The following is a 109,946-nucleotide window of genomic DNA, read 5'->3' as shown; positions in this document are numbered from 1 at the left end:
GAAGAACTTGAAGGCGCCAAGATACCAGAAGGACTCGAAGGCATCCGTCATGCCCGTTTCGGTCGTGCCGGTAATCGGGTCATAGTCCCGCGCCACCGGCGGCATCGGCAACATGAAGGACTGCTTGACCTCAGCGCCCACGAGCTGGGCAGGCACGAAGCTGAATACCAGCCGGTTCCAGTGAAATTTTCCGTAATCGAACTCCATGGACGTCGCCGTGTTGTTGATCCGGAGAACGGCATTGCGCATCTCGTCGCCGCCATCTCTCAGGACTTTCGAGAGATTGCCCGCCACGTCGATCCTCTTGATCTCGTCCCAGACCGGCGCGGAGTTCGCCTTGGTTATCGAACGATATTCGCCCATGCTGTTCATCAGCAGCGTTCCAAGGAAGAGGGCGACGATGATCAGGGTTCGCGGGATTGTCAGGCCTCTGTAGAACCACCAGGCAAGGGCGAAGATCATGACCAGCTCGATCGCCTCCGCACGTTTGCCGGTGATCACGATGCGATCGAGATAGAAGACGAGATCGAAAGCCAGGATGAGGAGGGCCCACCAGGAAAAGCGCCGCGCAAGACAGAGCGCGGCGATCGCCAGGCCGTAGCTCAGCAGGCGGGAGAAGAATATGTAGACGACCGGAATACCCGTCATCTGCACTGCGATGGTGATATCTCCCGGCAGGCGGCTGAGCTCATAATAGAAATAGGCGCCGGCAATCGACAAAAGAACCGCGACGATCAGAAGGCGCCCCTCGTCGAAGTCGATGCGGAAGAACCCGAGCGGCTTTGCTTTCGCACTCCATCCCCACCAACACATGAAGAGGCACAGCATCATGAAAACAGCGGTTCTGGCGAAAGCGGCCTCCGGCAGGAAACTGTCCACCGCCAGGCCGGGAACCTGCGGGAGGATGAAGACGAAGGAGATGACGCCCGTAAGAAAGGGGAACTCGTAGATCCTCTCGGGACGCCACATTCCCCAGCCGAGGAGCAGGAGCACGGCGCCGAGCAGGCAAAAGACGAGGAAGACGTTCATTGCCCGGCACCTATGCTGATCGGCCGCAGTAGGTTCAGAAGGGCCATTTCGGAGATTCTGCTTCTTATGTCGTAGGCCATGATTTTCGGATATTCCTTGAAGATCTGGATGCCATCCGGATCGAAAGCGAGCCTCCAGTAGGACTCCTCCCTTTCAGCCGGCACAGACATCCATTGAATCTCCGGCATCACTGAGCGGAAGCGCTTTACGGCGCGCCCGGAGTGAAACCAGCTTGTCACCAGGATTGCGCGGCGTATCTGCATGCCGGCCAGTATGGGTTGCGAGAACGCAGCGTTTTCCCAGGTACTCGCAGACCGGCATTCCGTGACGATCGCAGCGCTGGGAACCCTCATCTCGATCAGGATCCGCCGGATGAAGTTGCAGTCCCCGCGCCCCGTGACAAGCACCCGTCGCGCCCTGCCCTCGTGCCATAGCGCTGCCGCTCGCGCCGCCCGTGGCGGTCCATCGCCTCCCAGCACGACGATGATGTCCGCGTCTGCGGGAACGTCCCGCCGGATCAGCAGGGATTCCGCGGAAATCAGCGCAATGCCGTAAAGTCCGACGACACTGACGATCGCCGCACCCATATAGAGAAGGATGCGTGCCGCTTTTCCGGCATTTTGGGCTATCTTTTCGAACGTCCGAAATGCCGGCGCATGCGCTCCGGCCGGCGATCTGGAAAGCTTCTCTCGCAAGGGGCGGAGCTTCATCGGGTCCGTCATCTTTCAAGATCGGCATCGCCGACCCTCTTGAAAACTGCCGTGCTCGAGGCGCCGCCCAGCGCCTCCGCATCGTTTGAACGCAATCTCGATCCGGCGCGGTTGAGCCGCGCCCTTGTCAGATAGCCGGTAGCGGCAAGTACGAACGACGTGTGGATGGCGATCGGCACGATCAGCCCGATCGCCATTATCTCTCCGGGCACATTCGACAGAATTCCGACATATCCGATACCGCCGCAGACCGCCGACACCACCAACAGGGTGTTGGTTGTCGCAGCCGGCGTCAGGCCGTGGTCCAGCAGCAGATGATGGAGATGCCAACGGTCGGCCGACATCGGACTGCGATGGGCGAGGAACCGGCGGACGATCAGGCTCAACGTATCGACGACCGGAACGATCACCACCCACAGCAGCGCAGGAAAGGAAACGACGCTGCTTTTGGTCGCCAGGAGAAGGATGACGTAAGCAATGGTTGCTCCGAGAGCGGTGCTGCCCGCGTCTCCCAGGAACACGCTGGCGCGGGTACGCCAAGGACTTCTCATATTGAAGACCAGAAACGCACAAAGGCATATGAAAAGCGTCTCGAGCGAGGGAATGAACTCCGTCATTTCCGCCGATCCTGCAATGATCATCAACCAGATCAGGGCGACCGCCGCCACGCCGCCTGCCAATCCATCGACCCCGTCGAGCATGTTCCACGAATTCACGAGCCCCGTCACGAACAGGACGCCGATGACGTAAAACAGCGGCAGCAGCAGCGGGCCGTCCCCCGAAAGCAGAACGCCCAGCGACAGCGAGCCGATATCTGTGCCTCCGACGAAGGTGACGGCCATCGCCAACTGCATGATGAGACGGCCGACGGCAGGAAGGGGCATGCGGTCGTCCACGACGCCGATCAAGGTGATGACCAGCAGGCCCAGCCAGAAATTCAATCCGAACAGATCGGGCCCTCCTCCAACGAAGGAAACCGCGGCAAAAGCGGTAAATATCGCGATCCCTCCGCAGAGAGGGATCGCGCCCTTATGACGTTTCCTGACGGCGTCCGGTCGATCGACAAGCTGAAAGGTCACGGCCAGATTTCGCAAAATGGCCACCAATGAAACGCCCAATACGAATGTGGCGATGGTGTTGGCGAACAGTCCGGACATCCTGAGCCCCCTTGCAGCGGAGTGACACGGCCGGTCAACCGCGCTCCGACCTCGCGATGATCCTAGGAAACCTCGGCGGAGGCTGGTACGCGAGCAAAGGGAGCAATGCTCTCCCTCATAGGGAGGAGGTATCGCCAGGAACGTCTACCCCTCTAATTCTTACGGAGATTTCGGTCTCGAAAGGCGTAACCGACGTGCGATTTCACCCCCGCGCCAATCCGTCGATAAGGTTTCTTCATGTGCGGAAACACGGCCGGAGACTGCGGCCGAGGCGCTTAAGAATTGTTGGACAGGATAGCCACCCAATCGTGGAAGCCGGAGCTGTTGGGCGCATCGGGGACGTCGACCTTCTTAACCGGGTCGCCGCCAAGTTGCTCGATATTCTCGGCAAAGACGCCGTTGGACGGATCGTACCACCGGAGCAGTTTTTCACCGCCGGGCAAGCTGTCGAGATCGATCGTTATATTGTCGGCGTCCGTGACGTAGATCACCGCGAATGAACCGTCCGTGTCGCGGGCCGCAAGCGCTCTGGAATGTTCGCCGCCTTCCGCGGCTTTCAGCAATAAACCCTGATCGGGCGTCAGCCTCCACCAATCCAATTCGCCGAAGAGCTTGCCGAGCTGCATCAGGCTTTGCGCGCCGCGGCTGAAAAGAGCCTGCTCCCACGTTTCCGACGCGGGATAGAGACCTGCGGCCGAAAAATGCCAGATGGGATTGTTGCCGAACATCTGGCCGCCGGCGCCGGAAAGAAGAGCGCTATAGGCAATCAGGCGGACTTCGCGCTCGTTAACGCCATGTTCACCCTCGTATTTTCCTTCGAGAAAGAAAAAGGGGCGCCGAGGCCCGGACCGATAGCGTGTCAGGACGGCATCGGCGACATCGCCGTAGGTGTATACGGTATCGATATCGAGCCAGTCGGCATCGTGCCAATAAATGCTGCTGACGGTGTCGCGGTCGGTATGAACGGTCTGCAGCAAGTTAGGCGCAGTCTCCGCTATCCCTTCGGCAACTGCCTTCACCAGCGCCTTGTCGGGCGGATTGTAATCTCCGCCCTGGACCCAGATAATGTTAGGATAATGGGCGAAGAGGTTGCCGACGTATCGGCCATAGGCTTTCAGCTTCTCCGGCCCGGCATTGACCATCTCCTGATACCAGCCTTCAGGCCCGCCTCCGGCACCAAGATATGCGGGATACAAGAGAACGAGAAGATTGCGTCTCGACGCTGCCGCTATAATGGCCTCGGCTTTTTCGAAATAGGCCTTGTTCGGCGTCTCGAAAGCTGCTCCGAGAAACGGCGCGTCGCCGTTGGAGTTTGCCGGAGCATTGCGCGCGAATTTGTGCTCGATCAGCGATGTCAGGATTGTGTTGAAGCCCTGCCGTTTCCTTGTTTCGAGATAGAGCACCGCGTCGCTCAAGGAGAGGTCCGCGATCAGCGACCACGCACTATCGCCGGAGATGAGAAATGGCGTGCCCTGACTGTCCTCCAGATAGTGGCCGCCTTGTGGCGATCGCAGCGGGAAATCGAACTCCTGCGCAAAAACGGAAGCGGCCGGGAAGAACAGCAGGCAGAAGCTGACGAAGAAATGCATGAAGACTAGGCGCGCTCGATAGCCAGTCGCCCATATGTTCTGAAGGCCGCGCCCGGGATATGGGAGGTCGCGTTTCATGGTTCAGAGCCGCTCGCGAACGACGCGCAGCCAGTTTTTCAGCGGAAGGGGAACGTAGGTGCGCAAACCCGGCCGAAGTCCGGAGGGGATCGACCAGCCCTCGATATCGAGCACGGGCGGCAGCCTCGGCCGCTCGGTCATCGCCGACTTTATGACGTCGTAATAATGATCCGCCATCCTCTCGATGCTGTAGCGTCGCGGGACCGTTTCACGCGCTGCTACGGACATGCGTTCGAGCAGATCGCGGTCTTGATGGAGGCGCGCCACGGCATTCGCCGCGGCCGTGTAGTTTCCGACGGGAAAAAGGATACCGTTCTTTCCGCTTTCGACGACCGTATCGGTGACGCCTCTGATATGGGACACGACCGGCACGCAGCCGGCCGCCATGGCCTCGATCAGGGTCATCGGCAAACCTTCGTATCGGGACGGCATGAGCAGCACCTCATGCTCCGTCATGATCGCCGGAATCCTTTCCGGAGAGACGGCGCCGAAATAGTCCACCCGCTTCCAGTGGCTCGCGAGCCGCCGCTTGAGCTTCTTCATGTCGGGACCGTCGCCGACGACCGTCAACGAGACCGTCTCCGGCAGACCGTCGAGAATTTCTCGAAGCCACAGGACGCCCTTGGACGCATCCTCGATCCTTCCGACGAAGAGAGCCCGCAGTTGCGGTCCCGCGCACACGCGGTGGCGGGCCTTTTCGCTGAAGGCGACCGTGTCGACCGAATTCGCGATCGCGTAGGTGCGGTCCGCGGGAAAGCCGTAGCCTTCGATCAGGTCGGCACAGCACCGCTCCGATACACCGATCGTCGCGTGCGCATAGTCACGGATCGATCTTGCGGCGGCATAAGTGCCCGGGGTGATGTTGTGGACGACCAGAATGCGCAGGATGTGCTCCGGCAGGTACCGGGCGATATTGGTCTGCAGCCTGTCACCGAGAACATTGATGATGATGCCGTCGAAACCGCCGCTCTCGATGGCTTCCGCCATTCGCTTTGCACAGGCACCTTCGCTGAACGCCGCCGGCATCTTCAGCAACTGTCCGAGCGAATTTTCCTCCCGCATCGCTGCCGGCAGCTCGTAGCCGTCCTCGCATATGCCGAGCCAGCGAACATCGATCCCATAGTCCGCAAGACCGGCGCGAAGACTTTTGAAAACCGAATAGGTGCCGCCGACGTGCGGAAGAACAAAATAGGCGAGCTTCATTTCACGGCCTCTCCTTGCGCGGACTCGGCACGTCCGCACCCATTCCGGGATACTAGAAGCTGGACTGCCAGGCGGTAGTCGAATGCTGGGTTAAGCCGCTTCGTCCTTAGAAGGATGGCGGCAAAGACGCGTAATCGTTTGGCGTATCACCTCAGCCGAATTGCGATGTGGGTTGGCTTTCGCGGAACCGATATCAGTGCCTGAGTGAGCCCGATACCAGCGGGCACAGCCCCAGGCCATGGACATCAGATGAAAATCAGCCTGCTCGGACAATTCGGTTCCGGCAACTCCGGCAATGACGGATCGCTGGAGGCGATGCTCATCTACCTGCGCAGGCTGCGTCCGGAGGCCGAGCTTGTCTGCATCTGCTCCAACCCGACCGTCATCGAAGCACGCTACACTATCCGATCCATGAGCGTTGGAGGCCCCCTCCTTTCCTCTCCCTGGGCCAAGGCCATCGACAGGATGCTCTTGAAACTGCCGCGCCGGATCGCGCTGCTCTTCATCTCGATCGCACATCTGCACGGCTTCGATCTGATGATCATTCCCGGAACCGGCATCCTCGACGATTTTCAGGAAAAAGCGTTCGGCTGGCCGTTCGTGATCTTCTGCTGGTGCCTCGTCGCCCGGGTCTGCGGAACCGAGATCGCTTTCGTCAGCATCGGCGCCGGCCCCATCAAAGGGCGGCTCAGCCGGTGGTTCCTCCGGTCTGCCGCGAAGATGGCCTCGTACCGGTCCTATCGCGACAATTATTCGCTGGAATTCATGAGGTCGCTTGGGATCGACGTCTCCGATGACCGCCGCTATCCGGATATCGCCTTCGCCCTCCCTGCCCCTCCGCCGGGTCCCGAACGTTCTGCCGGCGAAGGGTTGTGCGTGGGCGTCGGCGTCATGCATTACCGGGGATGGCGGGCGAACAACCCGCGAGCGGATGCGATCTACGAGAATTACATCCAGAAAATCTCCACCTTCGTTCGCTGGCTCCTCGAAGAAGGGCATAGCGTCAGCCTTCTTATGGGCGACGTGATCGACCAGCGGGCGTGCGACGATGTTGTCGATCGGCTCGCGGAGATGGTTGGAAAAGAGGATTTATCTCGGGTCGAGATCGGTTCCGGAGGATCGCTTCACGACATCATGAGGCAGATCTCCAAGGTCGATCTGGCGGTCGTCTCGCGCTATCACAACCTCGTCTGCTCGCTCAAGCTCGACCGGCCGACGATATCGCTCGGCTATGCGAGGAAAAACGACGATCTCATGGGTGATTTCCACCAGGAGAGATATTGTCAGCATATAGAAACATTCGAACTGGACGGGCTTACAGCCGCCTTTCGCGAGCTTCTCGGCAATCGCGAGACCGTCAAACACCAGATCAACCTCGTGAACGAACACTGCCAGGCTCAGCTTCTCGAGCAACAGCAGCTCCTGGGCGAGCGGCTGCTTGCCCGAAAAGAACCCGACCTGACGGGGCGAGTACGAAACAACGTTTAGAAATGCCGCATACCCAATCCTGGAGTGCCCCGGAGTCTTTGAAAATGTACCATCACAGGAAGAGAGCCGGCTGCCGTCGTCCGGCAAGTTTCGCCAACTATCGGAGCGGCGCATGAGTACCCCTCGCCGCGCATTCATCATGTCATCGATAGAGCAGTATCTGGCTCTGATCATCAATGTCACGGTCGTGGCGACGATGGCGCGATTGTTGACGCCGGATGCCATCGGGCATGCGGTGACGGGTCTCGGCATCGGCGCGATCGCCCTGTCGCTCAGGGAGTTCGTGACACCGGAATTCCTGATCCAGAAAATGGAAATCGATCAGAAGGATCTTCGTACATCCTTCACGACGCTTTTTGCGATCACCGTCTTGGTCACCATCGGGCTCATGGCGGTCTCCGGAGAGATTGCAACGTTTTATGACGCGCCCGAGCTGCCGTTTTTCCTGTTCCTCGTCATGATGTCGGCTTTCGCGGAAGTCATCTCGCAACCGGTTGTCGCGGTTCTTCGGCGCGATATGGCATTCGGGACGCTGGCCAACATCAGGACTGTGTCCCTGCTTGTCTCCGCACTGACCACGATCATCCTGGGAATGCTCGACTTCGGCTATGTGAGCTACGGCTGGGGCATGCTGGCGAGCGCAGTCACGCTCGCGGCGTTGACGGCTTTCGTTACGCCTCACTCCCTGTTCTCGATATGCAAGCCAAGCCTGGCCTCGTGGAAGGCGGTCTTCGCGTTCGGTTGCTTCAAGGGCGCGTCCCAGGCGATCGACCGCATCTATGAGACCGTTCCTCAACTGATCCTCGGCAAGGTCATGTCGATGACGTCCGTCGGTCTCTACAACAGGGCAAACACCGTCTGCGGCATTCCCGACCGCATCATTATGTCGGCCTTCTATGCAATGGCCTTTCCGACCCTCGCCGCCAGCGTGCGGGAGGGGAAAAACATAAAGCGCGCCTACCTGAATACGTTAAGCTATCTTTCGGTCCTCTACTGGCCCGGCGTCATGATGATCGCGGTGACGGCCGACCCCGTCGTTCATCTCATCCTGGGTTCCCAATGGGATGGAGCGATCCTGCTCGTACGCCTTATGGCGCTGGCCGCCGTCTTCTGGTTCGCCGTCATCGTCACCAATCCGCTGCTGCTCGCGCTCGGGCAAAATCGCGATGCTTTCCTGTCGAGCCTCTTTTCACGCAGCGTGGCTGCCATGGCGCTCTGCAGCGCGAGCATGTACAGCGTCGTGGCCATGGCGCTCAGCCAGTTCATTTCGCTGCCGGCGCAAATGCTGATCGCCCTCTACTTCGCCAAGAAGCATCTGAACTTTACCGTCGCCGAACTCCTGGGGGCTATCTTTCCGAGCATGCTCGTCACGTTGCTCACCCTCGTCGGGCCGCTTGCATTGCTGGCCGCAAACGGCGGGGAAACGGAGATGAGCCTTCTCCAGTTCGGCTTTACCATTCTGTGCGCCGCTCTGGGGTGGCTTCTTGGCCTCGTGATCGTCAAACACCCTTTTCTGGCGGAAGTGCAATTGGTCCTGCAGGTGGTTGTGGCCGCCACAGCCTGGCTGCGCCGACGGCTCCTGGCGGCGGGAGCTTGAAGCGATGGCCAGTATCGACGTCGTCGTCCCGAATTACAATTACGGCAGATATCTGCGGGCCTGCGTCGAAAGCATCCTGAACCAGGAGGCGGTCACGATCCGCGTCCTGATCATAGACAATGCATCGAGCGATGACAGCGCCGAGATCGCCCGGTCGCTCGCGAAAGACAATCGCGTCGAACTCGTCCTGCGGACGGAGAATCTCGGAACGCATGCGTCCTTCAACCAGGGCATCGACTGGGCCGAAGCGGACTATTTCCTTCTGATGTTTTCGGACGACTTCCTCGTTCCCGGCGCCCTGAAACGGGCGATCGACATCATGGAGGCAGACAGGTCGATCGCCTTCGCCTATGGCCGGGACGTTTCGGTGAGAGGCAGCGCGGCAATTCCACAAATTCCGCCGCAGCCGGATCCGGCGCCGTTCCGCCTTCACGAAAGCCGCGCGTTCATCAAACGCTTCTGCCGGCTGGGCGTGTTCCAGATACCGGGACCGTCCATCGTCGTCAGGACGAGCGTGCAGAAGCGCGTCGGCCATTATCGCACGGAATTGCCTCACAGCGACGACTACGAAGTCTGGCTGCGGCTGGCGATGCACGGACCCGTCGCGGAGCTCGACTGCATCCAGGCCGGCATCCGCTCGCATGACGCCAACCGGTCGACCGAGCTCTGGGCGCACCAGATACAGCACATCCTCCACACCGCCGCGGCCGCCAAGAGTTTCTTTGACCATGAAGGCGGGAACATGGAAGGCAGCCGCGCGATGCGACGCCTCGCCCAGAGAGGAATTGCCAATCGCGCCTACTGGTCGGGCGTATCCCATCTTATCCGTCGCGATGGCGAGGCGGCCGATCTCTTCAAGCTCGCCTTCCGTCTTTCACCGGCCACGGCCTTGATCCCACCGGTCGGCTATCTGGTGAACCGGCCGGATACGCTGCGCAGGATAGGCTCTTTCCTCGCCGGCCGCGGCGTAGCATCGAAACGCTACGTCTCGTGAGCGTCCCCGCTCTTTGCGCTGCGATCCTCACTCGACCGTGACCGACTTCGCAAGGTTGCGCGGCTGGTCCACATCCGTGCCCATGACGACGGCCGTGTGATAGGCCAGCAACTGGATCGGGAGCGAGAAGATCATCGGCGCGATGATCTCGTCGACATTGGGCAGTACGACGTTTGCGGAGGCCGCCAGCGGTGATGCTTCTGCCCCCTTCTCGTCCGTAATGAAGATGATGCGCCCGCCACGCGCTGCGACTTCCTGCATATTCGAAACGGTCTTTTCGAAGAAGCGGTCATGCGGCGCGATGACGATCACCGGCATGTTCTCGTCGATCAGCGCGATCGGTCCGTGCTTCAGCTCGCCGGCGGCATAGCCTTCCGCATGGATATAGGAAATCTCCTTGAGCTTCAGCGCCCCTTCCATGGCCAACGGATAGCTGGTGCCGCGGCCGATATAGAGGACGTCCTTGCAGCCTGCCAGTTGGCGGGCAAGATCGTCGATCTGCGGCTGAATACGACCGAGAACCTCGCTCATGATGCGCGGCATTTCGGTCAGATGACGAACCAGCCGCTGTTCCTCCCAACCGTCGATCGTGCCTCTGGCGCGGCCGGCCGCAATCGCCATGCAGGCCAGTACGGCGAGCTGGCAGGTGAACGCCTTGGTCGACGCGACGCCGATTTCCGGACCTGCCAGGATCGGAAAGACCACATCCGCCTCCCTGGCTATCGTCGATTCCGCAACGTTGACGACGGCACCGATCTTCAAGCCCTTCTCCTTGCAGTAATGCAGCGACGCGAGCGTATCGGCGGTCTCGCCCGATTGAGAGATGAAAAGCGCGCCCTGCCTGGACGATACCGGGATGTGGCGATAGCGGAATTCGGACGCAACGTCGATTTCGACCGGAAGGGAGGCATGGCGCTCGAACCAGTACCGGCTGACCGAACCCGCGAGGAAGGCGGTGCCGCACGCGGAGATCGCGAGCCCGGATATGGTTCCGAAGTCCATGCCCATCTTCTCGATCCTGATCGTATTCGACGTGAAATCGACGTAGCGGCCGAGCACGTGGGAGATGGCTTCGGGCTGCTCGTATATCTCCTTTTCCATGAAATGGCGGTGATTGCCCTTGTCGATCAGACAGGCCGAGGCCTGGATGGTCTGGCGCGGGCGCTTGACCGGTTCACCCTTGAAATCGAGGACAATCGCATCGTCGCAGGTGATGATGGCACAGTCGCCATCTGCCAGATACGTGATTTCATCGGTGAAGGGAGCGAGCGCGATTGCATCCGACCCCAGGAACATCTCGCCTTTGCCGTGACCGATCGCAAGAGGCGGACCGCAACGTGCCGCCATCATCGTGCCAGGTTCGCTTTTCAGCATGATAGCGAGCGCATAAGCTCCTTTCAGGCGGCGCAGCATGGCGAGCATCGCGGCCCTCGGCTCCAGCCCCTGGCGCAGATAGCTTGCCATCAGGTGAGCGACGACTTCGGTATCGGTCTGGGTTTCAAAAATCGCGCCGCTTTCAGTTAACTCCTGGCGAAGCCCGAAGAAGTTTTCGATGATGCCGTTATGGACGACGCAGATTCCGTCGGCGAAGTGCGGATGCGCATTGGTTTCGTTCGGCATCCCGTGGGTCGCCCATCGGGTATGGCCCATACCCGTCATCCCGTGAAGAGGGTCCGCATCGAGACGCTGCTGCAGATTGCAGAGCTTTCCCGGAGCACGCCGCCGCTCCATCAGCCCGTCATGGATGGTGGCGATCCCGGCGGAATCATAGCCCCGGTATTCCAGACGCTTCAAAGCATCGACAAGCCGTGCCGCGACCGGCTCCACTCCGACGATCCCTACGATCCCACACATGCGGCGGTCCCCTCTCGACATTGCCACGACGTCAGTATCGAGATTTTAATCCGCCATCGCCGGAAGCCTACCGCAACCTTCGATCCCGGCGCCAATGGCGCTAGTACTTTCGATGTAAGGACGACAGCCAAGCAAATCGCCGGTAGCTTCCAACTATTCTTCCGCCGTGACCACAAGCCTCAGCAGGGCCGGCAAGGACGTAGAGCCCGTTCTGCGCATGATCGAGGCGCGGTGATTTTCGACGGTCCGCTGACTGAGGCCGAGCTCCGCGGCTATGATCTTGTTCGGCTGACCCAGAAGAATTCTGTCCAGGATCTCCTGCTGTCTGCGGGTCAACGTCGCCAGCACGGCGCGAGCTGCCTCACGCCGGTCGGAACGGTGGTTGGTGCCACGCACCTGTTCGAGCGCCATCCGGACGCTGAGCTGGATTTCCTCGAAGGAAAACGGCTTTTCGATAAAATCCGCGGCTCCATGCTTCATCGCATCGACGGCCATATGGATATCGCTGTGGCCGGTGATGACGATGACCGGAAAGCGATGCTGCTTTTCCTCCAACTCCCGCAACAGATCGAGTCCGCTCATACCCGGCAGATAAGCATCGAGGATCAGACAGCTTGCTCTGTCCGGATCATAATTGGCGAGGAAGTCCTCCGCGCTGGCGTAAGTCAGGACCTCCCAGCCCGCATTTTCGAAAAGCGCACGGATGTTGCTGCGAACGCCTTGTTCGTCGTCAACGACCTCGATCAACGGGAGGGGAGCCGCTTCCGCTCTCCCGGCCCGGCCATCCTCCGCCGCACTCCCCTTTTCCGGCTGGACGAGAAGATCCTCGATCGCCTGGACGACCTCACTCAGTTTCACAGGCTTGTTGAGATGCGGAATATTGTAGTCGGCATATTTTTGGAGTGCGTGGCTCGATATGTCGCCCGTCAGTATGAGCCCGGGAATCGGTCGTGTGAGGATGCTCCGTATGTTCTCGATCGCCGCGAGGCCATCCATCGCGGACGAAATATTGTAGTCGGCGAGGACGATATCCGGGGTGAAGTCACCCTGCCTGACAAGCCTTACCGCCTCCAAAGCGTTGGTCGCAGTCGCGACGGCGTGGCCGGCCTGTTCCAACCCCATTTTCAGCAACTCGCGCACCGCATCCTCATCCTCGACAATGAGGATGCAGGCCGCCGGAGACGGTCGATCCTTCTCAGCCCGCGTTCCCGACGACGGCAACGCCACGAGGGGTTGGCCGCCGGCAGCGCGATCGATCCCTATCGTGAAAACCGACCCTTTCTGTGGATGCGAACGTATCGAGAGCTTCAATCCGAGCAGATCGCTCAGCCGCCTGACGATCGACAGGCCTAATCCCAGCCCGCGGTCCCCGCGCCGAACCGGCATATCGACCTGGTAATATTCATCGAAGATGTTTCCGATCTGATTTTTGGGAATCCCGATTCCGGTATCCCAGACCTCCAGCCGGAGCTTCCCGCCGCGCCGCCGACAGCCGAGCAGTATCTTTCCGGTCATAGTGTATCTGAGCGCGTTGGAGAGAAGATTGCGAATGATCTGCTCCAGCAGTTGAGGATCGGTGCGGACCGCAAGCCTGGACACGACCACCCGCAGCTTGAGCCCCTTTGCCTGTGCCGGATAAGAGAACTCCCGCTGCATCCGAACAAGGAGATCGGCAATTGCGAAGCTTTCGAACTTGGGCTGCACCATGCCGGCTTCGATCTGGTTGATGTCCAAAACAGTGTTGAGAATGGCCGACATGGACGCGAGCGTCTCCTCCATTCGCAGCACAAGCGTCCGCGACTGCTCGTCCTCGACCGTTTTTTCCAACAGCCCCTGGAGGAGCCTCAACGTCTGCAAAGGTTGACGGAGATCATGACTGGCAGCAGCCAGGAAGTGGGATTTCGCTGCGCTGGCAAGTTCGGCGGACTTCTTCGCAACCTCCCTATCCTCGGAAATCTGCTTTTGAATACTCACATCGACAAAGGTGATCACGACCCCTTCGATCCGGTCGTCCTGGGTGCGAAAAGGCTTTATCCGGCGAATGTACCACCTGCCGTCACGCGCATTGACCTCCCTTTCGACGGTACCCTCGCTCTTGAGAGCGTCGAGCGCATCAGCCTCCAACGTTCCATCATTCGCCAATGCGGTGAGATCGGTAAGCGGCCGGCCGATGTCGGAAGAAATTATTTTGAAAAGCGACTGCGCCGCAGGTGTGAAAAGGCGGATATTCAGCGCGTTGTCGAGATAGAGCGTGGCCACATCCATGCTATGGAGAACATTCTCCACGTCTTTCGAAATGGTCCGCTGGCGCTCCAGGGCCTCCTGCAGCTGGTTGTTGGTAGACATCAGCTCCTGGTTCAAAGACTGCAATTCCTCCTTCGAAGTCACGAGCTCTTCGTTGGCCGACTGGTACTCTTCGTTCAGGGAAAATGCTTCGGCATTGATGATCTTTTGCTCCTCGCTTGCGATATCGAGGTTGCGGATGGCGGCCTGCAGTTCGGCCCGCGTTTCTTCCAGCTCGATCTCGAGTTCGGCAAACCGGATCGCATCGGCAGGTGGAGCGTCTTCCGGCGGTTCCATCTTGCGGTCCGGCGCGATGTCCTCGACGAAGCAGATCAGGAAATGGTCTTCGCCCTGATCGGATACCGGCTCCACGTGAATGCTGAAATGTATCTCCGCGCCGTTGTTTTCGATCCTCGCGCCTCTTGCGACAAAGAGCTGCCGGTCCTGTTTTGCGCGGTGGATCGCGGATCTGATCTTGTTGTGAAGCGACCTCGGAGTGATCGCGAAGAGATCGTGCGAGGCCGGCCCAGGCGCAATGTGAAGGAATTTGGCGATCGGGCCGATCGAATAGAGGTATTCGTATCGGCCGTTGACAAGCAGTGCCGCCGGCGCATAGCGGTCCAGCAAGGCGCGGTGGAAAGTCTCGACCGGGGAATTGTTCAGGGACACCGAGGCCGTCCGGCCGGTGACTGCCCGCAACCGGGCATTGCCGCCGGAGGCGGTATTGAGGCGGAATTTTTCCGATTTGGAATGCTCTATCCGTCGATAGACCCGCTCGGATTTCGAAATGACCTCAAAACTCTCAGCCATTCTGCCGACCGTTTCGGATGTCCCAAGCACCAGGATGCCATTTTCCCGTAACGCGAAGCCGAACAAGGCCAGCACCTTTGCCTGCGCATCCGCCTCGAGATAGATCAGCAGGTTCCGGCAAGAAACGAGATCGATATGGGAGAAGGGCGGATCGCTGAGAACATTCTGAACGGCAAAGACAACGGCGGCACGCAACTCCGCAGTGACGGCATACCCGGTTTCGTCTTTCGTGAAATAGGACTGCAGCAGCTCCGGCGGTACGGATTCAACGGCGTTGAATGGATAATGCCCTTCCCTCGCAAAAGCCACGGCATCGGCATGGGCGTCCGAGGCGAAGACCTGGAGCTTTATCGGCACGCCCATGGCCTTGATGCGCTCAAGGAAGAGGATAGCGAGGGAATAGGCCTCTTCGCCGGTGCTGCAGCCAGCAACCCAGATGCGGACCCTGTCGTCCGGACCCTTGCCGAGAAGCAGGTCAGGAATGACTTTCTCCCGCAGGAAGTGGAACACCTGCCAGTCGCGAAAGAATCCGGTCAAATTTATGAGCAGATCCCTGGCGAGATGCCGACGCTCCTCTTCACTCTCTCTGAGCTTCGAGACGTATTTGTCTGCCTCCTCAAACGGTATGCCGAGAGCCGCAAGCCGCTTTTCGACACGCCGCTGAAGAATTCCGCGCTTGTAGGAGGAGAAATCGCTGGCGCTGGTTACCCGCAGCAGGTCGATGATTTCCGTCAGGGGGATCCCCAGGAGCTCCGTTCTAGGGCCAACTGAACGCTCGTCTGATTTTCCGCCGGACCGAGCCGATTTTTTTCTTCCAGCGAGCCGGCGTCTTACCATGCTTAATTCTCGCTTAATGGAGAGATGAGAACTGCCGCGGATGCCAATTCAATGAGGCTTTCGGCATATCAGTAAGTTTTTACTTACCTTTCTCCTCCGGCGAACGCCCCACGGCATCGCGCAAACTGCCAAGATAGATATTTATGCCCACCCTCCGATATAGTATATCAACATCTCGTGAAATATATAGCCATAAGCCGTAAGGCATCATCTGAGTAGTCATACGGTAGTGGGTTTTGATAAGTTTATAGTTGTTTTTACCTATTTTGGTGCAGTTCCGGTGTCAAATCTGTTGCCGTATCAATAGATGCATACGGAACATTAGGTATTTTCCGATGCTTCCCTACTTGCGGTACGCCATAGTAGCCTTTTCTCATACGGCTCTTGTCCATTGCGAGGGTGGTGAACAAGAATCGTGCTGCAATCAGTTCAATGATGAGCATCGAGAAGCTGCGTTCCCATAGACACTGTTTTCAACAGCATGCCAAAGATAGAAATTTCGCTTGAAATTCGAAATACTAGAGGCAGGCAAGTCACCCCACATATATGTGAGAGGTAGACAGACCTTGAGACGGCATGTCACCGGCGCGTCAAGGTCGAGGGGGAAGAATGTCAACAGCAGTCCCAACTTACGGCTATGTGCCGAATGGATCCAGGTATCGTGCTGTCGTCAACTCGATGAGGGGTTCCGAGGCGGTAAGTCACGATATTCCCAAACTAGCAATTATCGATGACAGAGCTCTTGACCGTGAGTGCTTGGCGCAAAGCCTGATCGCCCACGGACTTGGCATGGACGTCGAGTTGTTCGAGTCTCTCGATACGTGGAGAAAAACGTCAGATTCCAAGCATTCCGGCATTCTGATCAATATCGGCCGGAGTGACTTCTTCAACGAGACCTTCATAAACGATCTGAAGGATCTCATTTCCGAATTTCCGGGTCTTCCCGTCGTCATCCTGGCCGAAAATCGAGACCTTCGACAGATTCTACGCGCTTTCGAAGCCGGTGTTCGCGGATATATCTCCTCGGCGATCGGCTTGACCGTCTGCGTAGGCGCCATTTCGTTGGCCCTGGCAGGAGGTACGTTCATCTCGGCCGAAAACCTGAACGATCTGCGTCAGCTGCTGCTCGTGGCGGAAGACAAGGAGCGTCGTCGGACGGCTATGTTCACGCAGCGCGAGGCCGATGTGATCGACGCGCTGACGCGAGGAAAGCCCAATAAAATCATTGCTTACGAACTCAATCTTCGCGAAAGCACGGTCAAGGTCCATATCCGGAACATCATGAAGAAACTGCATGCCAGAAATCGGACCGAAGTTATCTTCAAGGTATCCGATATATTCAAATAGATTTCCGGGAATACCTCCTTTCGGCAAAGTTTATCCGGCCACCGAAGTGGACGCTCAAGCAGGCACCGCTTGAGCGTCCTCCGAGACCATGCCAGCACGCTCCGTTCGGCTTAAGCCTTTCGATCAAGCCCGGCCGTCCAATGGCGGAATGAATCCGGTTGGCCCGGATGCGATAGAATTCAGCATTTGAAAATCGGCAATCGGGGCCTTTACGATGGGAAAGCTCATCCAGAACTTTGAAAACTCTGACCGCCTCCGCAAGCGGGCACGCCAGATCATCCCCGGCGGCGCCCACACCTATGCGAAGGGAGACGACCAATATCCCATTCTTTCGCCCGGCTTCATCGTCAACGGATACGGCAGCCACGTCTGGGATGTCGATGGCAATGAATATATCGAGTACGGGATGGGCAATCGGGCCGTCGGCCTCGGGCATGCCTATTTCCATGTCGTCAAGGCAGCGAGAGCCGAACTGGAACGCGGCTGCAATTTCACGCGCCCCTCGCGGATAGAGATCGATTGCGCGACCACGTTTCTCGAGACGATCACAACGGCCGAAATGGTCAAATTCTGCAAGAACGGCTCGGATGCGACCTCTGCGGCGATACGGCTTGCAAGAGCGGTGACGGGGCGCGATCTTATCGCCCGCTGCAGCGATCATCCATTCTTCTCCACCGACGACTGGTTCATCGGGACGACGGAAATGAATGCGGGAATCCCGAAGGTGATTCAGAAACTCACGGTCGGCTTCCAATACAACGACATCGAAAGCGCGCAGAGTCTTTTCAGTCGATATCCGGGCCGGATCGCCGCGTTCATTCTCGAACCGTCGCGCGGGGAAAAACCGAAGGACCATTATCTCCACAAGCTGCGAAAGCTATGCCACGAAAACGGAGCCCTGTTCATTCTCGACGAGATGATCACCGGTTTTCGATGGGATGTCGGAGGCGCGCAGAAAGCCTATGACATCACGCCGGACCTGTCGTGTTTCGGCAAAGCGTTGGGCAACGGCTTCTCGATTTCGGCACTTGCGGGGAAGCGGGAATTCATGGAGCGCGGCGGATTGAACCAGACCTCGAAGCCGCGCGTGTTCCTGCTCTCGACAACCCATGGCGCAGAAACCCATGCGATGGCGGCCGCCATCGCCACCATGCATGTCTATCGGCACGAACCGGTTATCGAATATCTCATCCGCCAGGGGAATACGCTGCGGTCGGCAGTCGGCCAGATCGTCGCCGGCCACGGGCTGGAGCATCACTTCGGCGTCCACGGACATCCGGCCTGCCTCAGCTATTCGACGCTCGATGAAGAGGGAAAGCCTTCCCAGGCTTTCCGCTCTCTCTTTTTGCAGGAAACCATCCGCCGGGGCATTCTCGCCCCGTCGCTGGTCGTCAGCTACACGCATTCGGACGACGACATAGAAAGAACTCTCGACGCCATCGATGAGGCGCTCGGCGTCTACAGGAAAGCCCTGGAACACGGCGTCGAAAAATATCTGGTCGGCAGGCCTTCGGACGTCGTCTTCCGGCGCTTCAATCTGCACCCGCAGACCACGCAATATCGGCAGCCCGACGCCAGCCCCGCCGGTTGACCGGAGGTCGTCCGAAAGCCGTAGCCGCGGGCAGAGACTCATCAAATCGCATGCCTGCGGCGACCGGTTTCCTCAGTCCAAGGCCGTCCGGCGAAACGATACGCTCTCCGCGTCACAAGAGGCTCGGAGAAAAGGCGATGAGAGTTCTGGTTACCGGACATAGGGGATATATCGGCTCGGTCATGGTGCCCATCCTGCTCAAGGCAGGCCATGAGGTCCACGGCTACGACAGCGAATTCTATCATCGGTGCACCTATCTTCCCGGCGGCCAGCTGCCCAGAGTTCCGGGCGTGTGCAAGGACGTCCGCGACATAACCCCGGCTGATCTCGAAGGGTTCGATGCGGTCATTCATCTGGCCGCACTTTCCAACGATCCGCTGAGCAATCTCAATCCGGAGATTACCTACGAGATCAACTACCGCGGCAGCGTCCGGGTGGCCGTCGCGGCCAAGAAGGCCGGCGTGAAGCGTTTCCTGTTTGCCTCGTCCTGCAGCAATTACGGCGCGGCCGGAGACGGTTTCGTCAACGAGACGGCGGAACTGAAGCCGGTCTCGGCCTACGGCACCTCCAAGGTTCTCGCCGAGCGCGACATTGCGGGCCTGGCGGACGCCGGCTTCTGCCCCGTGTACATGCGGCCGGCGACGGCCTACGGGCTTTCTCCCATGCTGCGCTTCGATATCGTCCTCAACAATCTCACGGCGTGGGCCGTCACCGAAGGTCTCATCCTCTTGAAATCCGACGGCACGCCATGGCGCCCGATCGTCCATATCGAGGATATATCGCGTGCGTTTTTGGCGGCCCTGGAGGCGCCGGCCGATGATGTCCGCAATCAGGCGTTCAATGTCGGGCAGGATGCACATAATTATCAGATCAGGGAGATCGCCGAGATCGTCGCCATGACCGTACCCGGATGCCGCCTGCAATATGCAAGCGACGCAAGCCCGGATACCCGCTCCTATCGCGTCGATTTCAGCAAGATTGCAAGAACGCTTCCGGCTTTCAAACCCACCTGGACTGCCGCCGCCGGCGCAGCACAACTCTACCAGGCCTATAAAAGCGCCGGCCTCACCCTCGCCGAATTCGAAGGCCCCCGGTATCAGCGGATCGGTCAGATCCAGAAGCTGATCAAAGACCACGATATCGACGAGAACCTGCGCCGCCCGCTGGGAACGCCGGTATCCGCCAGCGCGCGCGCCGCCATAGCGGGAATGTGAGGCCCATATGGATGGCGTCGGGAAAGAGCTCGATCCGTCTGCCGCCCATCAACACGACGGAGACCTGGGACAGGCGATCTACGTGCTCGCCTGCCGCCTTTTCCCGTTGTGTCGCAGCATCACGGGCCAAGGCGTCAGAGACACGATCGGCATCCTGCGGGATTACATCGAGATCGAGCTCAAGGAAGTTCCAAGCGGGACGCGCGTGTTCGACTGGACGATCCCCGACGAATGGGTCGTCAGGGACGCCTATGTGAAGGATGCTTCCGGGCGGAAGATCATCGATTTCAAGGCATCCAATCTCCACCTCATGAGCTACAGCATGCCCGTGCGGCGCGTCATGCCGCTGACGGAGCTGAAGGAGCACATATATACGCTGCCGGCGCAGCCGGACCTCATCCCCTACAAGACCGCCTACTATACCGATGCGTGGGGCTTCTGCATGGCTCACCGGGAATTCCTGAAGCTCACGGACGGAAATTACGAGGTCGTCATCGACACGGAAAAGAGGCCGGGCCATCTCGTCTACGGCGAATATCTTCATGACGGAGCAAGCAAAAGAGAGGTCCTCCTCTATGCGCATATCTGCCATCCTTCGCTCGCCAACGACAATTGCTCCGGCCTGGCGCTGCTCACATGCCTTGCCGCATACATGAAGGCAATGAGGACGTATTACAGCTATCGTTTTGTCTTCGCGCCCGGGACCATCGGTTCGCTTGCGTGGCTGAACAGCAACGAGCATCGCCTTGCGGATATAGCACACGGCCTCGTCCTATCCTGTATCGGAGACGGCGGAGGCCCGAATTACAAGCGAAGCCGGCGGGGCGACGCCCTGATCGATCGCATCGCTGCCTGTACGCGCTGCGGAGACGAGCTTACCCCGCTCAATGTCACGGACTTCAGCCCTTACGGTTACGACGAGAGACAATTCTGCTCGCCGGGCTTCAACCTGCCGGTCGGCCTTCTGCAGAGGAGCGCTTTCGGCACATTTCCGGAATATCATACGTCGGCCGACAACCTCGATTTCATTCGGCCGGAGCATCTCGGCGCCTCCTTCCGAATGGTCAGGGACATGATCGATGCCCTGGAGGGAAATTGGACGCCGCTCAACCTCTCGCCCAGGGGCGAACCGCAATTGAGCAAGTACGGACTTTTCTCCGTCATCGGAGGACACAAGACCAACAGCGAGCGAACCATGGCTTATCTTTGGGTGCTCAATCTGGCGGACGGGCGCCATTCGCTGCTGGACATAGCGGAAAGAGCGGGAATGCCGTTTTCGGAAATCGCCATCGCGGCCGCCGCGCTGCAGGAGGCCGGGCTGGTTTCGAACCTTGGGTTCACTGAACGGTAGAAGCGTTCTCGAGTATCAGTCTCGGCCAGTTCAGATCCCGCTCCGAAATCACGGACGGCCTTGCCGGCCAGGTGATGCCGATCGCAGGCTCGTCGTAACGGATGCCGGCCGCGCTGCCCTCCGCGTATGGGACGGAAATCATGTAGGAAACGGCGACGTCATCGCTGAGCGACTGAAAGCCGTGGGCGAATCCTTCGGGAATATAGAACTGCAAGCCGTTGTCTGCCGAAAGCATCGTGGCGACCCAGCGCAGGTAGGTCGGCGAGTCGCGGCGCAAATCCACGGCCACGTCCCAGATCGTCCCTCTTATGCAGGAGACGAGCTTGACCTCCTGATGCGGCGGCTTCTGGAAATGAAGGCCGCGCAGCGTGTGCTTGAGCGTAGACTGGGAAACGCTGTGCTGGACGAAATCCGTCACCAGACCATGGTCGGAGAATTCCCGCTTGCAGAATGTTCGCGCAAAGGAGCCGCGGCGGTCGAGCGCTCGTTCAGGCTCGATGACCCAGAGACCGTCGATCTTCGTCTCGATAAACCGCATCGCCATCTCCTCTGCTGGACGCCATCGTCATCACCAGATCAGCGACTTTCGTCCATCCGGAGCCATTCGGAAAAGGCCTCTATAAGTTGTATTTGGTAGTTTACGGCCATGACCGCTCCAAGGTCGGAATCCGCACAGAACTGTAGGCTTGCTAATAAAACTCATCCTAATACGGCTTTTGGATGATGTCCCCTACCAGAATACAGTCTCGCTTCACCTCTCTTTCCATAATAAATTGCGAACTAACGATAAAAACGGCCGATCGGCTGAAAAGCAACTCAGGGGTGTCAGATGAATGGTGGGACTGAGGTTTCCTTCAGTGTGGATAACGCGCGAAATATAGGACTGTGCCGACTGTGTGGCACGCCGCTCGAACATACATTCGTCGATCTCGGAATGTCGCCACCGTGCGAGAGTTTTGTACCTGCCGCTGCCGTCAACAATATGGAGCCCTACTATCCGCTGCACGCTTTCGTTTGCAGCGAATGCTTCCTCGTGCAACTTGGGGAATATGTCGCACCCGAGGACATTTTCGAGGAATATGCGTATTTCTCCTCCTATTCGGATAGCTGGGTTGCGCATGCGAGGCGATATTGCGAGCTCGCAATCGAGCGGCTGTCGCTGGATCGCGACAGCTTCGTCGTCGAGATCGCCAGCAACGACGGTTATCTCCTCCAGCATTTCCTGGAGAAGGACATTCCCATCCTTGGCATCGAGCCCGCCATCAACGTCGCGAAAGTGGCGGTGGAAAAGGGCATTCCGACCCTCACGGACTTCTTCGGCAAGGCGCTCGCGAAACAGATGGTCGCGGAAGGAAGGCAAGCCGATCTCATCATCGGGAACAACGTTCTCGCCCAGGTGCCCGATCTCAACGACTTCGTCGCCGGAATGAAAGTTCTGCTCAAGCCGTCAGGCGCGATAACGCTCGAATTTCCGCACATCGCCAGGCTGATCGAGGAAAACCAGTTCGATACGATCTATCACGAGCATTTTTCCTATTTCTCGCTTCTGACCATCGAAAAGATGGCGGAGCGCCACGGGCTGAAAGTGTTCGACGTCGAGGAACTGCCGACCCATGGCGGATCGCTGCGGGTTTACCTCACCCATGCCTCCAACGCGATGCGGCGCGAGCCCCGTGTGGATGCGCTGCTGGAACGCGAGCGCGAATGCCAGCTCGACCGCATCGAGACTTACACCGCATTCGCCGCGGCGGTGCGCCGGACAAAACGAAACCTTCTGTCCTTCCTCATCCGCCTCAAGGAGATGCGCAAATCCATCTGTGCGTATGGTGCGCCAGGCAAGGGCAATACCCTGCTCAACTATTGCGGCATCGGCACGGATTTCATCGATTTTGCGGTCGACCGCAATCCGTACAAGCACGGCCGTTTCACGCCGGGAATGCATATCCCGATCAAGCCCGTCAGCGAGATCGAACGCGCCAAACCGGACTACATCCTTATTCTGCCTTGGAACCTCAAGAACGAAATCGTCAGCCAGATGAAGGGTATCGGCGAGTGGGGCGGCAAGTTCGTTGTTCCTATACCCGACGTCTCCATCATCGATCCGAAGGAGCTCGGACAATGAAGGTCGTTTTGTTTTGCGGCGGCAGAGGTACGCGCATCAGGGAATATTCGGAAAGCGTTCCCAAGCCTCTCATCCCGCTCGGATCTCAACCGATCATGCGTCACGTGATGGAGTATTATTCGAGCTTCGGCCACGACGATTTCATCCTCTGCCTCGGCTACAAGGCGGCCGCCATCAAGGACTTCTTCCTCAACAGCAGGCCGGAAAGCTATGCCGACTGCACCATATCGAGCTCGGGCCGCGTCGAAATGCTCGGAGGGCCGCCGAAGGATTGGCGTGTGTCGCTGATCGATACCGGCATCTGGCGCAATATCGGCGAACGACTGTGGGCCGTGCGCAACCATGTCATCAATGAGAAGATATTCCTGGCGAATTACAGCGATGGCCTGACGGACGTCGATCTCGACGACATGATCGAGCAGTTCGAGAAAAGCGACAAGCTCGCGTGCTTCCTCGCCGTGCGGCCTCCTTTGACCTACCACCTTGCCGACATCGAGGAGAATGGGCGGGTCAGGGAGTTCAGATCGTCCGAGACGTCCGACATGTGGATCAACGGCGGCTATTTCCTGATGCGGAGCGAGATCTTCGACTACATGCGCGATGGCGAGGAGCTCGTGCTCGAACCCTTCGCCCGCCTGATCGCCGAAGACAAGCTCATGGCCTACAAGCACGAGGGCTTCTGGCGATCCATGGATACGCTGCGCGACTGGCAGACCCTGGAGGCCATGGTGGAGCGCGGCGACATGCCGTGGATAAAGCGTCATGCCGCACAAAGAGCAACCGCTCGCGCCACGGTGCAGCTCCCATGAGGAAGATATCTCTGGCGGCACCCGGCGACCGGCTTTCCGTGCTTTGCCTCGGGGCCCATTCCGACGACATCGAAATCGGCGCCGGGGGGACGATCCTCAGCCTGCTTGCGGAGGGCGTGCAGCTCGACGTGCACTGGTGCGTGCTGAGCGCCGGCAACGAACGTGCCGCCGAAGCGCGGAGATCCGCCGAAGCATTCCTGCAACGAGCGGCTTCCTATTCCATCGAACTCGGCGCATTCCAGGACAGCTTCTTCCCGAGCCAAAGCCGCGAAATCAAATCCTGGCTGCTGGCGCTTCGCGAGAGGGTCCATCCAGACGTCATCTTTACGCACAGCGGTGAGGACGCCCATCAAGATCACCGCGAAATCAATAAGTTAACGACAAACGTTTTTCGCGATCATCTGGTGATGGAGTATGAAATTCCGAAGTGGGACGGGGATTTCTGCAGACGCAACACCTATGTGCCGCTGAGCGAAGACGCCTTGAACATGAAGGTGGCGCTTCTGCTCGAGCATTTCGGCACGCAGAGATCCAAAGACTGGTTCGATGCGGAAACCTTCAGAGGCCTGGCGCGTCTGCGAGGCATGGAATGCCGCGCGCCGGCCCGTTTTGCGGAGGCGTTTACCGTCAGAAAATTCGTCCTGGCCTGATGTTCAACGAGCCGATGCCGTTGGCATTCTGCCTGCTGAAAGAAGGAAATTCGCATTCATCCGGGTATCTCATGTCACAGTAGGGGGAGTACGTGTAATGATTGATGGCAATGGGGTCTACAGTGCTATTCGGCTCGACAAATACGATGAGCTGGGAGCGGCATCACTGCAATGCGACATAGGGGACTATGAACTCGATCGTCGAAATCGGACCGACCGGGGATACATCGCCCTCATAGACCGGCGAACGCTGGAGCGGGAATGCCTGGCACACGGGCTTGACTATCATCACATCGACCGAAAGGTCTTCACCTTCTCCAGCCTTGGAGAATGGCAACAGGCCAAAGCCGATCTCGGAATACCCTCGGCGGTGCTTTTCAATGCCGGCAACTGCGCGGCCAGCGATCAGCAATTGGTCGCCGAAATCGCGGAACTCGTTGCGGCAGTGGCTCCGGCCGCGGTGGTGGTGCTGTCCGACAACCAGGAGATCAACACGGTTCTCGACATTATCGGGCTTGGCGTCCGAGGCTACGTGCCGAGCTCCGTCAGCATAGACGTGTGCATCCAGGCGATCAGCCTTGCGATCGCCGGCGGCAGGTTCATACCGGCAAGCAGCGTCCTCAACATACGGGAGCTTCTCGGCGTTTCATCGTCGCGCAGAACCATACCGTCCATGAAGTTCACCACCCGGCAATCCGCCATTGCGGAGGCGTTGCGTTGCGGCAAGGCGAACAAGGTCATCGCGTCGGAGCTCAACCTCTGCGAAAGCACAATCAAAGTGCATATCCGCAATATCATGAAGAAGCTCGGCGCGACCAATCGAACTGAAGTGGCCTGCAAGATCGGCGATATGGTTTGCGAACGTTAGTCGCGCTTTTGAGGCATATCAACGTCGGTTTACAGCGGGTACAGCAATGATCCAGTCGTCGTCGCCTCCTGCAGAGCAGGACGGAATTCCTCGCCTCCTCGCCATCGTCTGGGAGCACCGAAAAGTTGTCCTGCTTTGCATGCTCGCGAGCTTTGCCATCGCTGCATTCGGCTATTCGCGCAGCCCGACCCGGTATAAGTCGGAGGCGATCCTGGCGCTCGATGTGCGCAAACTTCAGGCTTTGCCGACTGAATCGGTTGTTTCGCCTCTGCCGCAGGAAAGTCCGGTCCTTCGTACGGAACTCGACATCATCGGCTCCAGATCCATGGCCGAGCGGGTTCTCATCGACCTTCAAAAGGCCAATCCGCCCAATAGTCAGCAGGGCAAATTCGCCCGGCTGTCCAGCGAACCGGGCGCTATCCGGAAGGATGCCGAAGCTCAGAAGATGATAGACGAGCTGCTGACGAACGTTCGCGTCATGAACGATGGGCGCTCGTATACCATCTATATTTCCTACTATGCGAGCGAACCGGCCTACGCGGCCATGGTCGCCAACGCCTTCGGCGAAGCCTATATCGACTACCAGATCGACCTCCAGACCACGGCAACGCGCCGCGTCAGCGAGTGGCTCGGCGAGCGTCTCGGCAGCCTTCGCACCAAGCTTGAGGAATCGGAGAAAGAGGCAACGGAATTTCGCGAGAAATCGGGGCTGATCGACACCGGCGGCATCACGCTGCAGGCGCAGCGCCTCTCCGGACTGAACGTCGAATTGACCTCCTTGCAGGCGAAGCTTGCCGGATCCAAGGCACGCCTTGCAACCGCTCTCGAGGTTCAACAAAGCGGTGACGGGGTTGGTTTGACCGAGGTTCTTTCGTCGCCGACGATCCAGCTCCTGCGCGCCGAACAGGCCCGCGTCATCCGGGCGATCGCTGAAATCGACGAAAGCGGCGCGCGCATGAACCCGCAGCTGCCGCAACTTACCTCCCAGCTCGCATCGCTGAACAAGCAGGTCAGCCAGGAGGTTTCGCAGGTCATCGACAGCCTGCGAAATGAGATCGCAATCAATGAAAAACAGCAGGGAGAGGTCGAGGCCAGGCTCAAAGATGTGCAACGGGCGATATCGGCAACCAACATGGCCGTTGTTCAATCCGCCCAGCTCGACCGCGAAGCCGCCGCGAACCGCTCCATCTACGAGACGTATCTTGCGCGCTACAAGCAAACCATCGAGCAGGACGGCATCGCCACCGCCGAGGCGAGGATCATCTCGCGCGCCATGCCGAACCGCAAACCCACCAGCCCGGATGCGAGACTGTGGGGTTTGGCGGCGCTTCTACTCGGGATGAGCACCGGCCTGGCGGCCGCACTCGTCCTGAATTTCATGGATAGATCGATCAGTTCCGTTTCCGCTCTTCAACAGAAGACCGGCCTCGCCGTCATCGGCCGCATCCCTCGCATTCCACCTAGAGAAGTCCGGAGCAGATCCGGCAAACCCGGCAGCGGCACAGCAGATTTCGACGGCGCCGTAGCCGACCTCAAAGCGTATATCCAGCTCTCCGAAGACCGGGCCCGCGTCATCGCGTTCACGTCGTCTACCGATCACGAAGGCAAGACGTTCGTCGTCGCGAATCTGGCCAGATCGCTTGCTTTGAGCGGCGTCAAACTACTCGTTGTCGATGCCAATCTGAGAAATCCGGGGCTTGCCCGGGAGTTCCAAGCTCAGCCCTCGCCTCACCTCGCCCGTGCGATTTCCCGCGAGATATCGTTCGACGAGGTCATCCAGCGCGATCCGGCCTCCGGCGTGGACATCATCGCCGCCCCCGCGGACACCGCGCCGCCCGATTTCATCTTGGGGAACAAAGGGTTTGCCGCGCTCATCTCGGAGATGCGGCAACGCTACGAGTTCGTACTGATCGATGCGCCGTCGGCATCGCACGACCTCGATCTGTTGCGGATCGCGAGCCTGGCAGACACCATCGCCTTCGTGGTCAGAAGCGGGATCGGCGACAGCGCAGACATCGAAAATGCGGTTATCAAGCTGCGTGTGGCCGGCAGGCATGTCATCGGCATCATCCTCAATGGCGTTCGACGGCAGAAACAGCGGCGCCGGTCGCGCTTGAGGGGGATGTTTGGAGCAAAGGGCACGTCCGGACAAAAGCCGGCATTCACCCCCCGCCCTTCAATCGTGGTTTCGAATGCGAGGTGAAAACATGCGCTCCACTCTCCTTACCGAACGCTCACGCCCATGCCGGCAATTCGGGCTCAGGCACGCTCTCCTCCTGATTCCCCTCCTCTTCCCGATGCAGACATCTGCGTCGGATATTCCGGCCTACAGGGTCACCGTCGGCGACGTGCTGATGATATCCGTGTATGGCGACAACGGCTTGACCGGGCTTTTCCCGGTGAGCGTAGACGGCACCATCGGCTATCCCATTCTCGGCAACGTCCAGGTCCTCGACAAGACAGTCGACGAAATCGGCGCTCAGATCGGCCGCAATCTGGCACCTCACCTGGCCAACCGGTCGGTCGCCGTCGCCGTCAAGGAATATGCGCCGATTTTCATCGTGGGTGACGTCCAGAAGCCCGGCAAATACGAATATCGCCCAGGCATGATCGTGCTAGAGCTCTTTTCGCTCGGCGGTGGATTGCGCGAACCGGCAGCGCGGACGGATATATCGGGCATCCAGCTCATATCGGCACAGCAGGAATACGAAGATATGTCGCTGCAGCTGCTGTCGCAGGACGTCAAGCGCGCTCGGCTTGAGGCAGAGCTGAACAATGCAGAATTCCAGTACAAGATCAACGAAATCGGGCTGACGAAGGATCCTGCCATCGTCCAGAAGATCGTCGATGCGGAGCTGAGCCTCTATAACCTTCGGCTCTCGGTCATGCGGGACGAAAAGATCAACCTCGAGAGCCAGCGGCAGAGCTTCATCCAGGAAATAGACACGCTCGAAAAGAGTACCTCCCTGCGCAACGAGCAGTTTCAGCTCCTGGGGCTCGACGTCAATGCCTCGGAGGAACTCGTGACGCGGGGGGCGGCCTCCCAATCGGCACTGAGAGAACGCAAGCGCGAGCTCCTGGCGATGAACCAGCAATTGCTTGAAACCAGCTCCTTCCTGGCCCGTGCGCAGCAGAACAAGAACGAGGTCGAGCGGCGGATCCTGGAGCTGGAAAGCAAACGTCACAATGACGCCGCGACCGAACTGAGAGAGATCGAACTGGATATGGCGCGGCTGCGGCGGAAAATGGCTTTCACCCTGCAGATGATCGCCGAGATCGGCGCGTCGGCAAGACGCGTGAGCAGCCTCGAAGAAATGATCGAGACAAAGTTTTCGGTCGTGCGCCAGCTGAACGGCGAATACCGGGAAGAGACCGTGAACGAGCATACGCGCATACAGGCCGGCGACGTCGTCCGCGTCAGTCTCGTTCCGGCCGGCCGCTCCGCCACCGCAAAGGTCAATTAGCATGGCCCCCGGAGGCTGGGATGAGATCGACGATTATTCCCCTCAAATACCACATGGTCGGGCAGGATGCGCTCATCATCATGAGCGACGGCAAGGATAGTCGGCCCGTGCAGGTCACTCACGACGCGCTGACCGACATTCAATCTCCTCCTCAGTGCGATGCCTCACGGCTCGCGCAATATCTCGAATTCTTTGCCGAAATAGCGATCGAAAAAATCGAAAGCGAAGCGATCGCGTTCGACGGGCGCATCTGGATCACCGGGGACGACGTGCGGGCCTGGCGCTCGCTTCATTCGGGAATGCTCGAAAGCACGACAATGCCCGCGCCGCCTGTCCGGCAATGATCGCCAACGCTTCGAGACAGCGCTGTCCGAAACCATTTTGCGCTCCTTTCCCCGACCGAGTGACCGTAGCAGCACCGCCCTAATGCTTATCGGCATGACAGGGACGTATACATGTACACAATTCGCTCACCAGTTCCGACATGCCGAAGAGAGATACTTCTAATAGATAAATTGAATGGAATCCGGTTTCGGGGCCTTGTTTGAATTACCCGCTACGCCTGCTTGCCCCGGTGGGCGTCCGGCATCACGGTCGGAGGTCGGGTGGGCTCGCCCTCACCCCGGGGCGAGCCCTCATCCACTTCGGACTATGTATACCGTGAACAGCGCCCGGAGGCTCTCGGGCGATTTCAGCGGTCGCCGGAGCGGAGATCGGGTCCCGCATTGCCCGACGCGAACCCTTCCCAGGTGGAGCCGATGTTCAGCCAGGTGTTGTCGGGATGCATCGTCAAAAAACCTTTGCTGCCTTCGAGTCTCGCCGAGCCGCGATGGAAGTGATTGCGGTGCAGGATCGTATTGAACCTTCTCGGCCGGCTCGACGGCGCAGCCTTGAAGACACCGTCATGGGTCCACATGAGCTTGTAGCCATCGACAAACCCGTAGCGCAGATTGGTGAACCGGTTTCCGTCGAAGACGGTGCCATTGTAGTCCGATCCGTCGTGGTCCCAGGTCTCGTATTCGACGCCGATATAGGCGATGTCGTCGAAGCTGTTCTTGCGATAGACATTGCCGAGGCCGCCCCAGATGCCCGCAACACCCGAATCCGCAAATGTCGTGCCGACATAGAGGCCGCTATTGCTCCGGGACACCCGGTTATTCGAGTATTGGAGGAAATAGGGGCTGAGGCCGTACGTGGAATCAAGTGCGACGGTCATCATCCCATGCCGCATCTGGGAAATGTCGTTGCTGTCGACCACGACGTCATAGACGTTTCCATAGAGAAGCACGCCGGTAGAATCGGAGTCGTGCTCGCTGAAGCTCGCCCGCCCCTCGAAGGTGTTGTTGTAGATCACCGCCCGTGACGCGGTCGCAGCCAAGGCGAAACGGCTCGTCCTGTCCGGGATGACGTTCCAGGGGGACTCGATAGTGACAGTCGATCCGTTGACCGAGGTGATGTGACGATGCTGGCCCGCACCTCTGCCGCCGATGATCACCAGATCCCGGCCGCTGGCGACGGGCTTTCCCCAATCGGCCAGCGAGCGGAAGGTGACGGAATCCGCCGAAGCGCGGACGAAGTCTTTCTTCATCATGCTCCCGACAATCTCGAAACATATCTGTTCGCCCTTGTTGCAATCGACCTTCCTGCAGTCGTGGGGTGCGGCGTTGCGGGACACGTTCTTTTCCCAATGGAGATTGCGCAGGCTCCCGAAATGTGCCTGCGCGACGAAGAAGCGGCCGATACCGTGACCGTCGTCGCGGCTTTCGTCGGCGTTGGTCAACTCGTTGCCGATCATCGAAAAGTCTCTTCCGCCCCACAGGGCGACGACGGATTCGCCATATCCGGTCATCCGGAACCGGTTCTCCGACAGGAAGACCTGGCGGCTGGTTCCGTAAAAGGAGCCGTTCTCGATCAATTCGGAGGCATGAATGAAAAGGCCGGAAGCATCCTGGGCATCGAGCGCGGCGGCGCCCCAGGCGTTGATCCGCATCGCCTCCAGTCTGGTATCCCGTGCCGAGAAAAGCCTCAGAAGCGGCTTGTCTGCGATCCCGCCATTGCCGTTCAGGGTGATTTGCCTGAACTGCACGTTGTCGTCCTGGCTGACGACCATGCTCTGACCGATATTCCGCCCGAGGCGGATTTCCGTCTCGTCCATCCCCTCGCCGGTCCAGGCGACATTGGCGGGCGCCTGCAGCGGTGAGGTGACGAGATATGTGCCGGCGGGAAAATGGACCGTCGCAGGTGCCGCCGCAGCGGCCGCCTGAAGCGCCTGCTCGATCGCGAAGGTGTCGTCCGCGACACCGTTTCCAGCCGCGCCGAAGCCTTTCACGCTGATGACTTTGTCCTCCTGGCCGGCCCATGGCGACTGAGAAAGGACGTCGAGCCTCAACGGCCCGCTCCAGCCAAAGCGGCCGCCATGGCCGTTATGCATCCAGATTTCGTATACGGCGGAAGGCAGGTCGGGAATTTCGAAACTCACCCTGAAAGGGTTCACCGATGTCGGCCTGAGATACCAGCCGGAACCGCCGACCGGCTTGATGTAGATATGAGCCTCGGCCGCTCCGTTGGACCGCGCGAGATTCCGGCCATAGACCGAGACGACGGTTCCGGGCGTTCCCTTGTCCGGGCCCACCCACCACGCCTCGGTACGATTGATCGCCAAGGCCGGTCCCTGAAATGCGCCACGCCGCGGCCAGATAAGATACATGGACCAGGACGGCAATGCCGGAGGAAGCAGCAAGGTGGCGGCCGTGCCGTCCTTCAGCAAGGGCGCCACGGTCGTGATCTGACCGTCCGGCGCCGTGGGCGCTTGTGAAAACACGTCGAAGACGGTTTCGCCGTCGAGCGCGACGCCGGTCATCGAGACGACCTCGTCCCGATCGGCCGTCGCCGACATTTCGGCGATCGCCGGTGCCGAGGCGTTGGCTTCATAAAATGGAGGGTCGAAAGCATCGACGCCGAGCGGCGGTTCCGGCTCCGGAACCGGGACTGGCAACCCGAAATGGCGGGGATCGGCCCGGCCGGCCGTCAACGACACCGCTCCTGTCACAAGGCGATCGGTGGACGGCGAATGAGAGAGCGCTATGATCGTCAGGGAGAGCAAGAAGAGCAAAACAAAAACAGACCGGCGTTTCATCTTGCCCTCCCGGATACACATCTGCCGCTGCGCCGAACAACAGACACTATTCGGCAAATCGCGGCCGGCCCGGACCGCCACGGCCGCGGGCCTGCGGGTCTGCCGGATGAAGACAGGCGGTCGGATATCACTGCGGCGATTTCGCCGGATCCTGCGGGTCCGTTTCGCCCGAGGCGATTTTCCGCCTGTCGCACCCGGTCTTCGCTTCCCGAGAGGCTGGAGTGACGATCGAGATGGGGAAAGCCTGTGTTCCCCGCCTCATCTCCAGCCACTCCCTTTCGAGACGAATATACGTGTCCTCCGAAATGAACATGCTCAGTCCTCCCGCACAGAGGCCCGGGATTTATTCTGCCGGCACCGGCCCCGCGTGCTGCCAGTGTTGGTAGAGATCCTCGATCCCGCTTCTCAGGTCGACCTTTGGCGCCCAGCCCAATGCATGCAAGCGCAGGCTGTTGAGACGCTTCCTCGGCGTGCCGTCGGGCTTGCTGCTGTCGAAGACGATCTGTCCCCTGTAGCCGACAATATCCGCCACGAGATAGGCAAGGTCGCTGATGGAGACTTCCTGCCCCGAACCGACATTGATGAGCTGGAGATGCGTCTGAGTCTTCATCAACAGCACGCAGGCATCGGCAAGATCGTCGACATGCAGGAATTCGCGCAAGGGGTTTCCTGTGCCCCATACCGCAACGGTTTCGCTGCCGGCCACCTTCGCATCATGCATCTTCCTCACCATGGCCGGGATGACATGCGATCCTTGCGGGTCGAAATTGTCGTTCCGTCCGTAGAGGTTCGTGGGCATCACCGAGATCGACCGGGTGCCGTATTGGGCGGCATAGGCCTGGGCGAGCTTGAGCGTCGCGATCTTGGCGATCGCGTAGGGCTCATTCGTCGGTTCGAGAGGCCCCGTCAGCAGCGCATGTTCATCGATCGGTTGCGCTGCAAATTTCGGATAGATGCAGCTCGATCCCATCCACAGCAGCTTTTCCGTTCCGATGTCGGTGGCCGCCTTCATGATGTTCATCGCAATCATCGCGTTGATATACAGAAAGTCGGCGGGATAGGCCGAATTGGCGGCAATGCCTCCCACTTTTGCGGCCGCGACCAGAATGACCTCCGGCCGAAACTTCGCCATCCACCTTTCGGTATCAGCTTGGCGGGTCAGGTCGAGTTCGCTGTGCGACACCTTCAAAATGGTGCACTCTTCCTGCTCCAGCCGTTGCACCAGCGCCGATCCCACCAGCCCGTTGTGGCCGGCGACCCAGACGCGCTTACCCTTGAGACTGAATATTTCCCCTCCGGGATTAGCCAGTGAAATCATTACGCCCCTCCTCGCGCATAACAGTCCGCAGATCAGCTTCCACCATTTCCGAAACGAGATGATCGAACGGCGTGGCATGCTGCCAATTGAGTTTCTTGTGCGCCTTGCTCGGATTACCCAGCAGGAAATCGACTTCGGTCGGGCGGAAATAGCGCGGGTCTATTTCAATGAGCGGGTTGCCGCTTTTGGCGTCGAAGCCAACTTCCTCGATCCCGTTCCCATCCCATTCGATACGCTTGCCGACGACGCCGAATGCCAGCTCGACGAATTCGCGCACGGTGTGGGCCTCGCCGGTCGCGAGCACGTAATCGTCGGGTTCCTCCTGCTGGAGAATACGCCACATTCCATCGACATAATCGCGTGCATGCCCCCAGTCGCGCTTGGCATCCAGGTTGCCGAGATACAATTTCCGCATCAGGCCGCGCTCGATCGCGGCGACGCCGCGCGAGATCTTCCGCGTCACGAAGGTTTCGCCGCGAATAGGGCTTTCGTGGTTGAACAGAATGCCGTTCGAGGCATGAAAGCCATAGGCTTCCCGATAGTTCACGGTCATCCAGTAGGCGTAGAGTTTGGCCGCGGCATAGGGGCTGCGCGGATAAAAGCGCGTCCCTTCGTGCTGCGGCACCTCGCCTATGCCGCCGAAGAGCTCGGATGTGGAGGCCTGGTAGAAACGGCAGGTCTTGCCAAGCTTCAGGATCCGCATGGCTTCGAGCAGCCGGAGCGTTCCCAGCGCATCGGCGTTGGCTGTGTATTCCGGCGTCTCGAAACTCACCTGCACATGGCTCTGCGCGCCCAGATTGTATATCTCGTCGGGCCTGACTTCCTGGATGACCCGGCATAGATTCGTCGCATCGGTCAGATCGCCGAAATGCAGGTGAAACCGGACGTCTTTCTTGTGTGGATCGGAATAGAGGTGATCGACGCGGGCGGTGTTGAATGACGACGACCGCCGTTTCAGGCCATGCACTATGTAGCCCTTGGACAGCAACAGTTCGCTGAGATAGGCGCCGTCCTGTCCGGTTACGCCAATGATCAATGCCACTTTATCCGCCATAAGCCGGCTCTCCCCATTTGAGACGCGGCCCCCGAGCGGTTGCCACGGAAAACTATAAAGAGGAACCGCAGACCGACCAGCTTGCCAAAAGGAAGGATGGAAGTACGCCCGCACCTCGCCGATCGGATGCCCCGGATGCATCCTTGCAACCCAGAGCTAACGCCCCTCCACCGAGGGAAGTAGGCGGAAGACGAGCGCTCATCACAACTATCGCTTTTGGCCACCTTGCCGCATCAACCGGACATGCGATGATCGGACGGTTGATCCGGCGGTTGAATAGGGGCGTTGGGGCAGTACCGCCTGATCTTGCGTTGCCGTTGTCGATCCATAGGGGACTTTATAATGGCACAAGCCCAAACGACGACGACCTACGAAGCCGTTCAGAACTACAACTGGCTTACGCGCTTTCTCCATGCAGGACGCTACAGAAAGCTCATCGAGGTGCTGGGCGGTCTCGCGCGGGAAATCGGTGACCGCAGGATACGGATCCTGGATATTGGTTGCGGACCTGGAAGCGCGGTCGGCCACATACGCGAAAGCTTCGATGTCGACTATGTCGGCATCGATTATGATCCGACATTCATCGATGCGGCCAAAGCGCGCTACGGACATCTCAGCAATTGCCACTTCGCTTTGGGCGATGCGTCCGAGGAGACGTTCTACCATTCAATCGATGCGGATATGGTCGTTGCGCTCGAGACGCTCGAGCATATTCCGCTGAACCGCGTGATGAGGATCGTCGAACATGTCTGCGGGATCGTGAGACCGCGGGTCTTTCTCGTCACCGTTCCCGTGGAGATCGGACCCGCCGTATGGATCAAGAACTGGGGCTCGGCTCTGATGGGCTACGACAGGCAGTCCGGCAACATCCGCGAAACCTTCTGGGCGGGTCTGTATCAGTTGGACCGCGTGCCTTCGCATCACGTCTCCCATCAGGGTTTTGATTGGCGATGTCTGGCGCAGATCATCCGCGTGAACGCGCCCATGCGGGAGATAAGCAGCCTGCCGTTCTCCTTCATACCGAAGATGTTCAGTCCGAATGTCGTGCTCGTTGCAGAACCCTCGCGGTCCGAGCGCTGCTTCAAGACGCACGATGCCGAGGCCTGGAAGATCAACCACAAACCGCCGTCTTCCGAACTGCATTAGGCCGTGGCGATATCGCAAAAGCGTGCCATTGGGGATGCCTGCTCTGGGAATGCTTGGTAATGGTGCCCGTATTCTCCGGCAGATCATAAAATCATCATTGGTTTTGCAGTATTTATATGCTGAACTACTAATTGTCGAATCAGACTAAAGGGGGGTTATCATGGATATTTCAAGTCTTATCGCTCAGCTTATTGGCGGCGCCGTCGGCGGAGCCGCAGGCGGCAAGATACTCAAGGATTCCGACCTCGGCCAGATCGGCAACCTGATCGCCGGCGCCGTCGGGGGCGTGGGTGGCGGTTCGATCCTCGGCTCGCTCCTCGGTGCCGGTGGTGCAGCCGCCGCCGGAGGCGTCGACTTCGCGGCGCTTGCGGGCCAGCTCGTCGGCGGCGGCGTTGCCGGCATCATCGTTCAGGTGGTTGTCGGCCTCGTCGTCAACAAGCTGATCAGGAAGCAGTAAGGTCAGAATTCGCTTCCGCACCCCTATTGCGCCAGCGCCACCAGCCTGCCGCTGGACGGCTGCTGGATGACGTCCATGCGAACATCATAGATGCGGGCGAGCCCGTCCGGCGTCATGACGTCTTCCGGCGTGCCGTGGGCGATCAGCCGGCCGGAATGCAGCGCAATGATCTCGTCGCAAAAACGCGCCGCCATGTTCACGTCATGCAGCACGGTGATGACCGTGATGCCTTTTTCGCGGCAGAGCTCGTGGGTGAGCGACAGGACTTCGAGCTGGTGGCCGATGTCGAGCGCCGAAATCGGCTCGTCGAGCAGAAGGCAGACCGCATCCTGCGCCACCAGCATGGCAAGCCAGACACGCTGGCGTTCGCCGCCGGACAGGCTGTCCACCATCCGCTCCGCAAAGCCGCCGATGCCGGTGAGTTCTATCGCCTCGTCGACCTTCGCCCGGTCGGCCGCGCTGAATCGGCCGAGCGCGCCATGCCAGGGGTAGCGACCGAGCGCCACCAGTTCCTTGACCAGCATGCCGGGTGCAGCGGGCGTGCGCTGCGGCAGATAGGCGAGCCTGCGGGCAAAGGCACGGGCGCCCCAGCCTTCCAGCGGCTTGCCCTCGAAACGGATCGCACCGCCGCTCGGCGCCTGCTGGCGGCCGATGAGCTTCAGGAGTGTCGATTTTCCCGAGCCGTTATGACCAATCAACGCGATGGATTTACCTGCGGCAAGATCGAGGGTAAGCGGATGCAGAAGGACTCGCCCCTCTATCGCGAAACTGACATCGCGCAGCGATAAAAAAGAACCGTTTTTGTCTGCGGCTGCGCGCCGATCGTCATGCGGCGACATAAGGGTACTATCCATTCGGTCTGCTTTTCGAATATGGAGAAATCGGGTCATGTTTCGCCAATTTCGTTCCGGCGGTCAACCGCGCCCCGACAGTGATTTTGCAATGAAGGTCTGAATGCTTCGCCGTTTCTTCTCCTATTACCGGCCATATCGTGGGCTTTTCGTCCTCGATTTCGCCTGCGCCGTCCTTTCGGGCGTGCTCGAGCTTGCTTTCCCGATGGCGGTGAAGCTGTTCGTCGATCGGCTGCTCCTGAGCCAGGAATGGACGCTGATTCTGCTCGCGTCAGCGGGGCTTCTCGTCATTTATGCGGTCAATACCGGCCTGATGGCGATCGTCACCTATTGGGGACATATGCTCGGCATCAATATCGAGACCGACATGCGCCGGGCCGCGTTCAACCATCTCCAGAAGCTATCCTTCAGCTATTTCGACAACCAGAAGACCGGCCATATCGTCGGCCGTCTTACCAAGGATCTCGAAGAAATCGGCGAGGTCGCCCATCACGGGCCGGAGGACCTCTTCATCGCGCTGATGACCTTTGCAGGCGCGCTCATGCTGATGTTCTCGGTGAACTGGCAGCTTGCGCTGATCACCGCGGTCATCGTGCCGCTGACGGCCTGGGTGACAAGCCATTTCGGCAGCCGCATGACCGATAATTTCCGCCGGCTCTTCAGCCGTGTCGGCGATTTCAACACGCGCATCGAGGAGAATGTCGGCGGCATCCGCGTGGTGCAGGCCTTCGCCAACGAGCAGTACGAGCGCACGCTCTTCGAAAAGGACAACCAGAACTACCGGCGCGTGAAGCTCGAAGCCTATAAGCTGATGGCCGCCAGCAGCTCGCTCAGCTACATGAGCATGCGGCTGACCCAGATGGTGGTGATGATCGCAGGCGCCTATTTCGTGCTGTCGGGCGAGCTCACCGCCGGCGGCTTCATCGGCTTCCTGCTGCTCGTCGGCGTCTTCTTCCGCCCCGTCGAGAAGATCAATTCGGTGATCGAGACCTATCCGAAAGGCATTGCCGGCTTCCGGCGTTTCACCGAACTCATCGATACGGAGCCGGACATCGCAGATGCGCCGGATGCGGTCGAGGTCGGCCACCTCAAGGGCGAGATCGCCTATGAGAACGTCTCCTTCGGCTACAATCCGGAAAAGCCGGTGCTGAAGGACGTCGACCTGGCGATCCGCGCCGGCGAGACGATCGCCTTCGTCGGGCCCTCGGGCGCCGGCAAGACAACCATCTGTTCGCTCCTGCCGCGCTTCTACGAGATCGGTTCGGGCGGCATCACCATCGACGGCATCGACATCCGCAAGATGACCAAGGTTTCACTGCGCCAGCAGATCGGCATCGTGCAGCAGGACGTCTTCCTGTTCGGCGGCACGATCCGCGAAAACATCGCCTATGGCCGGCTCGGCGCCAGCGAAAAGGAGATCGTCGAAGCGGCGCGCCGGGCGCGGCTCGAAGAGATGCTCGCAGGACTGCCGGACGGCCTCGACACCCTGATCGGCGAGCGCGGCGTGAAACTCTCCGGCGGCCAGAAGCAACGCATCGCAATTGCCCGCATGTTTTTGAAGAACCCGCCGATCCTGATCCTCGACGAGGCGACTTCCGCGCTCGACACGGAGACGGAACGCGCCATCCAACGCTCGCTCGCCGAGCTTTCGGAAGGCCGCACAACGCTGATCATCGCGCACCGGCTCGCTACCATCCAGGGCGCCGACCGCATCGTCGTCATCGACGGCAGCGGCATCGTCGAACAGGGAACGCATCAGGATCTGATCGCCCGGCGCGGCGCCTATAACCGGCTGCATGCGGCGCAGGTCGGCGGCCTTTGAAGCAGGCTTGAACATGCCGTTGATGGCCAGAGCAAAACTTGATAAAACAATACATGTTTTATTGAAGTGCGGGGTATCCGGATGACGTTCCAGCCGCGGATGCAGAACAGGATCGAAGGTTTTTCGGTCATCGGCGGGCTTCGCCGCCGCCATTGGAACGGGATCACCGCGGATCTCTGGGACGTGGAATGCGCGGCCTATGCGGGCGGATATTATGTGGCCCGCGATCCGCGCCTCTTCATCCTGCTCGACCATCGCGGCCGGGGGCGGCCGTCCGTCAAGCTCTCGCCGAAGGCGCACGGCGCTCCGCAGGACAGGCGTGAAAGCCCGATCTCCTACATTCCGGCCGAGATGGACCTCTGGGTGGACATTACCGAGGTCCAGTCCGTGCGCCATCTCGACATTCATTTCGATGCGGATGTCGTCAGCAGGCGGCTGATGGAGGAGATCGATCCGAAGAAGCTCAAGGACCCGCAGCTCCTGTTCTTCGACCAGCGCGTCATGGCGCTTGCCGAACTGATCGCCGGCGAGATCGCCAGTCCCGATCCACTGCACGACCTCTACGGCGACGGGCTGGCGGTGGCGCTCGTCATCGACGTTCTGAAGATGATGAAGACGCCGCCGCGCAAGCGCGGCTCCCTCGCCTCGTGGCAGCTCCGGCGCGCCACCGATTTCATCACCGAGAACTGCATGCGCAACATCCGTCTGCAGGAGCTCGCCGAGCTCACCGGCCTGTCGCAATCGCATTTCAGCCATTCCTTCAAGGCCTCCACCGGCATGGCGCCCCACGAATGGCAGACGAACGCCCGCCTCGACCGGGCCAAGGAACTGCTGGTGGCCGACGACCAGCCACTGACCTCCGTCGCCGCCGAGACGGGCTTTTCCGATCAGGCGCATTTCACCCGGGTCTTCCGTAAGCATGTGGGGACCACGCCCGCCCGTTGGAGAAAGGCGAAGCGGACCTGACCGCTTCTGCAAAGATTTGCCCACGGCCGTTAAATTCGCCCAAAACCGTTCAATTGCAGCCGATCAGGCCAAGCCGCAAAGATTAAATTGAGTTAATCACTCACCTTATTGCAGTGCCGCATCCAGGGGGAGCGGCCGTCAAGTCATGTGAGTGGGGTCACAATGGGGAAACGGAAAAGTTCTTTCGGAACAAGGATGGGTCTCAGCGCGGGCGTCGCGCTGATCGGCATTTGCGCGGGCTGGACGGCCCAGGCGCAGAATGCCGATACGACCCTCGCTCCGATCGTGCTCCAGGGCGAAGGCGAAAGCGGGACCGGACCCGTGAAAGGCTATGTCGCGAAGCGATCCACCACCGGCTCCAAGACCGACACGCCTCTCAACGAGATCCCGCAGGCCGTTTCCGTGGTCGGGCAGGAAGAGATGGACGACCGCGGCGTTGTCGACAAGGTCGATCAGGCGCTGCTCTACACCCCCGGCGTGCTCTCGCAGCCTTACGGTTCCGATCCGGATACCGACTGGATCTATGTCCGCGGCTTCAACGCCAGCCAAACCGGCCTTTTCCTCGATAACCTGGCACTGACCAGCCACGCCTTCGGCAATTTCCAGATCGATCCGTTCATACTGGAGCGTGTCGAAGTCCTGAAAGGCCCCGCCTCGGTCCTGCTCGGCGGCTCCAATGCCGGCGGTATCGTGAACCTCGTGCGCAAACGCCCGACCGATGAGCCCTATTTCTATACGGAGCTCGGCATCGACAGCAACGGAAACGGCTTCGGCGGTTTCGATATTTCCGACAAGGCGGACGAAAGCGGCGTCGTCAGCTACCGCCTGACCGGCAAGCTTTCCGGTGGCGACGGCTATGCAGACTATCAGGACGACATCCGCGGCGTCTTCATGCCGCAGGTGACGTGGCAGCCCGACGACGCGACGAGCCTCAACGTATATGCCTATGTCAGCCGGCTCGACCAGACCCATACGACCAACGGCCTGTTGCCCTATGTCGGCACGGTGGTAGACAATCCCTTCTTCGGGAAGATCGATCGCGACAGCTTCCTCAGCGATTCGGACTTCGATATCGGCCGCGCGACGCAGGCAATGGTCGGATACGAATTCGAACACGAGTTCGAAGGCGGCTGGAAATTTACCCAGAACCTGCGTTACGGACATCTCGACAAGCGCGAGCGCCAAATGTATCCCTTCGACTGGCTGTCGCAGACCGACCCTCTGGTCCAGCTCTACGCCGACGACGTCCGGTCGAAAGCGGATTCCTTTAATGTCGACAACAGGCTGGAGAACGAGTTCGATCTCGGTGGGGCGAACCACAAGATCATGGCCGGTCTCGACTATCGCTATTACCGCCTCGACAACGATCAGGTGGCGGCATTCGGGGAGTCGGTCAATCCGGACGATCTGGATCACGACCTGCCGTTCCCGCCGCTCGCCCCATTCACGCATCAAATCTATACGATCAACCAGGTCGGCGTGTATGCGCAAGACCAGATCAGGTTCGGCGACGGATGGATCATGACGCTGAACGGTCGCTTCGACTATCTGGACAGCGAAGTCGACGACCTGCGTCCCACCAACGCCGATTCCAGTCTGTCGGATACCGCCTGGAGCGGCCGTGCGGGTCTGGCCTATGAATTCGCCAACGGCGTGACGCCCTATGTCAGCGTCTCGACCTTCTTCACTCCGCTCGTCGGCGCCGGCGCCGACGGTGCCCTCAAGCCCGAAGAAGGCGAACAGTACGAGGCTGGCGTCAAGTACGAGCCGACCTGGTTCGACGGAGTTCTCACCGCCTCGGTCTTCCAGATCGACAAGCAAAACTACACCGTCTCCGTGCCCCTCCCCGGCGGGGGCATCGGCGACAGGCAGCTTGGCGAGGTCCGCTCCCGCGGCGTCGAACTCGAGGGCAAGTTCAATCTGAACCAGAACTGGAAGGTGATCGCTTCCGCATCCTATACGGACCTCGAATTCACCAGGAACCCCGGCAATCCGGCTATGGAAGGCAACACGCCGCTGTTGGTGCCGAACTCGCAGGCGGCGCTATGGCTGGACTACACGGTGACGGACGGTCCGCTTGAAGGCCTGGGCCTCGGGGCCGGCGTCCGCTATCGCGGCAAGTCCTGGGCGGACGACGCCAATACGCTGCGCGTTTCCGACGCCACCGTCTTCGATGCCGGCATTCGTTACGAAAAGAACGACTGGAAAGCCTCGCTCAACGTGACCAACCTGTTCGACGAGGAATATGTCTCGGGTTGCAACACCAACTTGTTCTGCGGCTACGGCCAGGCCCGCACCGCGACCTTCAAGCTCAGCAAGGTCTGGTAAGGCTCAACCGGTCCGCCTATGAGAGGGAGGCCTGCAAGGGCCTTCCTTTTGTCATCGGAGACATGTCGAAAGTGCCGCAGTTTACCCGCAGGACCATGCTTTCCGGAGCCGCCGCACTTTTGGCGACGGCCGGACGCGTCCATGCACAGGCGCCGGGGCTGCGCGTCGCCACGCTCGACTGGGCGCTCCTGGAGACGCTGCTGGCGGTGGGCGCCAACGTGGTGGCGGCGACCGAGCTTCGCCAGTTCCGGCAGGTCGCGGTCGAGCCGAAGATCCCGGAAGGTGTCGCCGATCTCGGCCTGCGCGGCACGCCGAATTTCGAGGTGCTGCGTTTTACCCGTCCCGACCTGATCTTCAACTCCAATTTCTATGCCTGGGCCGATCCTTTGATGAGCCGCATCGCGTCGGTGGAAAGCCATGCGATCTACAGGCCCGGCGAAAGCCCCTATGCGCTCGCGGAGCAGGCCACGCTTGCGATCGGCGAGCGTCTGCAGCTTCCGGCCGCACGCCGGATGGTCGACGAACTCGCGGCCAGGCTCGACCGATATCGATCGCTCTTCGCGAAAGGCGATGGCCGCCCCGTCCTGCCGATCAATCTCGGCGACGCCCGCCACTACCGGGTATTCGGCTCCGACAGCATGTTCGGGGAGGTTCTGCAACGCACGGGCCTGAAAAATGCCTGGACGGGCGCGACCAGTTATTCGGCCACCGCGCCCGTCGGCATCGAAACGCTTGCCTCCATGCCGGACGCCTGGATCGTCCTCATCCCGCCGCACCCGGAGGACGCTTTCCAGGCGCTGACCGAAAGCGCCTTCTGGAATGCGCTGCCCGCCGTACGCGAAAACCGGGTCCTGACGATCGGCTCCGTCAATCCCTACGGCGCATTGCCGGCGGCAAGCCGCTTTGCAGACTTCCTGGCGGAGGGATTTTCCCATGGCGGAAATGGCTAGCCTGCCGATGCCCGTGCGCGCGCCCTCCCCATCCCTGCTTCCCGCAGCCCTGCTCGGGATCGCCTGCATTGCCGCCTTCTCGCTGCTTCTGCTGTTCCGCCCGCAGGTGCCCGGAGATGCAGAAACGGCCGCAGCGCTCGACCGGATCCTGCTCTGGAGCAGCCTGGCTCCTCGTGCAGCCATCGCACTGATTTCCGGCGCAGCGCTCGGCCTTGCCGGCGCGCTCCTGCAGCGGGTGCTGCGCAACCCGATCGCCGACGCCTCGACGCTCGGCATCGCCTCCGGTGCGGAGCTGGCGCTCACGTTCGGCCTGAGCTTTTCGCCGCTTCTGATCGGCATCTCGCGGGAACTCGCGGCCTTTGCCGGAGGCCTTGCTGCCGTCGCCATCGTGCTGGCGCTCAGCTGGCGGCGCGGCCTCGATCCGGTCACGGTCGCCATTTCCGGCATGATCGTCAGCCTGATCGCCGCCTCGCTCAGCGTCACGCTGGTGCTCGCCCGCGGCGAATATGCCATGTCGATCCATATCTGGGGTGCCGGCGCGCTCAACCAGCAGGACTGGAGCGGCATGATCTCGCTCGCGCCACGGCTGGCGGCCGGCGTCGCTGCAGCGTTCCTGCTGCTCAGACCCCTCAACGTCCTGACGCTCGACGATTCCAGCGCAAAAAGCCTCGGCGTCGCGCTGCATGCGGCACGGTTCGCCATCCTTGTCCTCGCCGTCTGGCTCTCCGCCTCGGTGACGGCCACCGTCGGCGTCATCGGTTTCCTCGGGCTTGCCGCGCCGGCGATCGCAAAACTCTGCGGCGCGCGGACCACGGGACAGGTGATGATCGCCGCCCCACTGACGGGCGCCGCCGTCCTCTTCCTCGCCGACTGCCTGACGCAATTGCTGGGACCGGGATTTTCCGATCTCGCGCCGACGGGTGCGGCCACCGCCCTGCTCGGCGGTCCGCTGCTCCTGTTGCTGCTGCCGCGCGTCCATGGATTTTCCGCCGTCACCGCAACCCCGGATGCCGTCCTGCGGCATTTGCGGAAGCCCGGAACCGCCCTCGTCATCCTTGCCGCCTTGCTCGTGGCGATCTTTGCCGCCGTCCTGACCATCGGTCCGGCCGGGGGCGGCTGGAGCGTCGCGACGGGAGCGCTGTTCTCCGACCTCCTGCCCTTCCGCCTGCCCCGCATCGTTGCGGCCGGCGGCGCCGGCGCAATGCTGGGTGCGGCTGGCTTCCTCATGCAGCGCGTCACCGGCAATCCGATTGCGAGCCCCGAAGTCCTCGGCGTCTCGACGGGCGGCGGCGCCGGCCTCACCGTCGCACTCTTCCTCTTCGGCTTTCCCCCGCCGGCCGTCATGCTCTCCAGCATGGCGCTCGGCGCGCTTGCCGCCTTCCTCGTCATGATCGCCATCGCCGGCCGCTCAGGCCTTTCCGCCGAACGGCTGCTGCTTGCCGGCATAGCCATCAGCGCCTTCTCCATGGCGATCGTCAGCATGGTACTCGCCCAGGGCGATATGCGCAGCTACATCCTGCTCACCTGGATTTCCGGCTCCACCAACCGCGCCGGCAGCTTCGAGGCCTGGACCGCCGTGATTTCGCTCGCGGTGCTGACGGCGCCGCTCTTCCTCATGACGCGCTGGCTCGCCATCCTGCCGCTCGGCGCCGGCCTTTCCCGCAGCATCGGCCTTCGCGTCGCGCCGTCACGCCTGATGCTTGCCGTCCTCACCGCGCTGATGACGGCGATCTCGTCCTTCCTGGTCGGGCCGCTCAGCCTCACCGGCCTGATCGCGCCGCATCTCGCCCGGCTGATCGGTTTTCAGCGGCCGCATCATCAGCTCGCCGCGGCGATCCTGATCGGCGCCGGCGTGATGATCACGGCCGACTGGCTGTCGCGCGTCGTCATCTATCCCTACCAGGTGCCGGTCGGCCTCTTCGCGGCGCTGATCGGCGGGCCCTACCTTCTCTGGCTTCTCGGCCGGAGGGAAGCGAGATCATGATCGCCGAGCGCTTCGCACGCGCCGGCTAGCGCTTCAGCCCGCCGGCCCAAACATGGACGGTTTCCGCCATGGTGGCGAGGTGATCTGCGGCGGAAAAGCCGGAAATCTTCTTGCGCGGCTTCAGGTCGTGATCGCCGTCCTCCAGCCACAAGATCTCGATCCCGTCGGAGAGTTCGTAGCCGGCAACCTCTTCCCGCGTGCCGAATTCGTCGCGGGTCCCCTGGCAGATCAGTGCCGGCGTCGTCAGCCCCTTCAGGTGCTGCGTGCGAAGCTGTTCAGGCTTGCCGGGCGGATGGAAAGGATAGCCGAGGCAGAGAAGACCGGCGATCTTTCCCTCCGCATGCAGGTCGCCGGCAATCATGCTTGCGACCCGTCCGCCCATCGACTTGCCGCCGATGATGAGCGGCCCCTTCGCGCCGAACTCGGCGATCGCGTCCCGGTATTCCGGATTGAGTGTCTCGGCTCTGGGCGGCGGCTTGCGGTCGCCCGACATCCGCCGGGACGCCATGTAGCCGAATTCGAAGCGCGCCACGCGGAACCCCTTGGCCGAAAGCGCACTCGCCGCGGCCGTCATCGATGCCGAATCCATCGGCGCGCCGGCGCCATGCGCCAGCAAGATCGTAAATTCCGCATTCTCCGGCCCCTCGATCAGAAATCGTTCCGACATTTTGCTCCCTCATTTAGAGCGCATTTTTCACAGGTGCCCGTCGGCTCGGGAGGCCGCCGGGCGTCCTTGGGTCAGGGCGAGACGCGTTCGCCCGAAACGATGTTTAGCAGCGGGAGCCGGACCCGTCTCCTGCGCAAGAGACAGATGGAGGATATGTCATGAACGATGTGCAGAGCCTCAGACCCGCAATCGAGCTGGCGATGAAGAACGGGGTGCGGTTCCCCAACGAAAGCGCCGCATACCGGGAGGCGCGCGATGCCCTGCTTGCGGAGGAGATCGAGCTCAGGCGCCATATCGAACGTGTCGCCGAACAGAGGCGCCGGCTGCCGCCGGGCGGCGCAGTGCCCAGGAATTATGCGTTCGAGGGCGAGAACGGCCCGGTCTCGTTCGAAGACCTGTTCGCCGACAAGGAAACCCTGGTTGTCTACAGCTACATGTTCGGCCCGGAACGGGAGCGTCCCTGCCCCATGTGCACGTCCCTGCTCTCGTCCTGGGACGGGGAGGTCCCGGACATCCGGCAACGGGTGGCGTTCGCGGTCGTGGCCCGCTCGCCGATCAGGCGCCTGATCGACTTCAAGAACGAGCGGGGCTGGCATCACCTTCCGCTCTATTCGGACATGACAGGCGATTTCAGCCGGGACTATCACGCGCTCGGCGCGAACGGCAGCGACGATGCCGCCTTCAACGTCTTCACCCGCCGGGACGGGACCATGCGGCATTTCTGGAGCCAGGAAATGGGTGCGGTCACCGCCGATCCCGGACAGGACCCGCGCGGGGCGCCCGACCTCATGCCCCTCTGGACGATCCTCGACGCCACGCCGGAAGGGCGATCGCCGCACTGGTATCCGAAATTGTCCTACTCGGTCATCACCACGGCCTAAAGGCTTGAAGATGTTAGGACTTAGGTCCGAAGCGCCGGTTTTGGCGGAACGAAAAGGAGAGCCATGACGTTCCTCGGCCACCTCAACCGAAAGGAAAGTGGTCATGAACAAGTTGATTCTCATTTCTACCGCGATCGGCCTCGTTGCGACGGGTGCCGCCGCACAGGAAAGCACCGTCAACGGCGCCGTGGGCGGTGCTGTCACCGGCGCGATCGTCGGCGGTCCGGTCGGCGCAGCGGTGGGCGGCATCGTCGGTGCGGCAGCCGGCACGGCCATCGACCCGCCGCCGGAACGCGTCGTCACCTATGTCCGCGAACAGCCGGTCCAGCAGTCGGTCGTGGTCCGGGAGCGCGTCGTCGTCGGACAGCCGATCCCGCAGCAGGTGGTGCTCACTCCGGTTCCGGAAGCGCCGACCTATGCCTATGCGATCGTCAACGAGCAGCGCGTGATCGTCGATCCCCAGACCCATACCGTCGTGCAGATCATCGACTGACGGAATACCATCAATGCAAGGCCGTCGCACCCACCGGTGCGGCGGCCTTGCCTTTTAGGTCCCCTCTTTTCGATTCCCTCAGGAAAACAAATCATTAGCCGGCTTAAAAAAGCAAACGTTGTCGTCCACAGGAAATCTTTTCCGGCACTTTCCAGTCTCGCCTTTCACGCTTTATGACACATTTATGACAGTCGGAAAGATGCAAGGGGAGCCTCGTATGCTGGGCCTGTTCAGAAAACTGCTTCCCCGCGAGGATGCCTTCTTCGATCTTTTCGCGCAGCATTCCCGCACGGTGGTCGGCGCTGCGGAAGCCTTGAACGCACTGCTTGCCGGCAAGGACATCGACGGCAACTGCCAGCGCATCGTGACGCTTGAAGACGAGGCGGACGACATCACCCGCGAAGTTCTGCAGGCCATACGCCGCAGCTTCATCACTCCTTTCGACCGCGGCGACATCAAGGATCTCATCCAATCCATGGATGACGCGATCGACATGATGCACAAGACGGTCAAGACGATCCGGCTGTTCGAACAGACGAGCTTCGACCCGCTGATGCAGCAGATGGGCGGGGAGATCGTCCAGGCCGCGCATCTCATCGCAGAGGCGGTGCCGCTGCTCAACAGGATCGGCCCCAACGCGTCGCGGCTCGGCGCGATCGCCGAGGAGATCACCCGCGTCGAAGGCCGCTCCGACGACCTCTACGACCAGGGCCTCAAGGACCTCTTCCACCGTCACGGCACCGGCAACGCCATGGGCTTCCTCATCGGCAGCGAGATCTACGGCGAGCTCGAAAAGGTGCTCGACCGGTTCGAGGACGTCGCCAACGAGATCAGCGGCATCGTGATCGAGAATGTCTGATGGAAGCCTCCCTCGCCTTCCCGCTGCTCGTCGGATTGATCGGCATCGCACTCTTCTTCGACTTCCTGAACGGCCTGCATGACGCGGCGAACTCGATCGCAACCATCGTCTCCACCCGCGTGCTCAGGCCGCAATACGCGGTCTTCTGGGCGGCCTTCTTCAACTTCATCGCCTTCCTGTTCTTCGGCCTGCATGTGGCGGAAACGCTCGGCACCGGCATCATCGATCCGGATATCGTCTCGCCGCAGGTGATCTTCGCCGCGCTGATGGGGGCGATCATCTGGAACATCGCCACCTGGATTTTCGGCATTCCGTCGAGTTCGTCGCACGCGCTGATCGGCGGGCTGGTGGGCGCCGGTCTCGCCAAGGTGGGCCTCAGCTCGATCGTCTGGAGCGGCCTCACGAAAACCGTCGGCGCAATCTTCATGTCGCCGGCGATCGGCTTCTTCCTGGCCTTGACCCTGGTCCTGATCGTCTCGTGGGCCTTCGTGCGCCAGACGCCTTTCGCCGTCGACAGCACGTTCCGCGTGCTGCAATTCGTCTCCGCTTCGCTCTATTCGCTCGGCCATGGCGGCAACGACGCTCAGAAGACGATGGGCATCATCGCGGTCCTCCTCTATTCGCAAGGCTGTCTCGGCGGCGAGTTCCACGTGCCCTTCTGGGTGGTCATCACCTGCCAGGCGGCCATGGCGCTCGGCACGCTTTTCGGCGGCTGGCGCATCGTGCACACGATGGGATCGAAGATCACCAGGCTCAATCCCATGCAGGGCTTCTGCGCCGAAACGGGCGGCGCCCTGACGCTGTTCGGCGCGACCTGGCTCGGCATCCCGGTCTCGACAACCCACACCATCACCGGCGCGATCATCGGTGTCGGCACCGCTCGACGGGTCTCGGCAGTCCGCTGGGGCATCGCCAGCAATATCGTCTTCGCATGGTTCGTGACGCTTCCCGCCGCGGCGCTGATTTCCGCGCTGTTCTACTGGCTCGCCGGCCTTTTCCAGTGAGCGCCGGCCCCACCATGCGGCTGCAAATTTTTTGCATCGGCAGGGAACCATTTGCCCCCCTCGTCGTTCTTCATGGTTGGTATCCAGGGAGGAGACAAACATGCAAACAAGCTGGCAGAAACCTGTTCGCGTCGCATTCGGCCATCTGGGCACGGAGGTCATCAACGGACCGTTCGAGGCGTTGGCCCTGCTGACGGATCGCTGGCCGGACATGCGCGGACCGCACTTCGTCAAGGCCCGCAGCGCCTGCCGCGCAGCGCTCGACGGACGCAGATCGCCGGAGGAGGCGCGTCAGCATTTCGAGCAGGCGGTGAGCGAAGCCCAGCTCCATCTGAACTGAAAGCGGCGGGGCCGGTCGAAGGACCGGCCTTTTCAATTCCTTTTAGATTCGATCCTTTTCACATGCCGATGATGTCGCCGATGAACCGGAACGGGGAACCGGAGAAGGCGATCGGCGCGAACAGCACGAGAAAGCAGACGCATGGCCTGCGCTTTCCGGCGACCGGCCGGTGGTTCAGCGTCTCGTCCGCGATCGAGACGTCGCCTTCGCCGAAACGGCCCCGCTGGTCGTGGAATTCGCCCTCGAGCACCAGCGTCAGCTCCAGACCGTGATGGCGATGATGGGGCAGCGCCCTGCCCGGCCGCACCCACAGGAGGCTCGCCTCCACTTCGGAAGACTTTTCTATAACGTGCCGCCGAAGTCCTGGCAGCCTCAGTTTCCAGGGAATGTCGGGGAGATCGAAGCCCGCATAGGCCCGCAGCGAGGCCGGGAATTTCGACGCCGCGCCGATCTCCGACCGAGGGCCGGATGGCATAGGCGCTGAATTGACGATCTCCTGCAACCGCCGGTCTCGCGCGGAAACTGCCAGGGTATCGCCGTGATGCAGAGCGTCGCCGGCCAAATCCTCCAGCACCTCGGCAAACTCTGCTGCCGAAGCCCGCATTTCCAGATGCGCACCGATAAGGGCACGGGCCGGCTCCGGAAGAGAGCCGGACACGTAATGTGCGATCAGGAAATCCAACCTTTCGGAGCTCAGTGACATATCAAAGGCCAATTCGCGAGCGGAATTCACGCTGCGGATAAATTTCGAATGGCACGGTTCAGTATTGGCTTCAACAGCCTTGAGATACGCATGATCGGAAGTTCTTTTTACTACTTATAATATGATAATAATATTCTGAAATTTTTGATTGGATCGTGAATTCGTGCGAGGAGCCAAACGAAGCTTTCTTCCTGTTGAAACGTCGCTCCCGACGCTCCACCGACAGAAGATGGATTTTATCGACGCCCGCCCGTTCCCGAAACAGAATTTCTTGCTCTACGGCGCTTGTCCGCCGAAAAGACCGGTCTTAAATCAGCGCAGAACAACAAGGTGTCGCGATGAGCTCCTATTCCTCCGTCCTCGATGTGATCGGCAATACGCCCCTTCTTCGGCTCAAGGGCGCGTCCGAAGCGACCGGCTGCGAAATCCTGGGCAAGGCGGAGTTCCTGAACCCCGGCCAGTCGGTCAAGGACCGCGCAGCGCTCTACATCATCCGCGACGCGGAGAAGAAGGGTCTGCTCAGACCCGGCGGGATCATCGTCGAAGGGACGGCCGGCAATACCGGCATCGGCCTCACGCTGGTCGCCAAGGCGCTCGGATACCGCACCGTCATCGTCATTCCGGAAACCCAGAGCCAGGAAAAGAAGGACGCGCTGAAGCTTCTCGGCGCAGAGCTGGTCGAGGTGCCGGCGGTCCCCTACAAGAACCCGAACAATTACGTGAAGATCTCCGGCCGGCTTGCCGAAGAGCTCGCCAGGAGCGAACCTGCCGGCGCAATCTGGGCCAACCAGTTCGACAATGTCGCCAACCGCGAAGCGCATGTCGAGACGACCGCCCCGGAAATCTGGGAACAGACCGGCGGCAAGGTCGACGGCTTCATCTGCTCGGTCGGCTCGGGCGGCACGCTTGCCGGCGTCGCTCAGGGCCTGAAGGCGAAGAACCCGAACGTCAAGATCGGCATCGCCGATCCGGAGGGCGCGGCGCTCTACGAATTCTACGCCCATGGCGAGCTGAAAGCCGAGGGCAACTCGATCACCGAAGGCATCGGCCAGGGACGCATCACCGCCAATCTCGAAGGTTTCACGCCTGACTTCGCCTATCGCATCCCCGATGCCGAGGCGCTGCCTCACATCTTCGATCTGGTCGAGAACGAAGGCCTCTGCCTCGGCGGCTCCACCGGCATCAACATTGCCGGCGCCATCCGGCTCGCCAGGGATCTCGGCCCCGGCCATACGATCGTGACGATCCTTTGCGACTACGGCAACCGCTATCAGTCGAAGCTCTTCAATCCCGACTTCCTGAAGTCGAAGGGCCTCCCGGTGCCGGCCTGGCTGACGCAGAAGCGGCAGATCCCCGTTCCCTTCCAGACCGCCTGATATCCGAGAATAGAGCGATCCATGCCCGTTGAAGCCCTCTACCGCGACGACTTCTACCTATCGACGGCCGAAGCGGTGGTGACGGCCATCCACGAGGACGGCGGCATCGAGCTGGACCGCACGTGCTTCTACGCCTCCTCCGGCGGGCAGCCCGGAGACACGGGCTTGCTGGAACGCGCCGACGGCACGAAGATCGCGCTCGGCCAGACGAAGCACGGCGCCACCAAGGACATCGTCATCCACGTACCGCTCGAAGGCGAGCCGCAGCCGCTTCTCGGCGAGAAGCTGGTGCTGCATATCGACTGGCCGCGCCGGTACAAGCTGATGCGCATGCATACCGCCTGCCACCTGCTCTCCGTCGTCTGCCCCTATCCGATCACCGGGGCTGCGGTCGGGGAGGACGAATCCCGCGTCGATTTCGACATGACCGAGACGATAGACAGGCAAGAAGTGACGGCGAAGCTCATGGAACTCGTCGCCCAGAACCACCCCGTCTACGTTCAGTGGATCACCGACGAGGAGCTTGCCGCCAACCCCGGCATCGTCAAATCGAAGAACGTCCGCCCGCCGATCGGCATGGGCCGCGTCAGCCTCGTCTGCATCGGCGAAAACTCCAGCGTTGACAGCCAGCCCTGCGGCGGCACACATGTCTCCGAAACGCAGGAGGTCGGGGCGATTCACATCGCCAAGATCGAAAAGAAGGGCAAGGAAAACCGCCGTTTTCGCATCCGGTTCGGCGAACCTGCCGCAGAGGGCTGATTTTCGGCCGTAAGGGAGACATGTCATGAGCGAAACCAGCCGTTTCGTCGTTTCGTCCGAGTGGCTTCAGAGCGAGCTCGGCAGCCCGGACCTGAAAATCCTCGACGCCTCCTTCTATCTGCCGGCGCAAAACCGCGATGCCGACGCCGAATATGCGGCCGGGCATATTCCGGGCGCCCTGCGTTTCGACCATGACAAGGTCGCCGATCATTCGACCGGCCTGCCGCATATGGTCCCCGCGCCGGAGGTCTTCGCCGAAACCGTCGGCAAGATGGGCATAAGCGAGACCGACCGCATCGTCATCTATGACGGCCCGGGCATCTTCTCCGCGCCACGCGGCTGGTGGCTGTTCCGCATCATGGGCGCCAGAGAGGTCTTCGTCCTCGACGGCGGCCTCGACGGCTGGAAGGCGGAAGACCGGCCGCTCGAAACGGCGGTTCCCTCGCCCGAGCCGGCCGTCTTCACGCCGAATTTCCGCCTAGACAAGGTGATCGATTTCCAGACCATGCTGTCGATCGTCAGCGAGGGTTCGCGGCAGATTGCCGACGCGCGCTCGGCGGGCCGCTTCGCCGGCACCGAACCGGAACCCCGCGCCGGCATGCGCTCGGGCCATATGCCGGGTGCGGTCAGCCTGCCCTCCGGCACCTTCTCGGTAAACGGCAAGCTTCGTTCGCTGCCGGAACTCCGCAAGGCGATCGAGGATGCCGGCATCGATTTCGGCCAGCCGGTCGTCACGAGCTGCGGCTCGGGCATCACCGCGGCGATCATCACGCTGGCGCTCGAATCCCTCGGCCATGAGGACAACGCTCTCTATGACGGCTCCTGGACCGAATGGGGCAGCCGCCAGGATACGCCGGTCGTCACCGGTCCGCCGGCATCCAAAGCCTGATATCGATGGCCAAGAAGCCCGCTCCGCTCACGGCTCATGTCACCCGGCTTGAAATGACGGCACCGCCCAAGGCGAGCCTGCCCGTGCCAGTGAACATCCAGACGGCTATCATCCGCGCAACGGATATTCCGCTGCATTACTATCGCTATCTTTACCGGCAGGTGGGCAAGCGCTGGCACTGGTACAAGCGGCTCAGGATGACCGACGAGGAACTCGCCGGGGCGATCCACGATCCACGCGTTTCCGTCACCGTGCTTTACGTCAACGGCGCGCCGGCCGGCTTCTTCGAGCTGTTCAAGGAAAGCGAGGAGGTCGTCGAGCTTTCCTATTTCGGCCTGTTCGAGCGGGCGATCGGGCTCGGCATCGGCAAATGGTTCCTGCTGCAGGCGCTTTATGCGGCCTGGCAGGACAATCCCCAGAAGGTCACCGTCACCACCAACACGCTCGACCATCCGCGTGCGCTGCAGCTCTACCAGATGATGGGATTTTCTCCGGTTTCGACCTACGAGGCCCTGGTCCAGCCGATGACGGACGCGGAACTCATCAAAGTGCTGGACGCCTGAGACCCGGCAAGAATCGGGTGGTTTCGCCCTCCGTTTGGCGGCATCCTGGCAAACCGACAAAGGAGTTTGCCATGACCATCGCCTTCACCGCCATGCCGACCAAGGATGCGGCACACCTCTGGAACGGCGGCGCCGACGCTTACGGTCACCGGCCGGAGACAAAGATCTCGGACGGTCCGGGCCATCCCTGCCGCCATTGTCTGAGGAACATCGATGCTGGCGAGGAAATCCTCGTGCTGGCCTATCGCCCTTTTCCCGATCTGCAGCCCTATGCCGAAACCGGCCCGATCTTCCTGCATAAAGAGCCGTGCGAGCGTTATGCGGCACAGGAAGTCGTGCCGCCCATGCTGTCGAGCACGGACTATATCGTGCGCGGCTACGGCCATGACGACCGCATTGTCTACGGGAGCGGCGCCGTGACGCCGACGGAGAAGATCGCGTCGCGTGCTGCGGAACTGCTCGCGCGGGAGGACATCGCCTATGTGCATGTCCGCTCGGCCCGCAACAATTGCTATCAGTGCCGGATCGACAAGATCGAGGCGCCGGCATTTACTGATGGCGGCCTCGCCATCTAAAGATTACGCCACAAAGGGGTTCGATATCATCACACCCGAATGAAGGGTTGAGGGTTGAGCCCGCTCAACGAACCTTCGCTCGGTCCCGAGCTGCACCGGGCCATCGCTAAAGCTGATTGCTTACCTCAACGAGGTTGCCATCCGGATCCTTGAAGTAGACGGATAGGATCTTGCCCATCGCTCCGGTCCGTTCGCCAGGTCCGTCGACAATCTCTATACCTTTGCGCTTGAGGTGTCGAACGACTGCATCCAGCGGTGTGTCTGTGAGCAGACAGAAATTGCCGCTGCCTGGAACCGTGTCGCGGGCGATGCCTGGCGATGCGACGGCGTCCTGAAGGCTGATCTTGTTGGCACCGAAATGCAGCGACCATTTTCCCGGACGCTCTTCCCGCGCCTCCATGTTCAGGACGCCTTCGTAAAAGCGGCAGGTGGCGGCGACATCGAGAACACAGAGTACGATATGGTCAAGTCCGCGCATTTTCATGTCGCCATTCTACCGCTTTCCCCGGTGCGGCGCGAGCAGCAATGAAAAGCTATTCACTCGCGGCTCTCGTCAGCAGCCACACCGCAAACGCGCGAACCGGCTGAAAGCGATCGCAAATCCTCCCGCAAGTGATGTTTCGCGAGCGTGATTCCTTCGCCCGTTTATAACGCAACGGAGCAAGGGAGCGCCGGGACAGCGTTCCCTTTCTGCAAGCTGGTCAGGCGTCGCCCTGGTCTTGATCCCGGTCGAGGTTTTCCGCGATCTCCAGCAGCAGCTTGACGAACTCGCCGGCCTTTTTCTCGTCGGCTTGCAGCTTGCGGGCGATCACCTCGCGGAGATTCAACATGGCCGCATCGACGCTGCGCGGCAGGTTCGGCCCGCCGTCTCGGCCGCGCTCGTGGCGTTCCTGCCGCTGCTTGATCCGTTCCGCGATCTGCGAAAGCCGGTCGAGGATGACCGCCGCGAAATTCCGGTTCTCGTCGAGATATTTGCGGCCTTCGTCGGTAATCGCGTAACGCTTCTTGTTGCCGTCCGCCTCGGCCACGACATAGCCCGCCTCTTCGAGATAGGTGAGCGTCGGATAGATGACGCCCGGGCTCGGAGCGTAGAAGCCGTAGGTCAGGTCCTCGATATGCTTGATGATCTCGTAGCCGTGGCGCGGTTCCTTCTCGATCAACGCCAGCACGACCAGGCGCAGGTCGCCCTGCATCAGGAAGCGACCGATGCGGCCATCGCCCTCGTCGCCGAAACCACGGCCGCCGCCAGGCCCACCGCCCGATCCGCCGCGTCCGCCAAAACCGCGGCCGAACGGCCCGCCCCGCATCGCAAACAGCCCTTCATAGTCGCCCCGACCCCGTCCGCCGCGGCCATTGCATCCATCAAACCGATGTCCAAACATGATCTTCTCCTTCAAAATTGCCTTTCGATATATCTAAAGATAGAGCATCTTGCGTCTGGGTCAAGCACTTCGATATATCTAAATCATATCTGATTGATTTTGAACGAAAGAACCTCCGTGTCGGGGCTGCTGACAAGGTCCGGACCTGTCCGCCGTCATCCTCGGGCTTGTCCCGAGGATCTGCAAACGCATGATTTATTGGCGTGGTTGGATCCTCGGGGACAAGCCCGAGGATGACGTTCCGGCAAAATCGGAAACGCCGACGCGGAGACGCCGGCGTTTCCAAAGAAATGCTTCGGGTTACCCGATATCGATACGTTTCGATATATCGAAAAAGATCAAGCCACGTTCAGCAGGCTCTCCGGTGCGCACGCCTCGTAGCCGAGAGCCTCCGCGACCGGCCTGTTGGTCACCCGGCCCTTATGGACGTTCAAGCCGTTGCGCAGGTGCTTGTCTTCCGCAATGGCCCGCAGGCCGCGGTCGGCGAGCGCCAGACCATGGTACAGCGTCGCGTTGTTCAGCGCATGGGCGGAGGTCACCGGCACCGCGCCCGGCATGTTCGCCACGCAATAATGCACGATGCCGTCCACCTCGTAGGTCGGCTCGGAATGGGTCGTGGCATGCGAGGTCTCGAAGCAGCCGCCCTGGTCGATCGCCACATCCACCATGACCGCGCCCTGCTTCATGCCGGACAGCATCTCGCGGCTGACGAGCTTCGGCGCGGCAGCGCCCGGGATCAGCACCGCGCCGATGACGAGATCGGCAGAAAAGACCTCCTCTTCCACCGCGTCGATTGTCGAATAACGGGTATGGACGCGGCCGTTGAAGATATCGTCGAGCTGGCGGAGCCGCGGCAGCGAACGATCGATGATGGTGACGTCGGCGCCGAGACCCGCCGCCATCTTCGCCGCATGCAGGCCGACGACGCCGCCGCCGATGACGGCGACCTTGGCGGGCAGAACGCCCGGCACGCCGCCGAGCAGGATGCCCCGGCCGCCATTCGCCTTCTGTAGCGCGGTCGCGCCCGCCTGGATCGCCAGCCGGCCTGCGACTTCCGACATCGGAGCCAGGAGCGGCAGCCCGCCACGCTCGTCGGTCACCGTCTCGTAGGCCACGGCCGTCACGCCGGAGGCAAGCAGGCCCTTTGTCTGCTCCGGATCGGGAGCGAGGTGGAGATAGGTATAGAGGATCTGGCCTTCGCGGAGCTGCACCCATTCGCCGGGCTGGGGCTCCTTGACCTTAACGACCATGTCGGATTTTTCGAAGATTTCTTTTGCAGTGCCGACGATCCTGGCGCCGGCGGCAATATAGGCGGCATCATCCGCGCCGATGCCGGCGCCCGCCTTGGTTTCGATGAGGACCTCGTGGCCATGGGCCACATATTCACGCACCGCGCCGGGCGTCAGGCCCACACGGTATTCATGGTTTTTGATTTCCTTCGGGCACCCGACACGCATGCAGCGTTCCTCTCAGTTTGGTGGCTTTCGCCGTTGACGTTCCCAGCACCAGAGCAAACCAGAGAATCGGCGGAATGTCCTTGCGAAGAGGAATTGCGCAAACGCCGTTTTTCGATGATTATTGCGTGAAAGACGCACTTTTCGAAGGATATTCGAATGACAAGCCTGGATGCCATCGATCTTGCGATCATGCGGACCCTGCAGGACAACGGCCGCATTTCCAATGCGGAGCTTGCGGAGCGCGTCGGCCTGTCTCCTTCAGCCTGCTCGCGACGCCTCGACATCCTCGAAAAGAACGGCACGATCAGCGGCTATCACGCCCGTCTTTCCAACAAGGCGCTCGACTACAAGATGATGGTGATCGTCCATATCTCCCTGTCGGGCCAGTTCGCCAAGACGCTCGCCGAATTCGAGGCTGCGGTGAAGCTCTGCCCCAACGTGCTCGTCTGCTACCTGATGTCGGGGGAATACGACTATATTCTGCGCGTTGCGGCCAAGGACCTGGAAGACTACGAGCGCATCCATCGCGACTGGCTCTCGGCACTGCCGCATGTGGTGAAGATCAATTCGAGCTTTGCACTGCGGGAGATCATCGACCGCCCGAACGTGGGGCTATGAGACGCCGATCAGGATTGCTCCGGCCGCCACGACAAGGCAGGCGGCGATGCGCTTTACCGAAAGCGTCTCCCCGAGGAAAAGCCAGCCGATCAGCACGGCGAAGACCACGCTGGTTTCCCGAAGCGCCGAGACCGGGCCGGCCGGCGCCATGGAATAGGCCAGCAGGACCGCGCCATAGGAGACCAGCGACACGAGCCCCCCGCCGACCGCTTTCATCGTCTCGCGAGACCGCAGATCGATACGCAGAGGCCCGCGCATGACGACAAAGGCGATCGCCAGCAAGATGCCCGGCAGCACGAAAACCCAGGTGATATAGGCAGCGGTATTGCCGGAAATACGGATGCCGATCGCATCGACGGTGGAATAGCCGGCAATCGAGACGCCGGTTGCGAGCGCATAGAGCATGGAGCTTAAAGACGCGCGCCCTTTTCCGAGCGCCAGCAGCATGATGCCGATGACGACGCAGCCGACGCCGAGCATGGCGAGCGGCAGCAACACGTCTCCCGCGAAGACCAGGCCGCCGAATGTGACAAGCAGCGGCGCGCTGCCGCGGATGATCGGATAGACCTGCCCCAATTCCCCTTGTCTGTAGGCGGCGACGAGAAGCAGACCATAGGCGAGCTGGAAGAAAGCCGAGCCGACGAGGTAAGGCCAGGCTCCAGCCGTCGGCAGAGGCAGGACCAGCGCAACGGGAATGGCGGCAACGGTCATCGCAAGCGTCATGACCGTCATCATCCAGAAGCGATCGGCGCCGGAGCGCAGGAACGCATTCCAGCTCGCATGGAGGATCGCGGCAAAAAGGGCAAGACCGATGACGGAGACGCTCAATGCCGGTCACCTGCCGCTGCGATGAGCACGGACGCGGCTTTTCCGGCGCTCCGTATCGCCTCCTCCCCCTGCCCCATCTCTGCCATCAGGGTGGCTCCTTCGATCAGCATCAGGATTACAGCGGCCAGGCTTTCGGCCTCCCGGGCCGGAACCTTGACGGCGAGAATATCGGCCATGCGTCGCCTGAGATCGGCTTTCTGCTTCGCTGCGGCTTCAAAGATCGGCGTGCCGGGCTCGGCATATTCGGCAAGCGCATGCGCAAACAGGCACCCGTGAAAATCCGGTCGCAGAAACCAGCGCCGGTACCAATCGAAAATGGCATCAATTTTCTGCTCAGGCGCTCCCGGCGATACGGTCAGGCGATCGAGCTGATCTTCAAAGCGTTGGGCCCGGTATTCCAGCACTTCGATAATCAGTTGCTCCTTCGAGGGAAAATTCCGGTACATCGTCATCTTCGCCACGTCCGCTTCGGCAATGATGCGATCGATTCCAGTGGCATGGAAGCCAGCCCGCTTGAACAGCCGGTAAGCAGTTTCGACGATGTGCCGCCGCTTTGCGGGGCGTTCGGAAGACGGAGCGGAAGACATACAAGCCTTGTGATGAGACAGGTCTGTATCTTTACGCCGATCGGGATCAAGCGTCAAGGGAACGGGGCTTGCGTTCGGCTGCGCGAGATCATCGACCGTCCCAATGTTGGACTCCGAGGGAATTCGCTCGATTTTTAGGGATCGCCCTAAACGGTTTTCAACGAGCGGCATGTATCATCCGGGTCGAGGAATAACCGGGGCGATGGCATGACCAACAGCAATGGACGGATAAAGACCCGCAGCGCCGAGCGGAAGAAGACACGCATCCTCGGCACCGTGAAATATTACAACCAGTCGATGGAGGGCCGCGTGGTGGATCTCTCCGCGACCGGCCTGGCGCTGGAGCTGAACGGGCCTTTCCATGCCGCCGACGGCAGTCCGGTGAAGGTCGAGAGCCAGGAATTCGGCATCCTTGAAGGCACCGTCAAATGGCGCCGCAGCGGGCGTCTCGGCGTGCAGTTCAACGTGAACAGCAATGCGCTGGCGCAGGTTTCGTCCTATTTCCGCTTCTTCCACAAGGATGTGAAGCCGACGATCGCCAGGTGATCTTCCGATAGCCGGCGCCCCTCGGCGAATAGCCTTCGGAAAGCAGATTCCCCCTGTCATTTTACTGATGCACGCGCGTGCGATTGCGCTAAGCTGATCTCGGCAAAAAGACCAGAGGGAGATATCCATGTCGTTTCTAGCCGGCTTTCAACCCATGACCCGCCGTTCGCTTCTCGGCGGCATCGCCGCGTCTTCCGCGCTCGTGATGCTGCACCCGTTCGCCGCCCGCGCGCAAGCCAACCAGGCGCATCTGCGCATCATGGAAACGACCGACATCCACGTCCACGTCTTCCCCTACGACTACTACTCCGACAAGCCGAACGACACGCTGGGCCTTTCCCGCACCGCCTCCATCATCGACGGCATCCGCGCCGAGGCCGGCAATTCCATGCTGATCGACAATGGCGACTTCCTGCAGGGCAACCCGATGGGCGATTACATCGCCTATGAGCGCGGCATGAAGGACGGCGACGTGCATCCCGTCGTCAAGGCGATGAACGTACTCGGCTACGACGCCGGCACGCTCGGCAACCACGAGTTCAATTACGGCCTCGACTTCATGTTCAAGGTGCTCGCCGGCGCCGGCTTCCCTTACGTCTGCGCCAACCTGACCAAGGGCCAGCTCGCCTCCGACCCGAAGAAGGACGAGCTCTTCCTGAAACCATACGTGATCGTCGAAAAGCAGATCCGCGACGGTTCCGGCGCCACGAGCCCGGTCAAGGTCGGCTTCATCGGCTTCGTGCCGCCGCAGATCATGGTCTGGGATTCGAAGAACCTCGAAGGCAAGGCGCAGACCCGCGACATCGTCGACGCGGCGAAGGCCTGGGTACCGGCCATGAAGGAGGAAGGCGCCGATATCGTCATCGCGCTTTCCCATTCCGGCATCGACGGCGGCGGCTTGAGCGACCGCATGGAGAACGCCTCGCTCTATCTCGCCGGTGTCGAGGGCATCGATGCGGTCTTCACCGGCCACCAGCATCTGGTCTTCCCGGGTCCGAAGGATTTCGACGGTATCGCCGGCGCCGACGCAAAGAAGGGCACGCTGATGGGCAAGCCGGCCGTCATGGGCGGCTTCTGGGGCTCGCATATGGGCCTCATCGACCTGCTACTCGAAAAGGACGGCAAGAGCTGGAAGATCGTCGATTCGACCTCCGAGGCGCGGCCGATCTACCATCGCGACGACAACCGCAAGATCGTCGCCGACGTCAAGGACAAGCCGGAAGTCATCGCCGCTGCCAAGGAGGAGCATGAGGCAACGCTCGCCTATGTCCGCCGTCCGGTCGGCAAGACGTCCGCGCCGCTCTATTCCTATTTCGCGCTGGTCGCCGACGATCCGTCGGTGCAGATCGTCTCGAACGCCCAAACCTGGTACATCAAGGATATGCTGAAGGAAGGCCAGTACAAGGACCTTCCGGTTCTTTCCGCCGCAGCCCCATTCAAGGCCGGCGGACGCGGCGGCGCGGAATATTTCACCGACGTGCCGGCCGGTGACATCGCCATCAAGAACGTCGCCGACCTCTACCTCTATCCGAACACGGTGCAGGCGGTGCTGATATCAGGAGAGCAGGTCAAGAACTGGCTGGAAATGTCTGCGGGCATGTTCAACCAGGTGGAGGCCGGCGCCAAGGATGCGCCCCTCCTCAATAATGATTTCCCCTCCTACAATTACGACGTCATCGACGGCGTGACCTATCAGATCGACCTGTCGCAGCCGGTGCGTTTCGACAAGGACGGCAAGCTCGTCAACGCCAATGCCAACCGCATCGTCAACCTGCAATATGACGGCAAGCCGATCGATTCCGCGCAGAAGTTCGTGGTCGCGACGAACAACTACCGCGCCGGCGGCGGCGGCAAGTTCCCGGAAATCGCCGGCGACAAGGTGATCTTCGTGGCCCCCGACACCAACCGCGACGTGATCGTCCGCTATATCGTCGAACAGGGCACGATCAACCCGTCAGCGGACGCCAATTGGTCGTTCAAGCCGCTGCCGGGCACCACGGCGATCTTCGAGACCGGCCCCAAGGCCCGCCAATTCGCCGGCGAGATCAAGGGTGCCAAGATCGAGGACGCCGGCGACGGCGAGAACGGTTTTGCGAAGTTTAGGCTGGTGCTTTGAACCACCCTGCACGGGACCGAGAGAAAAGGCCGCCGTCAGGCGGCCTTTTGCTTCAAGCCGCCGATCCGCTGCAAGAGCAGCTTCAGCTCCGGCGGCGGCTTCCTCTCGATGCGACGATACTCGCTGCCGTCGCGCTTGCGTGTCACGAGACCGAGATCGAAGAGATCGCGGCGCAGTAGCGCCGCATCGCCGAAGAGGTGCAGCGTGTTCAGGAACTCGCCGATCTCGCGCTCGGTGAACGTGCGGCCCCGCGGCAGCTTCGACCACAGGAACCAGAGGCAGAGCTCCTGCTGCGACCGTTTGGTCGGCCAGCGCACGAGCCGGCCTTCCCGGTCGAAAACACGCAGCGTCCTCAGAACCCTCGCCTCGTCCGGTATCGGTTCCGGCTCCACGGCGACGTTCCAGTTCTCGATGACATCGGCGGTCTGCGCAGCGGCGCGAAAATGCTGGTAGTTGCGGAAGCCCGCGGCGCGGGTGATGAGATTGAGCACTTCCACATGGCTCGGCTTGTGATCGAGCTTGTCGATCTCGCCACGGACGGATTTGGCGAAGGCCGAAACGTCGGCGATCGCCATCGGAAAGATGGATCTCGGCATGTCTTATCCTCGAACGTGCCGTTCCCTGGGCAAAGGTGTCGCTGGTCGCCGGCTTTTCGACTTCGGCACGGGATAAGTGCTGATCATCTTTTTGGAAGGCAGGTTTAGCTTCCCTTTCGGGACGGCGACGCCTCGGTGAACTGCAGACCGTGGCGCCGTTATAGCAGAGGATGAAACGCCGTCAACTCGGCCCCGCCCGCCCCTATTCGGCCGCGGCTGGGAGCCCCTTCCCCGCTTCGAGCTCCAGCATCGCGGTGAAATCCGCGTGGCTCGGACAAGCGGAAAGCCGCTTGCGGAATGTATCGACGATCCAGCTCGCCGCCGGTCCCGGCGGATTGGAAGCCCGTCTCAGGGCATAGATCGGATACTCGCCCTGCTCATAAGCATCGAGCTTCAATGCCACGAGCCTGCCCTTCATGATATCCTTCCGTACCAGCGCTGCCGGCAGGCCGCCCCAGCCGAGGCCGCCCTTGATGAGCTGGTGCTTGGTCGCGATGTCGCTGACGCGCCAGGTCTTGTAGGAAAGCACGTTGAAATCGCGCCCCTTCGTCAAACCGGAAGCATCCGTCACGACAAGCTGCACTTCCTCGCGCACGTCCGCGAGCGTCAGCGGCCGCTCGATCCGGCCGAGAGGATGATCGGCGGCGGCAACCGGCAGCATGAAGGAGTGGCCGATCTTTTCGGCAATGACGGAATCATCCTGTTTCAGGATTGCACCGCCGATCCCTATGTCCGCCTTTCCGCTGGCGACCGTATCCATCACCATGCCGAGCTCGCCGACATTCAGGCTGAGCGCAACGGTCGGAAACCTTTCGCGGAAACCGCGCAGCGCGGTGACGACGCTTTCCGACGGCACCATGACGCTGATCGCCAGCGAAAGCTCCGCCTCCAGCCCCTGCTTGATGCTTTTCGCCCGGGCGCGCATCACCTGCAGGTCGGCGACGATGCGCCGCGCATCGGTGAGCATCGCATTGCCCGCGTCCGTCAGTTTCGGCTGGCGCGCGCCGTTGCGCTCGAACAGCGGCACTTCGAGCTGGGCCTCCAGATTGGAGATCGTGTAGCTTACCACCGACTGCGCGCGGTTCAGCGCCCGCGCAGCCGCCGAAAAGCTCCCGGTCTCGGCAACCGCCAGGAACACCTGCAACTGGTCCAGGGTCGGATTGGCATCCATGGTCTTCATCCAAATTATCGATAGCTGACTTCGATATTATCTCAGTTTAATCGATGACAGTCCATGCCTATCTTCCAGTCCGAAGCAACGAGCCCTCCCCTCGTTCCGAAATTCAAATCTCCAGGTAAGGAAGAAACGCATGTCCTCCATTCTTCTTGTCACGTCGAGCCCGCGCGGCGATGAATCGCTGTCCAGCAAGGTGGCTCAAGATCTCGCCAATGCGCTGAGCGCCCGGACCAACGGCACGTCCGTCGTCCATCGCGATCTCGGCGCCAACCCGATCCCGCATCTCGACAGCGTCACGACGGCTGCCATCCGCAAGGCTCCCGCCGACCGCACCCCGGCAGAAGCCGCCGCGGCGGATTATTCCGACAAGCTGGTCGCCGAACTCATCGCCGCGGATACCGTCGTCATCGCCACCGGCCTCATCAACTTCAACATCTATTCGACGCTGAAAAGCTGGATCGACAACGTCGCCCGCGCCGGGCAGACGTTCCGCTATACCGAGAACGGTCCGATCGGCCTTGCCACCGGCAAGAAGGTCTATGTCGTCCTTGCCTCGGGCGGCGTCTATTCCGAAGGCCCGGCGACCGGCATGAACCATGCCGTTCCCTATCTCACCACCGTGCTCGGCTTCATGGGCATGACGGATGTGGAAGTCATCTACGTCGAAGGCCTGGCCTTCGGCCCGGATGCCGCTGAAAAGGCGATCGCCAACGCCCAGCAGCGGACGCAGCAGCTCGCTCTCGTCGCCTAGGGCCTGTCATCACAGGTCCTCAGCTTCCCGTCCCTGCCCCTGACGAAACGAGCCTGCTGAAACGGCCGTGGACCCCGTCCCGGCCGTTTTTCTTTGCGCCGTAAAGGCGTTCGTCGGCGCATCCGAGAAGCGTCTCGAGAGCACGGCCGTCTTCCGGGGTGGAAGCGACCCCGATCGAAACCGTCACCCGCCGCCCGTCCGGCCGCATGACCGAACGGCAGATTTCCGCCCGCAGGCGTTCGGCGAGCACCAAAGCACGCTCATGGCCGGTGTCGGGCAGGAGCAGCACGAATTCCTCGCCCCCGAAGCGGAAAAGATGATCGCTGGGGCGCAAGCCCGCCCGCAGGCGGGCCGCCATCTCCTTCAAAACCTCGTCGCCCTTCAGGTGCCCGAAGAGGTCGTTGACCTCCTTGAAGTGGTCCGCATCGATCATCACGACGCTCAGCTCCCTTCCCCGATCGAGACAGTCGCGGATCAGCTTCGGCGCATCCGCCTCCAGACGGCTGCGGTCGAGGACGCCCGTCAGCCCGTCGACGCCGCTTCTGGCCAGTAGCGCCTGATACCGCTCCCGGAACGTCAGGCGGTTGAAGATGTCGGTGATCTCGCCGGGCGATCTCGCGAGCCGCGGAATCTGCTCGATCTTGAGATAGGCCGCGAAGAGAAGCGCATAGACCGCGACCGCCAAGAGCTTGGCCAGCCATCCGCCCAGGAATACGGAGAACGGCGCGTCGAAGAGAACGTTCAGGGCCGCATAGAAACCGATCTGGTCGAATGTCAGCAACGCGCCGCCGCTCAACGCGAACCGAAGGACCACGTGACGACGCAGGAGACGTCCGAGCCGCTCGTAAAGCAGGATGATGCCGATCGCGTCGAGATAGAGAAGCCCCGTACCCCAGACCATCAGCCAGCCCATCTCGTTCATGAAACCCATGTCGGCGGCGCGGCCGGCCGGCAGCGCCACGACATTATGGAGCTGCAGGAGCTGAGCAACGCCGACCGTGACGAGGTTGCCAAGGAAAAGCCCGTAGATCGGCTGGCGGACGGTCGCGGCATCCTCCTTCAGATAGAGGAGAAGGATCATCATCAGCTTGCCGGCGAAGAAGACCGATGAACCGGGAGAGACGGTGCCGAAGGGAAGCTCGATGTAGAAGACTGCCGCAAGGTAAGTCTCCATGAAGTGCATGACGCCGAGGGCGGCCAGAAAGACGCCGAGGCCGAGCTGACGGCGGAAATGCAGGAAAACGGTCATGACCGCGAAGTAGATGACCGCCTCACACAGGAAGAGGGCGAGATTGAACATCTGCATTTCGGTCTGCCTTCAGCCTCTTCGGGGGCTATATCTCTGTAACGCCGTCGTTTTACCGTTTCTCCCCTGCGGCGGAATTATGTCCATTATCCATGACCATGCGATTAACGGCCGGGCTGTTTCGGGCATCGAAAGCCGGGGAATCCCGACCTCCGTCAGTTTCTTCGGCGCATGGCCACATCGCGCGGCATCTGAAGAGATGTCCGCGCCGCCACCGGTTTAATTTTGAGTGATCGTCACCAATGCGCGCGGAGCGGCAGTTATGCCGAGCGCGACTTTTCCCCGTCGGCGAACAGAGATGCACCGTTCTGGTCGATGATCTGCTGCGCCTTCTTGATCGTGTATTCGACCGCATCGTCCATCGAGGTGAAGACGTCGGCTCGGACGAAAGTGCGCTCCAGCACCTCGCCGTTCACTTCCTTCTCGATGCGGCCCGCCAGCCGGAACTGGGATCCTTCGCGGATCGGCGCCGCGTGGATGAGGCAGCCACCGTGCTCGACCGGCTCGGGGGCAGCGCTGGAGGGCTCGGCGGATTTGCCGCCGCCGGAAAAGATCGAGAGAATATTGGACAGAAACGAAGCCATGGCGGCTGCCTAGCATATTCCTCGGCAAGCCGGAAGCAGGCATCTCGGAAAAGTCGCAATCGGCCCCGACCAAATACCGCGTCCATCGATCGATTCGGAGCGTGTCGCCTCAGATGAAATGGAAAGTCGTCATCGCCGTGCCGGTCGTGGTCGCCGCAGCGCTCTGGATCGGCAACACCTCGCTGTTTTCCCGTTTTCCGGAAGACAAGCCGCTCCGGATCATCGCCCATCGCGGCCAGCATCAGCTTTTCGATGCGACCGACGTCGGGAACGACACCTGCACCGCGAGCCTGATGTTGCCGCCGACCCATCCCTTCCTCGAAAACACCGTTGCCGGCATGAAAGCCGCTTTCGATCACGGCGCCGACGTCGTGGAGCTCGACGTGCATCTGACGCCGGACAAGCAATTCGCGGTCTTCCACGACTGGACGCTCGATTGCCGCACCGATGGCAAAGGCGTCACCGAGCAGACGCCGATGACCGTTTTGAAGACGCTCGACATCGGCTACGGCTATACCGCCGATGACGGCAGGACCTTTCCCTTCCGCGGCAAAGGGGTGGGATTGATGCCTACGTTGCCGGAGGTCTTCGCAGCCCTGCCGGAGGGCCGTTTCCTCATCAATTTCAAGAGCCGCCGTGCGGAGGAAGGCGAAGCGCTCGCAGCCATTCTCAATACGCAGCCGGCGTCCCGCGAAGCGACCTTCGGCGTCTATGGCGGCAATGAGCCGACCGAGAAGAGCATGGCGCTCGTCGCCGGCCTGCCCGGCTATTCCAACCACACCGCGAAATCCTGTCTCGTCAACTACCTGGCGCTCGGCTGGAGCGGCTATGTGCCGGAAGCCTGCCGCAACGCGCTGGTGCCGGTTCCCGCCAATTTCGCTTTTCTCCTCTGGGGTTGGCCGGAGCGATTCTACAACCGCATGCAGGCCGCCGGATCGGATGTGGTGCTGCTCGGGCCTTTCGAGGCGGGCGACGCGGGAAGCTCCGGCATCGACGAGGAAGACGACTGGGACAGCGTGCCGGACGGTTTTCCCGGCCTCGTCTGGACGAACGTCATCGAAAAGACGCGCATCGAGGTCGACCGCCGCGGTTTCTGCGCCCTTCCTTCCAGGCCTGCGATCTGCGGGAAATAGACTTTCCGCCGTCACGAAGCGTGCCTATCATCCCCTTATTCGGAGGAGCGCCGAATGCGGAGGAGATTCCTGTCATGGCGGACGGTCGCCACTATCTGCGCGGTCCTGGCTGCCGCCGTCGGAGCGATGCTGATGGCCGGACCGCAGCTGCCCGCTGAAGGTTTCCCCGCCTTCGACAAGGTCCGCCCCGGCGACGATATCGACGCCTATCTCGCGGCCGGCGAAGGGCGTTTTCCCGACATCCGGCCGGACGCCGCCAAGCGTGTGGTCTGGGCCAACCCGGCGACGAAGGCGAGGACGCCGCTTTCGATCGTCTATATCCACGGCTTCTCGGCATCGGCGGAGGAAGTTCGCCCCCTGCCCGACCGCGTCGCGGACGCACTCGGCGCCAATCTCTATTTCACCCGCCTCGCCGGCCACGGCCGCACCGCCGACGCCATGGGGGAAGCCACGCTCGAAGACTGGCTCGGAGATTTCTCCGAGGCGCTTTCGATCGGCGAGGCGCTCGGCGAGAAAGTGATCGTCATGGGCACCTCGACCGGCGCATCGCTTGCGACGCTGGCGCTCGCCGATCCGGCGATCGGCCCCCGCGTCGTCGCCGCCGTGTTCCTGTCGCCCAATTACGGGCTCAGCAGTTTCGGCGCCTTCCTGCTGACGACACCGATCGCGCCGCAGCTTTCGCGGCTGCTCATAGGCCCCACCCGCAGCTTCAAGCCGTATAACGAGAGACACGCCGCGGCCTGGACGACCGAATATCCGACGAAAGCGCTGCTGCCGATGGCGGCCCTCGTGAAGCTCTCGGTCGGCAGCCCCGTCGAACGGATCGGCACGCCCGTCCTCTTCCTCTATTCCTCGCTGGACCAGGTGGTGCGGCCGGACAGGGTGCGCGCGGTCGCCGGCCGCTGGGGCGGACCGCACCAGCTTGTCGATGTCGGCAAAACCGGCGACCCCGCCAACCACGTCATCGCCGGCGACATCATCTCGCCGGCCACGACCGACCCGCTCGCCGGGCGGATCATCGCATGGCTCCAGGCCACGGTTAGATGATCAGGCTCGCGAGGATGTCGTTCTCGGTAATGTCCTGGTAGCCCATGCTGGCCGCCTCGAAGCGCTCAAGCAGCACGGCGAAATTCTCCGGCCGCGTCGTTTCGATGCCGATCAGGATCGAGCCGAAATTGCGCGCCGACTTTTTCAGGTATTCGAAGCGGGCGATATCGTCCTCTGGCCCCAGCAGGTTGAGGAAATCGCGCAGCGCGCCGGGGCGCTGGGGCAGCCGCAGGATGAAGTATTTCTTGAGGCCGGAATAGCGCATGGCGCGCTCCTTGACGTCCGGCAGCCGCTCGAAATCGAAATTGCCGCCGGAGACGACGCAGACCACCGTCTTGCCGGCGAGCCTCTCCGGCCCCAGCGCCTCCAGCGCCGTGATCGACAAGGCGCCGGCCGGCTCCAGCACGACGCCTTCGACATTCAGCATGTCGGTGATCGTCACGCAGATGGCATTTTCGGGCAGGAGCAGGACCTGGTCCGGCGAAAAGCGCTTCAGCGCCTTGAAATTCAGGTCGCCGATGCGGGCGACCGCGGCGCCGTCGACGAAGTTGTCGACCTTCGCAAGCGTGACCGGCTCGCCCGCTTCAAGGCTCTTCTTGAGGCTCGGCGCGCCTTCCGGCTCGGTGAAGACGAAATTTTCCGGCGCTACGATCCTGCCGAGATAGCCCGTCATCCCGGAAGACAGCCCGCCACCGCCGACCGGCATAATGACGAGATCGGGTGTCGTGCCGTCCGGCAGCTGCTCGACGATTTCGGCCGCCACCGTCGCCTGCCCCTCGATGATGTCGGCATCGTCGAAGGGCGGCACCATGACCCCGCCGATCTCCTCCACATGCGCGCGGGCCGCCGCGTAGCACTGGTCGAAAATGTCGCCGATCAGCCGGATGGCGATGAATTCGCCGCCGAACATGCGGGTCTTGTCGATCTTCTGCTGCGGCGTCGTGACCGGCATGAAGACCACGCCCGGCACCTGGAAGTGGCGGCAGACGAAGGCGAAGCCCTGTGCGTGGTTGCCGGCCGAGGCGCAGACGAAGGTCGTTCCGCCGGCGCCGGCCGCGATCGCCTTGCGCAGGAAATTGAACGCGCCGCGGATCTTGTAGGAGCGGACCGGCGACAGATCCTCGCGCTTCAGCCAGATCTCGGCGCCGTAGCGCCGGCTCAAATGCTCGTTCATCTGCAGCGGCGTTTCGGGAAAGATTTCCCGCATCGCCGCCCTGGCTTTGTCCACATCCGCTTTCGTCACGTCTGCCCTGTTCACGTCGGCCGTCCATTGAAATCGAAGATTGGCCCCGCTATGCCATAGCCTTGCGGTTGAGACAAAGCATCTTTCCGCGGCACCGAAAACAGGGGCAACCGTTTCTTGAACGCCAACCTTCTCCGGTCGGTCATCTATATCACGGCGCTCTGCGCGCTTTATCTGTCGATCGCCATGTTCCTGCCGGCGCTGGTCGATCTCTATTATGGCCACAGCGACTGGCAGGTCTTCGCCATGTCCGGCTTCATGGTGGGCGGCGTTGCGGCGGCGGCGGCGCTTGCCACCCGGGGCCCGCCACCGGTCTTCAACAAACGGCTCGGCTTCCTTCTGGTCAATGTGCTGTGGGCGATGTTTTCGCTCGTCGGGGCGATCCCGCTCTTTCTGGCGGAACACGAACTCACCTTCGCCCAGGCGCTCTTCGAATCGATCTCCGGCATCACCACCACCGGCTCGACCGTTATCGTCGGCCTGGACGACATGCCACCCGGCATCCTGCTCTGGCGCTCGCTGCTCACCTGGCTCGGCGGCATCGGCATCGTCGGCCTCGGCCTGTTCGTGCTGCCCTTCCTGAAGGTCGGCGGCGCATCGATCTTCAAGCTCGAATCGTCGGATACCAACGACAAGCCCTTCGCGCGCCTCGCGAGCTTCACCCGCGCCTTCCTGATCGCCTATGTGCTTCTCACGCTTGCCTGCGCAATCGCCTACGACATTGCCGGCATGAGCCATTTCGACGCGCTGAACCATGCCATGTCGACGATCGCGACGGCGGGTTTCTCAACCCATGACGCCTCCTTCGGCTATTTCACGGACAATGAGGCGCTGCTGATCATCGGCACGATCTTCCTGACGGTCTGCAGCCTGCCCTTTTCGGTCATCATCCTGCTTGCGGTCAGAAACCGGCTCGATGCCGCGCGCGACCCGCAGATCCTCGTCTTCCTGGGTTATCTCTGCGGCATTTCGATCGCGGTCGCCGTCTACCATCATCTGCGGAACGGCGTCGACATGAACGACGCGCTCATCCATTCCTTCTTCAACATGGCCTCGATCCTCTCGACGGGCGGTTTTGCGAGCGACGACTATACGCTGTGGGGACCGTTCGCGGTGCTCGTCGCCTTCTTCGCGACCTTCATCGGCGGCTGTTCGGGCTCGACGGCGGGCGGCATCAAGGCCTACCGCTTCGTGGTGATGTTCAACGTCGTCCGCGCCGGCTTGAGCAAGCTCATCTATCCGAACGCCATCTATCCCGTCCGCTACGGCGCCCTCACCGTGGATGCGGAGACACAGCGCGGGGTCTTCCTGTTCGTCGGCCTCTACCTTTTCCTGTGGGTCGTCGGCAGCATCGGCATGGCGCTTTTCGGCTACGACTTCCTGACGGCCACGTCCTCGGTCATCACGGCGCTGTCGAATGTCGGCCCCGGCGTCGGCCCGATCATCGGCCCGGTCGGCAACTTCTCGACGATCAGCGATCCGGCGCTCTATCTGCTCTCGCTGATGATGCTGCTCGGCCGCCTCGAAATCCTCACCGTGCTGGTGCTCCTCACCCCGATCTTCTGGCGGCATTGAGCGGCCGGCCCCCGAACCGGACGATAACGGTCGTCTACGGCCTTGACGAAACACGCGAACTCCATGAAACAGGAGCCCGCTGCGGACGTGGCGAAACTGGTAGACGCAAGGGACTTAAAATCCCTCGACTTCGGTCATACGGGTTCGATCCCCGTCGTCCGCACCAGCGTCCCCCCAAGTCACACGAAAGGGCGAGGCCGCTGTCCGCCGAGAAGCCGCGGATGGAAATCTTGACAGATCAGTCCGAAATTCCTACCTGCATTTCATGGCAAGACAGAAGGAATTCGACCGGGAAACGGTATTGAAGCGGGCGATCGGGGTTTTCTCCAATCACGGCTTCGAAGGCACGTCCACGGATGTGCTCCTGAAGACGATGGGCATAAGCCGCCAGAGCATGTACGACACATTCGGCGACAAATGGAAACTCTATCTCGAAGCCCTGCAGCGTTACGTGACGGAAAGCATTGCGGCCCAGGTTACCATTCTCAACGGAAAACCGTCTCCCATCAAAGGTGTGGAGGCATTGCTTCAAACGATGATCCGTACCGCGCTCGCCGATCCGGCGCCGGCGTGCCTAGGCATCAGCGCCGTCTGCGAATTCGGTCGTTCCGAGCGCGAGGTGACGCTGGTGACGGAGGTCTCCGGCCGCACCCTGCGCACCGCCCTGGAGAAACGGATCGCGGAGGCGATCGGGACCGCCGAAGCCTCTGCCGACCTCGATCCCGCGGAAGCGGCGCATTTCATTCTTGCTACGCTCACCGGCATCAAGGTCGCCGCACGTAGCGGCGCTTCGTCCGAAGTCCTCCACGGCATAGCCCGGACGGCGCTCAGAAGCCTTCGCTGACAAACGAGGTTCCGGCGTCATTTTTCTCGTTCAATTATAGACTGATCGATCCAATAAGAAAGGAAATTGCATGTCCTCTTCCCCTATCCCGCCTCTCGCCGGCAAGGCCGCTCTCGTCACCGGCGGTTCTCGCGGCATCGGCGCCGCCATTGTCCGCCGCCTTGCGCAGGATGGCGCAGCCGTCGCCTTCACCTATTCGGCTTCGAGCGAGCGTGCGGCTGCACTTGTCGCGGAGATCGAAACCGAAGGCGGCAAGGCCCGCGCCATCAGGGCCGACAGCGCTGATGTGGACGCTGTGAAAGCTGCCGTCACGGAAGCTGCCAAGGCCTTCAGCCGCATCGACATCCTGGTCAACAATGCGGGCATCCTGATCCGCAACCTGGTGGATGATTACGACCCCGCCGATTTCGACCGGATGTTCGCCGTCAATGTCCGCGCGCCGTTCATCGCGATCCAGGCCGCTCTGCCGCATATGCGGTCCGGCGGCAGGATCATAACGACCGGCAGCGTCACGGCTGACCGCAGCGGCTTTCCCGGCGCTTCCGTCTACAGCATGACCAAGGGCGCCGTCGCGTCCATGACCCGCGGGCTGGCGCGCGATCTCGGGCCGCGCGGCATCACCGTCAATGCGATCCAGCCCGGTCCGACCGCTACCGACATGAATTCAAGCGAGGAAGCCCGCGCGCTCACCAGACCGCTGATGGCGATCGGCCGCGTCGGCGAAGACCATGAGGTTGCGAGCCTCGTCGCCTATCTCGCCGGTCCGGAATCGAGTTTCATCACCGGCTCGGCGCTGACCATCGACGGAGGTTATCTCGCATAGACAAGCGGCGCGGCGATCTCGCGCCGCGCCATTTTCGTGAACCATCCCGATCGGCTCAGGCCGCAAGCTTTGCCGCGAGCTTCGCGACGTGTGCGCCCTGATATTTCGCGCCTTCCAGCTCAACTTCGGAGGGCTGGCGGGAGCCGTCACCGCCGGTGATGGTGCTCGCACCGTAAGGCGAGCCGCCCTTGACCGCCTCGACGCCCGTCTGGCCCGCGAAAGCGTAGGGAAGGCCGACGACCGCCATGCCCTGGTGCAGCAGCGTCGGGATGAAGCCAAGGATGGTCGATTCCTGGCCGCCGTGCTGGGTGGCGGAAGACGTGAAGACCGAGCCGATCTTGCCGACCAGCCTGCCCTGCGCCCAAAGGCCGCCGGTCTGGTCCCAGAAATTGCGCATCTGCGAGGCGACCGTGCCGAAGCGCGTGCCGGCGCCGACGATGATCGCATCGTAATCGGCGAGTTCATCGACCGTGGCGATCGGCGCTTCCTGGTCGAGCTTGTAATGGGATGCCCTGGCAACCTCTTCGGGAACCAGTTCCGGCACGCGCTTGACCGTCACCTCGGCCCCTGCCGACTTTGCCCCTTCCGCAACGGCATAGGCCATTTTCTCGATATGTCCGTAAGCGGAATAGTAAAGGACGAGAACCTTCGCCATGATCTTCTCCAATTGCCTGTTTCAACCCGACGAGGCCGTTTCCGGCCGAACCGGACCCAGATGTAACGATCCCAGCCGCCGGCGACAGCCCTCGCCCGGTCGACGCAGTGTTCATCATCGGGAGACGATATTTCGCTTGCCGGTCAAAAATTCGTAACACGCGGTCTTTTGCGATCGGCGCCGCGTGAAATCGCTTCTGCCCGGAAAAATTTGGGCTTAGGAGTGTGGCTCCTACAGAGGAAATGCCCATGCCAGAATCATCGCCGGAATCATCAATCGTCACCGCCGCCATGCTCGCCATCGGCGACGAACTCCTGTCCGGCCGGACCAAGGACAAGAATATCGGCCATCTCGCCGATCTCCTGACGCTCTCCGGCATCGACCTCAAGGAGGTGCGGATCGTCGCAGACGAGGAGGACGCGATCGTCGAGGCGCTGGATGCGCTGCGCGGCCGCTACGACTACGTCTTCACGTCGGGCGGCATCGGCCCGACCCATGACGACATCACGGCGGATGCCGTTTCCAGGGCTTTCGGCGTGCCCTGCATCCACGATCCGGACGCGATGAAGCTGCTCGGCGACATGTACAGGCGCCGCGAGATGGAGTTCACCGAAGCGCGCCAGCGCATGGCCCGCATGCCGGAGGGCGCAAGGCACATCCCGAACCCGGTCTCGACGGCGCCGGGCTTCATCATCGGCAATGTTTATGTCATGGCCGGCGTGCCGCAGGTCTTCCAGGCCATGGTCGACAACGTGCTGCCGACGCTGCGTTCGGGCGCGAAGATGCTGTCGCGGGCGCTTCCCTGCCCCTATGGCGAAGGCGATATCGGCACGCTGCTCAGCGCCGTTCAGAAGGCGCATCCTGAAACCAGCATCGGTTCCTATCCGAAATACGACGGCCAGCGCTTTTCGACCGAAATCGTCGTGCGCGCCCGCGATCCGCAGATCCTCGATGCGGCAGCCGCAGCCGTCGCCGAAATGATCGCCGGCATCGACCGGGCGAAGATCGCGACGAACCCGGCCGCGGACGCTTGACGCCCGATAAGGCGATGCGCGCCCGGTCCGCTCCTTGACCATGATCAAGATGCGACCCACGTAATTATGTGAGGCTGGTTCTGGAAAACCGGTTTCCGTGCTCGTGAGGAGACACCGCCATGGCCTACAAGACCATTCTTGCCGTTCTCGATACGCCTCAGAACGCCAGGCAGATCACCGATTTCGGGATCGCGCTTGCCGAACAGTTCTCCGCACATCTGATCGGCGTGCATGCAGAGACGCTCGCCGCCGTGCCGCTGATCGCGCCGATGGAAATCCCCGACCCCGCCGCCGTGCAGGTCCTGCAGGACGTGGCGCAGAAGGAGACGGTCGAGGTCGAACGTATCTTCAAGGAACAGACCGCCCGCGAAGGTCTGTCGACCGAATGCCGGAGCTTCGTGTCGTCGGCGGGTTACGGCTCCGCTTCGGTGATGGAAACCGCCCGCGCCGTCGATCTCATTCTCGCCAGCCAGAGCGATCCGGCGCATGCCGACCATCGCGCCGATCTCGAGACCTTTCTCTTCGACAGCGGCCGGCCGATGCTGCTCATCCCCTATACGATGAAGACGCCGCAGCCGATCAAGCGCGTGCTGATCGCCTGGAACGCCTCACGGGAGGCCGCGCGCGCCACGTTTGATTCGATGCCCTTCCTCAAGGCGGCCGACAGCGTCGAGGTCTTCTGCGTCGATCCGGCCGATCGTAGCGGCCAGACGCAGGAAGTGGCGGGCGCCGAGATCGCCGCCACGCTTGCCCGGCACGGAATCAACGTGACGCTCACGACTCGGGAAACCGCCGGCACGTCGGCTGCGGTCGCGATCGAGAACCGGCTTGCGGAAAACCGTGTCGATCTTCTGGTCATGGGCGGCTACGGCCATTCGCGCTGGTGGGAGATGCTGTTCGGCGGTGTCACCCGTAACCTGCTCGATTCGATGACGGCGCTGACGCTGCTGTCCCGCTAACAGGTGCTTGCCGGTCCCGGGCAGAGAAACTGCCAGGCTCTGCCTGGGGGATCGGCGCTGGCCGACCTTGCTTCACACCACATGTCTCAGGCACTCCCATGGGCGCCCCGTACGGCAAGGCGCGAGCGCATCGCATACTCTGTCCTCGTGCGAATCCCGGCGGCTTTGAACGTCCGGTCTTCCAAGGCGAACCGGAAACGGAGCTTCATGGCTTGACAGGACGGACTTGCCGATTAGACCTCGCCCCAGTCGTTTTTCTCTGGAGTGAAGACGTGAAGTCATTGGCATCCATCTCGTCTTTTGTCGGCAAAACCTTTGCCGCATGGGTCATCCTGTTTGCAGTTCTCGGGTTTTTCTTTCCCGACACGTTCAAGCAGATTGGCCCCTGGATCGTCACGCTGCTGTCGATCATCATGTTCGGGATGGGCCTGACGCTGTCCGTCGATGATTTCCGTGAAGTCGTAAGACGTCCTTTCGACGTCATGATCGGCGTACTCGGCCAGTTCATCATCATGCCGCTGCTCGCCGTGCTGCTCACGCGCATCATTCCGATGCCGCCGGAAGTCGCCGCGGGCGTCATCCTTGTCGGGTGCTGCCCCGGAGGCACGTCGTCCAACGTCATGACCTACTTGTCCAAGGGTGACGTTGCGCTTTCGGTTGCCTGCACCTCCGTCACGACGCTGGTCGCGCCGATCGTAACGCCGTTTCTTGTCTGGTTGTTCGCCAGCCAATATCTGCCGGTCGACGGCTGGGCGATGTTCATCAGCATCGTCAAGGTCGTCCTCGTGCCGCTTGCCCTGGGTGCGATGCTTCAGAAGCTGCTGCCCGGTGTCGTCAAGGCTGCGGTGCCGGCCCTGCCGCTGGTCAGCGTCATCGGCATCGTGCTGATCGTCGCGGCCGTCGTCGGCGCTTCGAAGGCTTCGATCGTTCAGTCGGGCTTGATGATCTTCGCCGTCGTCCTCCTCCACAACGGCCTCGGCTATCTGCTCGGCTTCTTCGCCGCCAAAGCCACCGGCCTGTCGCTCTCCAAGCGCAAGGCAATCGCCATCGAGGTGGGAATGCAGAATTCCGGCCTCGGCGCGGCCCTGGCGACCGCATACTTCTCGCCGCTGGCCGCCGTCCCCAGCGCCATCTTCAGCGTCTGGCACAATATCTCGGGTGCTCTTCTCGCAAACTGGTTTTCAGGACGCGAGGAGGAAGGTGACAAGCTCGCGGAGAACAAACTCGCCTGAGTCGAAACGGCCTTGCGCTTGCGGCTGAATTGCCGCTATTAGCGAGAGCCAACGAAGCTCTCGCTACTGGCAAAAGACATGTCCCTTCCCGAAAAAGCCTTCCCCGTTTCCTGGGATCAGTTCCACCGCGACGCCCGCGCGCTTGCCTGGCGGCTCGCCGGCCTCAATCAGGATTTCCGCGCCATCGTCTGCATCACCCGCGGCGGCCTCGTGCCGGCGGCGATCATCTCGCGCGAGCTCAACATCCGCCTGATCGAAACGGTCTGCATCGCCTCCTACCACGACTACGTCAACCAGGGGGAAATGGCGCTGCTCAAGGGGATCGCGCCCGAGCTTGCCAAGGACGGGGGCGCGGGCGTGCTCGTCGTCGACGACCTGACCGACACCGGCAAGACCGCATCGGAAGTGCGCGTCATGCTGCCGAAGGCGCATTTCGCCTGCGTCTACGCCAAGCCGAAGGGCGTGCCGACGGTGGATACATTCGTCACCGAGGTCAGCCAGGACACCTGGATCTATTTCCCCTGGGACATGGGCTTCACCTATCAGGAGCCGATTGCCAAGGGCACGAAGGGCTGATTCTCTCGGTTCGTCGCGGCGCCCGCCCCCGCCGAGAGCCCGCCCGGTCCGGCAGCGGCGCGGGCTCATCTACTACGGGTAGGCGCCGAAACCCGAAATGCCTCAATCTGGTACGGCGGAATCTTCGAGAACCCGCTCAGCAAGGCAGTTGGACGCCTGCCGCCTGCAAAAAATATCGCGGCATCGGCTCGCGCGGGCTTCAGGGTGTCCTTGCAAACGACTGAGATTCCAGCGCTATTTTTCATCCCCGTTATCCACAAGGCGAAGCCACAATATCTTGTGGTTATAAAAGCGTCGCAATCTACGCCTTGACGAATCTCTCCGGCCGTCCGACAGTGTTCCTTATGTTGCGGCGGCGACTGGACCGGAAATTACGAGGCCGGTTCCTTTTCGAGTGAAACAGGTAACAGACCTGCAGTCCGGCTTCGTGAGGGGCGGCCTGCATGAGGGTCTCTGCGTGCGCTCGATTTTCGCCCCGGAACTGCGGTTGGGACTGGCGGAAAGATTCTGTTAATACTATATGTAGTAGTGTTGCAGCCGTACTCACCACAACATACGGGTAAACATCTCCGGATGCTTCACCTGGGATCGGAACATTCAACCGGCTGCGCGCGTCGATTCGTGTGGGCTGGAGCGGCACATCCTGCGCCTTTCCAAGGCGCCACAAACTGACGAGGGACTAAGGCAATGCGCATCGAACGTCGTTTCACCAAGCCTGACACGGGCGCCTATGGAGAGATCGAATTCCGCAAGGCGGTCAGCGAGATCCGCAACCCGGACGGTTCCATCGTCTTCCGGCTGGCCGATATCGACGTGCCGGCGCAGTTCTCCCAGGTCGCGACGGACGTTCTCGCGCAGAAATATTTCCGCAAGGCCGGCGTGCCGAAGATCCTGAAAAAGGTCGAGGAAAACAACGTTCCCTCCTTCCTGTGGCGCTCCGTAGCAGACAAGGAAGCGATGAAGGCGCTGCCGAAGGAAGAGCAGTACGGCTCGGAGACCGATGCACGCCAGGTCTTTTCCCGTCTCGCCGGCACCTGGACCTACTGGGGCTGGAAGGGCGGCTATTTCTCGTCGGAAGAAGACGCGGCCGCCTTCATGGACGAGCTCGCCTACATGCTCGCCACCCAGCGCGTCGCGCCCAATTCGCCGCAGTGGTTCAACACCGGGCTTCATTGGGCCTATGGCATCGACGGCCCCGGCCAGGGCCATTTCTACATCGATCCGTTCACCGGAAAGCTGACGCAGTCGAAGTCGGCCTATGAACATCCGCAGCCGCATGCCTGCTTCATCCAGTCGGTCGAGGACGACCTCGTCAACGAGGGCGGCATCATGGACCTCTGGGTCCGGGAAGCCCGCCTCTTCAAATACGGCTCCGGCACCGGCTCCAACTTCTCCATGCTGCGCGGCGAAGGCGAGAAGCTTTCCGGCGGCGGCCGTTCGTCGGGCCTGATGAGCTTCCTCAAGATCGGCGACCGCGCCGCCGGCGCCATCAAGTCGGGCGGCACGACGCGGCGCGCCGCCAAGATGGTCGTCGTCGACATCGACCATCCGGACATCGAGGAATACATCAACTGGAAGGTCAAGGAAGAGCAGAAGGTCGCGGCCCTCGTCACCGGCTCGAAGATCGTCGCCAGGCACCTGAAGGCGATCATGAAGGCCTGCGTCAATTGCGACGGCGGTACCGGAGAGGACTGCTTCGATCCGTCGAAGAACCCTGCCCTGAAGCGCGAAATCCGCGCCGCCAAGAAGGATCAGGTTCCGGAAAACTATATTGGCCGCGTCATCCAGTTCGCCCGCCAGGGCTACAAGGACATGGAGTTCAAGACCTATGACACGGACTGGGATTCGGAAGCCTATCTCACCGTTTCTGGCCAGAACTCCAACAATTCCGTCTCGCTGAAGGACGACTTCCTGCGCGCCGTGGAAAACGACGGCGACTGGAACCTCACCGCCCGCAAGGACGGCCGGGTGATGAAGACGCTGAAGGCCAAGGACCTCTGGGAGCAGATTTCCTATGCCGCCTGGGCGTCCGCCGATCCGGGCATCCACTTCAACACGACGATGAACGACTGGCACACGTCGCCGGCCGGCGGCCCGATCCGCGGCTCGAACCCGTGCTCGGAATACATGTTCCTCGACGACACGGCCTGCAACCTCGCCTCCATGAACCTGCTCGCCTTCAAGGATGCCGCCACCAAGCGCATCAATATCGGCGACTACGAGCATGCGACGCGGCTGTGGACCGTCGTTCTCGAAATCTCGGTGATGATGGCGCAGTTCCCGTCGCGCCGCATCGCCGAACTCTCCTACGAATACCGCACGCTCGGCCTCGGCTACGCCAATATCGGCGGCCTCTTGATGTCCTCGGGCATCCCCTACGACTCGGCCGAAGGCCGCGCCATCGCGGGCGCGCTCACCGCCATCATGACCGGCATTTCCTACGCCACCTCGGCGGAAATGGCGTCCGAGCTCGGCCCGTTCCCGAATTTCGCGCCGAACCGCGACAACATGCTGCGCGTCATCCGCAACCACGCCCGAGCCGCCCACGGCGAGACCTCCGGCTATGAGCAGCTCTCGGTCAACCCGGTCGCGCTCGTCCATGCCGACAATCCGGACCAGGATCTTGCCGCACACGCAAAGGCCGCCTGGGACAAGGCGCTGGAGCTCGGCGAAAAGCACGGCTATCGCAACGCGCAGGTCTCGGTCATCGCGCCGACCGGGACGATCGGCCTCGTCATGGATTGCGACACGACCGGCATCGAGCCCGATTTCGCGCTCGTCAAATTCAAGAAGCTCGCCGGCGGCGGCTATTTCAAGATCATCAACCGCGCCGTCCCGGAAGCGCTGCGCACGCTCGGCTACTCCGAATCGCAGATCGCCGAGATCGAGGCCTATGCGGTCGGCCATGGCAACCTCAACCAGGCGCCCGGCATCAACCCCTCGACGCTGAAGGCCAAGGGCTTCACCGACGAGAAGATCGAGGCCGTCAACGGCGCGCTCAAGGCCGCCTTCGACATCAAGTTCGTCTTCAACCAGTGGACCTTGGGCGCCGACTTCCTGAAGGCCACGCTGAAGGTCACCGACGAACAGCTTTCCGACGTGAGCTTCAACCTGCTCGAACACATGGGCTTCGCCAAGAAGGACATCGAGGCCGCCAATATCCATGTCTGCGGTGCGATGACGCTGGAAGGCGCGCCCTTCCTCAAGGCCGAGCACCTGCCGGTCTTCGATTGCGCCAATCCCTGCGGCAAGATCGGCAAGCGCTATCTCTCGGTCGAAAGCCATATCCGCATGATGGCGGCTGCCCAGCCCTTCATCTCGGGTGCGATCTCCAAGACGATCAACATGCCGAACGACGCGACCGTGGAAGATTGCGGCGCCGCCTACATGCTCTCCTGGAAGCTTGCGCTGAAGGCGAACGCGCTCTATCGCGACGGTTCCAAGCTGTCGCAGCCGCTCAACTCGTCGCTCATCGACGACGCGGACGATGCGGAGGACGCGATCGAGGAACTGCTCAATCAGCCGGCCGCCGCCCAGGCGGTCACCGTCACGGAAAAGATCGTCGAGCGCATCATCGAAAAGGTCGTCCGCACCCAGGAAAAGCTCCCCGGTCGCCGCAAGGGCTATACCCAGAAGGCGAAGATCGGCGGCCACACCATCTTCCTGCGCACCGGCGAATATGACGACGGCCGGCTTGGCGAAATCTTCCTCGACATGAACAAGGAAGGTTCGGCGCTGCGCGCCTTCATCAACAATTTCGCGATCTCCGTCTCGCTCGGCCTGCAGTACGGCGTGCCGCTCGAGGAATATGTCGACGCCTTCACATTCACGAAGTTCGAGCCGGCCGGCATCGTCACGGGCAACGACGCGATCAAGAACGCGACCTCGATCCTCGACTACGTGTTCCGCGAACTGGCGATCTCCTATCTCGGCCGCCACGACCTCGCCCATGTGGACACGTCGGACTTCTCGAACACCGCGCTCGGGCGAGGTGTCTCGGAAGGCAAGGCGGACATCGTTTCCAAGGGCCTGACGCGCGGTTACAAGCCGACGCTGGTTGCCGGCACCGGCGGCGACCGCCCGGCCGCCTCCGACGTCAAGGGTGCCGCGACCGCAGCTCCTGTCCGCGCCGCCTCCACCGGCACGGTGACGTCCTTTGCCGGAGCCGCCGCCCGCAAGCTTGAACCGGTCGTGGCGATCTCCACCTCGGAAGTCGTCTCCTTCAAGCGGGACTACGAGGAACGCGCCAAGGAACTGGCCGAGGAAATCGCCGAAGAGGTGAACGAAGAACTCTCGACGAGCGGCCTCTTCTCCGACGCCGCAGCCGACGAGGCCGCCGCCGCGAAGACCGAAGCCAAGAAGGTCGAGAACGAACGCCGCATGCGCTCGATCGCGCAAGGGTATACGGGCAACATGTGCTCCGAGTGCCAGAACTTCACGATGGTGAGGAACGGCACTTGCGAGAAGTGCGACACATGCGGTGCGACGAGCGGTTGCTCTTGATCTGCCGCTAGGTAGTGCCTCTTAAACCAACCGAAGCCCGGGAAGTCATTCCCGGGCTTCTTCTATGTGACGTGGAAGCAATTTTCCGCGCCGGGAAATCCGACATTGCACGAGGCTCCGTCGTCGAACCTTTCGAGTCCAGAGCCCCGGCTCAGAACCGATAGTTCACACCGGCCTTGAGCGTCTGGTCGCGCACGTCGGTCCGCGAGGAAACGCCGCCGGTGGTGCTGCGGACGTTGTTGGTCATGGTGTAGTTGTATTCGAACCGGGCCGAGAGGTTGTCGGAGAGTTTCTGCTCCACGCCGGCGCCCACGATCCAGCCCGGCTTCCAGCCATCCGGACCGTCGGTGCCCCGGTGGTCGCCGAAGCTGGTGAGCGCGACACCGGCCGTGCCGTAGACGAGCGTCTCGTTGATGCCGACGCCGGCCTTAGCTTTCGCGGCGACGCGGCCCTGCTCCTTGATATTGCCGCCCGGCACGCGGCTTTTCACGTTGCCCAGATGCGAAGCTTCGATTTCCCCGCCGATGACACCGGAATCGAGGTCCATGTTGTAGCCGCCGTGAACGCCGAGAACGAGGCCCTTGTCGCCGTCGAAGGGGTTCAGCTTGCGGGACGACATGCCGAGATCGCCGCCCACATAGGCGCCGCCCCAGCCGGACGACGGCGTGGAAGGCTCGTTATAGGAAGGCGGTTCGGAATAGGATGTCAGATCGGCAGCCAGGACGGCCGTGGAAAGGACGGAGGCTGCGGCGAATGCTGCGATCATCACCAGGGCGGGTTTTACGTTCAGGGTCATGCTCTACTCCATACAAAGCCTGCGACCTACAGAGGCAGGCGAATTACTCAGATACGCTCTGCGCGACAACTAGGCTTCCCATCGCCCCAAGGGCCTCATCGCCGGCAAGTTTCCTTAACTTTCACGAATTCATAAACGCTTCCTTAACCGGGCAACCGCATCCGCCTGCCCGCGGATCAACAAGTGTAACAAGCCCGCGAGAGCCGCACCTGCCGCATGAGTAATGCGGGTCAAGGCGGGTATCGAGACGTTTCTAATCGACGCGCGCCCGTTCTGCTGCTATGCATAGTTGTGACTTGACCGCGATCGCCCACTGCCTCCGGTACCGTGGACGAGACAGGGAGGGGAGATGCGCCTTCGCGGGCCTAAGCTTTTGTTGGAAATTTGATCGATCACCAATAGCCAATATACCGACCTAAGGAGGCTTTGTTCATGCAAAGTGAAGGGGGCGATATTGTTACGCGGGAAAGAGAATTCCACAATACGCGGTTCGGACACGAGGAAGATCCGAGAAAATATCTGGACAAGTGGTACGAAACGATCCGCCATGGCGCTGAACGCCAGGACAGGCAGGTAATAGGCTTGTCGAAAGATGCCGATGTATTGGAGTACGGCTGTTCAGATGGCGGATGGTCCCTGTCTTCGCTGCACCTTCCCGGCATCTGCCGATCGCTGCAGGGAATTGATATCTCGGATGTTGCCGTAGCCAAGGCGAACGAACAATCGCGCAGGATCGGAGCCACGAACGCCACATTCTTTGCGATGAATGCGGAAGCCATGTCCTTCGAGGACAACAGGTTCGACCTGGTTTACGGACGCGGGATCATCCATCATCTGGATCTGGATCGCTGCTTCTCCGAAGTGGTGCGTGTGCTGAAACCGGGTGGGACAGCATCCTTCTACGAACCCTTGGGACATAATCCCATCCTGAATGCCTACAGAAACCGAACGCCAGATATCCGCACCATCGATGAGCATCCGCTGATGATGTCGGACCTTGCTTTGGCCCGTCGCTATTTCGAGGAGGTCCAAGTGGAATATTTCGGCCTCTGCTCCGTCGGAAGCGCGCTGATGCCGCCGGGGATGCGGGGGATCGCCTATGCGGCCGGCAAGGCGGCGGACTCGATTGTTCTGAAGCTGCCCTTCGTGAGCCGGTTTGCCTGGTACGCGCTTCTTACCCTTAAAAAAGGATCCCTTGCATCCTGACGGATTGCCGCTGAATATCCCTAGGGCTTCACCGCCCGGATATGCAGGAAGATCGGCGCGACGCGGGTGTCGGCCACCACCGGCTCGGCCGCGGCCACCTCTTCGGAGGCCATCGGCTCGCCGAAGGCCTCTATGACGAGCCCCGCCTCGACGATCATCGACACCCAGGTCGAAAGCGTGCGGTGGAAGCGCGGGACCGAGAACGGCGTGAGCTTCGCCCGCTCCCCCTCCGGGATGGTCGAGAACATCCAGCGATCGATGCGGCCGTCGCTCTCGTCGAAATAATCGGCGACCTGGACAGCCACCGCCTCCCCCCGCTCGTCGCGGATGTTCCTGCGCGTCGGCGGCACGAAACAGGGATGCAGGATCGAGAACTGCAGGAAACCGCCCGGCTTCAGCACACGGTGAACGCCCTGCAGCACCTCGCGCTGGTCGGCCATGTCCATCATCGACATGAAGGCGGTGACGAAATCGAAGCTTGCGTCCGGAAAACCGATCGTCTGGCCGTCGCCGAGCACGTAAGCAATGCCGAGCGGATCGCTTTCCTCCGTCTCTCGGGCGTAGCGGATGAAGGTCGGCGCGATGTCGAGCCCGGTCATCCTGGCGCCGAGCCTTGCGACGGCGCGGGTATTCGTCCCCTCGCCGCAGCCGAGGTCGAGACCGTCGAGCCCCGCGACCGGCGGCAGCATCTCCAGGAAGGCCGGCGTGTTCAGCGCGTCCCGGTACCGGTCGTAGCCCGCCCGGGAATAGATCGTCCAGGTCTCGGCATTGCCTTCCCAATGGGCGGCGACATTTTTCGCGTCCATGCTTATGCTCCTCGCACTGGTGAAACGGGCGGCGAGCTATATCCGCGGTCGATGACAATGGGAAGACGAAAACGCCCGCCGAAGGCGGAACCTCCGGAGGGCGTGTAGCGGAATCGGCAAGCCGAGCCTAGAAGCCCGGGAAGCGGTTGCGGTGGAAGCGGGAGGCTTCCTCGCGGAAACCGATGTCCCGCAGGAGATGCTCGTCGAACAGGAAGCGGTTGCGGAGTTTTGCCTGGGCGCGCTCGCCATCGATATCGTCCGCCATGTAGGGCGGGTTCAGCCAGTGGCTGGAAATGCCGAAGACGGCCGCCAGAAGACCTCTTGCAGACATCGTGCCCTCCCCTCAGGCGGCCGCGGCCGGCAGGCAGGCGTCGCAGATCGCCTGGAGATGCCGGTGATCCGTGCCGCAGCAGCCGCCGAGCACCCGCATGGACGGATAACTCTTGCGAAGCGTCCGGTAGCGTGCGCCGAGGTCGGCCGGATCGCCAATGTCCAGCACCGTCGACTCGTCCAGTTCCCGGTGGCTCTTCGTCGAGGCATTGGCGCGGATGCCCGCGATCCGCTTTACCCAGACCTCGCCGCGGGAAAGCGCATCCTGGAAATGGCTCGGATGGGCGCAGTTGACCATGTAATAGGCCGCATATCCGCCGGTCGCCGCATCCGTCTCCTCGATCGCCGCCTGCAGGGTCTTGCCGTTGACGAGCCTGCCGTCGGTCTCCACGGTGAAGGACACGACGCAGGGCATGCCGGCGCGCTTCGCCGCCCGGACGATGCCGACCGCCTCGCCGACATTGTTCATGGTGATCGCCGAGATCATGTCGGCCTCACTTTTCGCGAAAGCTTCGGCCTGGAAGGCGTGATAGTTCTCCGCCGCGAGCGGGTCCATGTTGCCGTCCCTGTAGCCGTCGCCGCGCGGCCCGATGACGCCGTTCAGAACGATCGGAGCGCCGGGCTTTTCCCAAAGCCTGCGCAATTCGGCGATGAAGGCCACCGACCGGATGTTGAGCGTTCGCAATGCCTCCCGATCATAGCCGAGCTGCGGTCCCCAGTCGGCATTCGCCCGCCAGGTCGGCGTGTCGAGGATGAAACCGAGGCCGCGCTCGCGGGCGATTGCAAGATAGGCTTCGTAGTATTCCGTCAGTTCCTCGCGGCCCTTCGCATCGTCCAGAAGCGGAAAGGCGGCAAAAGCAGGAAGATCGATGCCGCGATGAAAGACGAGCGTCGTCTCCAGACCGCCGTCGGAAAGGAAATCGCCGCTTTTGAGCTGCGGCAGGCTATGGCGATATTTGGCCATTGTCCGTCTCCTGTGGTAAAAGTTAAAGGACGGCCGCCGGATACTCCTCCGTGCCGCCGGCAATGGCGGTTTTTCGCAGAAGAACGGGCATCCGCTCTAGTGAGCGCGTGGTACAGCCGCACAACGTTTTCAAAATGCCGAGCGATATCGGGAGGTTGGCATGTCTCAGAGGGGGGAAATGCTGAAAGGCGGCGCATCGGCGGCGCCGGAAACTGTACCAGTGGTCAAGTTTTCCGAGCCGCGAGACATGCGCAAGGGCGCTGCAACGCGCGAGCGCATCCTGGAGATCGCCGAGGCGGCCGTGCTCGCCAAGGGCTTTGCGGCCACCTCGATCGACGAGCTGATCGCCGAAGCCGGCATCACCAAGAGCGGCTTCTTCTACCACTTCCGGGACAAGAACGAATTGGCGCGCGAGATGCTGCGCCGCTACGTGGCGGAGAACGACCGGATCTTCGACGATATCTTCGGCCGTGCGCGGGAACTCAACGACGACCCGCTACAGGCTTTCCTGCTGGGGCTGAAGCTGCTCAGCGAACTGGCGCGCGACCTGCCGGGCGGGCATCCGGGCTGCCTGATCGCCTCGATCTGCTATCAGGAACGGCTCTTCGACCGCGAGGTGCACGAAACCAACGCCAATTCGGTGAAGGCTTGGAACGCGCGGTTTCTCGGCTATATCGAGGAGATCGCCGCCGTCCACCCGCCGCGCGATCCGGTCAATCTCGAGGACGTGGCCAACATGCTGTCCTGCATCTTCGACGGCGCGATCATCATGTCGAAAGCACTCAAGGACCCGGCGCAGCTGGAGCGGCAGATTCTCGCCTACCGCTCCTATATGAAGCTTCTGTTTTCGAAGTAGGCCGGCGGCGCCTACTGGAGCGTGCGGTAGGCCGTCTCCATGTCGGCCGGGGCGCCCGGGGCGGCGGCGAGCTGGCCGCCGTCCAGGCCGGTCGCGACGACCGAGACGCGGAACTTGCCGTCGAGATTGCGGTCGAAGATCGCGCCGACGACGATATCGGCATCGTCCATGACCTCGTCGCGGATGCGGCTCGCCGCCTCGTCCACCTCGAACAGCGTCATGTCGGAGCCGCCGGAGATCGAGATCAGCACACCCCTGGCGCCCTTCATGGAAATCTCGTCGAGCAGCGGGTTGGCGATCGCAGCTTCCGCCGCGGTCAGCGCCCGCTGGTCGCCGGAGGCCTCGCCTGTCCCCATCATCGCCCGTCCCATGCCCTTCATCACCGATTTCACGTCGGCGAAGTCGAGGTTGATCAGGCCTTCCTTGACGATGAGGTCCGTGATGCAGCCGACGCCGGAAAAGAGCACCCGGTCGGCGGTCATGAAGGCGTCGGCGAAGGTGGTCTTCGCATCGGCGATGCGGAAGAGGTTCTGGTTCGGGATGACGATCACGGTATCGGCCGCCCGGCGCAGCTCCTCGATGCCTGCCTCCGCCGTCTTCATGCGCCGGTTGCCCTCGAAGGTAAAGGGCTTGGTCACGACGCCGACCGTCAGGATGCCGGCATTGCGGGCGGCCTGCGCGATCACCGGAGCTGCCCCCGTCCCCGTGCCGCCACCCATGCCGGCGGTGACGAAACACATGTGCGAGCCGGAAAGATGGTCCATGATCTCGTCGATCGATTCCTCCGCCGCCGCGCGTCCGACATCGGGAAGCGAACCGGCGCCGAGACCCTCCGTCACATGGGCGCCGAGCTGGATGCGGCGGGACGCCTTCGAGGTCGCGAGCACCTGCGCGTCCGTGTTGGCGGCGACGAATTCGACGCCTTCGAGACTTTCGGAGATCATGTTGTTGATGGCGTTGCCGCCGCCGCCGCCGACCCCGATCACGGTGATCTTCGGCCGCATTTCGGTGATCTGGAATTTCTTGCCGTCCGTCATCGCAATCTCCTTGGCATCGGCAGCCGCCGGCGGGCCGCCCCACCGGCCGCCCGAATCAGTCTTCATTTTAGCTGGCCAACAAGGCAGAGGCTTGGCGAAAGAACAAGCCCCGCAGGGGAGCGCGGCCTGGCGAGAAATTTTCCACAGGTTGCAGGGAACCTTTTGCGGGCACAGCTATTGGAGGGAATCGATCATAAAACAGAGAGGAGCACCGCGTATCATGCCTACGTCTGCCGCACGCTCGTCCGTCGCATCGCCCGACGAACATATCCTAACCGTGCAGGAGGCGCTTGAGCCGCTTTTCCTGGCGCTCGAAGAAGAGGCGGAGGTGAAGATGATCGCCGCCGCCGTGAAGGCAGGCTGGTCGGTCGAAGACGCCGTGACAGCAATCGACGAGTTGCGCCGCGCGGAGCTGCTGACCGGTCATCGGCCGCATTGATCCATCACAAAAACTCGTTCGCCTGAACGTCCAAGGTGCCCTAAGTCTACCGCGTTGCACAAGAAGCGGAGACGAGGACTATGACGATCAGGAATATCTGCATCTATGGTGCGGGCGCGCTCGGCGGCGCATTTGCCGCGAAGATCGCAAGCGGGCTCGGCGAAGAGGTGAACGTGTCCGTCGTGGCGCGCGGCGCCCATCTGGCGGCGATCCGCGAAAAGGGGCTGACCGTCCTCGGCCAAGGCGAGGAAACGCCGCTCAACGTGCGTATCCCCGCGACCAGCGACCCTTCCGAACTGCCGAAGCAGGACCTCGTCATCACCGGCCTCAAGGGCCATCAGCTCGCCGGTGCGGCTGAAGGGCTTGCCGGCCTCCTGAAGGACGGCACGCGCGTGCTGATGATCCTGAACGGCATTCCATGGTGGTATTTCCACCGGGACCACGAAAGCGGCCATGCGGAACGCCAGCTTCCCGAACTCGATCCCGAAGGCAAGCTCTGGCGGCTCGTCGGCCCCGAACGGGTAGTCGGCTGCGTCGCCTACCAGGGCGGGGAAGTGATCGAGCCCGGCACCGTGCGCCTCAACGGCGACGGCCGCTTCTTCCTCGGAGAACCGTCCGGTGAACTCTCGCGGGACCTCGTCTCGATCGCCGATCTCTTGGGCCGCTCCGGCCTCAACATCATCCCGACCCAGCGCATCCGCGACGCGATCTGGGTCAAGCTGATGGGCAATGCCGCCTACAATCCCATCAGCGCGCTCACCCGCGGCCGCATGAACTCCATCATGGACAACCCACTCCTGGTCGAGCAGGTGGGCAAGGTGATGGCGGAAACCAAGGCGGTCGGCGAGGCGCTCGGCGCCGTCTTCGGCAGCGGTGTCCAGGAGGAACTCAACCGCTCCGGCGGCTTCGGCCCGGTCAAGACCTCGATGCTGCAGGACCTCGTCGCCGGCAAGCCGCTGGAGATCGTTCCACTCACCGGCATGGTGGTGGCGCTCGGCAAGCTCAAGGGCATTCCGACGCCCACCTGCGAGACGGTGCTGGCGCTTGCCACCCAGCTCGACCGGGAGAATCTCAAGAACTGATTCAAGCGCCTCTGATTTAGAATCAACAAACGCTGACAAGTCCCTGAAAAGGACCGACGCCGACTTGGCCGGCATCGGTTCCGAGCAGACCGTCACTTCTTTACCTGCTCCGCCCAGCTCGGCGCATTGCTCTTGCCGTCCAGGAACGGCAGCGCGGCGGCGACCAGAGCCGGAGAGGCAAAGGCCTCGTAATGGGTGAGACCGGGCAGGATCGCCAGCCGGTTCTTCGGCATGTTCTCGCGCATCCAGCCCGCATCCTTCAGGCCGCCGCCGAGTTTCTGATAGAACTCGACTATGTGCTCGGGACGGATCATGTCGCTGTCGCCGAAGACCAGCATGACCGGCATGGTCAGCTTGGCGACCGCGCCCGAAAAATCGTAGTCGCGGCGCATCAGTTCGCCCATGGCGTCGAGCAGCCGCGGGAACTCGGAGACATCGGGCGCCACCGCCTTGTAGGAGACGAACATCGGCGTGTCCTTCATCATCTCGGCCATGCCGGCGTTTACCGACTCCTGCTGCGGGATCATCTCGGGAAAGGACCCGCTTCTGGCAAAGGGCGCCGAGGCTATAACGAGCCGCCGCACCTTTTCCGGCGCCTGGGCGGCCATCTGCAGTGCGACGCCGCCGCCCATGGAATAGCCCAGCACGTCGACCTGGCTATAGCCGAGTTCGGAGACGATCTTGCCCATGTCGGCGCCTATGGCTTCGAGCGTGATCGGGCGTGAGCCGAGCGGCGTGCGGCCATGGCCCTGGAGATCGACGCCGATCACCTGGCGGTGCTCCGTCAGCGCCGGCAGTATCGGTGCGAACATATCGATAGAACCGAGACCGCCATGCAGCAGCAGGAGCGGCTCGCCCTCCCCGCGGATCTCGTAATAATAGCTGATGCCGCCTGCCTCGATACGCCCTTTCTCCGACGGCTCGGCGGCGACGGCCTGCGGCGCTGCCGCCTTGGGCTCATGGGCTTCGGCGATGGCAGGAATGATCGATGCGGCAACGGCGGCGATTGCGGCGGCGAACATCTTGACGGACATGGCTTTCTCCTCGGTGGACGGTTCGTGATGTTCCAAGGACGACCGGCCCTAAGCCAAACCGACAGGCGCCTCGAAATTTCCTGCCGCAAAAGAAAAGTCCCGCCGCGAGGAGCCGGCGGGACGTCGAGTTAGGAGGTCAAATATTATTATTGTACGGCGGCTGCAGGGGACGAAAGCCGCCTGGTTGAACCCCGGCGCGGCACGGTTTGTGTACCGGCGCCGAATACGAAGTTCACGGAACTAACACTTGGGTAACCGCAAGGTTCCACCATTCGTTAAGGACGCGTCGTTAGATTGATGAACGTCCAAGCAGGCAGCAATGAGGCAGGAATGGCCGCCCCGACTTTTCGTTTTACCCACTATGATCTGAAACCGCAGCGCGCGGGGACGACGATCGAAGTGACGTTGAACGCGGTCAACAACGTACGGCTGATGACGGCCGTCAATTTCCAGCGCTTCACCGAACTGCTCGATTTCAAATATATCGGCGGCGTCGCCAAGCGATCGCCGGTCCGGCTGGTGATCCCGGAAACCGGCCATTGGCATCTGATCGTCGACATGGAAGGCCATCACGGTCTTGCGGAATCCTCCGTCAAGCTGATCGGCGCACCGGCCAGCACATTGGACCAGAAGCAGGCCTCCTGAGCCCTGCACTCGCCCGCCGCGTCATTGCCCATTCCGCTCCTTGCGAAGCTTGGCCCACCAGTCGAGACGCTTCCTGATCTCGCGCTCGAAACCGCGCTCCGGCGGGTCGTAGAAGGTCTGCCGGCCCATCTTTTCGGGAAAATAATCCTGGCCTGAAAACGCGTCCGGCTCGTCGTGGTCGTAGCGATAGCCGTCGCCGTATCCCTCGCCCTTCATCAGCTTGGTCGGGGCATTCAAGATGTGCTTGGGCGGGAGAAGCGAGCCGTGTTCCTTGGCCGCCCGGGTCGCCGCCTTGAAGGCGGTGTAGACGGCATTGGATTTCGGCGCGGTCGCCAGGTAGACGCAGGCTTCGGCCAGCGCCAGCTCGCCTTCCGGCGAACCGAGATAGTCATAGGCATCCTTGGCGGCGTTGCAGATGACCAGCGCCTGCGGATCGGCAAGGCCGATATCCTCCACCGCCATGCGCACCAGACGGCGGCCGAGATAAAGCGGGTCCTCGCCGGCATCGAACATGCGGGCGAGATAATAAAGCGCCGCATCCGGATCGGAACCGCGCACAGATTTGTGCAGCGCGGAGATGAGATTGTAGTGGCCGTCCTGCGCCTTGTCGTAGACGGGCGCGCGGCGCTGGACGATCTGGGTGAGGCCCACCGTATCGAAAACCTCGCCTTCCCGCGCGGCGCGCCAGACCTCCTCCGCCAAGGTCAGCACCGCTCGGCCGTCGCCGTCCGCCATGCGGATGAGGCTCGCCCGCGCATCGCCATCGAGCGGCAGCGGTTTGTTTTCAGCCTGTTCGGCGCGCTGCAGCAACTCCTCCAGGCTTTCCTCGTCATGCGGCCGGAAGGTCAGCACCCGGGCGCGGGACAGAAGAGCGGCATTGAGCTCGAAGCTCGGGTTTTCCGTCGTGGCGCCGACGAGGATCACCGTGCCGTCTTCCATGACCGGCAGAAAACTGTCCTGCTGGGCGCGGTTGAAGCGATGGATCTCGTCGACGAAGAGCAGTGTCTGGCGGCCGTCCATGCGGCGCATGCGGGCCGCCTCGAAAACCTTCTTCAGGTCCGCGACGCCGGAGAAGATCGCCGAGATCTGCTCAAAGGCAAGACCCGCCTCGCCGGACAAGAGCCGCGCCACCGTCGTCTTGCCGGTACCCGGCGGTCCCCAGAAGATCATCGAGCCCAGAGAGCCCGAGGCGATCATCCGTCTCAGCGCGCCGTCTTCGCCGGTCAGATGCGGCTGGCCGGTGACGTCGGCGAGCGTCTTCGGGCGCAACCGGTCGGCCAGCGGCCGCCGATTGGCGACCTCTTCCGGAACCTTGGGCGCGAAGAGATCGTCGCTCATCGGAAGAACTGCCTGATGCGCTGGCCGTCGCGCTCGATCTCGACCCGCCAGAAGCCCGGATCGTCGTCCAGCATGGCTTCCAGCGCCTTGGTCGTGGTGACGCTCGTGCCGTTCAGAGAAATGACGATATCCCGCGGCTCGAAGCCGTAACGGGCGGCGGGCGAACCGCGGGCCACATCGGTGACGACAACCCCGGCCTTTTCGGCCGGGATGCGCAGCTCGGTGGCGAGCTTCGGCGAAAGATTGGCGACATGCAGGCCCGCGAAGGGATTGCGCCCCTCGAGCATGCGTTCGTCCCGCGGCGTCGTTTCCGGGGCTGTGTCGAGCGCGATCGTGACCTGCCGCTCGCCGTCGGCCGTCTGCACCGTCAGCGCCGCCTGCTTGCCAAGGCCGGCCGTGGTCAGCCGGTAGCCCAGCGCATCCGGGTGTTCGACCGCAATGCCGTTGACCGCCGTCACCACCTCGCCGGGTTTCAGACCCGCCCGGTCCGCAGGCCCGCCTTCGACGACGCGCACGACGAGCGCGCCGCGGGCGGTCTTCAGGCCGAGCGCCTCGGCCACATCGGAGGTGACGGCATCGAAGGTCGCCCCGACATAGGGCCGTTCGAATGTCGTCTTGCCTTCGGCGGCCGCAGCCAGAAAGACCTTCACGAGATTGGAGGGGATGGCAAAACCGATGCCGTTCGAGCCGCCGCCGCGCGAGAAGATCGCCGTATTGATGCCGATCAGCTCGCCGTTCATGTTCATCAGCGCGCCGCCGGAATTGCCGGGATTAATGGACGCGTCCGTCTGAATGAAGAAGCCGAAATCGCCGGACGTGATCTGGTTGCGGGCAAGCGCCGAGACGATGCCGCTCGTCACTGTCTGGCCGACGCCGAACGGGTTGCCGATCGCCAGGACGAGATCGCCAACCTCCGTGCGGTCTGAATCGCCGACCGGCAGGACCGGAAAATGCTCCCTGGCCTTGATGCGCAGCACCGCGAGATCGACACGCTCGTCCTTCAGCACGATGTCGCAGGGGAATTCCCGGCCGTCGGCGAGCGCGATCTTGATGTCGTCGGCGCCTTCGATGACGTGGTTATTGGTGACCACGAGGCCATCCTGCGAGAGGATGACGCCGGAACCCAGCGATGACTGCTTCTCGCTGCGGTTCGGCATGCGCTGGCCGAAGAACTGCTCGAAGAAAGGATCGCCGGCGAAGGGGTTGAGCCGCTGCACGACGCGTTCGGCATAGACGTTCACCACGGCGCCGGCCGTCTGCTTGACCAGCGGCGAGAAGGAGAGCTGCATCTCCTGCCGGCTCTGCGGCACGACCTTGCTCTCCTGCGCGAAGGCCGCGACGGGCATCAGGAGAGCAAGGGTAAGAAGACCGGTCGACACGCGTTTCAGCACGCTCAGCATATGATTCCTCTTTGCTAAATCCGGAACGATTTGTAGCGCGGGACGCTAGAAAGGAAAGGTGGCGGAACCACGGAAACCACGGGGCAAACCGCCAAAACCTCCGTGCTATATAGGTGCAGGATCAAGAGGAAACCATGGGCATTCCCGCAAGGGCGAAAAGCTTGGCGAACAGGCTGAAGCGCGATGTCGCGGCGCTGTGGCTCGCGGCCCGCGACAGGCGCGTGCCGCTTCATGCCAAGCTCGTCGCCGGCGCGGTGGCGGCCTATGCGCTTTCGCCGATCGATCTCATTCCGGACTTCGTTCCGGTGCTCGGTTATCTCGATGATCTCATCATCGTGCCGCTCGGCATCCTGCTGGCGATCCGGCTCGTGCCGGGACCGCTGATGGCCGAGTTCCGGGCGGAAGCCGCCCGCCGGGCGGAACGTCCCGTGAGCCGCGCCGGCCTCGTCTTCATCCTTGCCGTCTGGCTCTGCTGCCTCATCTTGGTCCTATGGGGCCTCTATTGACCTGATGAGGCCCGTGCAGACACAAGAGGAGCGCAGGCATGAAGCATAATCCGACAGCAACCATCCTGACCGGGCTTCTGCTCGGCCTGGCAATTCCGGCCTTTCCGCATACCGTCTCAGCGGCGAGCTTCGATTGCGACCGGGCGGACCTCGCGGCAGATGAGAAGGTCATCTGCGACACGCGGACGCTCAACGACGCCGACGTGAAGATGGTCACCACCTTCGATCTGCTCGCCGGGCTCATGGCGATGGGCAATCGCGACAAGATGCATGAAGAGCAGAGCGCCTGGCTGAAGAGACGGCAGGCGTGCGGCGAGGATGTCGACTGCATCCGCGCGGCTTACGACGAGCGGCTGAAACAGCTCGACGACGCCTATAAGAGCCTGAACCGGCCGCTGTGAGATGATGGCAAGCTCGCTCAGATGACTTCGACAAGCGTCTCACCGCTTTCCAGAGCTTTCAAGATTTCGGGCAACGCTCTTTCGAACCAATCCAAAAGATCGCGGCGGCGCGAATTTGGCAGGCGGACCCAGATGATGGACGGCCCGGACTGTAGCAGCGCCTTTCGTTGGGCGAAATCTTCATCCTTGGTGACGATAACCGCACCGGACGCACTGGCAAAATCCCATATCTCCCGGTCCGGCGCAGATAGCAGGCCGCAATCCGCGACATGCCGAGCCTCATGCCCTCGCTCGGCAAGCCATCGCGCCAGTGCAGGCGGCAATTGGGCATCCACCAGAAAACGCATCAGGCGACGCGCAACACAGTATGATCACTTTGGCGCGCGGCGTATTCCAACGCTGCGACAATGTCTTGCGCTTCCAGCATCGGATAGTCTTCGAGGATCTCTTCCTGGCTTGCACCCGAAGCCAAGAGTTCGAGAATATCCTTCACTCGAATGCGCAGGCCGCGAATTGTCGGGCGCCCCGAACAAATCTGCGGATCAAAAGTGATGCGATGAAGCTCAGACATTTCTCATCCCTTGGGCGACAGAAATGTCAGCATAACACAAAACGCCGGCAGAAGAACCTGACGGCGCCTGGCGTCGATAAAGCCCGTCGGCTTACTCCGGCAAGATCCGCACTGCCCCCTTGTCGGCGCTGGCAGCGAAGGCGGCATAGGCTTTCAGCGCCGTCGTAACGTTGCGCTTGCGGGGCTTCGATGGCTTCCAGCCTAAGGCGTCCTGCTCCTTGCGGCGTTGGGCGAGCTCGGCATCGGAGACCTTGAGGTTGATCGTACGGTTCGGGATGTCGATCTCGATCGTATCCCCTTCCCGCACCAGGCCGATCGTGCCGCCATTGGCCGCTTCCGGCGAGGCATGGCCGATCGAGAGGCCCGACGTGCCGCCGGAGAAGCGGCCGTCGGTGATGAGAGCGCAGGCCTTGCCGAGACCTTTCGACTTCAAGTAGCTCGTGGGATAGAGCATTTCCTGCATGCCCGGACCGCCCTTCGGGCCTTCGTAGATGATGACCACGACATCGCCCGCGACGATCTCGTTGCCGAGGATCGCCTTGACCGCCGCATCCTGGCTTTCGAAGACGCGGGCCGGACCGGTGAACTTCAGAATCGATTCATCGACGCCGGCCGTCTTCACGATGCAGCCGTCGAGCGCGATATTGCCCTTCAACACCGCAAGGCCGCCATCCTTCGAGAAGGGATGTTCGACCGAACGGATGACGCCGCCGGCGCGGTCGGTGTCGAGATCGTCCCAGCGGGCTTCCTGGCTGAAGGCGACCTGGGTCGGGATGCCGCCCGGTGCCGCGCGGTAGAAATTGCGCACCGTCTCACTGTTGGTGCGGGTGATGTCCCAGCGGTCGATCGCGTCGCCGATCGTTTCGGCATGGACCGTCACGCAATCTCGGTTCAACAGTCCGCCCTTGTCGAGTTCGCCGAGGATCGACATGATGCCGCCAGCGCGGTGGACGTCCTCCATGTGAACGTCGTTCTTGGCCGGCGCTACCTTCGACAGGCATGGCACCTTGCGCGACAGGCGGTCGATATCGTCCATGGTGAAATCGACGCCGCCCTCGTAGGCGGCAGCCAGAATGTGCAGCACGGTATTGGTCGAGCCGCCCATGGCGATGTCGAGCGACATGGCGTTCTCGAACGCTTCCTTGTTGGCGACCGAGCGCGGCAGCACGCTTTCGTCCTCCTGCTCGTAATAGCGGCGGGCGAGATCGACGATCAGATGACCGGCCTCGACGAAAAGACGCTTGCGGTCGGCATGCGTGGCAAGCGTCGAGCCGTTGCCGGGCAGCGACAGGCCGAGCGCTTCGGTGAGGCAGTTCATGGAATTGGCGGTGAACATGCCCGAGCACGAGCCGCAGGTCGGACAGGCGGAACGCTCGATCACCTTGACTTCCTCGTCGGAAACCTTGTCGTCGGCGGCAGCGACCATGGCGTCGATCAGGTCGAGCGCATGGGTCTTGCCCTTCAGAACCACCTTGCCGGCTTCCATCGGGCCGCCGGAGACGAAGACGGCCGGGATGTTCAAACGCATGGCGGCATTCAGCATGCCAGGAGTGATTTTGTCGCAGTTGGAGATGCAGACCATGGCATCGGCGCAATGCGCATTGACCATGTATTCGACGGAGTCTGCGATGATCTCGCGCGAGGGCAGCGAATAGAGCATGCCGTCATGGCCCATGGCGATGCCGTCATCCACCGCGATCGTGTTGAATTCCTTGGCTACGCCGCCGGCCGCCTCGATCTCGCGGGCGACGAGCTGGCCGAGATCCTTCAGGTGCACATGGCCGGGCACGAATTGCGTGAAGGAGTTGACGACCGCGATGATCGGCTTGCCGAAATCGCTGTCCTTCATGCCGGTTGCGCGCCAGAGCCCGCGCGCGCCCGCCATGTTGCGGCCATGGGTCGTGGTTCTGGAGCGGTAAGCTGGCATGGTGTTGTCCTCGATCTCTTGTTCGGGCCTGCGCAGTCTAACCCTTTCCGGAGGCGCGCGCAAAAAACCCTGGTTTTGCGGACTTCCTACCGCAAACGGTAAAACGTGTCACTATCACGACAGGCCAAAGCGGTACGGTCGGCGATCCGCGCTCACCGCCGCCGAAGCTCGTCCGGATGGATGCCGAAATGGTCGAGGACGAGCTGCAGATTGCGCCGGTGCGATTTGAAGAAGAGGTCGAACACGTCGCCCGCCACCGGAACGCTGCCGAGCACGGAATCGGCGGCGATATTGCCGAGCATCTGCACGAGCTTGGCCGGCGGCACGCCGAGACGTCTTGCTTCGTTGACGATATAGAGGCCGACCAGCGCGCCGCCCGCATCGCCGACGACGGGTATGAGGCCGAAAACGGAATCCGCGCCGAAGCGGATGCCGGTGCCCGGAATCCTGATGGCCGTATCCATCAGCCGCGCGATCGCGCCGAGACGCCGCAAGCGGCGCAGATGCTCCGCCCGATCCGTGAATCGGCCATCCATTCCGGCATCCCAGGTACGTGTCGTCATCCATAATCTCCTCTTGCAGGGCGGGCGCCTCTGCAACGAGAAACTCGGGAACAACACATGGGGTGCCCCGGCCGCATTTTCCACCCGCAAACCAAGCGGTTTCTCACGCAAACGTGGTCCGCGGCAATCTTAGCGCCGCTGTGAAACCTTTTCGTTTGGGATTACGTATAGGTAGGAAAGGCACCTGCTGCCGACAAGGAGATCTCGCCATGCCTGCCTATCGTCCGCCGCATATTCCCGCCTCGGAAATCACGCCGCGGGAGATCTACATGTCGCGCCGCAGCTTCATGGGCGCAGCGGCGGCGGCCGGATTTGCGCTTGCGGGCGCCGGCGAAACATTCGCAGCCCCCCTGGCGGCCACGCCCAGCGTCTACAAGCTGGATGAGAAGCTGACGCCGAAGGAGGCGGTCACCACCTACAACAATTTCTACGAATTCGGCGTCAACAAGGAAGACCCCGCCGCCAATTCCGGCGACTTCAAGCCGGTGCCCTGGTCGGTGAAAGTCGAGGGCATGGTGGGCAAGCCGAAGGAATTCGGCCTCGAAGAACTTCTGAAGATGCCATTGGAGGACCGCACCTACCGGATGCGCTGCGTCGAAGGCTGGTCGATGGTGATCCCCTGGATCGGCTTCCCTCTGTCGGCCCTCCTCGACCAGGTCGAACCGCTCGGCAGCGCCAAATACGTGGCCTTCGAGACCGTCGTGCGGCCGGAGGAAATGCCCGGCCAGCGCGGCTTCTTCCAGCCGCTCCCCTGGCCCTATATCGAGGGACTTCGCCTCGACGAGGCGCGCCATCCGCTGACGATCCTCGCCGTCGGGCTTTACGGGGAAACGCTGCCGAACCCGAACGGTGCGCCGATCCGGCTCGTCGTGCCGTGGAAATACGGTTTCAAGAGCATCAAGTCGATCGTGAAGATCTCGCTCGTCGAGAAGCAGCCGGAGACGACCTGGAAGAACGCCAATGCCCGCGAATACGGCTTCTATTCCAACGTCAATCCGGCGGTCGACCATCCGCGCTGGAGCCAGGCGACGGAGCAGCGGATCGGCGAAGGCGGGCTCTTCGGCTCGAACCGTCGGCCGACACTCCCCTTCAACGGCTATGCGGACCAGGTGGCGAGCCTCTATGAAGGTCTCGATCTGAAGGCAAATTACTGAGAATGATGAACATCCCCACCCTGCCCCGCCGCTATCACAAGGCCAGCATCTGGGCGCTCTACGTGATCGGCCTCGTGCCGGCACTCTGGTATTTCTACCAGGCGGCGACGGGAGGGCTGGGCTTCAATCCGGTCAAGGAATTCGAGCACCTTCTCGGCATCTGGGCGCTGCGCTTCATCATCGCGACGCTCGCCATCACGCCGCTGCGCGACCTTGCCGGCATCAACTGGATCCGCTACCGGCGGGCGCTCGGGCTTCTCGCCTTCTACTACGTGCTGATGCATTTTTCGGTCTATGCGCTGCTCGACCTCAGGCTCGATCTCAGCGCAGTCGGCGGCGACATCGCCAAGCGGCCCTATATCACCATCGGCTTCGCCTGCCTGCTGCTCCTGATCCCGCTCGCGCTCACCTCCAACAACTGGTCGATCCGCAAGCTCCAGCAGGGATGGAACAAGCTCCACAAGCTGATCTACCTCATCGCCATCGGCGGGGCATTCCACTATGTGCTGGCGGTGAAGTCGGTCACCCTGGTGCCATTCGTGCATGTCGCGCTGATCGTGCTGCTCATCGCCTATCGCCCGCTTCGCCGCCCCTTTCTCAACTGGAAGCGCGGCAAGCCGAAGATGGCTCAGGCGACGCGCTGAGACGCCAAAAGCCGGGTGTTTCCACCCGGCTTCAAAAATCCGACGATGCGGAATGGATCAAGCGGCTTCGGCAGCTTCTGCCTCGGCAGCAACGCGAGCCTTGTCGGCTGCGCCCTTGGCATCGACATCGCGCTCGACGAACTCGATAACGGCCATGGCGGCGTTGTCGCCCTGACGGAAACCGGCCTTCATGATGCGCAGATAGCCGCCGTTGCGGTTTGCGTAACGCGAAGCGATCGAGTCGAACAGCTTGCGGACGGCTGCCTGATCCTGGATCTGCGAGATCGCCTGACGACGGGCGTGCAGGTCGCCGCGCTTTCCGAGCGTGACGAGCTTCTCGACGATCGGGCGGATTTCCTTCGCCTTCGGCAGCGTGGTTACGATCTGCTCATGGGTGATGAGCGAGGCAGCCATGTTGGCGAACATCGCCTTGCGATGGCTTGCGGTGCGGTTGAGCTTGCGGCCTGCTTTCTGGTGGCGCATCTCTGTTCTCCTTTACTTGCAGGCATGCGCCTGCAGTTTAACGGTTAGTACTGGTCTTCGTAGCGCTTGGCGAGATCTTCGATATTTTCCGGCGGCCAGGCGGGAACTTCCATGCCAAGATGGAGGCCCATGGATGCCAGAACTTCCTTGATCTCGTTCAGCGACTTGCGACCGAAATTCGGAGTGCGCAGCATTTCCGCCTCGGTCTTCTGGATGAGGTCGCCGATATAGACGATATTGTCGTTCTTCAGGCAGTTGGCCGAACGAACGGACAGTTCCAGCTCGTCCACCTTCTTGAGGAGTGCCGGATTGAACGCGAGTTCGGTGACGGCTTCCTCTTCGGTTTCCTTCTGCGGCTCGTCGAAGTTGACGAAAACCGAGAGCTGGTCCTGAAGGATGCGGGCGGCAAACGCAACGGCGTCCTCACCCGTGACCGAGCCATCGGTTTCGATGGTCATGGTCAGCTTGTCGTAGTCGAGAACCTGGCCTTCGCGGGTGTTTTCCACCTTGTAGGACACTTTCTTGACCGGCGAATAGAGGCTGTCGACCGGGATCAAGCCGATCGGCGCGTCTTCGGCACGGTTACGCTCGGCAGGCACATAACCCTTGCCGTTGTTGACCGTGAACTCCATGCGGATCTCGGCGCCCTCGTCGAGGGTGCAGATCACGTGGTCGGGGTTCAGGATCTCGATGTCGCCGACCGTCTGGATGTCGCCGGCGGTCACCGAACCCGGACCCTGCTTGCGCACGACCATGCGCTTGGCATCATCGCCATCCATCTTGATGGCGATTTCCTTGATGTTGAGCACGATGTCCGTCACATCTTCCCGGACGCCGGGGATGGAGGAGAATTCATGCAAGACGCCGTCGATCTGCACGGCGGTGACAGCCGCACCACGCAGGGACGACAGAAGCACGCGGCGCAGCGCGTTGCCGAGCGTCAGGCCGAAGCCGCGCTCCAGGGGTTCGGCAACCAGCGTTGCCCTCGTACGGCCGGAAGAGGTGAATTCCACCTTGTTCGGCTTGATCAGTTCCTGCCAGTTCTTCTGGATCATGATTAAATACCTTCCGTTCGTTGCCACCATCCAATCGTGGCAACCGAGCATGAGGAGCACCGAGCGGAACATTTATCTTCATCAGAGATACTTGCTCATCGGCGATACGGGCAAAGCCGCCGAACCTCCGGCGGAGGATCAGGCGGCTATCCCCGAGTTCACGACAGAGGCCGCCTTGCGGCAGCCTCTCAAATTCAAGCGATCAGACGCGGCGCTTCTTGCGCGGGCGGCAACCGTTGTGCGGGATCGGGGTCACGTCGCGGATCGAGGTGATCATGAAGCCGGCAGCCTGCAGAGCGCGCAGAGCCGATTCTCGACCGGAACCCGGGCCGCAGACTTCGACTTCCAGCGACTTCATGCCATGCTCCTGAGCCTTCTTGGCGCAGTCCTCGGCAGCGATCTGGGCTGCGAACGGGGTCGACTTGCGCGAACCCTTGAAGCCCTTGGCACCAGCGGACGACCAGGCAATCGCATTGCCCTGCGCGTCGGTGATGGTGATCATCGTGTTGTTGAAGGTAGAATTGACGTGGGCAACGCCCGACGTGATGTTCTTGCGTTCGCGACGACGAACGCGGGTGGCTTCCTTGGCCATATTATCCCTTTCGTTGATCTCTGCACCGCCGTAATTCCAGCGGCTCCACCTGAGAAGCGAATAGCGAATAGTTGTTAGCGAATAGAAAAGCCCTATTCGCTACTCGCCACTCCCTATTCGCTCCCAAATTACTTCTTCTTACCGGCGATCGCCTTGGCCGGACCCTTGCGGGTGCGGGCATTGGTGTGCGTGCGCTGGCCGCGAACCGGCAGGCCGCGGCGATGACGCAAGCCGCGGTAGCAGCCGAGGTCCATGAGGCGCTTGATGTTCATCGCGGTGTCGCGACGAAGATCACCTTCGACCTGATAATCACGGTCGATGGTTTCGCGGATCTGCAGGATCTCAGAGTCCGTCAGCTGATGGACGCGCTTGTCAGCCGGAAGGCCGACCTTATCCATGATCTCCTGAGCGAATTTCGGGCCGATCCCGTGAATATAGGTCAGCGCGATAACGACGCGCTTCGCAGTCGGGATGTTGACGCCAGCGATACGTGCCACGCCTATTCTCCTTGCGTTCCAGTTGCCATCCGGCAAGTGGTACTTCTTCATGAGAGCGGCGCATCGGCCGCCAGTTCAAAACGTCATACGGAACAGACCAAAACGACCGGTCCCGGATGTCCTTATCGGGAAATCCGCGCCGATCGCTCAAAGCTGTCGCGAGTTGGCGCGGTGTTTAACGGAATCAGCGCGGAAATGCAACCGTTCCGCCCAAGATTCTTTAACAGATCGATGACGGTCCTGCTTTGCGCATGCCTTTATCCCCAAAACCGATTCCCGCTTTTGGGAGACATGCGTTAGAGACCCGCCAGGATTTTTTCGATGTCGGCCGTGACCTTGTCCATCTCGGCCATGCCGTCGACCACCTTCAGCTTACCCTTGGCATGGTAATAGCCGATCAGCGGCGAGGTTTCCTTGTAGTAGACCTCGAGACGCTTGGTCATCGTCTCGGCATTGTCGTCCGGGCGGCGCTTGAAGTGCGTCGAACCGCATTTATCGCAGACGCCTTCCTTCTCCGGTTTCTTGTCCGTGTCATGATAGAGCGCACCGCATTGAGCGCAGAAATAACGGCCTGAGACCCGGCGGACGAGTTCCGCATCGTCGACGCGCAGCTCGATGACGACGGAAAGATCGAGGCCCTTGGACTTCAGCATCTCCTCGGTCGCATCCGCCTGCACCAGCGTGCGGGGGAAGCCATCGAGGATGAAGCCGTTCGCCGCATCCGGCTGGTCGATACGTTCGGAAACGATCGCGTTGACGATTTCGTCGGAGACGAGCTTGCCTGCATCCATGACGGCCTTGGCGCGCTTGCCCACTTCCGTCTCGGCGGCCACCGCCGCGCGCAGCATGTCACCGGTGGAGAGCTGCGGAATGCCGTGCTTCTCCACGATCCGCTGGGCCTGGGTCCCCTTGCCCGCGCCCGGCGGTCCCAAAAGAATCAATCTCATCGTCCCCTCTTTCCTCCGCGCAGTTTCGACTTCTTGATCAGACCCTCATACTGCTGCGCGATGAGGTGTCCCTGGATTTGTGCTACCGTATCGAGGGTAACACTCACAACGATCAAAAGCGAAGTACCACCAAGGGCTAATGGCACGCCCGTGCGGGCCACCAGGAATTCCGGCAGGATGCAGACGAAGACGAGGTAAATCGCGCCGACGACCGTGATGCGAGTCAGCACATAATCGATGTATTCGGCGGTGCGTTCGCCCGGACGGATGCCCGGAATGAAGCCGCCGTGCTTCTTCAGATTGTCGGCGGTGTCCTTCGGATTGAAGACGATCGCCGTATAGAAGAAGGCGAAGAAGGCGATCAGCAGGCCGTAGAGCAGCATGAACAGCGGCTGGCCGTGGCCGAGCGACGAGATGATCATGGTCGCCCAGTTCGGCAGCGCGGTGTTGCCCGCAAAGCCCGCGGCCGTCGCCGGCAGAAGCAGGAGCGACGAGGCGAAGATCGCCGGGATCACGCCGGACGTATTGAGCTTCAGCGGCAGGTGCGACGTATCGCCCTGGAACATGCGGTTGCCGACCTGGCGCTTCGGATACTGGATCAGCAGGCGGCGCTGGGCGCGCTCGACGAAGACGATCAGCGCGATGACGCAGATGGCGACGATGATGACGGTCAGAATCAGCGCCGTCGGCAGCGCGCCGGTGCGGCCGAGTTCCAGCGTGCCGGCGAGCGCGGTCGGAAGGCCGGCGGCAATGCCCGCGAAGATGATCAGCGAAATGCCGTTGCCGATGCCGCGCGAGGTGATCTGCTCGCCGAGCCACATCAGGAACATGGTGCCGCCGAGCAGCGTCACGACGGTGGAAATGCGGAAGAACCAGCCCGGATCAAGCACCAGACCCTGGCCGCTTTCGAGGCCGGCCGAGATGCCATAGGCCTGCAGCGTACCGAGCAGCACCGTGCCGTAGCGCGTATACTGGTTGATGATCTTACGGCCCTGCTCGCCTTCCTTCTTCAAGGCTTCGAGCGACGGCACGACCGAGGTCATGAGCTGCACGATGATCGACGCAGAGATGTAGGGCATGATGCCGAGCGCGAAGATCGCCATGCGCTCCACTGCACCGCCCGAGAACATGTTGAAAAGGCCGAGGATGCCGCCGGCCTGGCCGCGGAAGGCCTGGGCATAGGCTTCAGGGTTGAGGCCCGGAAGCGGAATATGGGTGCCGAGGCGATAGACGAGAAGCGCTGCAAGGGTGAACCACAGCCGCTTCTTGAGGTCCTCCGCCTTGGCGAAGGTGGAAAAATTCAGATTGGAGGCAAGTTGTTCCGCTGCAGAAGCCATGCAATTCTCCGCCTGACCAATTCTCCGGCGGCGGGACACGTGCCGGATCCGGAAAGCAGTCTCAGATTCTGGTTCAAAAAACCGGGCGCGGAGATTGCGGATGCAATCGGATGCCTCACCCTGTTTTCCGTGTGATCCCGGCCAGGCGACCGGCAGATCGCTTCGGGATCGTGAGGCTCACATATGGAGATAAAACCGCCCGGTGTGAAGCACAAACCGGGCGATTCTCAAACGATTTATTCCGCGGCAGCTTCGGCTGCGACGAGCAGCTTCACCGAACCGCCGGCCTTCTCGATCTTCTCGACGGCAGCCTTGGAGGCACCGGCGACTTCGACCGAAACCTTGGCCTTCAGCTCGCCGTCGGCGAGGATGCGCACGCCGTCCTTCGGGCGACGGATGACGCCGGCAGCCTTGAGGGCGGCGGCATCGATCGTGGCCTTCGGGTCGAGCTTCTTGGCATCGATCGCGGTCTGGATACGGCCGAGCGAAACGACGACGTAATCAGAAGCGAAGATGTTGTTGAAGCCGCGCTTCGGCAGGCGACGATAGATCGGCATCTGGCCGCCTTCGAAGCCCTTGATCGCAACGCCGGAACGGGCCTTCTGACCCTTCACGCCACGGCCGCCGGTCTTGCCCTTGCCGGAGCCGATGCCCCGGCCGACGCGAATGCGCTCCTTGGTGGCGCCTTCGTTGTCCTTGATCTCATTCAGTTTCATGGTCAATTCCTCCGTCTCACTTCTCGTCGACGACGCGAACGAGATGCTGGACAGCCCGGATCATGCCACGAACGGAAGGAGTGTCTTCCAGCGTACGGGTCCGGTGCATCTTGTTGAGGCCCAAGCCGATCAGCGTCTTGCGCTGGACTTCCGGGCGGCGGATGGGCGAACCGATCTGCTCGATCGTGATCGTCTTCTTAGCGGCTTCTGCTTTCTTGGCCATTACCCGCTCTCCTTATTCTTCCGAGGTGACACCGGAAGCGGCACGGCGAGCCTGCAGCGTTGCATACTTGATGCCGCGCTGGGCTGCGATGTCCTTCGGATGAACCTGGTGCTTCAGGGCGTCGAACGTGGCGCGAACCATGTTGTAGGGGTTCGACGAACCGGTCGACTTGGCGACGACGTCGTGAACGCCGAGCGTCTCGAAAACGGCGCGCATCGGGCCGCCGGCGATGATGCCGGTACCGGCCTTGGCCGAGCGCAGCAGAACCTTGCCGGCGCCGTGACGGCCGTTGACGTCGTGATGCAGCGTACGGCCGTCGCGCAGCGGTACGAAGATCAGGTCGCGCTTTGCAGCTTCGGTCGCCTTGCGGATGGCTTCCGGCACTTCACGCGCCTTGCCGTGGCCGAAGCCGACGCGGCCCTTCTGGTCGCCGACGACGACGAGGGCTGCGAAACCGAAGCGACGGCCGCCCTTGACGACCTTGGCGACGCGGTTGATCGCGACCAGCTTGTCGACGAATTCGCTGTCGCGTTCCTCGCGGCTCTGGCGATCTTCGCGCTGGCCTCTTCTTTCTTGTGCCATTGTTCTTTTCCTTTTTCTTTTCCGGGTGCAATGGGCAATTTCCGGGAGCCAACCATCCCCTGTCCATGGAGGACTAGGATGGAACGACTGATGCGTGCGGCGAACCGCATTTCGCCCGCCTCCCCTTCTTCAGGGATGCGGGCGAAAATTCTTAGAAGCTCAGGCCGCCTTCGCGGGCGGCTTCGGCCAGCGCCTTGATGCGGCCGTGATAGATGAAGGCGCCGCGATCGAACACAACTTCCTTCACACCGGCCTTCGAGGCGCGCTCGGCAACCAGCTTGCCGACGGCGGCGGCAGCCGCGACGTCAGCGCCGGTCTTGAGCGACGAGCGCAGGCCCGCATCGAGCGTCGAAGCGGCAGCGAGCGTGCGGCCGGCGACGTCGTCGATGATCTGGGCGTAGATGTTCTTGGAGGAGCGGTGAACCGACAGACGAGGACGGCCGTTGGCGACCGCCTTGAGCTGCCGGCGTACACGGCTCGCACGCTTGGTGAGTGCTTCTTTTCTGGTAGCCATGATACCGCGTCCTTACTTCTTCTTGCCTTCCTTGCGGACGATCCGTTCCTCGGCGTACTTGACGCCTTTGCCCTTGTAGGGCTCGGGACCGCGGTATTCGCGGATTTCCGCGGCTACCTGACCGACCTGCTGCTTGTTGATGCCGGTGACGACGATTTCCGTCGGCTTCGGCACGGCAATGGTGATGCCCTGAGGCGGTTCGTAGACCACGTCGTGGCTGAAACCGAGCGCGAGCTGCAGGTTCTTGCCCTGCATCGCGGCGCGGTAACCGACGCCGTTGATCTCGAGCTTGCGCTCAAAACCGTCCTTCACACCCTTGAAGATGTTCTCGATCATCGTGCGGGACATGCCCCACTTCGAGCGAGCATCCTTGGTATCGTTGACCGGGGTCACCGATACCGCATTGTTTTCAAATGCGAGCTTGATCTCGTCGTTCGCGACGAAGAAAAGCTCACCCTTCGGGCCCTTGGCAGTCACCTTCTGGCCGTCGACGGCGGCCGTAACACCTGCAGGAACCTGAACGGGCTTCTTACCGATACGAGACATTTTTCAATCCTGTCTGTTCGCTATGGAGTTCCCCTGCTCGAGCCTTAGAAGACCGAGCAGAGAATCTCACCACCAACGTTCTGTTCGCGAGCCTGGTGATCGGCCATCACGCCCTTCGGGGTCGAAAGGATGGTGATGCCGAGGCCGTTCGCGACCTGCGGAATGGACTTTACCGAGACATAGACCCGGCGGCCCGGCTTCGACACGCGGCCGATCTCACGGATCACCGACGCGCCTTCGTAGTACTTCAGTTCGATTTCGATCTCGGACTTGCCGTTGCCGTAATCGATTTCCGAATAGCCGCGGATGTAGCCTTCGGCCTGCAGGACGTCGAGAACGCGAGCGCGCAGCTTGGAGGCCGGCGTGGTCACGGTCGACTTGCGGCGGGCGGCACCGTTGCGGATACGGGTGAGCATATCGCCCAAGGGATCAGTCATGGTCATCTAACGATCTCCTTACCAGCTCGACTTGACGATGCCCGGCACCTTGCCGAGATTGCCGAGCTCACGAAGCGCGATACGCGACATCTTGAGCTTGCGATAGAAAGCGCGCGGGCGACCGGTGACTTCGCAACGGTTGCGGATACGCGTCTTCGAGCCATCGCGCGGCAGCGAAGCGAGCTTCAGGGTTGCCTTGAACCGTTCTTCGATCGGAAGTTCCTGGTTCATGATGGTCGCCTTCAAAACAGCGCGCTTGGCGGCGTGCTGGGCGACGGTCTTGCGGCGGCGCTTGTTCTTTTCAACTGCGCTGGTTTTCGCCATATCGGAGTTCCTTTTTAACGCTCGTCGTTACGGTTACTGACGGAATGGGAAGTTGAACTCTTTCAGAAGAGTCCGGGCTTCCTCGTCGTTGGTAGCCGTCGTGCAAACGATGATGTCCATGCCCCACATCTGATCAACCTTGTCGTAATTGATCTCCGGGAACACAATGTGTTCCTTGATGCCCATGGCGAAGTTGCCACGGCCGTCAAAGCTCTTCGGGTTCAGGCCGCGGAAGTCGCGAACGCGCGGCAGCGCGATGTTGATCAGGCGGTCGAGGAATTCATACATGCGGGCGCCGCGCAGCGTGACCTTCGCGCCGATCGGCATGTTTTCGCGCAGCTTGAAGCCTGCGATCGAATTGCGGGCGCGGGTGATGACCGGCTTCTGGCCGGCGATCGCCGCCAGATCCGCAGCAGCCACGGACGGCTTCTTCGAATCGGCCGTCGCTTCGCCGACGCCCATGTTGATCACCACCTTGTCCAGGCGCGGGATCTGCATGTCGTTCTGGTAGGCGAACTGTTCCTTCATCGCAGCGCGGATGCGGGAAACATATTCCTTCTTGAGCCGCGGCTCGTACTTTGCCTCAGCCATCGATCACATCTCCCGTACGCTTGGCCACACGCACCTTCTTGCCGTCGACGACCTGGAAACCGACGCGGGTCGGCTTGCCGTCCTTCGCGACGATCGCGATGTTCGACAGGTGAATGGATGCTTCCTTGTTGATGATGCCGGCTTCCTGCGTCTGGGTCTGACGCTGGTGGCGCTTCACCATGTTGACGCCGCGAACGACGGCGCGGTCTTCCTTCGGAAGGACCTGGAGAACTTCGCCCGTGCGGCCCTTGTCCTTACCGGTCAATACGACGACGTTGTCGCCCTTCTTAATCTTCTGCATCTTTCCCGCTCCCTTACAGTACTTCCGGAGCCAGCGAGATGATCTTCATATGGTTCTTGGCGCGCAGTTCGCGCGGAACCGGTCCGAAGATACGGGTGCCGATCGGCTCTTTCTTGTTGTCGATGAGAACCGCTGCGTTGTTGTCGAAGCGGATGACGCTGCCGTCCGGACGACGGATGTCCTTGGCGGTGCGCACGACAACCGCCTTCATCACGTCACCCTTCTTCACGCGGCCGCGCGGGATAGCTTCCTTGATCGAAACGACGATGATGTCGCCGATCGAAGCGTATTTGCGCTTGGAGCCGCCCAGCACCTTGATGCACATGACACGACGTGCGCCGGAATTGTCCGCCACGTCGAGGTTTGTTTGCATCTGAATCATGTCAGGTCGCCTTTTTCTAATGACCGGAGCGACCGGGCGCCAAAACGCTCGGAGCCGGCTTATGGACAGAATTTCGATGTGCGCGGGTGGGGTCTTGCCAAGGTGGTTTCCTCAAAAGGACCTTCCCTGCGCTCAAAGCAAAAGAACGCTCGTTGCCGAGCGTCCTGCGCCAGTGGGGTGCTTCATACAGGATTCTGCGCCGGGCGCAAGGCCCGAACGCGGATCCGAAGCAAATTAAGCCTGGGCGGAAACGACCGTCCAGCGCTTGTCCTTGGAGATCGGCGCGCATTCCTCGATGGAAACCACGTCGCCGACCTTGTACTGGTTGTTCTCGTCGTGCGCCTTGTACTTCTTGGAACGGCGGACCGTCTTCTGAAGCAGCGGATGCGCGAAGCGGCGCTCTACCCGGACAACAACGGTCTTCTCGTTCTTGTCGGAAACGACGACGCCCTGCAGAATGCGTTTCGGCATATTATTCTTCCTTAAGCCTTGGCTTCTGCCGCCTTCTGGCGGGCAATGGTTTTCACGCGGGCGATATCCTTGCGGACTTCGTTGATGCGCGAGGACTTTTCGAGCTGGCCGGTCGCCTTCTGGAAGCGCAGGTTGAACTGCTCCTTCTTGAGCTCCGCAAGCTTGTCCTTGAGCTGGTCGGCCGTGAGGCCGCGAACTTCTTCGGCTTTCATCGTGCCTCTCCTTACTCTGCGATGCGCTGTACGAAGCGCGTCTTGACCGAGAGCTTGGCGGCGCCGAGGCGAAGCGCCTCACGGGCGAGCTCCTCGGAAACACCGTCGATCTCGAACATCATACGACCGGGCTTGACCTTGCAGGCCCAGTATTCGACCGAGCCCTTGCCCTTACCCATACGCACTTCGGTCGGCTTGGCCGTGACCGGAACATCCGGGAACACGCGGATCCAAACGCGGCCGGCGCGCTTCATGTGGCGGGTGATCGCGCGGCGGGCCGCCTCGATCTCGCGGGCATT

110 protein-coding genes, 1 tRNA gene and 1 pseudogene (2 of these 112 only partly in view) are annotated in these 109,946 nt (G+C 61.6%); 55 read left to right on the top strand and 57 right to left on the bottom strand.

The annotated features are described in order from the left end of the window. The 5 genes from ACMGE0_RS08980 to ACMGE0_RS08960 form a co-directional block, all read right to left on the bottom strand. Positions 1-1,029, bottom strand: the 5' portion of a protein-coding gene (locus ACMGE0_RS08980; RefSeq protein WP_436815493.1) for a hypothetical protein. It extends 246 nt beyond the left edge of the window; the window shows 1,029 of its 1,275 coding nt (coding positions 1-1,029); it begins with the start codon at positions 1,027-1,029; the stop codon falls past the left edge of the window. Then, positions 1,026-1,751, bottom strand: a complete 726-nt coding sequence (locus tag ACMGE0_RS08975) for a YdcF family protein (RefSeq protein WP_436815492.1) — start codon at positions 1,749-1,751, stop codon at positions 1,026-1,028. The genes ACMGE0_RS08980 and ACMGE0_RS08975 overlap by 4 nt, the downstream gene beginning before the upstream one ends. Beyond that, positions 1,748-2,896: an MraY family glycosyltransferase gene (locus ACMGE0_RS08970; RefSeq protein WP_436815491.1), complete on the bottom strand. Its 1,149-nt coding sequence runs from the start codon at positions 2,894-2,896 to the stop codon at positions 1,748-1,750. Before ACMGE0_RS08970 ends, ACMGE0_RS08975 begins: the two co-directional genes overlap by 4 nt. A 275-nt stretch (positions 2,897-3,171) precedes the next feature. Then, positions 3,172-4,563: a glycoside hydrolase family 140 protein gene (locus ACMGE0_RS08965; RefSeq protein WP_436815490.1), complete on the bottom strand. Its 1,392-nt coding sequence runs from the start codon at positions 4,561-4,563 to the stop codon at positions 3,172-3,174. A gap of 3 nt (positions 4,564-4,566) precedes the next feature. Then, positions 4,567-5,766 (bottom strand): glycosyltransferase family 4 protein, encoded by a 1,200-nt coding sequence (locus ACMGE0_RS08960; RefSeq protein WP_436815489.1) that lies wholly within the window; start codon positions 5,764-5,766, stop codon positions 4,567-4,569. Positions 5,767-6,015: 249 nt separating this feature from the next. Between ACMGE0_RS08960 and ACMGE0_RS08955 the strand changes: the two genes are divergently transcribed. The 3 genes from ACMGE0_RS08955 (at position 6,016) to ACMGE0_RS08945 (ending at position 9,845) form a co-directional block, all read left to right on the top strand. Then, positions 6,016-7,254, top strand: coding sequence for a polysaccharide pyruvyl transferase family protein (locus ACMGE0_RS08955; protein ID WP_436815488.1), 1,239 nt, complete (start codon positions 6,016-6,018; stop codon positions 7,252-7,254). A gap of 112 nt (positions 7,255-7,366) precedes the next feature. Beyond that, positions 7,367-8,851, top strand: a complete 1,485-nt coding sequence (locus ACMGE0_RS08950) for an oligosaccharide flippase family protein (RefSeq protein WP_436815487.1) — start codon at positions 7,367-7,369, stop codon at positions 8,849-8,851. A 4-nt stretch (positions 8,852-8,855) separates the two neighbouring features. After that, positions 8,856-9,845: a glycosyltransferase family 2 protein gene (locus ACMGE0_RS08945; protein WP_436815486.1), complete on the top strand. Its 990-nt coding sequence runs from the start codon at positions 8,856-8,858 to the stop codon at positions 9,843-9,845. 27 nt (positions 9,846-9,872) lie between these two features. Here the strand turns inward: ACMGE0_RS08945 and glmS are convergent, their stop codons facing one another. The 3 genes and pseudogenes from glmS to ACMGE0_RS33715 all read right to left on the bottom strand — a co-directional run. Next, entirely contained in the window at positions 9,873-11,699 is a 1,827-nt protein-coding gene (glmS, locus tag ACMGE0_RS08940) for a glutamine--fructose-6-phosphate transaminase (isomerizing) (RefSeq protein WP_436815485.1), read from the bottom strand. Positions 11,700-11,852: 153 nt separating this feature from the next. Further along, entirely contained in the window at positions 11,853-15,329 is a 3,477-nt protein-coding gene (locus tag ACMGE0_RS08935; protein WP_436815484.1) for a CheR family methyltransferase, read from the bottom strand. An 18-nt stretch (positions 15,330-15,347) separates the two neighbouring features. Beyond that, positions 15,348-15,629, bottom strand: a pseudogene (locus tag ACMGE0_RS33715) (hypothetical protein); the annotation flags it as partial. A gap of 609 nt (positions 15,630-16,238) precedes the next feature. On the opposite strand from ACMGE0_RS33715, the gene ACMGE0_RS08930 reads away from it, so the two are divergent. The 4 genes from ACMGE0_RS08930 to ACMGE0_RS08915 all read left to right on the top strand — a co-directional run bounded on the left by ACMGE0_RS08930 (position 16,239) and on the right by ACMGE0_RS08915 (position 21,132). Next, positions 16,239-16,976: a LuxR C-terminal-related transcriptional regulator gene (locus ACMGE0_RS08930; protein ID WP_436815483.1), complete on the top strand. Its 738-nt coding sequence runs from the start codon at positions 16,239-16,241 to the stop codon at positions 16,974-16,976. Positions 16,977-17,190: 214 nt separating this feature from the next. Next, on the top strand, positions 17,191-18,567 hold the full coding sequence (locus ACMGE0_RS08925; protein ID WP_436815482.1) for a glutamate-1-semialdehyde 2,1-aminomutase: 1,377 nt from the start codon (positions 17,191-17,193) through the stop codon (positions 18,565-18,567). Positions 18,568-18,704: 137 nt separating this feature from the next. Next, positions 18,705-19,781, top strand: a complete 1,077-nt coding sequence (locus ACMGE0_RS08920; RefSeq protein ID WP_436815481.1) for an NAD-dependent epimerase/dehydratase family protein — start codon at positions 18,705-18,707, stop codon at positions 19,779-19,781. 7 nt (positions 19,782-19,788) lie between these two features. Next, complete coding sequence (locus tag ACMGE0_RS08915; protein ID WP_436815480.1) at positions 19,789-21,132, top strand: DUF4910 domain-containing protein; 1,344 nt, start codon at positions 19,789-19,791, stop codon at positions 21,130-21,132. On the opposite strand, the gene rfbC is transcribed toward ACMGE0_RS08915, so the two are convergent. Next, the gene (gene rfbC / locus ACMGE0_RS08910; RefSeq protein ID WP_436815479.1) at positions 21,119-21,670 is read right to left on the bottom strand and encodes a dTDP-4-dehydrorhamnose 3,5-epimerase; all 552 of its coding nucleotides are present in this window, start codon (positions 21,668-21,670) and stop codon (positions 21,119-21,121) included. The two genes, ACMGE0_RS08915 and rfbC, sit on opposite strands and share 14 nt — an antisense overlap. A gap of 291 nt (positions 21,671-21,961) precedes the next feature. Here rfbC and ACMGE0_RS08905 point away from each other — a divergent pair, with 291 nt between their 5' ends. From ACMGE0_RS08905 to ACMGE0_RS08875, 7 genes are all read left to right on the top strand, one after another. Then, positions 21,962-23,254 carry a methyltransferase domain-containing protein gene (locus ACMGE0_RS08905; protein ID WP_436815478.1) on the top strand — a complete coding sequence of 431 codons (1,293 nt, stop codon included), beginning with the start codon at positions 21,962-21,964 and terminating at the stop codon, positions 23,252-23,254. Next, the gene (locus ACMGE0_RS08900) at positions 23,251-24,063 is read left to right on the top strand and encodes a glucose-1-phosphate cytidylyltransferase (RefSeq protein ID WP_436815477.1); all 813 of its coding nucleotides are present in this window, start codon (positions 23,251-23,253) and stop codon (positions 24,061-24,063) included. The genes ACMGE0_RS08905 and ACMGE0_RS08900 overlap by 4 nt, the downstream gene beginning before the upstream one ends. Further along, on the top strand, positions 24,060-24,713 hold the full coding sequence (locus ACMGE0_RS08895; RefSeq protein ID WP_436815476.1) for a PIG-L deacetylase family protein: 654 nt from the start codon (positions 24,060-24,062) through the stop codon (positions 24,711-24,713). The genes ACMGE0_RS08900 and ACMGE0_RS08895 overlap by 4 nt, the downstream gene beginning before the upstream one ends. Positions 24,714-24,810: 97 nt before the next feature. Next, entirely contained in the window at positions 24,811-25,581 is a 771-nt protein-coding gene (locus tag ACMGE0_RS08890) for a helix-turn-helix transcriptional regulator (protein WP_436815475.1), read from the top strand. A 46-nt stretch (positions 25,582-25,627) separates the two neighbouring features. Then, positions 25,628-27,784: a GumC family protein gene (locus ACMGE0_RS08885; RefSeq protein ID WP_436815474.1), complete on the top strand. Its 2,157-nt coding sequence runs from the start codon at positions 25,628-25,630 to the stop codon at positions 27,782-27,784. Positions 27,785-27,788: 4 nt separating this feature from the next. Beyond that, a complete protein-coding gene (locus tag ACMGE0_RS08880) occupies positions 27,789-29,045 on the top strand; it encodes a polysaccharide biosynthesis/export family protein (RefSeq protein ID WP_436815473.1) in 1,257 nt (418 codons plus the stop codon). A gap of 20 nt (positions 29,046-29,065) precedes the next feature. Beyond that, positions 29,066-29,389 carry a hypothetical protein gene (locus tag ACMGE0_RS08875; protein WP_436815472.1) on the top strand — a complete coding sequence of 108 codons (324 nt, stop codon included), beginning with the start codon at positions 29,066-29,068 and terminating at the stop codon, positions 29,387-29,389. Positions 29,390-29,736: 347 nt separating this feature from the next. On the opposite strand, the gene ACMGE0_RS08870 is transcribed toward ACMGE0_RS08875, so the two are convergent. From ACMGE0_RS08870 to gmd, 3 genes are all read right to left on the bottom strand, one after another. After that, positions 29,737-32,181 carry a glycosyl hydrolase family 28-related protein gene (locus tag ACMGE0_RS08870; protein WP_436815471.1) on the bottom strand — a complete coding sequence of 815 codons (2,445 nt, stop codon included), beginning with the start codon at positions 32,179-32,181 and terminating at the stop codon, positions 29,737-29,739. 343 nt (positions 32,182-32,524) lie between these two features. Continuing rightward, positions 32,525-33,499 (bottom strand): GDP-L-fucose synthase family protein, encoded by a 975-nt coding sequence (locus ACMGE0_RS08865; protein ID WP_436815470.1) that lies wholly within the window; start codon positions 33,497-33,499, stop codon positions 32,525-32,527. After that, positions 33,483-34,553 (bottom strand): GDP-mannose 4,6-dehydratase, encoded by a 1,071-nt coding sequence (gmd, locus tag ACMGE0_RS08860; RefSeq protein ID WP_436815520.1) that lies wholly within the window; start codon positions 34,551-34,553, stop codon positions 33,483-33,485. The genes ACMGE0_RS08865 and gmd overlap by 17 nt, the downstream gene beginning before the upstream one ends. A gap of 342 nt (positions 34,554-34,895) precedes the next feature. On the opposite strand from gmd, the gene ACMGE0_RS08855 reads away from it, so the two are divergent. Both ACMGE0_RS08855 and ACMGE0_RS08850 read left to right on the top strand, forming a co-directional pair. Continuing rightward, entirely contained in the window at positions 34,896-35,699 is an 804-nt protein-coding gene (locus ACMGE0_RS08855; protein WP_436815469.1) for a class I SAM-dependent methyltransferase, read from the top strand. Positions 35,700-35,859: 160 nt separating this feature from the next. Beyond that, entirely contained in the window at positions 35,860-36,156 is a 297-nt protein-coding gene (locus ACMGE0_RS08850; RefSeq protein ID WP_436815468.1) for a hypothetical protein, read from the top strand. Positions 36,157-36,179: 23 nt separating this feature from the next. Here the strand turns inward: ACMGE0_RS08850 and ACMGE0_RS08845 are convergent, their stop codons facing one another. After that, positions 36,180-36,995 carry an ATP-binding cassette domain-containing protein gene (locus ACMGE0_RS08845; RefSeq protein ID WP_436815519.1) on the bottom strand — a complete coding sequence of 272 codons (816 nt, stop codon included), beginning with the start codon at positions 36,993-36,995 and terminating at the stop codon, positions 36,180-36,182. Between the two features lie 115 nt (positions 36,996-37,110). Here ACMGE0_RS08845 and ACMGE0_RS08840 point away from each other — a divergent pair, with 115 nt between their 5' ends. From ACMGE0_RS08840 to fhuB, 5 genes are all read left to right on the top strand, one after another. Further along, positions 37,111-38,829 (top strand): ABC transporter ATP-binding protein, encoded by a 1,719-nt coding sequence (locus ACMGE0_RS08840; protein WP_436815467.1) that lies wholly within the window; start codon positions 37,111-37,113, stop codon positions 38,827-38,829. Positions 38,830-38,910: 81 nt separating this feature from the next. Further along, positions 38,911-39,795: a helix-turn-helix domain-containing protein gene (locus tag ACMGE0_RS08835; RefSeq protein WP_436815466.1), complete on the top strand. Its 885-nt coding sequence runs from the start codon at positions 38,911-38,913 to the stop codon at positions 39,793-39,795. 195 nt (positions 39,796-39,990) lie between these two features. After that, entirely contained in the window at positions 39,991-42,123 is a 2,133-nt protein-coding gene (locus ACMGE0_RS08830; protein WP_436815465.1) for a TonB-dependent siderophore receptor, read from the top strand. Between the two features lie 62 nt (positions 42,124-42,185). Then, the gene (locus ACMGE0_RS08825; protein WP_436815464.1) at positions 42,186-43,073 is read left to right on the top strand and encodes an ABC transporter substrate-binding protein; all 888 of its coding nucleotides are present in this window, start codon (positions 42,186-42,188) and stop codon (positions 43,071-43,073) included. Further along, on the top strand, positions 43,057-45,057 hold the full coding sequence (fhuB, locus tag ACMGE0_RS08820) for a Fe(3+)-hydroxamate ABC transporter permease FhuB (RefSeq protein ID WP_436815463.1): 2,001 nt from the start codon (positions 43,057-43,059) through the stop codon (positions 45,055-45,057). Before ACMGE0_RS08825 ends, fhuB begins: the two co-directional genes overlap by 17 nt. 25 nt (positions 45,058-45,082) lie before the next feature. Here fhuB and ACMGE0_RS08815 read toward each other — a convergent pair whose 3' ends face one another. Beyond that, positions 45,083-45,724 carry an alpha/beta hydrolase family protein gene (locus ACMGE0_RS08815; RefSeq protein ID WP_436815462.1) on the bottom strand — a complete coding sequence of 214 codons (642 nt, stop codon included), beginning with the start codon at positions 45,722-45,724 and terminating at the stop codon, positions 45,083-45,085. Positions 45,725-45,882: 158 nt separating this feature from the next. On the opposite strand from ACMGE0_RS08815, the gene ACMGE0_RS08810 reads away from it, so the two are divergent. The 5 genes from ACMGE0_RS08810 (at position 45,883) to ACMGE0_RS08790 (ending at position 49,301) form a co-directional block, all read left to right on the top strand. Beyond that, positions 45,883-46,605: a DUF899 family protein gene (locus tag ACMGE0_RS08810; protein WP_436815461.1), complete on the top strand. Its 723-nt coding sequence runs from the start codon at positions 45,883-45,885 to the stop codon at positions 46,603-46,605. A 103-nt stretch (positions 46,606-46,708) separates the two neighbouring features. Beyond that, positions 46,709-47,098: a DUF1236 domain-containing protein gene (locus ACMGE0_RS08805; protein WP_436815460.1), complete on the top strand. Its 390-nt coding sequence runs from the start codon at positions 46,709-46,711 to the stop codon at positions 47,096-47,098. 217 nt (positions 47,099-47,315) lie between these two features. Next, on the top strand, positions 47,316-47,957 hold the full coding sequence (locus tag ACMGE0_RS08800) for a DUF47 family protein (RefSeq protein ID WP_436815459.1): 642 nt from the start codon (positions 47,316-47,318) through the stop codon (positions 47,955-47,957). Then, entirely contained in the window at positions 47,957-48,961 is a 1,005-nt protein-coding gene (locus ACMGE0_RS08795; protein WP_436815458.1) for an inorganic phosphate transporter, read from the top strand. The genes ACMGE0_RS08800 and ACMGE0_RS08795 overlap by 1 nt, the downstream gene beginning before the upstream one ends. A gap of 100 nt (positions 48,962-49,061) precedes the next feature. Beyond that, complete coding sequence (locus ACMGE0_RS08790) at positions 49,062-49,301, top strand: DUF982 domain-containing protein (RefSeq protein WP_436815457.1); 240 nt, start codon at positions 49,062-49,064, stop codon at positions 49,299-49,301. Between the two features lie 58 nt (positions 49,302-49,359). On the opposite strand, the gene ACMGE0_RS08785 is transcribed toward ACMGE0_RS08790, so the two are convergent. Beyond that, positions 49,360-50,004: a cupin domain-containing protein gene (locus tag ACMGE0_RS08785; RefSeq protein WP_436815456.1), complete on the bottom strand. Its 645-nt coding sequence runs from the start codon at positions 50,002-50,004 to the stop codon at positions 49,360-49,362. A 338-nt stretch (positions 50,005-50,342) separates the two neighbouring features. Here ACMGE0_RS08785 and ACMGE0_RS08780 point away from each other — a divergent pair, with 338 nt between their 5' ends. The 5 genes from ACMGE0_RS08780 to ACMGE0_RS08760 all read left to right on the top strand — a co-directional run bounded on the left by ACMGE0_RS08780 (position 50,343) and on the right by ACMGE0_RS08760 (position 54,166). Then, positions 50,343-51,380 carry a cysteine synthase A gene (locus ACMGE0_RS08780; RefSeq protein ID WP_436815455.1) on the top strand — a complete coding sequence of 346 codons (1,038 nt, stop codon included), beginning with the start codon at positions 50,343-50,345 and terminating at the stop codon, positions 51,378-51,380. A gap of 21 nt (positions 51,381-51,401) precedes the next feature. Then, a complete protein-coding gene (locus ACMGE0_RS08775) occupies positions 51,402-52,139 on the top strand; it encodes an alanyl-tRNA editing protein (protein ID WP_436815454.1) in 738 nt (245 codons plus the stop codon). A 25-nt stretch (positions 52,140-52,164) separates the two neighbouring features. Next, on the top strand, positions 52,165-53,028 hold the full coding sequence (gene sseA, locus ACMGE0_RS08770; RefSeq protein ID WP_436815453.1) for a 3-mercaptopyruvate sulfurtransferase: 864 nt from the start codon (positions 52,165-52,167) through the stop codon (positions 53,026-53,028). Positions 53,029-53,033: 5 nt separating this feature from the next. Continuing rightward, positions 53,034-53,591 carry a GNAT family N-acetyltransferase gene (locus ACMGE0_RS08765; protein WP_436815452.1) on the top strand — a complete coding sequence of 186 codons (558 nt, stop codon included), beginning with the start codon at positions 53,034-53,036 and terminating at the stop codon, positions 53,589-53,591. 71 nt (positions 53,592-53,662) lie between these two features. Beyond that, positions 53,663-54,166, top strand: coding sequence for a DUF1203 domain-containing protein (locus tag ACMGE0_RS08760; protein WP_436815451.1), 504 nt, complete (start codon positions 53,663-53,665; stop codon positions 54,164-54,166). A 106-nt stretch (positions 54,167-54,272) separates the two neighbouring features. Here the strand turns inward: ACMGE0_RS08760 and ACMGE0_RS08755 are convergent, their stop codons facing one another. The 3 genes from ACMGE0_RS08755 to ald form a co-directional block, all read right to left on the bottom strand. Further along, on the bottom strand, positions 54,273-54,650 hold the full coding sequence (locus tag ACMGE0_RS08755) for a VOC family protein (protein WP_436815450.1): 378 nt from the start codon (positions 54,648-54,650) through the stop codon (positions 54,273-54,275). A gap of 217 nt (positions 54,651-54,867) precedes the next feature. After that, positions 54,868-55,548 (bottom strand): PadR family transcriptional regulator, encoded by a 681-nt coding sequence (locus ACMGE0_RS08750; RefSeq protein WP_436815449.1) that lies wholly within the window; start codon positions 55,546-55,548, stop codon positions 54,868-54,870. Positions 55,549-55,886: 338 nt separating this feature from the next. Further along, the gene (gene ald / locus ACMGE0_RS08745) at positions 55,887-57,005 is read right to left on the bottom strand and encodes an alanine dehydrogenase (protein ID WP_436815448.1); all 1,119 of its coding nucleotides are present in this window, start codon (positions 57,003-57,005) and stop codon (positions 55,887-55,889) included. A 156-nt stretch (positions 57,006-57,161) separates the two neighbouring features. On the opposite strand from ald, the gene ACMGE0_RS08740 reads away from it, so the two are divergent. Further along, the gene (locus ACMGE0_RS08740) at positions 57,162-57,623 is read left to right on the top strand and encodes an Lrp/AsnC family transcriptional regulator (RefSeq protein ID WP_436815447.1); all 462 of its coding nucleotides are present in this window, start codon (positions 57,162-57,164) and stop codon (positions 57,621-57,623) included. Here ACMGE0_RS08740 and ACMGE0_RS08735 read toward each other — a convergent pair. After that, the gene (locus tag ACMGE0_RS08735) at positions 57,618-58,451 is read right to left on the bottom strand and encodes a DMT family transporter (RefSeq protein WP_436815446.1); all 834 of its coding nucleotides are present in this window, start codon (positions 58,449-58,451) and stop codon (positions 57,618-57,620) included. The genes ACMGE0_RS08740 and ACMGE0_RS08735 overlap by 6 nt on opposite strands. After that, positions 58,448-59,209 (bottom strand): TetR/AcrR family transcriptional regulator, encoded by a 762-nt coding sequence (locus tag ACMGE0_RS08730; RefSeq protein WP_436815445.1) that lies wholly within the window; start codon positions 59,207-59,209, stop codon positions 58,448-58,450. The genes ACMGE0_RS08735 and ACMGE0_RS08730 overlap by 4 nt, the downstream gene beginning before the upstream one ends. A gap of 36 nt (positions 59,210-59,245) precedes the next feature. Here ACMGE0_RS08730 and ACMGE0_RS08725 point away from each other — a divergent pair, with 36 nt between their 5' ends. Both ACMGE0_RS08725 and ACMGE0_RS08720 read left to right on the top strand, forming a co-directional pair. After that, complete coding sequence (locus ACMGE0_RS08725) at positions 59,246-59,584, top strand: PilZ domain-containing protein (protein WP_436815444.1); 339 nt, start codon at positions 59,246-59,248, stop codon at positions 59,582-59,584. A 127-nt stretch (positions 59,585-59,711) separates the two neighbouring features. Then, on the top strand, positions 59,712-61,700 hold the full coding sequence (locus tag ACMGE0_RS08720) for a bifunctional 2',3'-cyclic-nucleotide 2'-phosphodiesterase/3'-nucleotidase (RefSeq protein WP_436815443.1): 1,989 nt from the start codon (positions 59,712-59,714) through the stop codon (positions 61,698-61,700). A 35-nt stretch (positions 61,701-61,735) separates the two neighbouring features. Here the strand turns inward: ACMGE0_RS08720 and ACMGE0_RS08715 are convergent, their stop codons facing one another. Both ACMGE0_RS08715 and ACMGE0_RS08710 read right to left on the bottom strand, forming a co-directional pair. After that, on the bottom strand, positions 61,736-62,296 hold the full coding sequence (locus tag ACMGE0_RS08715; RefSeq protein ID WP_436815442.1) for a DUF2087 domain-containing protein: 561 nt from the start codon (positions 62,294-62,296) through the stop codon (positions 61,736-61,738). 202 nt (positions 62,297-62,498) lie between these two features. After that, positions 62,499-63,467 (bottom strand): LysR family transcriptional regulator, encoded by a 969-nt coding sequence (locus ACMGE0_RS08710; protein ID WP_436815518.1) that lies wholly within the window; start codon positions 63,465-63,467, stop codon positions 62,499-62,501. Between the two features lie 139 nt (positions 63,468-63,606). On the opposite strand from ACMGE0_RS08710, the gene ACMGE0_RS08705 reads away from it, so the two are divergent. After that, complete coding sequence (locus ACMGE0_RS08705; RefSeq protein ID WP_436815441.1) at positions 63,607-64,224, top strand: FMN-dependent NADH-azoreductase; 618 nt, start codon at positions 63,607-63,609, stop codon at positions 64,222-64,224. Positions 64,225-64,243: 19 nt separating this feature from the next. On the opposite strand, the gene ACMGE0_RS08700 is transcribed toward ACMGE0_RS08705, so the two are convergent. Then, on the bottom strand, positions 64,244-65,530 hold the full coding sequence (locus ACMGE0_RS08700; protein WP_436815440.1) for a GGDEF domain-containing protein: 1,287 nt from the start codon (positions 65,528-65,530) through the stop codon (positions 64,244-64,246). A 260-nt stretch (positions 65,531-65,790) separates the two neighbouring features. Beyond that, the gene (locus tag ACMGE0_RS08695; protein ID WP_436815439.1) at positions 65,791-66,114 is read right to left on the bottom strand and encodes an HlyU family transcriptional regulator; all 324 of its coding nucleotides are present in this window, start codon (positions 66,112-66,114) and stop codon (positions 65,791-65,793) included. Positions 66,115-66,227: 113 nt separating this feature from the next. Between ACMGE0_RS08695 and ACMGE0_RS08690 the strand changes: the two genes are divergently transcribed. Beyond that, positions 66,228-67,247 (top strand): glycerophosphodiester phosphodiesterase family protein, encoded by a 1,020-nt coding sequence (locus ACMGE0_RS08690; RefSeq protein ID WP_436815438.1) that lies wholly within the window; start codon positions 66,228-66,230, stop codon positions 67,245-67,247. 54 nt (positions 67,248-67,301) lie between these two features. Then, positions 67,302-68,294 carry an alpha/beta hydrolase gene (locus tag ACMGE0_RS08685; RefSeq protein ID WP_436815437.1) on the top strand — a complete coding sequence of 331 codons (993 nt, stop codon included), beginning with the start codon at positions 67,302-67,304 and terminating at the stop codon, positions 68,292-68,294. Here ACMGE0_RS08685 and ilvA read toward each other — a convergent pair. Beyond that, on the bottom strand, positions 68,287-69,537 hold the full coding sequence (gene ilvA, locus ACMGE0_RS08680; protein WP_436815517.1) for a threonine ammonia-lyase: 1,251 nt from the start codon (positions 69,535-69,537) through the stop codon (positions 68,287-68,289). The genes ACMGE0_RS08685 and ilvA overlap by 8 nt on opposite strands. A 117-nt stretch (positions 69,538-69,654) precedes the next feature. On the opposite strand from ilvA, the gene ACMGE0_RS08675 reads away from it, so the two are divergent. The 4 genes from ACMGE0_RS08675 to ACMGE0_RS08660 all read left to right on the top strand — a co-directional run bounded on the left by ACMGE0_RS08675 (position 69,655) and on the right by ACMGE0_RS08660 (position 72,779). Next, positions 69,655-71,112: a TrkH family potassium uptake protein gene (locus ACMGE0_RS08675; protein WP_436815436.1), complete on the top strand. Its 1,458-nt coding sequence runs from the start codon at positions 69,655-69,657 to the stop codon at positions 71,110-71,112. An 81-nt stretch (positions 71,113-71,193) separates the two neighbouring features. Next, positions 71,194-71,278: transfer RNA gene (locus ACMGE0_RS08670), tRNA-Leu, on the top strand. Positions 71,279-71,377: 99 nt separating this feature from the next. Then, the gene (locus ACMGE0_RS08665) at positions 71,378-71,956 is read left to right on the top strand and encodes a TetR/AcrR family transcriptional regulator (protein ID WP_436815435.1); all 579 of its coding nucleotides are present in this window, start codon (positions 71,378-71,380) and stop codon (positions 71,954-71,956) included. A 70-nt stretch (positions 71,957-72,026) separates the two neighbouring features. Then, a complete protein-coding gene (locus ACMGE0_RS08660) occupies positions 72,027-72,779 on the top strand; it encodes a 3-oxoacyl-ACP reductase family protein (RefSeq protein ID WP_436815434.1) in 753 nt (250 codons plus the stop codon). Positions 72,780-72,834: 55 nt separating this feature from the next. Here ACMGE0_RS08660 and wrbA read toward each other — a convergent pair whose 3' ends face one another. Continuing rightward, complete coding sequence (gene wrbA / locus ACMGE0_RS08655; RefSeq protein ID WP_436815433.1) at positions 72,835-73,434, bottom strand: NAD(P)H:quinone oxidoreductase type IV; 600 nt, start codon at positions 73,432-73,434, stop codon at positions 72,835-72,837. Positions 73,435-73,682: 248 nt separating this feature from the next. Between wrbA and ACMGE0_RS08650 the strand changes: the two genes are divergently transcribed. The 5 genes from ACMGE0_RS08650 to ACMGE0_RS08630 all read left to right on the top strand — a co-directional run bounded on the left by ACMGE0_RS08650 (position 73,683) and on the right by ACMGE0_RS08630 (position 81,738). After that, positions 73,683-74,468, top strand: a complete 786-nt coding sequence (locus ACMGE0_RS08650) for a competence/damage-inducible protein A (protein ID WP_436815432.1) — start codon at positions 73,683-73,685, stop codon at positions 74,466-74,468. A 119-nt stretch (positions 74,469-74,587) separates the two neighbouring features. Continuing rightward, the gene (locus tag ACMGE0_RS08645) at positions 74,588-75,427 is read left to right on the top strand and encodes a universal stress protein (protein WP_436815431.1); all 840 of its coding nucleotides are present in this window, start codon (positions 74,588-74,590) and stop codon (positions 75,425-75,427) included. A 272-nt stretch (positions 75,428-75,699) separates the two neighbouring features. Further along, complete coding sequence (locus ACMGE0_RS08640; RefSeq protein ID WP_436815430.1) at positions 75,700-76,659, top strand: bile acid:sodium symporter family protein; 960 nt, start codon at positions 75,700-75,702, stop codon at positions 76,657-76,659. Positions 76,660-76,737: 78 nt separating this feature from the next. Continuing rightward, positions 76,738-77,235 (top strand): xanthine phosphoribosyltransferase, encoded by a 498-nt coding sequence (gene gpt / locus ACMGE0_RS08635; protein ID WP_436815429.1) that lies wholly within the window; start codon positions 76,738-76,740, stop codon positions 77,233-77,235. A gap of 687 nt (positions 77,236-77,922) precedes the next feature. After that, positions 77,923-81,738, top strand: coding sequence for a vitamin B12-dependent ribonucleotide reductase (locus ACMGE0_RS08630; protein ID WP_436815428.1), 3,816 nt, complete (start codon positions 77,923-77,925; stop codon positions 81,736-81,738). Between the two features lie 151 nt (positions 81,739-81,889). Here the strand turns inward: ACMGE0_RS08630 and ACMGE0_RS08625 are convergent, their stop codons facing one another. Continuing rightward, positions 81,890-82,534, bottom strand: a complete 645-nt coding sequence (locus tag ACMGE0_RS08625) for an outer membrane protein (RefSeq protein WP_436815427.1) — start codon at positions 82,532-82,534, stop codon at positions 81,890-81,892. Between the two features lie 432 nt (positions 82,535-82,966). Between ACMGE0_RS08625 and ACMGE0_RS08620 the strand changes: the two genes are divergently transcribed. After that, the gene (locus ACMGE0_RS08620) at positions 82,967-83,740 is read left to right on the top strand and encodes a class I SAM-dependent methyltransferase (RefSeq protein WP_436815426.1); all 774 of its coding nucleotides are present in this window, start codon (positions 82,967-82,969) and stop codon (positions 83,738-83,740) included. A 20-nt stretch (positions 83,741-83,760) separates the two neighbouring features. Here ACMGE0_RS08620 and ACMGE0_RS08615 read toward each other — a convergent pair whose 3' ends face one another. The 3 genes from ACMGE0_RS08615 to ACMGE0_RS08605 all read right to left on the bottom strand — a co-directional run bounded on the left by ACMGE0_RS08615 (position 83,761) and on the right by ACMGE0_RS08605 (position 85,840). Beyond that, a complete protein-coding gene (locus ACMGE0_RS08615) occupies positions 83,761-84,546 on the bottom strand; it encodes a class I SAM-dependent methyltransferase (protein WP_436815425.1) in 786 nt (261 codons plus the stop codon). Between the two features lie 127 nt (positions 84,547-84,673). Further along, complete coding sequence (locus tag ACMGE0_RS08610; RefSeq protein WP_436815424.1) at positions 84,674-84,877, bottom strand: hypothetical protein; 204 nt, start codon at positions 84,875-84,877, stop codon at positions 84,674-84,676. Between the two features lie 12 nt (positions 84,878-84,889). Then, entirely contained in the window at positions 84,890-85,840 is a 951-nt protein-coding gene (locus ACMGE0_RS08605) for a homocysteine S-methyltransferase family protein (protein WP_436815423.1), read from the bottom strand. Positions 85,841-86,087: 247 nt separating this feature from the next. Here ACMGE0_RS08605 and ACMGE0_RS08600 point away from each other — a divergent pair, with 247 nt between their 5' ends. Beyond that, a complete protein-coding gene (locus ACMGE0_RS08600) occupies positions 86,088-86,696 on the top strand; it encodes a TetR/AcrR family transcriptional regulator (RefSeq protein ID WP_436815516.1) in 609 nt (202 codons plus the stop codon). Positions 86,697-86,707: 11 nt separating this feature from the next. Here ACMGE0_RS08600 and ftsZ read toward each other — a convergent pair whose 3' ends face one another. Then, the gene (ftsZ, locus tag ACMGE0_RS08595) at positions 86,708-87,733 is read right to left on the bottom strand and encodes a cell division protein FtsZ (RefSeq protein WP_436815515.1); all 1,026 of its coding nucleotides are present in this window, start codon (positions 87,731-87,733) and stop codon (positions 86,708-86,710) included. A 220-nt stretch (positions 87,734-87,953) separates the two neighbouring features. Here ftsZ and ACMGE0_RS08590 point away from each other — a divergent pair, with 220 nt between their 5' ends. Then, complete coding sequence (locus tag ACMGE0_RS08590; RefSeq protein WP_436815422.1) at positions 87,954-88,172, top strand: hypothetical protein; 219 nt, start codon at positions 87,954-87,956, stop codon at positions 88,170-88,172. A gap of 80 nt (positions 88,173-88,252) precedes the next feature. Beyond that, positions 88,253-89,254, top strand: a complete 1,002-nt coding sequence (locus ACMGE0_RS08585) for a ketopantoate reductase family protein (protein ID WP_436815421.1) — start codon at positions 88,253-88,255, stop codon at positions 89,252-89,254. Positions 89,255-89,346: 92 nt separating this feature from the next. Here the strand turns inward: ACMGE0_RS08585 and ACMGE0_RS08580 are convergent, their stop codons facing one another. Continuing rightward, positions 89,347-90,288 carry an alpha/beta fold hydrolase gene (locus ACMGE0_RS08580; RefSeq protein WP_436815420.1) on the bottom strand — a complete coding sequence of 314 codons (942 nt, stop codon included), beginning with the start codon at positions 90,286-90,288 and terminating at the stop codon, positions 89,347-89,349. Between the two features lie 330 nt (positions 90,289-90,618). Between ACMGE0_RS08580 and ACMGE0_RS08575 the strand changes: the two genes are divergently transcribed. After that, a complete protein-coding gene (locus ACMGE0_RS08575) occupies positions 90,619-90,933 on the top strand; it encodes a DUF1883 domain-containing protein (protein WP_436815419.1) in 315 nt (104 codons plus the stop codon). 21 nt (positions 90,934-90,954) lie between these two features. On the opposite strand, the gene ACMGE0_RS08570 is transcribed toward ACMGE0_RS08575, so the two are convergent. Next, positions 90,955-92,271 carry a replication-associated recombination protein A gene (locus tag ACMGE0_RS08570; protein WP_436815418.1) on the bottom strand — a complete coding sequence of 439 codons (1,317 nt, stop codon included), beginning with the start codon at positions 92,269-92,271 and terminating at the stop codon, positions 90,955-90,957. After that, the gene (locus tag ACMGE0_RS08565) at positions 92,268-93,671 is read right to left on the bottom strand and encodes a DegQ family serine endoprotease (RefSeq protein WP_436815417.1); all 1,404 of its coding nucleotides are present in this window, start codon (positions 93,669-93,671) and stop codon (positions 92,268-92,270) included. The genes ACMGE0_RS08570 and ACMGE0_RS08565 overlap by 4 nt, the downstream gene beginning before the upstream one ends. Positions 93,672-93,805: 134 nt before the next feature. Between ACMGE0_RS08565 and ACMGE0_RS08560 the strand changes: the two genes are divergently transcribed. Next, positions 93,806-94,177 (top strand): YkvA family protein, encoded by a 372-nt coding sequence (locus ACMGE0_RS08560; protein WP_436815416.1) that lies wholly within the window; start codon positions 93,806-93,808, stop codon positions 94,175-94,177. Between the two features lie 38 nt (positions 94,178-94,215). Continuing rightward, positions 94,216-94,578 (top strand): lysozyme inhibitor LprI family protein, encoded by a 363-nt coding sequence (locus tag ACMGE0_RS08555; protein WP_436815415.1) that lies wholly within the window; start codon positions 94,216-94,218, stop codon positions 94,576-94,578. A gap of 17 nt (positions 94,579-94,595) precedes the next feature. Here the strand turns inward: ACMGE0_RS08555 and ACMGE0_RS08550 are convergent, their stop codons facing one another. From ACMGE0_RS08550 to ACMGE0_RS08535, 4 genes are all read right to left on the bottom strand, one after another. Continuing rightward, on the bottom strand, positions 94,596-94,925 hold the full coding sequence (locus tag ACMGE0_RS08550; RefSeq protein ID WP_436815414.1) for a DUF5615 family PIN-like protein: 330 nt from the start codon (positions 94,923-94,925) through the stop codon (positions 94,596-94,598). Beyond that, entirely contained in the window at positions 94,925-95,149 is a 225-nt protein-coding gene (locus ACMGE0_RS08545; RefSeq protein WP_436815413.1) for a DUF433 domain-containing protein, read from the bottom strand. Before ACMGE0_RS08545 ends, ACMGE0_RS08550 begins: the two co-directional genes overlap by 1 nt. Positions 95,150-95,240: 91 nt before the next feature. After that, positions 95,241-97,076, bottom strand: a complete 1,836-nt coding sequence (gene ilvD / locus ACMGE0_RS08540) for a dihydroxy-acid dehydratase (RefSeq protein WP_436815412.1) — start codon at positions 97,074-97,076, stop codon at positions 95,241-95,243. Positions 97,077-97,228: 152 nt separating this feature from the next. Next, complete coding sequence (locus ACMGE0_RS08535; RefSeq protein ID WP_436815411.1) at positions 97,229-97,639, bottom strand: DUF4112 domain-containing protein; 411 nt, start codon at positions 97,637-97,639, stop codon at positions 97,229-97,231. Between the two features lie 209 nt (positions 97,640-97,848). On the opposite strand from ACMGE0_RS08535, the gene msrP reads away from it, so the two are divergent. Both msrP and msrQ read left to right on the top strand, forming a co-directional pair. After that, entirely contained in the window at positions 97,849-98,793 is a 945-nt protein-coding gene (gene msrP, locus ACMGE0_RS08530) for a protein-methionine-sulfoxide reductase catalytic subunit MsrP (protein ID WP_436815410.1), read from the top strand. Positions 98,794-98,795: 2 nt separating this feature from the next. Continuing rightward, positions 98,796-99,437, top strand: coding sequence for a protein-methionine-sulfoxide reductase heme-binding subunit MsrQ (gene msrQ, locus ACMGE0_RS08525; RefSeq protein ID WP_436815409.1), 642 nt, complete (start codon positions 98,796-98,798; stop codon positions 99,435-99,437). 57 nt (positions 99,438-99,494) lie between these two features. On the opposite strand, the gene rplQ is transcribed toward msrQ, so the two are convergent. From rplQ to rplP, 19 genes are all read right to left on the bottom strand, one after another. Then, on the bottom strand, positions 99,495-99,920 hold the full coding sequence (gene rplQ / locus ACMGE0_RS08520; protein ID WP_377265119.1) for a 50S ribosomal protein L17: 426 nt from the start codon (positions 99,918-99,920) through the stop codon (positions 99,495-99,497). Between the two features lie 44 nt (positions 99,921-99,964). Beyond that, on the bottom strand, positions 99,965-100,975 hold the full coding sequence (locus tag ACMGE0_RS08515; RefSeq protein ID WP_436815408.1) for a DNA-directed RNA polymerase subunit alpha: 1,011 nt from the start codon (positions 100,973-100,975) through the stop codon (positions 99,965-99,967). 202 nt (positions 100,976-101,177) lie between these two features. Beyond that, entirely contained in the window at positions 101,178-101,567 is a 390-nt protein-coding gene (gene rpsK, locus ACMGE0_RS08510; RefSeq protein WP_007766864.1) for a 30S ribosomal protein S11, read from the bottom strand. A gap of 128 nt (positions 101,568-101,695) precedes the next feature. Continuing rightward, on the bottom strand, positions 101,696-102,064 hold the full coding sequence (rpsM, locus tag ACMGE0_RS08505) for a 30S ribosomal protein S13 (RefSeq protein ID WP_436815407.1): 369 nt from the start codon (positions 102,062-102,064) through the stop codon (positions 101,696-101,698). A 296-nt stretch (positions 102,065-102,360) separates the two neighbouring features. After that, positions 102,361-103,011, bottom strand: coding sequence for an adenylate kinase (locus tag ACMGE0_RS08500; protein ID WP_436815406.1), 651 nt, complete (start codon positions 103,009-103,011; stop codon positions 102,361-102,363). Then, positions 103,008-104,348 (bottom strand): preprotein translocase subunit SecY, encoded by a 1,341-nt coding sequence (gene secY, locus ACMGE0_RS08495; protein ID WP_436815405.1) that lies wholly within the window; start codon positions 104,346-104,348, stop codon positions 103,008-103,010. The genes ACMGE0_RS08500 and secY overlap by 4 nt, the downstream gene beginning before the upstream one ends. 236 nt (positions 104,349-104,584) lie before the next feature. Further along, positions 104,585-105,064 carry a 50S ribosomal protein L15 gene (gene rplO, locus ACMGE0_RS08490; RefSeq protein ID WP_436815404.1) on the bottom strand — a complete coding sequence of 160 codons (480 nt, stop codon included), beginning with the start codon at positions 105,062-105,064 and terminating at the stop codon, positions 104,585-104,587. A 16-nt stretch (positions 105,065-105,080) separates the two neighbouring features. Beyond that, positions 105,081-105,287 (bottom strand): 50S ribosomal protein L30, encoded by a 207-nt coding sequence (gene rpmD, locus ACMGE0_RS08485; RefSeq protein ID WP_085423151.1) that lies wholly within the window; start codon positions 105,285-105,287, stop codon positions 105,081-105,083. A gap of 12 nt (positions 105,288-105,299) precedes the next feature. Beyond that, positions 105,300-105,869 carry a 30S ribosomal protein S5 gene (rpsE, locus tag ACMGE0_RS08480; RefSeq protein WP_085423150.1) on the bottom strand — a complete coding sequence of 190 codons (570 nt, stop codon included), beginning with the start codon at positions 105,867-105,869 and terminating at the stop codon, positions 105,300-105,302. Positions 105,870-106,020: 151 nt separating this feature from the next. Then, positions 106,021-106,383: a 50S ribosomal protein L18 gene (gene rplR / locus ACMGE0_RS08475; protein WP_436815403.1), complete on the bottom strand. Its 363-nt coding sequence runs from the start codon at positions 106,381-106,383 to the stop codon at positions 106,021-106,023. A gap of 12 nt (positions 106,384-106,395) precedes the next feature. After that, positions 106,396-106,929 carry a 50S ribosomal protein L6 gene (gene rplF, locus ACMGE0_RS08470; protein WP_436815402.1) on the bottom strand — a complete coding sequence of 178 codons (534 nt, stop codon included), beginning with the start codon at positions 106,927-106,929 and terminating at the stop codon, positions 106,396-106,398. Positions 106,930-106,973: 44 nt separating this feature from the next. Continuing rightward, complete coding sequence (gene rpsH / locus ACMGE0_RS08465) at positions 106,974-107,372, bottom strand: 30S ribosomal protein S8 (RefSeq protein WP_436815401.1); 399 nt, start codon at positions 107,370-107,372, stop codon at positions 106,974-106,976. A 12-nt stretch (positions 107,373-107,384) separates the two neighbouring features. Further along, positions 107,385-107,690 carry a 30S ribosomal protein S14 gene (rpsN, locus tag ACMGE0_RS08460; protein ID WP_436815400.1) on the bottom strand — a complete coding sequence of 102 codons (306 nt, stop codon included), beginning with the start codon at positions 107,688-107,690 and terminating at the stop codon, positions 107,385-107,387. 33 nt (positions 107,691-107,723) lie between these two features. Beyond that, positions 107,724-108,281, bottom strand: a complete 558-nt coding sequence (gene rplE, locus ACMGE0_RS08455) for a 50S ribosomal protein L5 (protein ID WP_436815399.1) — start codon at positions 108,279-108,281, stop codon at positions 107,724-107,726. Then, a complete protein-coding gene (gene rplX, locus ACMGE0_RS08450) occupies positions 108,274-108,582 on the bottom strand; it encodes a 50S ribosomal protein L24 (protein ID WP_085423144.1) in 309 nt (102 codons plus the stop codon). The genes rplE and rplX overlap by 8 nt, the downstream gene beginning before the upstream one ends. Positions 108,583-108,595: 13 nt before the next feature. Next, positions 108,596-108,964 carry a 50S ribosomal protein L14 gene (gene rplN / locus ACMGE0_RS08445; protein WP_007770138.1) on the bottom strand — a complete coding sequence of 123 codons (369 nt, stop codon included), beginning with the start codon at positions 108,962-108,964 and terminating at the stop codon, positions 108,596-108,598. A gap of 234 nt (positions 108,965-109,198) precedes the next feature. Continuing rightward, on the bottom strand, positions 109,199-109,435 hold the full coding sequence (gene rpsQ / locus ACMGE0_RS08440) for a 30S ribosomal protein S17 (RefSeq protein ID WP_003495195.1): 237 nt from the start codon (positions 109,433-109,435) through the stop codon (positions 109,199-109,201). 11 nt (positions 109,436-109,446) lie between these two features. Continuing rightward, entirely contained in the window at positions 109,447-109,647 is a 201-nt protein-coding gene (gene rpmC, locus ACMGE0_RS08435; RefSeq protein ID WP_085423143.1) for a 50S ribosomal protein L29, read from the bottom strand. Between the two features lie 11 nt (positions 109,648-109,658). Further along, positions 109,659-109,946 carry the 3' portion of a 50S ribosomal protein L16 gene (rplP, locus tag ACMGE0_RS08430; protein WP_436815398.1) on the bottom strand. It continues 126 nt past the right edge of the window, so the window shows 288 of its 414 coding nt (coding positions 127-414); the start codon falls outside the window, past its right edge — the gene reads right to left on this strand; its stop codon occupies positions 109,659-109,661.

Origin of the sequence: Neorhizobium descurainiae, from assembly GCF_051400715.1 — a bacterium.
GTDB lineage: Bacteria > Pseudomonadota > Alphaproteobacteria > Rhizobiales > Rhizobiaceae > Neorhizobium.
The sequence above is the reverse complement of the archived record's forward strand: the minus strand, read 5'-3'. Positions and strand labels throughout refer to the sequence as shown.

Bases quoted from the DNA above. Each gene is read 5' to 3' on its own strand.
- ACMGE0_RS08705 (WP_436815441.1), top strand. From the start codon at position 63,607: ATGTCCTCCATTCTTCTTGTCACGTCGAGCCCGCGCGGCGATGAATCG.
- ACMGE0_RS08775 (WP_436815454.1), top strand. From the start codon at position 51,402: ATGCCCGTTGAAGCCCTCTACCGCGACGACTTCTACCTATCGACGGCC.
- rplQ (WP_377265119.1), bottom strand. From the start codon at position 99,920: ATGCGCCACCAGAAAGCAGGCCGCAAGCTCAACCGCACCGCAAGCCAT.
- ACMGE0_RS08865 (WP_436815470.1), bottom strand. From the start codon at position 33,499: ATGATTTCACTGGCTAATCCCGGAGGGGAAATATTCAGTCTCAAGGGT.
- ACMGE0_RS08555 (WP_436815415.1), top strand. From the start codon at position 94,216: ATGAAGCATAATCCGACAGCAACCATCCTGACCGGGCTTCTGCTCGGC.
- ACMGE0_RS08835 (WP_436815466.1), top strand. From the start codon at position 38,911: ATGACGTTCCAGCCGCGGATGCAGAACAGGATCGAAGGTTTTTCGGTC.
- ilvD (WP_436815412.1), bottom strand. From the start codon at position 97,076: ATGCCAGCTTACCGCTCCAGAACCACGACCCATGGCCGCAACATGGCG.
- ACMGE0_RS08630 (WP_436815428.1), top strand. From the start codon at position 77,923: ATGCGCATCGAACGTCGTTTCACCAAGCCTGACACGGGCGCCTATGGA.
- ACMGE0_RS08875 (WP_436815472.1), top strand. From the start codon at position 29,066: ATGAGATCGACGATTATTCCCCTCAAATACCACATGGTCGGGCAGGAT.
- ACMGE0_RS08550 (WP_436815414.1), bottom strand. From the start codon at position 94,925: ATGCGTTTTCTGGTGGATGCCCAATTGCCGCCTGCACTGGCGCGATGG.
- rplX (WP_085423144.1), bottom strand. From the start codon at position 108,582: ATGCAGAAGATTAAGAAGGGCGACAACGTCGTCGTATTGACCGGTAAG.
- ACMGE0_RS08950 (WP_436815487.1), top strand. From the start codon at position 7,367: ATGAGTACCCCTCGCCGCGCATTCATCATGTCATCGATAGAGCAGTAT.
- ACMGE0_RS08850 (WP_436815468.1), top strand. From the start codon at position 35,860: ATGGATATTTCAAGTCTTATCGCTCAGCTTATTGGCGGCGCCGTCGGC.
- ACMGE0_RS08805 (WP_436815460.1), top strand. From the start codon at position 46,709: ATGAACAAGTTGATTCTCATTTCTACCGCGATCGGCCTCGTTGCGACG.
- rpsH (WP_436815401.1), bottom strand. From the start codon at position 107,372: ATGACCATGACTGATCCCTTGGGCGATATGCTCACCCGTATCCGCAAC.
- ACMGE0_RS08665 (WP_436815435.1), top strand. From the start codon at position 71,378: ATGGCAAGACAGAAGGAATTCGACCGGGAAACGGTATTGAAGCGGGCG.
- ACMGE0_RS08615 (WP_436815425.1), bottom strand. From the start codon at position 84,546: ATGGACGCGAAAAATGTCGCCGCCCATTGGGAAGGCAATGCCGAGACC.
- ACMGE0_RS08810 (WP_436815461.1), top strand. From the start codon at position 45,883: ATGAACGATGTGCAGAGCCTCAGACCCGCAATCGAGCTGGCGATGAAG.
- ACMGE0_RS08700 (WP_436815440.1), bottom strand. From the start codon at position 65,530: ATGCAGATGTTCAATCTCGCCCTCTTCCTGTGTGAGGCGGTCATCTAC.
- ACMGE0_RS08765 (WP_436815452.1), top strand. From the start codon at position 53,034: ATGGCCAAGAAGCCCGCTCCGCTCACGGCTCATGTCACCCGGCTTGAA.
- ACMGE0_RS08760 (WP_436815451.1), top strand. From the start codon at position 53,663: ATGACCATCGCCTTCACCGCCATGCCGACCAAGGATGCGGCACACCTC.
- ACMGE0_RS08625 (WP_436815427.1), bottom strand. From the start codon at position 82,534: ATGACCCTGAACGTAAAACCCGCCCTGGTGATGATCGCAGCATTCGCC.
- ACMGE0_RS08590 (WP_436815422.1), top strand. From the start codon at position 87,954: ATGCCTACGTCTGCCGCACGCTCGTCCGTCGCATCGCCCGACGAACAT.
- rpmC (WP_085423143.1), bottom strand. From the start codon at position 109,647: ATGAAAGCCGAAGAAGTTCGCGGCCTCACGGCCGACCAGCTCAAGGAC.
- ACMGE0_RS08650 (WP_436815432.1), top strand. From the start codon at position 73,683: ATGCCAGAATCATCGCCGGAATCATCAATCGTCACCGCCGCCATGCTC.
- glmS (WP_436815485.1), bottom strand. From the start codon at position 11,699: ATGTGTGGGATCGTAGGGATCGTCGGAGTGGAGCCGGTCGCGGCACGG.
- rplR (WP_436815403.1), bottom strand. From the start codon at position 106,383: ATGGCTACCAGAAAAGAAGCACTCACCAAGCGTGCGAGCCGTGTACGC.
- ACMGE0_RS08755 (WP_436815450.1), bottom strand. From the start codon at position 54,650: ATGAAAATGCGCGGACTTGACCATATCGTACTCTGTGTTCTCGATGTC.
- ACMGE0_RS08690 (WP_436815438.1), top strand. From the start codon at position 66,228: ATGAAATGGAAAGTCGTCATCGCCGTGCCGGTCGTGGTCGCCGCAGCG.
- ACMGE0_RS08725 (WP_436815444.1), top strand. From the start codon at position 59,246: ATGACCAACAGCAATGGACGGATAAAGACCCGCAGCGCCGAGCGGAAG.
- ACMGE0_RS08815 (WP_436815462.1), bottom strand. From the start codon at position 45,724: ATGTCGGAACGATTTCTGATCGAGGGGCCGGAGAATGCGGAATTTACG.
- ACMGE0_RS08930 (WP_436815483.1), top strand. From the start codon at position 16,239: ATGTCAACAGCAGTCCCAACTTACGGCTATGTGCCGAATGGATCCAGG.
- ACMGE0_RS08890 (WP_436815475.1), top strand. From the start codon at position 24,811: ATGATTGATGGCAATGGGGTCTACAGTGCTATTCGGCTCGACAAATAC.
- ACMGE0_RS08955 (WP_436815488.1), top strand. From the start codon at position 6,016: ATGAAAATCAGCCTGCTCGGACAATTCGGTTCCGGCAACTCCGGCAAT.
- rpsQ (WP_003495195.1), bottom strand. From the start codon at position 109,435: ATGCCGAAACGCATTCTGCAGGGCGTCGTCGTTTCCGACAAGAACGAG.
- ACMGE0_RS08645 (WP_436815431.1), top strand. From the start codon at position 74,588: ATGGCCTACAAGACCATTCTTGCCGTTCTCGATACGCCTCAGAACGCC.
- rpsK (WP_007766864.1), bottom strand. From the start codon at position 101,567: ATGGCCAAGGAAGCCACCCGCGTTCGTCGTCGCGAACGCAAGAACATC.
- rplO (WP_436815404.1), bottom strand. From the start codon at position 105,064: ATGAAACTGAATGAGATCAAGGACAACGAAGGCGCCACCAAGGAGCGC.
- rfbC (WP_436815479.1), bottom strand. From the start codon at position 21,670: ATGCGGTTTATCGAGACGAAGATCGACGGTCTCTGGGTCATCGAGCCT.
- ACMGE0_RS08685 (WP_436815437.1), top strand. From the start codon at position 67,302: ATGCGGAGGAGATTCCTGTCATGGCGGACGGTCGCCACTATCTGCGCG.
- sseA (WP_436815453.1), top strand. From the start codon at position 52,165: ATGAGCGAAACCAGCCGTTTCGTCGTTTCGTCCGAGTGGCTTCAGAGC.
- ACMGE0_RS08565 (WP_436815417.1), bottom strand. From the start codon at position 93,671: ATGCTGAGCGTGCTGAAACGCGTGTCGACCGGTCTTCTTACCCTTGCT.
- ACMGE0_RS08695 (WP_436815439.1), bottom strand. From the start codon at position 66,114: ATGGCTTCGTTTCTGTCCAATATTCTCTCGATCTTTTCCGGCGGCGGC.
- ACMGE0_RS08660 (WP_436815434.1), top strand. From the start codon at position 72,027: ATGTCCTCTTCCCCTATCCCGCCTCTCGCCGGCAAGGCCGCTCTCGTC.
- ACMGE0_RS08855 (WP_436815469.1), top strand. From the start codon at position 34,896: ATGGCACAAGCCCAAACGACGACGACCTACGAAGCCGTTCAGAACTAC.
- ACMGE0_RS08920 (WP_436815481.1), top strand. From the start codon at position 18,705: ATGAGAGTTCTGGTTACCGGACATAGGGGATATATCGGCTCGGTCATG.
- ACMGE0_RS08710 (WP_436815518.1), bottom strand. From the start codon at position 63,467: ATGGATGCCAATCCGACCCTGGACCAGTTGCAGGTGTTCCTGGCGGTT.
- ACMGE0_RS08605 (WP_436815423.1), bottom strand. From the start codon at position 85,840: ATGGCCAAATATCGCCATAGCCTGCCGCAGCTCAAAAGCGGCGATTTC.
- ACMGE0_RS08895 (WP_436815476.1), top strand. From the start codon at position 24,060: ATGAGGAAGATATCTCTGGCGGCACCCGGCGACCGGCTTTCCGTGCTT.
- ACMGE0_RS08960 (WP_436815489.1), bottom strand. From the start codon at position 5,766: ATGAAGCTCGCCTATTTTGTTCTTCCGCACGTCGGCGGCACCTATTCG.
- ACMGE0_RS08580 (WP_436815420.1), bottom strand. From the start codon at position 90,288: ATGTCCGTCAAGATGTTCGCCGCCGCAATCGCCGCCGTTGCCGCATCG.
- fhuB (WP_436815463.1), top strand. From the start codon at position 43,057: ATGGCGGAAATGGCTAGCCTGCCGATGCCCGTGCGCGCGCCCTCCCCA.
- ald (WP_436815448.1), bottom strand. From the start codon at position 57,005: ATGCGTGTCGGGTGCCCGAAGGAAATCAAAAACCATGAATACCGTGTG.
- ACMGE0_RS08965 (WP_436815490.1), bottom strand. From the start codon at position 4,563: ATGAAACGCGACCTCCCATATCCCGGGCGCGGCCTTCAGAACATATGG.
- wrbA (WP_436815433.1), bottom strand. From the start codon at position 73,434: ATGGCGAAGGTTCTCGTCCTTTACTATTCCGCTTACGGACATATCGAG.
- ACMGE0_RS08785 (WP_436815456.1), bottom strand. From the start codon at position 50,004: ATGTCACTGAGCTCCGAAAGGTTGGATTTCCTGATCGCACATTACGTG.
- ACMGE0_RS08780 (WP_436815455.1), top strand. From the start codon at position 50,343: ATGAGCTCCTATTCCTCCGTCCTCGATGTGATCGGCAATACGCCCCTT.
- ACMGE0_RS08560 (WP_436815416.1), top strand. From the start codon at position 93,806: ATGGGCATTCCCGCAAGGGCGAAAAGCTTGGCGAACAGGCTGAAGCGC.
- gpt (WP_436815429.1), top strand. From the start codon at position 76,738: ATGTCCCTTCCCGAAAAAGCCTTCCCCGTTTCCTGGGATCAGTTCCAC.
- ACMGE0_RS08600 (WP_436815516.1), top strand. From the start codon at position 86,088: ATGCGCAAGGGCGCTGCAACGCGCGAGCGCATCCTGGAGATCGCCGAG.
- ACMGE0_RS08730 (WP_436815445.1), bottom strand. From the start codon at position 59,209: ATGCCGCTCGTTGAAAACCGTTTAGGGCGATCCCTAAAAATCGAGCGA.
- ACMGE0_RS08610 (WP_436815424.1), bottom strand. From the start codon at position 84,877: ATGTCTGCAAGAGGTCTTCTGGCGGCCGTCTTCGGCATTTCCAGCCAC.
- ACMGE0_RS08925 (WP_436815482.1), top strand. From the start codon at position 17,191: ATGGGAAAGCTCATCCAGAACTTTGAAAACTCTGACCGCCTCCGCAAG.
- rplE (WP_436815399.1), bottom strand. From the start codon at position 108,281: ATGGCTGAGGCAAAGTACGAGCCGCGGCTCAAGAAGGAATATGTTTCC.
- ACMGE0_RS08880 (WP_436815473.1), top strand. From the start codon at position 27,789: ATGCGCTCCACTCTCCTTACCGAACGCTCACGCCCATGCCGGCAATTC.
- ACMGE0_RS08845 (WP_436815519.1), bottom strand. From the start codon at position 36,995: ATGTCGCCGCATGACGATCGGCGCGCAGCCGCAGACAAAAACGGTTCT.
- ftsZ (WP_436815515.1), bottom strand. From the start codon at position 87,733: ATGACGGACGGCAAGAAATTCCAGATCACCGAAATGCGGCCGAAGATC.
- ACMGE0_RS08535 (WP_436815411.1), bottom strand. From the start codon at position 97,639: ATGACGACACGTACCTGGGATGCCGGAATGGATGGCCGATTCACGGAT.
- ACMGE0_RS08870 (WP_436815471.1), bottom strand. From the start codon at position 32,181: ATGAAACGCCGGTCTGTTTTTGTTTTGCTCTTCTTGCTCTCCCTGACG.
- rpsN (WP_436815400.1), bottom strand. From the start codon at position 107,690: ATGGCGAAAACCAGCGCAGTTGAAAAGAACAAGCGCCGCCGCAAGACC.
- gmd (WP_436815520.1), bottom strand. From the start codon at position 34,553: ATGGCGGATAAAGTGGCATTGATCATTGGCGTAACCGGACAGGACGGC.
- ACMGE0_RS08800 (WP_436815459.1), top strand. From the start codon at position 47,316: ATGCTGGGCCTGTTCAGAAAACTGCTTCCCCGCGAGGATGCCTTCTTC.
- ACMGE0_RS08585 (WP_436815421.1), top strand. From the start codon at position 88,253: ATGACGATCAGGAATATCTGCATCTATGGTGCGGGCGCGCTCGGCGGC.
- ACMGE0_RS08975 (WP_436815492.1), bottom strand. From the start codon at position 1,751: ATGACGGACCCGATGAAGCTCCGCCCCTTGCGAGAGAAGCTTTCCAGA.
- ACMGE0_RS08720 (WP_436815443.1), top strand. From the start codon at position 59,712: ATGTCGTTTCTAGCCGGCTTTCAACCCATGACCCGCCGTTCGCTTCTC.
- rplN (WP_007770138.1), bottom strand. From the start codon at position 108,964: ATGATTCAGATGCAAACAAACCTCGACGTGGCGGACAATTCCGGCGCA.
- ACMGE0_RS08570 (WP_436815418.1), bottom strand. From the start codon at position 92,271: ATGAGCGACGATCTCTTCGCGCCCAAGGTTCCGGAAGAGGTCGCCAAT.
- rplF (WP_436815402.1), bottom strand. From the start codon at position 106,929: ATGTCTCGTATCGGTAAGAAGCCCGTTCAGGTTCCTGCAGGTGTTACG.
- ACMGE0_RS08515 (WP_436815408.1), bottom strand. From the start codon at position 100,975: ATGATCCAGAAGAACTGGCAGGAACTGATCAAGCCGAACAAGGTGGAA.
- ACMGE0_RS08500 (WP_436815406.1), bottom strand. From the start codon at position 103,011: ATGAGATTGATTCTTTTGGGACCGCCGGGCGCGGGCAAGGGGACCCAG.
- secY (WP_436815405.1), bottom strand. From the start codon at position 104,348: ATGGCTTCTGCAGCGGAACAACTTGCCTCCAATCTGAATTTTTCCACC.
- ACMGE0_RS08885 (WP_436815474.1), top strand. From the start codon at position 25,628: ATGATCCAGTCGTCGTCGCCTCCTGCAGAGCAGGACGGAATTCCTCGC.
- ACMGE0_RS08915 (WP_436815480.1), top strand. From the start codon at position 19,789: ATGGATGGCGTCGGGAAAGAGCTCGATCCGTCTGCCGCCCATCAACAC.
- ACMGE0_RS08905 (WP_436815478.1), top strand. From the start codon at position 21,962: ATGAATGGTGGGACTGAGGTTTCCTTCAGTGTGGATAACGCGCGAAAT.
- ACMGE0_RS08620 (WP_436815426.1), top strand. From the start codon at position 82,967: ATGCAAAGTGAAGGGGGCGATATTGTTACGCGGGAAAGAGAATTCCAC.
- ACMGE0_RS08945 (WP_436815486.1), top strand. From the start codon at position 8,856: ATGGCCAGTATCGACGTCGTCGTCCCGAATTACAATTACGGCAGATAT.
- ACMGE0_RS08840 (WP_436815467.1), top strand. From the start codon at position 37,111: ATGCTTCGCCGTTTCTTCTCCTATTACCGGCCATATCGTGGGCTTTTC.
- ACMGE0_RS08575 (WP_436815419.1), top strand. From the start codon at position 90,619: ATGGCCGCCCCGACTTTTCGTTTTACCCACTATGATCTGAAACCGCAG.
- ACMGE0_RS08830 (WP_436815465.1), top strand. From the start codon at position 39,991: ATGGGTCTCAGCGCGGGCGTCGCGCTGATCGGCATTTGCGCGGGCTGG.
- ACMGE0_RS08970 (WP_436815491.1), bottom strand. From the start codon at position 2,896: ATGTCCGGACTGTTCGCCAACACCATCGCCACATTCGTATTGGGCGTT.
- ACMGE0_RS08545 (WP_436815413.1), bottom strand. From the start codon at position 95,149: ATGTCTGAGCTTCATCGCATCACTTTTGATCCGCAGATTTGTTCGGGG.
- ACMGE0_RS08795 (WP_436815458.1), top strand. From the start codon at position 47,957: ATGGAAGCCTCCCTCGCCTTCCCGCTGCTCGTCGGATTGATCGGCATC.
- rpmD (WP_085423151.1), bottom strand. From the start codon at position 105,287: ATGGCCAAGAAAGCAGAAGCCGCTAAGAAGACGATCACGATCGAGCAG.
- ACMGE0_RS08900 (WP_436815477.1), top strand. From the start codon at position 23,251: ATGAAGGTCGTTTTGTTTTGCGGCGGCAGAGGTACGCGCATCAGGGAA.
- ACMGE0_RS08790 (WP_436815457.1), top strand. From the start codon at position 49,062: ATGCAAACAAGCTGGCAGAAACCTGTTCGCGTCGCATTCGGCCATCTG.
- msrP (WP_436815410.1), top strand. From the start codon at position 97,849: ATGCCTGCCTATCGTCCGCCGCATATTCCCGCCTCGGAAATCACGCCG.
- ACMGE0_RS08825 (WP_436815464.1), top strand. From the start codon at position 42,186: ATGTCGAAAGTGCCGCAGTTTACCCGCAGGACCATGCTTTCCGGAGCC.
- msrQ (WP_436815409.1), top strand. From the start codon at position 98,796: ATGATGAACATCCCCACCCTGCCCCGCCGCTATCACAAGGCCAGCATC.
- ACMGE0_RS08715 (WP_436815442.1), bottom strand. From the start codon at position 62,296: ATGCCGAGATCCATCTTTCCGATGGCGATCGCCGACGTTTCGGCCTTC.
- rpsE (WP_085423150.1), bottom strand. From the start codon at position 105,869: ATGGCACAAGAAAGAAGAGGCCAGCGCGAAGATCGCCAGAGCCGCGAG.
- ACMGE0_RS08750 (WP_436815449.1), bottom strand. From the start codon at position 55,548: ATGTTTGGACATCGGTTTGATGGATGCAATGGCCGCGGCGGACGGGGT.
- ACMGE0_RS08740 (WP_436815447.1), top strand. From the start codon at position 57,162: ATGACAAGCCTGGATGCCATCGATCTTGCGATCATGCGGACCCTGCAG.